Genomic DNA, 109,833 nt, shown 5'->3' with positions numbered 1-109,833 from the left:
ACCGCCGCCGCCGAGCACCTGCACGTGAGCCAGCCCGCGCTGACCCGCGAGATCCGCGCGCTGGAGGAGCGGCTCGGCGTGGTGCTCTTCGACCGGTTGCCGCGCGGCATGCTGCCGACCGAGGCGGGGCGATTGCTGGCGGGCTTCGGCGCGCAGATCTTCAAGCTGGCCGACGCGGCCGAGAGCGCGATGGCCGAGCTGACCGGCCTGCAGCGCGGTCAGCTGACGATCGCGGCCAGCCGCACCACCGGCGCCTACGTGCTGCCGCCCCTCCTGGACGCCTATCGGGCGCGGCATCCGGGCGTGACGCTGGCGCTGTCGGTGTCCAACACGGAACAGGTGCAGGCCCAGGTCCGCGCCTTCGAGTCCCAGATCGGTCTGATCGAGGGGCCGCATGACACGGAGACCTTCGACGCCCGCTCGCTGGGCGAGGACCTGATCGTGGCGGTGGCGGGCGCGGACCACCCACTCGCGAAGCGGCGCGGGCTGACGGCCGCAGCGGTCGGCGAGGCGGAGCTGGTGATGCGGGAGCCGGGCTCCGGCACGCGCGAGGTGGTGGAGCGCGCCTACGCGGCGCTGGGCTTGAGCCTGGCGCCCAAGCTGTCGATCGGCAGTCCTGAGGCGATCAAGCGGCTGCTGCGGTTGGGGCGGGCGGTGTCGTGGGTGTCGCGGCGCTCGGTGGCGGAGGAGCTCGCGGCGGGCGTGCTCGTGGAGCTCAAGGTCCGCGACATGCGAATCGCGCGGGAGCTCACCATGATCTGGCACCGCGGCCATGCGCCCAGCCCGAGCGCCCTCGCCTTCCGCGCGCTGGCCGAGGCGATCACCGCAGGCAAGTCCTGACCCCTCCCCCCGCACATCGAGGCGGTCCCTCCTTGTGAGGATGGGCGTGGGGAACACCTGTTCGGATCGGTATCCCCCGTCGAAACGCTCTTGCGAGGGATCGAAATGCGCGCGTCTGCTGCAGAAACTGGGAGCCATCCGGGATGGATCTGCAGTCGAGAAAGGACAGCGCGATGAATGAAGTGATCGTGAACGGCGTCGATCTGACGCCACCGCAAGTGCACGAACGGCCGATCGGGCTCGAGGCCCTGATCTTTCTGCTCCGGCACCCGGAGATGTCCTTCGGCGCCCCCAGCAGGCATCCCGCACCCGAGAGAACGCCAGTCGATTGGGCTCAGCTGCCGGATGCGCTGATTCGGGTCGTCGGACAGGAGGATCAGGTTTGCCTCGACATCCTCTGGCGGCTCCGCTTCGCTGCCAGCGTGATCCGTGACAGCGAGGTCAAGATCTGCAGCGGCCCTGCGGAGATCCGGTTCTGGATGGACGAATGCGGCGAGCAGCACGTCTCCGTGGCGTTGAACGTCGACGCCAACACGTATCGCGCCTATCAGCTCACCCGCGAGTTCGGCGATCTCATTGCGCCCCTCACGCACTGGGTCAAGGGATTTCTCTTCTCCTTCCGGTCACCGCATCCCTACGACGCTGCGGACTGGGACGCCTGCAAGAAGGCGCGCCAAGCCGAGGAGGAGGCGGAGTTGGCCGCCGAGGCCGCCGCGGTGACCGCCGGCACCCGTCAACCCACGTGAAGGGCGCGCGATGCCGGTCAGAACTCGAGATCTGAAGCGGACGGCTTGTGACCAGGCCTCTCGCGCGCGCACGGAGGGCGATCGACGCGCCGCCGTCTCGCGGGCGTACTACGCGGCATCCCATCGTTGCCTCCATTGGGAGGAAGGGCTTCCGCACAAGAGCGCTGTACGCGCGCTCGGAGGGACCCATGAACAGCTGATACGCCGGCTCGGCGCTCCGGACCCTCGTTGCGGCGAGGACCTCGTCCATCGCTCGCTGGACCTGTCCCGACTGCTCGACCAGCAGCGAGAGCGTCGAGTCGATGCGGACTACCACCTCGATAAGACCATTGACGCGTCGATGATGGACGATCAGATCGAGGACACCTGCGATCTCTTTCGCCGGTGCGATCGCTAAAGCCGACCGCACGCTCCAGCACGAGCTTGGCCTATGCTTGCGCCGTCCGACCGCACGAACTGGCGGCCGGCCGATCAGCCTTCTGGAAGTCGACATGCGCATTCGAACCCAACGCCCTCTCCTCGTCCTGTCCGCATTCGCGACCGTCGTCGTCCTGGCCGCGCTGGCCACCCTGACGGGCGCCCCGGCGCATGCCGAGAGCTTCGCCGCCTCGGCCTCCAGCGCGGGCTCGGTGTCCTCGCGGCAGCTGTCCGATTCGATCGGTCAATCGAGCGACAGCTCCAGCCGTGACCGCAAGGTCGCGGAAGGCGAGTACCGCGTCGTCACCGCCGAGGCCGCGCCCGGCCGCGCCGGCACCACGCGCCTGCAGCTGGAGCCGGTGCACGCGGAAGGCGGTCAGCCCTTCGTCCTGTACGTCCCCGACGCGGCCGTCGCCACCAAGCCGCTGCAGGCCGGCGACCGCGTGCTGGCCCGCCAGCGCGCCTACGGCTTCGAGTTCGCCCGCGCCGAGAACCAGCAAGCCTTCCTGCTCGCGCTGCGCGACGACTGGCATCGCGAGCTCGATTCGCATCCGGTGACGCTGTGATCCGCACGGCGCGGCTCGCCGCGCTGGGCGTTCTCTCCGTCGTCATCATGGCCGCCGCGCAGACCGCGCAGGCGGCCACCTTCTGCGACCGCTCCTCCGAGATCAGCGCTACCGAGCAGGACCGCCAGCTCCAGCTCGTCGCCATCGCGCGACGCGAGCTCGAAGGCGGCGACGCGGTCGCCGCGCTGGTGTCGCGCTCGGGCACGGACCTGAGCCGCTTCCACATCAACTACTCGCACAGCGGGCTCGCGCTGAAGGACAGCCGCAACTCGCCATGGTCGGTGCGGCAGCTCTATTACGCCTGCGACGAATCGAAGGCGCGCCTCTTCGACCAGGGCTTGGCCGGCTTCCTGCTCAGCGCCGGCAACACCGCGCCGACCCGCCTGTCCATCGTCACGCTGCCCGGCATCGAGGGCGAGCGGCTGGCGCAAGTCGCGCTCGACAACCGCCAAGCGCTCACGCTGCTGTCCTCGCGCTACAGCGCCAGCGCCTATGCCTTCGCGACGCGTTATCAGAACTGCAACCAGTGGGTCGCCGAGATGATGGGCTTTGCCTGGCATGAGAGGGCGCAAGACGCGGGGACCGAATCCGCGCCGGTGAAGACGACTGCGCCGGCCGCTCCGACCGCAACACTCCCGACGCGGGAGCAGGCCCAGGATTGGCTGAAGTCGCTAGGCTACGACCCGGCGCCGGTGGTGGTGCCCTCGCACCTGGTCATGTTCGCGGCGCAGTTCGTGCCGCTGGTCCACAGCGACGACCACCCGATCGACGACCTCTACGCCATGCGATTGCGCGTCTCGACGCCCGCGGCGCTCGAGGCCTTCGCGCATCAGCGCGTGCCGCAGGCGCGGCGCATCGAGTTCTGCGCCGTCGACCGCCGCCTCGTCGTGCGACGCGGCTGGTCGCCGCTGCCCGCCGATTGCAGCGCCTCGGAGGGCGACGAGGTCCTGACCCTGGCCGACTGATCGGCTGATCGGCCAAGCCGCCAGGCGGCCGAGCGTCAAAGCGTCGAATCGGTCCGTCCCTTCCCGCATCGCGACACCGATGCCGGGGACAGCGGATGTAAGAGCTGTTTCGAGAGCCCCCAGGCGGCACTCCCCATCATCAAAGCTTCATCCGGCGGGCTCTACCCTTCACGCGTTCTTAACCGCCAAAGAAGAGGCCCCGATGAAGTTGCTTCACCCCGTCCTGAAGTCCGCCGTCGCCCTGGTGGCGGTGGTGCTCGCGCTGCCGATGAGCGCCTGCGCGCATGACGCCAACGCGGAGAGCGCCGCCCGTCCCCGCGCACCCCTGCTGATCGCGCATCGCGGCGCCAGCGGCTACGTGCCAGAGCACACGCTCGCGGCTTATTGGCTGGCCATCGAGCAAGGTGCCGATTACGTCGAGCCCGATCTGGTGCTCACGAAGGACGGCGTGCTGGTGGCGCGTCACGAGAACGCGATCGCCATCCTCAACCCGGACGGCTCGGTGCGCGAGGCCACCACCGACGTGGCCGAGCGGCCCGAGTTCGCGTCCCGCAAGGCGACCAAGTCCATCGACGGCGTCGCGATCACGGGCTGGTTCACCGAGGACTTCACGCTGGCCGAGCTCAAGACCCTGCGGGCCCGCGAGCGCATTCCGCAGATCCGCGCGGGCAACACGCGCTTCAACGACATGTTCCAAATTCCCACCTTCGAGGAGGTGCTGCAGCTGGTCCAGCAGGCCAACGAGCGCCGGCGCGAAGCGGCCCGCGACGGACGCGGCGATGGCAAGGGAGATCGCCACGCACATGGGCACGGCCCTGACCGTGTTCGGCCGATCGGCGTCTATCCGGAGACCAAGCATCCCAGCTACTTTGCCGGCATCGGCAAGCCGCTGGAAGAGCCGCTGGTGCGGCTGCTCGACCGCTACGGCTACCGGGGCGCGGACGCGCCGGTGTTCATCCAGTCCTTCGAGGTCGGCAACCTGCGCAAGCTCAAGCGCATGACGCGCGTGCCGCTGGTGCAGTTGCTCAACGGTTCGGGCCAGCCCTACGACTTCACGCTGAGCGGCGACCGCCGCAGCTATGCGGACCTCGCCAAGCCCGCGGGACTCGCGGAGATCAGCAGCTACGCGCAGGGCATCGGCGCCAACACCTCGCTGATGATCCCGCTGGTGGGGGGCCGCCTGGGCACGCCGACCTCGCTGGTGAAGGACGCGCATGCGGCGGGGCTCGTCGTCCACGGCTGGACCTTCCGCGCGGAGAACGTCTTCCTGCCCGACGACTTCGACAGCAGCGCCGATCCGACCGCGATCGGCAATCTGTCCGGCCAGATCGAGGTCTTCCTCAAGCTGGGCATGGACGGACTCTTCAGCGACCAGTCCTTCCTGGCGCGCAAGGCGATCGACGCGTACGTCGGGAAGCGCTGATCGCCCACTGCTTCAGCGCGCTCCCCGCTCCCTCAACAAGGCCACCATCTCCTCATCCTTGTTGTAGCGGGCGCGCGCCATGACGGTCGTCCCGTCCTTCGCGGCCAGGCGCGCATCGGCGCCATGCTCAAGCAGCACGCGCGCCGTGTCCCGCAGCCCCACGCCCGCCGCCCACCACAGCGGCGAGGCGCCCTCCGCGTCGCGCGCGTCGGCCTCGGCGCCGCGATCAAGCAACTGACGCACGACCTCGGCCGCGCCGTGGTACGCCGCGTGGTGGACCAGCGTCCAGCGCTTCTCGTCCACCGCGCGCGGATCGGCGCCCTGATCGAGCAGCCACGCCACCACCTGCGCCTGACCCTGGCCCGCATGCGAGGGCGCATCGTCCACCCCCACCACGCTGAACAAGGTCGCCGTCGCGAGACCGGGCTGCTCCGCGCGCACGCGCGGCGCGATGAGCTTGAGCACCTCCAGTTGACCCGCCTCGGCCGCGTCGCTCCAGGCGTTGCGGACCACGGCCGGATCCGGATTCGCCGCCAGCATCAGCGTCGTCAGCGCCACATCGCCACGGCTTGCGGCCAGCGCGAGCGCCGTCATCCGATTGCCGTCGCGGGCCGCGAGATCGGCGTGCGCGGCCAACAGCTGCTTCACCACCTCCGTCCTGCGCGCGTCCGTGGCGACGATCAGCGCGGTCGCGCCGCCCGCCTCGCGCGAGGGCGCATCCACCGGCATGCTCGCCGCCAGGTAGAGCTTCACCGCGACCTCGTCGCCTTTCGCGGCGGCCGCGACGAAAGCGTCCGCGTCGAAGCGCAGCCTCAGCTTGGCGAGCTGCTCGCGCGGATCCGCGGCCTTGGACGGACGGACCAGGTCGACCAGCTTCCTCGCGGAATCGGTGAAGCTCGCGACGCCGCCCACGATCGCGGCAATCACGAGCGCGGCCGCGACCACGCGGCGGCGCTTGAGACGTTCGATGAAGGGCTCGATGGCGGTCTCCTTGATCGGCGGCGATGGCGATGGCGGCGGCGGTGTCGGCGCGTCGGGCATGGGTCGATCTTGGCACGGCAGGGCCGAGAAAGGCATTGTCAGAAGCACTCGCTAGACTTGCCGGACGTCGCGAGCCGCCCGCTCCGATGCCGCGCCCCAACGATGGAGTCCTCCCGCATGTCCCCGACCCCGCCGCTGCTGCTCCTGCCCGCCCCTGAATTGACGGGGGTCGACCAGGTCGTCGCCGACCCGCTGCGCTTCAAGGCCAAGCTCGCCATCGGCGAGGCCGCCTACGCCTCGCTGCGCATGATCAATCGCGGCCGCGAGGTCTGGGACGTGCTCGGTGCCGCGGGCGCGGGCGCGGCGGTCGCCAAGACCGGCATGGTCGCGTCGCTGATCGGCGCCTCCGCCACGCCGCTGGGCGTGGTCGCGCTGGCGGCGCTGGCCTCGGGCGGCGCCTGCTACGGCATGTACCGGCTGCTGAGCTCGACCAAGGGCGATCGCGTCATCGAGATCCCCAAGTACCTGAACACGCCGCTGGACACACTGGGCCTGGCGCTCTTCGACCTGGTCGCCCCGCTCGCGCTGCGCCTGGCCGCCGTCGACGGCAGCATCGAGGCCGCCGAGCGCCAGTACCTGATCGAGCACCTGGTCGCGGACTGGGGCCTCAGCCGACCCTTCGTCGAGCAATCGGTCGCCGTCGTCGAGGCGCGGCTGATGGGCAGCGAGCTGGAAGCGCTGGCCATCGAGGGCGCCGAGTTCCTGCACATGAATCCGGACTGCAACCACGCGGCCATCGCGAAGGAGCTGGGCGTGTTCCTGCGCGGGATGCTGGAGGCCGGCGGGCCGCTGACGGCGCAGGAGACCGAGGCGCTGGAGACCGTCACCCGTTTGCTGTCCACCGCACCGGCGGGCGAGCTGTCCAAGCGGTGGAACCAGGCGATGAGCGCGGCCGGCGGCGCGGCGGGCCAGGTGCGGACGGTGCTGGTCGGCGCGGCTGACTGGACGCAGGGGCAGCTCCCCAGCGCCGATCAGGTGCGCTCGACCACGACCGCCGCCGCGGCGCAGGCCTGGGACACGGCGCAGTCGGCGGCTCGGGTGGCCGCGGACGCCGCGTCGCAGGCGGCCGGCGCCGCGAAGAAGGCCGCGAGCTGGACGCAAGAGCGCCTGCCCAGCGGCGAGCAGGTGCTGAGCAACACGGCGGATGCGGCCTCGCAGGCGATCGACGTCGCGAAGAAGGGCTTCGCCTGGGCCAAGGACCTCACCACCCGCGCGACCGGCGGCGATCCCAAGAAGCATTGAGCATGCGCCGCAGCTCCGGGCGTCGGAGGCGTCAGCTCGGCACCGCGTAATCGCGCTGCGACACCAGGTCGATGCCGCATTGCAGCGTGCCCACCCAGTCGATGAACTGGTGGATCGCCTCGCCGACCAGGGGCGCGCCGTGCTGCGGCACGATCATGCGCAGGGGCAGCGGACGGACCATCTCGGCCCACAGCTTCAGCACCTTGCCGCTGACCATGTAGCGGCGGTGGAAAGCCTCCATGGACGCGATGTGCGGACGCAGGTCCGAGATCGTCTTCCCCGGATCGACGCCGATGGACACGCCCAGGTCGCCCGAGAACAGGATGCCGCTGGCCGGATCCCAGAACTGGAAGTTGCCTTCCGAATGCATGAAATGCGCGGGCAGCGCGATGAGCTCGGAGGCGCCGATGGGGATGTGCATGCCGCGGTCCGGGATGCCGACCACGCGGCCGGTGGTCTTGCCCGGCTTGCAGAAATGCGGGATGAAGCGCTCCCAAATGGTCGAGATGTAGACCGGCGCGGTGGTCGCCGTCATCCAGCGGTCCAGCGACGCGATGATGTCCGGGTCCGCATGCGAGGCCACGATCGCCGACAGCCGATGCGGCGGAAAGCAGCCGGTCATGCCGATGTAGAGATCGTTGTAGGCCAGGTTGCCGCCGGGATCGACGATCGCGCCGGTGCCGTCGTCCACGATCAGGAACTGGTTGGCCTGCACGCCGTCGTCATGGCCGAAGTCGCTGAACATCAGGCATCGATGCCCGCCGCCGCTGAAGAGTTCGATGGGCATCGCCGCTTCCCTGCTTCCCATTTTTGAAAGCGGCCACGATAGCGAGCGGGTCGGCTCTCGCGCGGGCGCGTGGGCGATGGCGCGTGAACATCGAGCCGGGTCTTGATGCATCGCAAGGTCGAGCGCGTCCTCTTCCTGCTTCCAGACGCGGCGCCGTCCTACGTGCGCCAGCGCACAAGAGCGCTTCAATGGCTCACCCCGGAAACGCCGTACGGCAGTGGCCGGGGGATGGACAACTCACATCAACAACTTCTGGAGGACGCCATGGGTGGCATTCGTCTCATCGCCGTGGTCCTGATCGTCGCGGGCGTGCTCGGACTGGTTTACGGCGGGTTCTCGTACACGAAGGAGAACACCGCCGCCAAGCTGGGTCCGATCGAGCTCAAGGTCGAGGAGACCAAGCAGGTCAACATCCCGCTGTGGGCCGGCATCGCCGCCATCGCGGTCGGCGGCGTCGTGCTGCTGGGGGCGTCGCGCAAGTGAGCGAGCAAGGCCGCCCGGGCTGATGCCTCAGCGGCGGCCGACGTTCATCAGCACCGTGCCGCCGATGGCCATTGCGCCGCCGACCAGCAGCGACGCGTCGATGCGCTCGCCCAGCCACAGCGCCGAGAAGGCCACGCCGAAGACCGGCACCAGGGTGATGTAGCCCGAGGCCGCGCCGGCGCCCAGCGCCTTCACGCCCTCGAAGTACCAGGCGTAGGCCACGGCGGTCGAGCCCGCCGCCAGCGCGACCAGGCAGACCCAGACCTTCATCGGCGCTTGCGGCACGGCCGCCCAGGCGGCGGCCCCTTCGACGACGAGGCTGGTGATCAACAGCAGGGTCGCGCCGATCGCAGCGGTGACGCCGGTCGTCGTCAGCGCGTCCACGCCCGCCATCACGCGCCGGCCGATCAGCGTGTACGCGACCCAGCACACCACGCAGCCGAGCAACAGCAGCTCGCCGCTGCCGACGCGGCCGTCAAGCACATGCCAGGGCTCGCCGCGCGTGATCACCGTGATCGCGCCGACCACGGCGAGCACCATGCCCAGGCCGATCACGCGATTCAGGTGTTCCTTGAAGATCCAGGCCGCGAGCAGCAGCGTCATCGCGGGATTCATCGTGACGACCAGCGCGGCCTTGCCGGCCGGCACCTGCTTCAGGCCGAGCATGAAGAAGGTCGCGTAACCGAACACGCCAAAGCTCGCCGCCAGGGCCATGCCGGCCCAGCGCGAGGCGCTCCAACCGCGCAGCGCGCTCAGCCGCCCGCTGCGCTGCAGCCAGATCATCAGCAGCACCGTCGCCAGCAGGAAGCGGCAGGCCGCGGCGGCCAGCGGCGGCAGCGACTGCGCCAGCACGCGTCCCCAGGGCCAGGAAGCGCCCCACAGCACGGCCATGCCGGTCAGGCGCAGGTGGGTGCCGACATGGGACGGCGCGGCGGCGGCGGGCGCGTGGGGGGCGGAGCTCATGGGAAGGGACTATGCCCGGGCGGTCTCGTCGATCCGGCGAGTAATCGCACGGCGCGGCGCCGCGACGAGGCGGGGATCGGGGACGACGAAGGTCGGCCGCTCAATGCGGATAGGCCATCCGTTTCTCCATCCACTTCTGCAGCTGCTCGAAGGCGAAGCTGAGGATCCAGTAGATGCAGGCGGCGGCGATGTAGAGCGGGAAGGGTTGGAAGGTGGTGGAGATCAGCTCCTTGGTCGCGAGCATCAGCTCCGTCACCGCGATGACCGAGACCAGCGAGGTGTCCTTGATCAGCGAGATCAGGCTGTTGGACAGGCTGGGCACCGCCGCGCGCAGCGCCTGCGGGCCGATGATGTAGCGCAGCGTCTGACGGCGGCTAAGGCCCAGGCTGGTGCCGGCGAGCCACTGGCCCTGCTCCACCGCGCCGATGGCGCCGCGCAGGGTCTCGCTCATGTAGGCGGCGACGTTGAGCGTCAGCGTCAGCACGCCGGCGGCGAGCGGGGAGAACTCGATCCCGATGCTCGGAAGGCCGTAGTAGACGATGAAGACCTGCACGAGCAGCGGCGTGCCGCGCATCGCGCTGACGTAGACCTTGACGATCGAATCCAGTCCCCACACGCCCAGCACGCGGATCAGCGTGATCAGGCCCGCCAGCGGCAGGCCGAAGATCATGGACATCACCGCGAAGACGAGCGTGTAGCCGGTGCCCTTGAGCATCACCGGCCAGGCCATCTGGGCGAGGGAAACGAGCGAGGGCAGGTCCATGAGTGGGTGGCGGCGCGCAAAGCACGGATGTTGCCATCAACGGGGCAGGACGTCGGTCAGTAAGCGAGCAGCCTCGTCTTCCCCCAGAACACGCGATAAGAGAACAGCGAGTAGGCCGCAATGACCGGGATGGTGACCCCAGCCCCGAAGAGCATGAACCGGAGCGACTCCTCGGCGGCCGCCGCGTCCCACAGCGTGATGCGGTCAATGACGACGAAGGGGAAGAGGCTGTAGGAGAGTCCGAAGAAGCTCAGCGTCAGCACCAGCACCACCAGCGCGAACGGCGTCCAGCACAGCTTGCCGCGCGCGCGATGCGAGTTCAGCAGCCCGCGCGCGGCGACCATGGCCAGCAGCGCGATGACCGGCAGCGGCGCCAGCGCGATCGCGCCGGGCAGCGAGAACCAGCGCTCTCGCACCGTCGCGCTGAGCGCGGGCGACGCGACCGAGACGATCAGCAACCCCGCCACCACGGCCGGCCACGCCGCCTTGGCCCAGCCGATGGCGCGTTCCTGCAGACGGCCCTCGGTCTTCATGACCAGCCACCCCGCGCCGAGCAGCAGATAGCAGGCGGTCAACGCGATCGAGATCGCCGCCGCGAAGCCCAGCGCGCCGGCGCCGTCGTCGAAGCCGGTCACGTAGCGGCCCAGCATCCAGCCCTGGCACAGCGAGGCCAGCAGCGAGCCGCCCGCGAAGACCAGGTCCCAGCGCCGCTTGTGCGCCGGGTCGCCCTTGGCGCGGAAGTCGAAGGCCGCGCCGCGCAGGATCAAGCCCAGCAGCATCAGCACCACCGGCGCATACAGCGCGGTGAGCACCACGCCTTGCGCCTTCGGGAAGGCGATCAGCAGCAGACCGACGGCCAGCACCAGCCAGGTCTCGTTGGCGTCCCAGAAGGGACCGATGGACGCGACCATGCGATCGCGGTCGGCCTCCGGCGCGCCGCCGGACAGCATGCCCACGCCCAGGTCGTAGCCGTCGAGCACGACGTAGATCAGCAGCGACAGGCCCATCAGGCCCATGAAGATCACGGGGAGCAGGCCGCCGTCGGGGGCGTTCGTCAGCGTGAGCGCGTTCATGCGAAAGTCCTCGAGATCACGGGCGCCGCACCGCTGGCGGCCGTATCGGTGGCGGCATCGATGGCGACGGGCTTCCCGCCCTTCTCCGCCATGCGCTTGATGGCGGCGATGTAGGCGACGAGCAGTGCGAGATAGACGGTGGCGTAGCCGGCCAGCGAAGCCGCGATCATGGCGCTCGGATTGCGCGCCGCCACCTCGTGCGTCTGGATCAGGCCGTAGACGATGAAGGGCTGCCGGCCGATCTCGGTCACGTACCAGCCGGCCACCGTCGCGATCCAGCCGGAGAAGCTCATCAGCGACAGGCCCCACAGCCACGCGCGCGGCAGCCGCGTCCAGCCCGAGCGCCGGAACAGCCACCAGCCGCCCCAGCCCGCGATCAGCATGGCCACGCCCATGCCGACCATCACGCGGAAGCCGAAGAACAGCGGCTTCACGGGCGGATGCGCGCCTTGGAACTCATTCAGGCCGCGGATCTCGCCGTCGGCATCGTGCTTGAGGATCAGGCTGGCCAGGCGCGGGATGCCGACGGCCAGACGGTTCTCCTGGGTCTGCTCGTCGGGGATCGCGAAGAGCAGCAGCGGCGCGCCGCGCTCGGTGGTCCACACGCCTTCCATCGCGGCGATCTTGGCCGGCTGATGCTGGAGCGTGTTCAGGCCGTGCATGTCGCCGGCGAGGAACTGCAGCGGGATCAGCACAGCCGCCATCGTCAGGCCGACGCGCATCACGCGCGGGGTCTCGGGTCGGGCGACGCCCTTGAGCATCTGCCAGGCGCTCACGCCGGCGAGCAGGAAAGCCGCGGTCAGACCGGAGGCGAGCAGCTTGTGGGCCAGGCGGTAGGGGAAGGACGGATTGAAGACGATGGCCCACCAGTCGACCGCATGCATCACGCCGTCGCGGATCTCGTAGCCGGTGGGCGTCTGCATCCAGGAGTTGAGGCTGAGGATCCAGAAGGCGCTGAGCGTGGTGCCGAAGGCGACCGTGGCGGTCGCGATGAAGTGGATCCGCGGGCTGACGCGCTCGCGGCCGAACAGCATGATCCCGAGGAAGCCGGCTTCGAGGAAGAAGGCGGTGAGCACTTCGTAGCCGAGCAAGGGGCCGGCGATGTTGCCGGCGCGCTCCATGAAGCCCGGCCAGTTGGTGCCGAACTGGAAGCTCATGGTCACGCCGCTGACGACGCCGAGGGCGAAGCTCAGGGCGAAGACCTTGGTCCAGCACTGGTAGGCGGCGAGCCAGACGGCATCGCCGCTTCGTCGCCAGCGCCAGAGCATGAACAGGACGACCCAGCCGAGGGCGATGGTGATCGTCGGGAAGAGGATGTGGAAGGTGATGTTGAGCGCGAACTGCAGCCGCGCGAGGATGAGGGAGTCCATGGCCGCGCAGTGTTGGGCAATGCGCGATCGCAAGGAAGAGACAGATCGTCCTAGGACGGATTGACCTAGGACGTTTTGTCCTAGGGACTCTTAACTCCCTCGCCCGCTTGCGGGAGAGGGTGGGGGAGAGGGTCTTCGCCCCTTCGCCAGCCGCTCAATCGCTCATCACCGCCCGATACACCCCGCCGCCCAGCAGCCCGCCGATCAAGGGCGCGACCCAGAACGCCCACAGCTGCTGCAGCGCCCAAGGCTCGGCGAACAACGCCACCCCGGTGCTCCGCGCCGGATTCACCGACGTGTTCGTCACCGGAATGCTGATCAAGTGAATCAGCGTCAACGCCAACCCGATCGCGATCGGCGCGAAGCCCTGCGGCGCGCGCTTGTCCGTGGCGCCCATGATGATGAACAGGAACATCGCCGTCATCACCACCTCGCACAGCAAGGCCGCGCCCATCGCATACCCGCCCGGCGAGTGCTCCCCAAACCCGTTGGACGCGAAGCCGCCGACCGCAAACCCCGGCTTCCCGCTCGCGATCAGATACAGCACCCCACCGGCGATCGCGCCGCCGACGACCTGCGCCACGATGTAGGGCAGCAGCTGCTTGGTCTCGAAGCGGCCGCCGGCCCACAGGCCCACCGACACCGCGGGATTCAGATGGCAGCCGCTGATGTGCCCGATGGCGAAGGCCATCGTCAGCACCGTCAGGCCGAACGCGAAGGACACGCCCAGCAACCCGATGCCCAGCTGCGGAAACGCCGCCGCGAGCACGGCGCTGCCGCAGCCGCCCAGCACCAGCCAGAACGTGCCGATCAACTCGGCGATGTACTTCTTCATGAGGAACCCTCCCTAGCCAAGGCGCATCGCGGCCTCTCGCGTCCCACGCTCGTCCGTGGTCGTCGCTCTTGTCGGCGCCGTCGCGGCCACGCTCGCCCTGCTGGGCGTTCGATGGGGCCACAGGCGCTCTTGTCGTCGCTTGCACGGTGGATTCTGGCAAGCGGCGGCGTGGCCGGCCAGTCCCTAGAGCGAGGGGCTCCGCGCGCGAAGCGCGCGCGAGCGACAGCCTCACCAACCGCCGTCCTCGTCGCCCTCGCGATGCGGCTCGAAGCGCTCCAGCAGGAAGTCCACCAGCACCCGCGTCTTGGCCGACAGGTGCGCGCGCGTGGGGAAGATCAGATGGATGTCGGCCGGCGGCAGCGCCCAGTCCGCCAGCACCGGCCGCAGCCGGCCCGAGCGCAGCATCGGCGCCGCCTCCCAGGCCGATCGCAGCAGAATGCCGTGTCCATCGAGGCCCCAAGCCAGCACGCTCTCCCCGTCGTTGGAGGCCAGCGGCCCGCGCACCTTCACGCTTTCCTTACGCGAGCCCTGGCGCAGATGCCAGGTGCCGAAGGTCTCGTCGTTCTCGCGGATGAAGAGGCAGGCGTGGCGGGCGAGCTCGCGCGGCGAGGTCGGCTCGCCCGCGCGCTTCAGATAGGCCGGCGAGGCGCACAGCACCCGCCGGTTGCGCGCCAGCAGCCGCGCGGTCAGGCGCGCGTCCGGCGGCTCGCCGACATGGACCTCGAGGTCCAGGCTCTGCTCGACCAGATTGACCGGTCGGTCCGTGAGCTCCAGCCGCACCTCGACCTCCGGATAGCGCCGCGCGAAACGCGACAGCGCCGGCGCGATGTGCTTGCGGCCGAAGCCCAGCGTCGCGGCGATGCGCACCAGGCCCTTGGGCGCGGCGCGTCCACCGGCGACGGTGCGCTCCAGCGCCTCCAGCTCTTCCAGCACGCGCGCGCCGTCGACCAGATAGGTCTCGCCCTCCGGTGTCAGGCCGATGCGGCGCGTGGTGCGCTGCAGCAGACGCACGCCCAGGCGGCGCTCGATGGCGGCCAGGCGCTTGCTCACCGCCGGCGGCGTGACGCCCAGCTGTTGCGCCGCCGCCGCGAGGCTGCCCTGCTTCACCAGGAGCGCGAAAAAGCCCAGATCCGAGAACCCGTCCATTGTTGACTCCAAAGAACGAAAGAACTGCCGATTCGGAAATTATGCGACGGTCATTCACGACCAGAATTCCGTCATGCCTCCCACACCCGAGATTCACGACCGCGCCGCCCCTGCGTCCGACGCCTCCCCGGCCGACCATCGGGCCGGTGATCCGGCAATCAAGACCGCGACGGGCACTGCGCCCGCCGTCGGTCACGTCGCAGCGGAGGCGGTGACCGATGCGCTCACCGCGCTCTACCCCGGCTTCGTCCATCGCAGCATCGCGACCGCCGACGGCGTGCGCATCCGCGCGACGATCGGTGGCCGCGGTCCGGCGCTGCTGCTGCTCCACGGGCACCCGCAGACGCGCGCGATCTGGCATCAGGTCGCGCCCGTGCTGGCCGAGCACTTCACCGTCGTCGCCGCCGATCTGCGCGGCTACGGCGATTCCTCCAAGCCGGAGGGCGGCGTGGACCACGCCGCCTACAGCAAGCGCGCGATGGCGGCCGACATGGTCGCGGTGATGCGCGCGCTCGGCTTCGAACGCTTCGACGTGCTGGCCCATGACCGCGGCGCGCGCGTCGCGCATCGGCTTGCGCTGGATGCGCCGCACGCGGTGCGACGTCTCGTGCTGCTGGACATCGCGCCCACGCTCGACATGTACGAGCAGACCAGCGACGCCTTCGCCCGCGCCTACTGGCATTGGTTCTTCCTGATCCAGCCGGCGCCGCTGCCCGAGCGCCTGCTGGAGGCCGATCCCGCCGCCTACGTGCGCGACGTGATGGGCCGCCGCAGCGCGGGGCTGGCGCCTTTCGCGCCTCAGGCCCTGGCCGAGTACGAGCGCTGCCTCGCCCTGCCTGGCACCGCGCGCGGCATCTGCGAGGACTACCGCGCCGCCGCCGGCATCGACCTGATCCACGACCGTGCCGACCGCGAGGCCGGCCGCCACCTCACGATGCCGTTGCTGGTGCTGTGGGGCGAGCAGGGCGTGGTGCATCGCTGCTTCGATCCGCTGGCGCTGTGGCGACCCATCGCGAGCGACCTGCGCGGCGAGGCCCTGCCCTGCGGCCATTACATCCCCGAGGAAGCGCCCGCGCTGCTGTTGGAGCGCGTGCTGCCCTTCTTCTCTGACACCCCGCGTTCCCCCGACGAGGCCGCACGATGAGTTCCTCCTCCCACACCACGGCCGAAGCCCTGCGCGCCGACGCCACCGGGGCCGCCGCGACCTCGTCGGACCAATTGGGCGATGTTGCCGCGGCGGCCGGCGCACCGCGCACGCTGTACCGCAAGCTGGTCGACAGCCACACCGTCGCCACGCTGGACGAGCAGAACGTGCTGCTGTTCTGCGACCTGCATCTGATGAACGAGTACACCAGCCCGCAAGCCTTCGCCGGGCTCCATGAGCAGGGGCGCGGCGTGCCCATGCCGCGCCAGAACGTCGCGGTGGTGAGCCACATCATCCCGACGCATCCGGTGCCCAACAAGATGCGCGTGATCGCCGACGGCCCGTCCGCGCTGCAGGCCAGCAACCTCAAGCGCAACTGCGATCGGCACGGGATTCCGCTGTTCGACACCACCGACGCGCTGCAAGGCATCGAGCACGTGGTCGCGCCGGAGCACGGCATGATCCGCCCCGGCATGGTCGTGATCTGCGGGGACAGCCACACGACGACCTATGGCGCGCTCGGCGCGCTGGGCTTCGGCATCGGCACGACCGAGGTCGAGCATGTGCTCGCGACGCAGACGCTGGTCTATCGGCTGGCGCAGGACATGCGCATCCGCGTCGACGGCACGCTGCCCGTCGGCACCACGGCCAAGGACCTGGTGCTCGCGATCATCGGCCGCATCGGCGCGCAGGGCGCGCGCGGCTTCGTGGTCGAGTTCTGCGGCAGTGCGATCGACGCGTTGTCGGTGGAAGCGCGCTTCACCGTCTGCAACATGGCGGTCGAGGCCGGCGCGCGCGGCGCGCTGATCGCGCCCGACGAGACGGCCATCCGCTACGTGCTGGACAAGGTGCCGGCGCTGACCGGCGCGATGAAGGACGCGGCGCTCGCGCGCTGGCGCGCGCTGCGATCCGACGACGACGCGGTCTTCGAGATCGAGCATCGCTTCGATGCCGCCGAGGTCGCACCGCAAGTGACCTGGGGGACGAGTCCCGATCAGGTCGCGCCGATCGACGCGGCCATCCCGGATCCGGCCGCGATGACTGACGCGGTGGCCCGCTCCAGCGCCGAGCGCGCGCTGCGCTACACCCGCATGAGCGCGGGTGCGCCGCTGATCGGCACGCCGGTCCAGCACGTGTTCATCGGCTCGTGCACCAATGGTCGCATCGAGGATCTGCGCGCCGCTGCCGACATCCTGCGCGGTCGCCACGTCGCGGCCGGCGTGCGGGCCATGGTGGTGCCGGGATCCGGCGCGGTGCGTGCGGCAGCCGAGGCCGAGGGGCTGGATCGCGTGTTCATCGACGCCGGCTTCGAGTGGCGCCAGCCGGGCTGCTCGATGTGCCTGGCGATGAACGACGACGTGCTGGCCGACGGCATTCGCTGCGCGTCCACGACCAACCGCAACTTCGAGGGCCGCCAGGGTCGCGGCGCCATCACCCATCTGATGAGTCCCGCGATGGCTGCTGCCGCCGCGGTCACCGGCGCGCTGACCGACGTGCGCCGCCTGCCTGCCGTGGAGTCCCCGCGATGAAACCCGTCCGCCGCATCGAGGGCCGCAGCGCGGCCCTGCGCATCGAGAACCTCGACACCGACCAGATCATGCCCAAGCAGTTCCTGCGCGGCATCGACAAGAACGGGCTGAGCGAGGGGCTCTTCTACGACCTGCGATTCGATGCGCGGGGCATTGAGCGTCCTGAGTTCGTGCTCAACCGGGCAGAGTACGCGGATGTGAGCGTCTTGATTGCCGGGAACAACTTCGGCTGCGGATCGAGCCGGGAGCATGCGGTCTGGGGCTTGCAGCAGGCGGGCATCCGGGCTGTGGTGGCGCCGAGCTTCGGGGAGATCTTCTATTCCAACGCGATGGGCAATGGGCTGCTGCTGGTCACGCTGCCGGAGGCGGAGGTGCGTCGGTTGATGGATGAGGCGGATCAGCCGGGACGCAACGGCGTGGTCATCGATGTGGAGGCGCTGACCTTGAGCGCGGGGGCGGAGCCCGATCGAGCGATGGGATTCGAGATGCTGCCGCGGCATCGGAGGATGCTGCTTGAGGGGCTGGATGCGATCGGGTTGTCGATGACGTATCGGGAGCAGATCGCGGCGTTCGCGGCGAGGCATTGGGAGGAGCAGCCTTGGTTGAAGGATGTGGCGGTCGGGGCTGATTGATCGCCGGGCGGGCGCCGGGGACTGAGAGGACCCGGAAGACCCCGAAGACCCTCTCCCCCACCCTCTCCCGCAAGCGGGCGAGGGAGTAAGAGGGCGCTCCCGCAAGCGGGCTCGGGCATGCGGTGGTCAAAGAGGTCAGCGAGCCCTCTTGTCCCCTCGCCCGCTTGCGGGAGAGGGCTAGGGAGAGGGTCTTCTTTCCCTACCGCCGCCGCCCACACCGCCGTCGCCCACGCTCACCTGGTCATCACACCTGGAATGGCAACCCCCGCAACCGCCTCCCCGTCAACGCCGCGACCGCATTCGCCATCGCCGGCGCGATCGGCGGCACGCCGCACTCCCCCATCCCGGTCGGCGGTTCCGCCGACGGCACGATGAACACATCGACCTGCGGCGCATCCACATGCGTCGCGATCCGATAGTCGTGCCAATTGCTCTGCTGCACCTCGCCCTCCTTGAGCGTGATCTCCGCCCCCGGCAAGGTCATTCCGATGCCCATCACCAGCGCCCCCTGCACCTGCGCCTCGATCGTTCTCGGATTCACCGCGAGGTTGCAATGCACGCCCGCCGTCACCCGATGCACCCGCGGCCGCCCGTCCCGCATCGAGACCTCGACCACGTAGGCCACGACGGTGCCGAAGGACTCATGCACCGCCACGCCCCAAGCCCTGCCCTTCTCCAGCCGGCTCTTTCCATACCCCGACCGCGCCACCGCCAGATCCAGCGCGGCCAGATGCCGCTCATGCTTGGCCAGCAGCTTGCGCCGATACGCCACCGGATCCACGCCCCCCGCGCGGGCGAGCTCATCCACCAGCGTCTCCATCACGAAGGCCGTGTGCGTGTGCCCCACCGAGCGCCACCACAGCACCGGCACGTTGACCTTGGGGTGATGCACCTCCAGCGCGATCGGGAAGGGATAGGCGCTCTCCGCCACACCCTCGGTCATCGTCGTGTCCGCGCCGTTCTTCACCGTGAAGGCTTCGAACGGCGTGCCCATGGTGATGGACTGCCCCACGATCACATGCTTCCAACCCAGCACATTGCCCTTGCCGTCGTGCGCGATCTCCACGCGGTGCAGATGCATCGGCCGGTAGTAGCCGCCGCGCACGTCGTCCTCGCGGGTCCAGATCATCTTGATCGGCCCCTTCTTCCCGGCCGAGAACCTCGCCTTCGCGACCTGCGCCGCCTCGACGAGGTAATCCGAGCTCGGCGTCGCGCGCCGGCCGAAGCCGCCGCCCGCGGTCATCGTGTTGAGCACCACCTGATCCGGCCTGAGCCCGAGCACGCCCGCCACCTGCGCTTGGTCCACCGTCTGGAACTGTGAGCCCACCCACACCGTGGCGCTGTCGCCGCGGAAGTCGATGCTGCAGTTCAGCGGCTCCATCGGGGTGTGGGCGAGATAGGGGAAGACGTACTCCGCGCTGATCGTCCCCGCGCTCTTCAGTCCCGTCGGCGCGCCCTCGGCCTTCTGCACGACGACGCCCGGCTTGCCCGCCAGCTCGCGGTACTGCGCGAGCAAGGCGGCGCTGTCCGCCCGATCCAGGCCGCTCAGGTCCCAGTCGACCTTGAGCAGCTCCCGCGCCTTGCGCGCCGGCCAGAAGCCGTCCGCCACGATGGCCAGGCCGCTCGCGCCGCCGACCAGCGGTACTTGGATGACCTCCTCGACGCCAGGCACCGCGAGCGCGGGCGCCGGATCGAAGCCCGCCACGCGTCCGCCAAAGACCGGCGGATGCAGCATGACCACGGTGCGCAGGCCCGCCTGCTGGAAGTCGATGCCGAAGTCCTGTCGGCCGCTGGACTTGGCGCGCGCGTCCAGCCGGTCCATGGGCTTGCCGATCAGCGTGAACTGCGCGGGCTGTTTGAGCTGCACCGTGGCGGGGACCGGCTCGTTCATCGCGCCGGCCGCGAGCACGCCGTAGTCCAGGCGCTGGCCGTCGGGCACGATGACCTTGCCGTTCTCGGTGCGCAGCTGCGGGACCGGCACGCCGGTCCGCTTCGAGGCCGCCGCCAGCAGCATCGCGCGCATGCGGGCGCCGATCTCGCGGTACTGCATCCACGAGGCCTTCATGCTGGTGGAGCCGCCCACCATCTGGATCTGGAAGAACGGATCCTTGTAGGCCTCACCCGCCGGCGCGAGCTCGCAGCGGATGCGGGACCAGTCGGCATCCATCTCCTCGGCGACCAGCATGGGCAGCGCGGTCTGCACGCCTTGGCCGAAGTCGATCTTGCCGATCTTCACCGTCACGACGCCCTGGGCATCGATGGCGACGAAGGCCAGCGGCTGCTGGAAGGGCTTGAGCGCCATGGGCGCGCCCGGCCCTGAGCCGCCCGGCGCGCTCGCGGCGCCGTCCTGCGCGCCCGCGCCGACGGCATAGAGCGCGAAGCCCGAGGACAAGCCCATCTTGAGGAACAGACGCCGGCCGACGCCGGACGCGGCCTCGCCGCTGGCCGCCTCATCGTTGCCGGACATCGCGTCGCCGCCCGCGTCGGGCAGCGCGCCATGGAGGTACTGGAACATCGGTCGCATGGCGGTCTCCTTCAGCCCAGCGCCTTGGCGGCGTCCTTGACGGCGGCATGCACCCGCACGTAGGTCCCGCAGCGGCAGAGGTTGGCGCTCATGGCGCTGTCGATCTCGGCGTCGGTGGGGCGGCGCCGCGCCTTGAGCAGCGCGACGGCGGCCATGATCTGGCCGCTCTGGCAGTAGCCGCATTGCACGACGTCATGCTTGATCCACGCGTCCTGCACCGCCTTGCCGACACGGTCGTCATCGATGGCCTCGATGGTGGTGAGCTGCTGGCCCGCGATCGATTCGATGGGCGTGACGCAGGCGCGGCGCTGCTGACCGTCGACGTGCACGGTGCATGCGCCGCAGACCGCGATGCCGCAGCCGAACTTGGTGCCGGTCATGCCCAGCGTGTCCCGCAGCACCCACAGCACGGGCGTGTCGCCCGGCACGTCGACCTGCTTGGGCTGGCCGTTCAAGCGGAAAGAGATCATGGCTGGCTCCTCGTGAGCGCGGCGCCCGGCGCGCGGCCGGACGCGGTGTCGTTGTCGATGTCCTTGTCCCCGGCCCGCGCGAGCGCGCGCAGCCGGTCGGCCATGTCGCGATCGGCCTCGGCCTTGGTCAGGCCGACGGACTTGCGCAGCGGCTCGGTGGCGTCGCAGGGCGCGCCGTTGCGGATCCAGGCCCGGACCGTTTCATCGAAGTCGGCCTTGGCCAGCGGCGGCAGCGCGCGCGCCGGACCGGGTTTCCAGCCCCAGGCGACCAGGTGATCGGTGAGCAAGTGCTGCTCGAGCATGGCCAGCGACCGATGCCCGTTGGTGGCGGGCTCGCGGAAGACCTTGCACAGCGCCGGTCCGCGCAGGCCCAGCCAGGACATCTTCATGTTCTCCGGCGGCATGTGCCAGCCGGGCTTGCCGTCGGTCTCCAGACCGGGCGGCGCATGCGGGAGCGGGCTGTTCTGCGTCGAGTGGCAGGTCGCGCACTGCAGCGGCGCGACGCCCTTGCCGTCGGCGCCGCGCTGCACGGCCGGGTAGTGGATGCGGCTGAAGTCGCCCTGCAGCGGAGCACCCGGCACATGGCAGTTCAGACATCGCGGATGGAGCAGCACGCGCTCCATGCGGGCGAAGGCGGCCAGGCCTTCGTCGCGGCTCGGCGTCGCTGAAATCGGGGTCGGCTGGAAGCCGGCGCCGTCGGCCGCGAGGGCCGTGAGCGGTGCGGCCATCAGGCCCAACACCGCGGTACGGGCCACCGCGCACGGCGAGGGCCACGAGGATCCCCATGCGAAACATGCACCCATGTCGACCTCCTGCTGGCTGCGTGCTGACGCTCCGCAGTCTAGGGAGGCGAGCAGCGACGTGGCTTGCCCGATCCGCCGAGAGGCTTGCCTGAATCGACGTCAGCGAGGCCGCGAGAAACGCCGGGCCCCGGCGACGCAGCCGATCACGGCGACGGTGACCGCAAGCATCGCCGGACTCACCGATTCGTGCAACAGCCCCGCCGCCAGCGCGAGCCCGAACAGCGGCTGCAGGAGCTGCAGCTGGCCGACCGCCGCGATGCCGCCTTGCGCAAGCCCTCGATACCAGAACACGAAGCCGATCAGCATGCTGAACAGCGACACATAGCCCAGACCCGCCCAGGCCGGCGCGCCGACATCGCTGAGGCTGAGCGGCATCAGCCACAGCGATCCGATGAGCATCACCGGCAGCGCGATCACCAGCGCCCAGCAGATCACCTGCCAGCCGCCGAGCACGCGGGAGAGCTTGGCGCCCTCCGCGTAGCCCAGGCCGCAGACCAGGATGGCGGCCAGCATCAACAGGTCGCCCAGGGGTGCCGCGTCCAGGCCCTGCGCGGCGGCAAAGCCGATGACGAAGGCGCTGCCCAGCACCGAGAAGACCCAGAACGGGGGTCGGGGGCGCTCGCCGCCGCGCAGCACGCCGAAGGCGGCGGTGGACAGCGGCAGCAGCGCGATGAAGACGACCGAGTGGGCCGAGGTCACGTGGCGCAGCGCCAGCGCGGTCAGCAGCGGGAAGCCGATGACGACGCCCATCGCAACGATGGCCAGCGGCCACCACTGCTGGCGCGACGGACGCGGCGCGCGCAGCAGCAACAGCGCGAGCAGCGCCAGCAGGCCGGCGATGGAGGCGCGCGCGGCGGTGAGGAAGACGGGATCGAAATCCGCCACCGCGACGCGCGTCGCCGGCAACGAGCCGCTGAAGATCAGCATGCCGATGAATCCGTTCAGCCAGCCTCGGGATGCGGTGTCCATGGATCAAGGGTCGTGGAGGAGGAAGCGGCCAGCGTAGCGAGTTGGATCAATACAATCAAAAAATTGTCATGGATACACGTACTGCTGCCGCTGCCGCTGCCGCTGCCGCTGCCGCGGTTGCTGTTGCTGTCGCCGGTTCGACGGCATGCGGAGGGAGAAGGACGATGGCCGAGCCCAGATACAAGGCGGTGGTGGATCGCTTGGCGGCGGAGATCCGCAGCGGCGCGCTGCCCGCGGGGGAGCGCTTGCCGACGCATCGTGTGCTCGCCGAGCGTGAGGGCTTTGCGCTGGTGACCGCGACGCGCGTCTATGCGGAGCTGCGAGCGATGGGTCTGGTCAGCGGCGAGACCGGCCGCGGCACCTTCGTGAAGGAGACGCTGCTGTCGCCCAGCCAGGGCGTCGATCTGGACGCGGTCGCCGCCGACATGGTCGACCTCAGCTTCAACTACCCGTCCCTGCCCGGTCAGGCCGAGCTGCTGCGCGGCGCGCTGCGACAGCTCGCCGGCGCTGGCGACCTGGAGGCGCTGCTCCGCTATCAGCCGCATGGGGGCCGCCCCGCGGATCGTGCCGCCGTCGCGCGGCATCTGACGCGGCGCGCCCTGACGGTCGAGGGCGAGCGCGTGCTCATCGTCGACGGCGCGCAACACGGCATCGCGGTCACGCTGATGGCGCTGCTCAAGCCCGGCGACGTGGTCGCGGTGGACGCGCTGACCTATCCCGGCTTCAAGCTGGTCGCTGAGATGCAGCGCCTGGAGCTGGTGCCGGTGCCTGCGGCGGGCGCGGGACCGGATCTCGACGCGCTGGAGGCGCTGTGCCGGCGCCGCAAGGTCAAGGCGATCTACACCATGCCCACGCTCAACAACCCGCTGGGCTGGGTGATGGGCGCGACGCGGCGGCGGGAACTGGCGGCGCTCGCGCGGCGGCACGATCTGTGGGTCATCGAGGACGGCGCCTATGCCTATCTCGCGGAGGATCCGCCGCCGCCGCTGGCGATGCTCGCACCGGAGCGGACCGTGTATGTCTCGGGCTTCTCGAAGAGCGTCGCGGCGGGCCTGCGGGTCGGCTTCGCGGTGGCTCCGCCCGAGGCCGTGCCTCCGATCGAGCGCGCCATCCGCGCGACGACCTGGAACACGCCCGGGGTGATGACGGCCATCACCGCCGGCTGGCTGGAGGACGGCACCGTCGACCGGCTGGAGCGCGAGAAGCGCGAGGACGCGAAGCGGCGGCAGCGGCTCGCGGCGCAGCGGCTGGGGCCGCTCAAGCGCATCGGGCATGCGTCGAGCTACTTCGTGTGGTTGCCGCTGGGCGAGGAGGTCCGCGCCGATCAGGTCGCGATGGCGCTGCAGCGCGAGCGGATCTCGGTCTCGACGGCCGAGCCCTTCGCGACGACGAAGCACGTGCCCCATGCGATCCGGCTTGCGCTCGGGTCGGTCGACTTCGATCGCCTGGGCGAGGGACTGGATCGCGTCAGGGAGGCGATCGAGGCGAGGAGCTTCTGAACGTCAGCGGCGGCTGTCCGTATCGACCGACGTCAAACCGCTTCGGGCGGCGCACGCGAGTCGGACGGCGCGACGTGTTCTGGCTGCCGGTACACCAGCACCTTCAACGACCGTTCCTCATCCACGTCGGCGAAGACGGCGGGATTGGCGACGCGCTCGATGAACTCGAGCATCGGGGCCTCGGCGGCGAGGGTGTCGCACAGGAAGTCGGTGCCGAGCTTGGGCGTGTTGAGGCACACCAGCGCGTGGCCGCCCGGGGCGAGCAGCTCCGGCAACTTGCGGGCCAGGCGGGCGTAGTCCTTGGTCGCGACGAAGCTGCCCTTCTGGTAGCTGGGCGGGTCCAGCACGACGAGGTCGTAGGGCGCGCCGCGGCGGATCTTTCCCCAGGAGCTGAACACGTCGTGACCATGGAAGGCCGCGCGGTCCTGCACGCCGTTGAGCTGGTGGTTGCGGCGCCCGACGGCCAGCGGTCCGCGGGCCATGTCGTAGTTGTCGACGGCGGCGGCGCCGCCTCGCAGCGCCGCGACCGAGAACGAGCAGGTGTAGGCGAAGAGGTTCAGCACCTTGCCGCCGGGATGGGCCTCAGCCCAGCGGCGCGTCCAGCGTCGGCCCTCGGCCATGTCGAGGAAGAAGCCGTGGTTCTGACCGTGCGGCAGGTTGACGGCGAAGCGCGCACCGTCCTCCTCGACGATGTGCTCGGCGGGGATCTCGCCAGCCATCACGCGATTGGCGGGGCGGTTCTCGTCGCGATGCTGGAAGACCCAGTTCAGCGGCTCGCCCGGCGCGATCTCGGCCCAGCGGGCGGCGAGCGCAGCGCCGATGCGGGCGAGCTCGTCGTCCGCGACGGGCGCGAAGCTCGTCAGCAGCCAGACCGGCGGATAGGCGTCCAGCGCCCATTGCTCGCAGCCCGGATGCAGGCCGCCGCGGCCATGGAAGACGCGGCCGGCGTCGGTGGGGCGGGTCAACCGGGAGATGGCGTCAAGAAGGGCTTGCATGAACAGGGTCGGGAGCGGGGCGACAGTGTAGACAGCGTGCCATGTCGACGAAATTCGCTTTTGTCGACACGTCGTGGGCTCATGTCTTCGGCAGCGACATGAGCCTCTCGTCATGTCGATGAAATTAGATTCCTAGAACATGACAGGAGACTGCCCCTCATCATGTCGCTATTCTGCGATTTTATCGACACGTTTCGTTGACGCGTCGTTCCTGGCGCCATATCGTTCATACCTGTCGTCATATGGCGATTTCGCGAACATGAACAGCCCCTCCTCTGTCCTCCCCTGGTCGCCCGAGCGGCCGTTCAACGACCTGCCGCGCCTGCCGCCGCCCTCCGAGCTGGAGACCCGCGCGGTGTTGAAGCAGTGCGTGCTCTCGCGGGCGGCGTTGGCCGGTCTCAAGCAGGCAGCAGCGTTGATCCCGAATCAGACGATGCTGATCAACACGATCCCTCTCCTCGAAGCGAAGGACAGCTCTGAGATTGAGAACATCGTGACCACCGCCGACAAGCTGTTCCAGTTCGCGCAGGCGCAGGAGTCGTCGGCCGATCCGGCCACGAAAGAAGCGCTTCGCTACCGGACCGCGCTGTATGCAGGCTTCCAGTCGTTGGCGCGCCGCCCGCTCTGCACGACGACCGCCGTCCAGATCTGCAGCACCATCAAAGATGCGGACATGGACATCCGTCGAGTCCCCGGCACGCAACTCGCCAATGCGGCGACTGGCCGGGTGATCTATACGCCGCCGGAAGGAGAAGCTCGCCTGCGAGACCTCCTGGCCAACTGGGAACGCTTCCTGCACGAGCAGGTCGATCTCGACCCGCTGGTGAGAATGGCCATCGGACACTATCAGTTCGAGGCCATCCACCCGTTCACCGACGGCAACGGACGGACGGGCCGGATCCTCAACATCCTTTATCTGATCCAGGAGGACCTGCTGTCCTTGCCGATCCTCTATCTGAGCCGACACGTGATCGCCCACAAGGCGGACTACTACCGGCTGCTGCTTGAGGTCACGCGCGACGACGCGTGGGAACCATGGGTGCTGTTCATGTTGAAGGCGGTCGAAGAAACGGCGCGCTGGACCACCGACAAGATCCTTGCCATTCGCGCATTGTCCGAAGCGGCCGTGGAGTACGTTCGCCAGCGTCTGCCCAAGATCTACAGCCGTGAGCTCATCGACGCCATCTTTGAGCAGCCCTACTGCCGGATCGGCACGCTGGTCGACAAGGGCATCGCGCAAAGGCAGGCCGCCTCGCGATACCTGCAGGACCTGGTGTCCATCGGCGTGCTCGAAGAAATGCGGCTGGGCAAGGAGAAGCTCTTCATTCATCCCAAGCTGATGACGCTCTTGGCCAGCGACACGCACGACCTGACAGGCTACGAGGACGTCGGGCGCAAGGACTGACCCCTCACCCATCCCCCACCCCACCCGGAGGGATGCACAAGGCCGCGAGCCTCCTCTACAGTCGCGGCTCTTACAAGAACCAGGATTCTTCAGGGAGAGCGGCATGGGAGTTCATGCGCGCACGGCCATGCGGCCGAATCGTCCGGAAGGACGCGTCCGTCGGAACGAAGAGGCCGCGCCGATCGCACGAGTTGCAGCATCTGCACAGCTGGCACGGGTGACACGAGCCGCGCGAATCGCGGCGGCGGCGCTCGGCGTGACCTTGACGGCCATGGCCGGCACGGCGCTGGCGCAGACGACGACGCCGGTACCAGCGGCGACCCCGATGACCTCTCCCGGTCTGGCGCCGGCCCCGGCCGCCGCTTCGGCCTCGGTCTACAAATGGGTCGACGCCGATGGCCGCACCCATTACTCGCAGCGCAAGCCGACCGAGCCCGGTGCGCGAGCCTCCGAGATCAAGCCGCCCCCGCCCCCGCCCGACAGTCCACCGCTGCGCAAGGAGTCCTGGGTCGCCGCGCCGAGTCTGGCGTCTCCCACGGCTGCCGCATCGCCGGAGGCTTCCGCGCCGACCGCCGCGGGCCTGCGGACCTCGCGCGTCTACGCCTTGTCCGAAGGCCTGGATCCCAACACCGATGCCTACCGCTGCGCGCTGGCCAAGGACGTCTTGAGCGGCGCGGTCCGCCGGTCCGCGATGCGGCCCACCGACGACCACGACCGCAACATCGCGCGCAACGACATCAAGCTGTTCTGCAAGTGATCCGATTCGAGGCGTCGCCGCCAATGAGGACCTCCGGCGTGCCAATGGGCGATCAGACGCCGGTCGGCGTTCAGCTCACTTGTTCTCGATGGGCTTGCTGACGTCGCGCTCGAACCACTTGGTCGAGATCTTGGCGTAGGTGCCGTCGGCCATCAGGTCGGCCAGGGCCTTGTCGATGGCGGCCTTGAACTTCGGGCTGTTCTTGCGGAACGGGATCGCGTTGGTCGCCGGCTTGCCGATCGCCGCGCCGGCCTTGACCGGCAGCTTGGTCTTCTCGCGCAGATACGGAATCAGCAGGCTGTCGTTGAGCGCGGCGTCGATGCGGCCGGTGGCCAGGTCCTGCAGGTACTCGGTGGCGCCGGGATAGGTGCGCACCTCCACGCCCTCGAAGCCCTTGGCCTGCTCGGCGAAGTTGCTGCCCTGGCCGACGCCGACCTTCTTGCCCTTGAGGTCGGCGGGGGTCAGGAGTTGCCGGGTCTCGTTGGCGCGGATGATCAGCTGCGGATACGACATCACGTAGGGCGTGCTGAAGTCGAAGGTCTTGCGGCGCTCGTCGGTGGCGGCGACCTGGTTGACGATGACGTCGTACTTGCCCGCCTGCAGGCCGGCGAGGATGCCGCTCCATTCGGTGGTGGTGAACTCCGGCTTGACGCCCAGCTTGCCGGCGATGGCGGCGGCGATCTCGACGTCGAAGCCGGTGAGCTGGCCCTTCTCGTCCTTGTAGTTGAACGGGGGATAGGTGCCCTCGACGGCGATGCGCAGGGTGCCGCGCGACTTGACGTCGTCGAGCAGGTCGGCGGCCTGGGCCGCCAGGGACGCGCCGGCCAGCAGCGCGGCGGCGATCAGGGAGGTGCGGACGTTCTTCATGAGACCCCTCGTTGTGCGTTGGAGCGACCGATGTTGCCACCAGTCGCCCCGCCCTATCGGCATATGCACATGGCGCGTGGCTATATCGGGTGACGCCGCGAGCCAGGTCCGAGCCCCGGGACAGCTCCCCGCAGCCCTCCGCCCTCAGCCCTCAGAACGCGTGCCGCATCCCGAGCGCGAAGACGGTGGGCCGTTCGCCGGCGCCGACGCTCAGCGGGTTGATCGCCAGGTCGTAGGCGGCGCGGGCCTGGTTGTCGATGCGGGTCACGTAGGCGTAGAGCCCGGTGCGCGAGGACAGCGTGTGGTCGTAGCCCAGCGTCCACTGGCGGGCGCCGGTGTCCGCGCCGGCCGAGATGAAACCGACCTTCGCGCCGGCGGGCCCCTTGCCCTCGCCCGCATGGGTGAAGGAGGCGCGCAGGCTGCCGCGGCCGATCTGCCAGGTGGCGGAAACATAGACCGAGTCGCGCCGCAGCGGGCCGGTGGGAGTCTCGTAGCGCAGGCGCTCGGCGGCGGTGGCGATGCGCCAGACCCCGAAGCGGTAGGCGGCGCCCAGCTTGGTCGCCGTGTCGGTCAGGTGCGGGCCCTGGTAGTCGTGGTGCTCCTCGTGGGCGAGCGCCAGGTTCCACGGTCCCTGATCCCAGGTCAGCGAGGACGACCACAGGCTGGGCTTGGCGCCGTTGGGCCCCAGGTCGCCCTCGTTGAAGGAATACGCCACCTTCCCGGTGAGGCCGTTCCAGGTCGGGGTCCAGTACTGGACGACGTTCTGCTGGCGCCGGTCGAAGGACGCGGTGGTGGTCGTGTTGTTGACGGTCGGCGCGGAGCCGTTGGCCATCAGCGCCATGTAGCCGGCGGTGGTGGGATACCAGGGATCGAAGCCGCTGGTGGAGAGCAGGTACGGCGTCCCCCAGTTGCCGGCGAAGACCAGCCCATAGGGGGTGTTGAGGCCGACGCGGGTGTCGCGATTCGCGAGCGAAGGCCCCGCCCCCGTGTCCAGCGCGAGCGAGCCCTCGATCTGGAACACCGCCTGGATGCCGTCGTCCAGATCCTCGGTGCCGCGGAAGCCGATGACGGAGCGGTTGTTGGATTCGCGATTCACGGCGCGGTCGCGCGGGGAGCGGCTGGCGTCGGCGTGCTCCAGGGAGACGTTGAGGCGGCCGTAGATCGTGATGTTGGACTGCGCGTGGGCGGGCAGCGCGGCGGCCCCCGCAAGGGTGAGCGCTGCGAGCGGCAGGGGGAGTCGGTACTGCATCGGAAGGGCTGAAAGCGGAGGGCTGAGGTGGCGCCGATGTTGGCGCGGCGCGCCGCTTTTCGGCTCTCTCGTTCGGGGGACGCGGGCCCCACCGACATGCCCTGCCGGCCTCGACCTACCTGGCCGCCTCACGGACTTTGGCATCATGCGTGCCCTGGTCATGAGCGGTCCCGCGCAGGCCGCCTCCCCTCCACTTCTGAGGGCGTCGCGATATCGACGCCCCCGCTTCATGAGCTCCTCGATGCCCTCGCCCTCGGATCCCTCGTCGCCCGAGAGCGCCTCCGACAGTTCCGCCAGCACCACCCCTGAGAACGCGCCCGAAAGCGGGCTCGAAAGCGCGCCCGGCGATCACGACGCCGGCCCGGGCGGCAACCGCCTGCTGTGGCTGCTGGCGCTGGTGGCGGTGGGGTTCGCACTGCTGCGTCCGATCTCGCCAAGCGAGTGGCTGCGCCTGATCGACTGGCAGACCATGGGCGCGCTGACGGGCCTGCTGGCCATCACGCAAGGCGTGGAGCGCAGCGGCGTGCTGCAGGGCGCGGCGCGCGCGCTGCTGGCGCGCACGGGCACCGGCCGGCAGCTGGCGCTGGTCCTGTGCGCGGTGGCGGCGGTGCTGGCCGCGCTGGTCACCAATGACGTGAGCCTGTTCCTACTGGTGCCGCTGACCCGGGAGCTCGCCGCTCAAGCGCATCTGCCGCTGGCGCGGCTGGTCGCGCTGGAGGCCCTGGCGGTGAACGCCGGCTCCTCGCTGACGCCGATCGGCAACCCGCAGAACCTCTATCTCTGGCACCGCTCGGGCGAGTCCTTCGGCGGCTTCATCGCGATGATGGGGCCGTCGGTGGGCGTGATGCTGGTGCTGCTGATCGTGACCATCCTGATCACCATGCCCCGCACGCCGATCACCATCGCGCCGGCGCGGCGCAAGACCCCGACGCAGCCGCGGCTGCTGGCGCTGTCGGTCGCGCTCTTCCTGGGCTTCGTGCTGTCGCTGGAGCTGCGCCAGTGGGTGCCCGCGCTGGCCGTGGTGATGGCGGTCTACGCGATCTGGTATCGGCAGGTGCTGCTGCGGCTGGACTGGGCCTTGCTGGCGACCTTCGCGCTGATGTTCGTGGACCTGCATCAGCTGGTGGCCCTCCCCCAGGTGGCGGGGCTGCTGGAGCGGCTCCCGCTGGACCAGCCGCTGCCGGCCTACCTGGTGGCGATCGTGAGCTCGCAGCTGATCAGCAACGTGCCGGCGACGCTGCTGCTGGCCGAGCACATGCCGCATCTGGCGGTGCTGGCCGTGGGCGTGAACGTCGGCGGTTTCGGCTTCGTGCTGGGCTCGATGGCCAACCTGATCGCGCTGCGCCTGGCACGCGTGCCGGGCGGGCTGGCGGAGTTCCACCGCATCAGCCTGCCCTTCCTTTTGGTGTGCGCGGTGCTGGTGGGGTGGCTGGTGCTGTGAGCGCTGGATGAGCGCTCGCGCTCACACGGCGGCCAGCGCCTGCTCCAGATCGGCGATGAGGTCGTCGATGTGCTCGATGCCGACGGAGAGCCGGACGGTGTCCTCGGACACGCCGGCCTTGTCGAGCTCGGCGGGCGAGAGCTGGCGGTGGGTGGTGGACGCGGGATGCGTCGCCAGGGAGCGCACGTCGCCGATGTTGACCAGGCGGGTGAAGAGCTGGAGCGCGTCGAGGAAGCGCGCCCCGCGCTCGCGGCCCTGCCCGCCCGGGCCCTTGAGGCCGAAGGTGACGATGCCGGAGGCCTTGCCGGACAGGTACTTGCGGACCAGCGCGTGGTCAGGGTGGTCCTCGAGTCCGGCGTAGTTGACCCAACTGACCTTCTCGTGACGCTTCAGGTGCTGGGCGAGCGCGAGCGCGTTGTCGCTGATGCGATCCACCCGAAGGGCGAGCGTCTCTATCCCCTGGAGGATGAGGAAGGCGTTGAAGGGGGACAGCGCGGCGCCGGTGTTGCGCAGCGGGACGACGCGGGCGCGGCCGATGTAGGCGGCGGGGCCCAGGGCCTCGGTGTAGACGACGCCGTGGTAGCTGGGGTCGGGCTCGTTCAGGCGCTTGAAGCGTTCCTTGTGCTGGGCCCAGGGGAACTTGCCGGAGTCGACGATGGCGCCGCCGATGGAGGTGCCGTGGCCGCCGAGGTACTTGGTCAGCGAGTGCACGACGATGTCGGCGCCGTGCTCGAAGGGGCGGCTCAGATAGGGCGAGGGGACGGTGTTGTCGACGATCAGGGGGATGCCGTGGTCGTGGGCGATCTTGGCGATGGTCTCGATGTCGGTGACGTTGCCCTGGGGGTTGCCGAGGGACTCGACAAAGATGGCCTTGGTCTTGGCGTCGATGAGGGCGGCGAAGGCTTCGGGCTGGCGGTAGTCGGCGAAGCGGGCGGTGATGCCGTACTGCGGGAGGGTGTGGGCCAGCAGGTTGTAGGTCCCCCCATAGAGGGCGCTGGCGGCGAGGATGTTGTCGCCGGCCTCGGCGATGGTAAGGATGGCGTAGGTGACGGCGGCCTGCCCGGAGGCGACGGCGAGCGCGCCGATCCCGCCTTCGAGGGCGGCCAGGCGCTGCTCGAGCACGTCGTTGGTGGGATTCATGATCCGGCTGTAGATGTTGCCGGGGACCTTGAGGTCGAAGAGGTCGGCGCCGTGCTGGGCGGAGTCGAAGGCGTAGGCGGCGGTCTGGTAGATGGGGACCGCGACGGCCTTGGTGGTGGGGTCGGGGGAGTAGCCGGCGTGGACGGACCGGGTTTCGAAGCGCCAGCTGGCGGGCGTCGGGGCTTGGGACATGGGGCTCTCCTCGTGGATGGACGGGGAGAGGCTAGGGGCTGGGTCGTGGGGCGGCGAAGTGAGCTTTGCGCATGAGCTCATGCGCGGGGCGCGTGGGTCACTTCGCCGGATCGGGCTGGTCGAGCTCCTCCAGCGCGCGCTGGATCTGATCGCTCGGCGCGGTGAGGATGAGGTTGAGATCCTCGATGGCCTGGTTCTGGGCGTTCATGCGACCGGCGAGAACGCGGTACTGGCCGAGCACGGCCTGGTCGCGGAACTCCAGGCGCGGCGGCGTGTCCTGGCTGAGCTGGAAGCTGTCGGGGTGCTCGTCCAGCAATTGCACGATGGCGAGGGCGGTCGACTGCCGCCGCTGCTCGAGCGGGAAGAAGTTCAGGAAGTGGAGTCGGATCCGACCGGGCGGCGTGGTGACGGCTTGCCGAGGCACGCCGAAGTCGGTCGGCGTCGCGGCATAGGCGGCGTCGAGCGAGGTCTTGGCGCGGCGCAGGGCGAGCACGGTGTCGGCGACGTACTGTTCGAGCGCCTCCTGAGCCAGCGCGATCTGGGCCCGGGCCGCGTCGCGATCGGCGCGGGTGGCGAGGCGGCTGGCGCTCATCAACTGGGCGAGGCTGAGCGCCTGCCGACGCGCCAGATAGCGGGCGGCGATGCCGCGCAGCTCGCGGTGGGTCGCGGCGCAGGCGAGCGTCAGGGGCTGGAGCCGGCCCAGCGGACGGGACTTGATCTGGTCATCCGTCAGATCGGCGCCCTGCCCCAACTCGGACATCACCGCGATGAAGGCGGAACGGGCGAGCTCGACTTCCTCCTGGGGGATGGCGGACGCTTGCGTGGGGGATGCGACGGGAGTTGCAGCGAGGGCGACGGCGGGGACGGCGAGGGCCGCGACGACGACGGCCAGACACGCGGGGCGGGCGAGGGGCTGAAGCATGGCGGCGATCTCAGGGGCTGGGCTGGCTGGTCGCGCGCTCGGGCATCGGGGGCGCCGAGCTGGCCTCGTCCGCGGGTTTGGGGATGACGTCGAGCAGGCGGGCGGACACCTCGCGGAGGCGATCCACCAGGGATCTGAACTGCGCGAGGACTGGCGCGTCGCTGAAGACGAGGTGGGGTTCGGGACCGTCGCTGAGGCCGACGTTGCGCGCGTTGTCGTCGAGCAATTGGACGATGGCGAGGGTCAAGGTCTGGCGTTCCATCTCCAGGGGGACATACACCTCGAGGAAGGCCCTCCTCCGCTTCATGGGCGCCCGGGCTTGCTCCTCGGGCCAGTCCTTGCCCAGACCGGGGATGCTGGCATAGGCGGTGCTGATGGCGGACTCGGCCTGGCGCAAGGCGGCGAGGTTGTCGCTCCGGTACTTGCGGACGAGGTAGGAGGCGGAGGACATCTTGGCGCGGATCTGCTCGCGGGAGGCGGGCGTCGCGAGGCCGGAGGCCTTGCCGATCTCGGCGACGTCCAGCGCGGTGATCTGCTCCCCATAGCGGTTCTCGATCGCGAAGATCTCGCGGCGGAAGGCGACCAGGGCGAGCAGGACCGGTTCGACCTTGCCGGTGCGGAGGGCCTTGATCTGCTCGTCGGTCGGGTTGATGCCCTTGCGCATGTTGCTGAGCAAGGTGGGGAGGTCGGGGACGAGCGGTGGGGGGAGGACTTGGACGGTTTGGGGAGAGCTCGGGGGCGCGGCGTGAGTGGGGCCGGTGAGCGCGACGAGTACGAGGAGCGCGAGACGGGATCCGCAGGCGAGGGGATGGGGCATCGAAGGATTCTCAGGGGCGATCTTGAAGATGCAACTCAGCGACCTTCGCGCTGGACTCGGACGGCTTCCATCAGGACCTCGCTGGTCTTGCGCTGATAGGCGTCGAAGTCCCGTCCGAGTTCGTTGGCCTTGGTTTGCCGCGCTATGAGGCGCTGGTGCAGTTCCTCATAGCGAGCGCCTTGCGCCTTGTCGCGGAACGACAGCGAAGGCGGCCGGCCCTTGACCAGTGCGAAACCGGTGGGCTTGTCGTGGAGCAAGCTCGGCACCTGAGCAGCGAGGTCCTGCTGCTCGCGCCGGTTGTCGGCTACGGCGAGGTGGTGATTGCGGATGGGACCGACCTCCTTCTCGACCAGGACCTTATTGAACGCCATCGAGGCGGCATTTACTTCCTCGCCGGTCATAGGCTGGCCCCTCACGATCTGGTCGATCAGCTCTTCGGGGTTCTTGGGTAACGCGGCGGACTTGGCCGCTATCGCGGCGTTCCTCAGCTTGGTCTTGCTCAGAGGTTTGTCGATTGGCATACCGGCACGCCATAAGCCTTGATCCACTTGTATAGACTGTGCTGACTGACGCCGATTCCCGCCGACACCTCAGCAACCTTGTGGTCGCGTCCGGTGATCTGCTTGACCGCATCAAGCTTGAATTCTTCTAGGTAGGGTTGGTTCGCTTTCATGGCACCTCCTATTGCGTCTCAGTTCTGAGGCTCGGAGATATCTAGCAAACCTGGGGCGATTCAATGTGCTGCGGCACCCGTTCGCAAGTCACTTCATGATCAATGGCAGCAACATCCGGACGCAGCAGAGGATCCTCGGTCGTGCCAACCTGACCATGGCCATGACGATGCGGTATTCGCATCTCGCGCCGGATCATCTGCAGGCGCGGGTGTTGAACCCGCTCACCGCGTTGACACCGGTTTGACAGTCAGGACATCGACGAGCCGTACTTGTCGTCCTAAGCTACTGATTTGGTTGGTAGGCCGTACAGGACTTGAACCTGTGACCAAAGGATTATGAGTCCTCTGCTCTAACCAACTGAGCTAACGGCCCCCGGGGGTAATACGAGTATGCGGATCCTGGCGGATCCGCGGCTCCGGCCTTGCACCGGAGCGGCGGATTCTACTTCTGCGACAGCGCGCTCGAGACCATCCTCGACGTGATGTCCACGATCTCGATCATCCGGTCGTAGGCCATGCGGGTCGGGCCGATGACGCCCAGCGTCCCGACCACTTCCCCATCCACCTCGTACGAGGCCGAAACCACCGACAGCTCCTCCATCGGCACCACCTGGCTCTCCCCGCCGATGTAGATCCGCACGCCCTCCGCGCGCGACGACACGTCCAGCAGCCGCATCAACTGCGTCTTCTGCTCAAACATGTCGAACATCCTCCGCAGGCTCCCCATGTCATGGCTGAAGTCCTGCACCGTCAGCAGATTCCGCTCGCCGGAAATGATCACCGGCTCCTGCTCCTGGATCCCCTGCTGACCCACATCCACCGCCGCGCTCATCAGCTTCGCGATCTCCCCGCGCAGCTGATCCACCTCCGTCCGCAAGCGGTCCCGCACCACGTCCAGCGACAGCCCCGTGTAATGCGCGTTCAGCCGGTTGCTCGCCTCCGTCAGGTCCGACTGCGTCAGGTCCTGCGCCGTGAACACCAGCCGGTTCTGCACATCCCCGTCCGGCGACACCATGATCACCAGCACCCGCCGCTCCCCCAAGCGGAGGAACTCGATGTGATGGAAGACGCCGCTCTTGCGCGGGGACGTCACCACCCCCACGAAGCTCGACAGGCTGGACAGCATCTGCGCCGCGTTGGCGATCACGCGCTGCGGCTGGTCGGGCAGCAGTTGGCTCTCGAAGGCCGCTTCCCGCGGCAGCCCCGGCTTGGCCGTGAGCAAGGTGTCGACGAAGAGCCGGTAACCCCGCGCCGTCGGAATCCGCCCCGCGCTCGTGTGCGGGCTCGCGATCAAACCCAGCTCCTCCAGGTCCGCCATCACGTTGCGGATCGTCGCCGGGCTCAGCTCCAGGCCCGACGCACGCGACAGCGTGCGCGACCCCACCGGCTGGCCATCAGCGATGTACCTCTCCACCAGAGCCTTCAGCAGTAATTTCGCGCGGTCGTCGAGCATGCTTTTCATTCTAGTGAACCCGCCGGTTTCCTCTCCCGGCGCACTCTGCCAACACCCCGGTCCCGTCACATCGCTGTGGTGTAATTCCGCGCTATGTCCAAGCGCTTCCAACACGTGGCGATCGTCGGAAAACCCCAGGCTCGGGGCATCCGCCCCATCCTCGAGGAGATTGCCGAATTCGTCGCCTCTCAGGGATTGGATGTTTCCCTGGAACAGGAAACCGCCGACAGCACCGGCATCACCTCCCTCCCCGCCCTGACCCACGCCGAACTCGGCACCCAGTGCGACCTCGCCATCGTCGTCGGCGGCGACGGCACCATGCTCGGCTTCGCCCGCCAGGTCGCCCGCTACGGCCTCCCCCTCGTCGGCATCAACCAGGGCCGCCTGGGCTTCATCACCGACATCTCCACCGAGCAGTACAAGGAGGCCCTCGCCTCCATCCTCGCCGGGGATTACGAGATCGAGCACCGCTCCCTGCTCGAGGGCTCCGTCATCCGTGACGGCGAACAGATCTTCGCCGGCGTCGCCCTCAACGACGTCGTCGTCTCCCGTGGCGCCACCGCCGCCATGGTCGAACTGCGCGTCGACGTCGGCGAGGAGTTCGTCGCCAACATGCGCGCCGACGGCGTCATCGTGGGAACGCCCACCGGATCCACCGCCTACGCGCTCTCCGCCGGCGGCCCCATCCTCCATCCCGGCATCGCCGGCTGGGTGCTGCTCCCGATCGCGTCCCACGCGCTGTCCAACCGCCCCATCGTCCTGCCCGACAACGGCGAGGTCCGCCTCACCATCGTCGCCGGCCGCGACGCCAGCGTGAACTTCGACATGCAGGCCCTGGCCTCGCTGCTGCACGGCGACTGCATCACCGTGCGCCGCTCCCAGCACCGCGCTCCCTTCCTCCACCCCCGCGGATGGAGCTACTACGCGACCCTGCGCCGCAAGCTGCGCTGGAACGAAGGAAACAGCTGATGCTGCGCCGCCTCGCGCTCAAGGACTTCGTCATCGTCCCGGCCCTGGAGCTCGACTTCGCCGCCGGCTTCTCCGCCCTCACCGGTGAAACCGGCGCCGGCAAGTCCATCCTCATCGACGCCCTCCAGCTCGCCCTGGGCTCCCGCGGCGACGCCGCCGTCGTCCGCGAAGGCGCCCCCCGCGCCGAGATCTCCGCCGAGTTCGACCGCCCCGCCGCCCTCGCCCCCTGGCTGGAGGAAGCCGGCTTCGAGGCCAGCAGCGACGGCGCCGCGCCGACGATGCTGCTACGCCGCGTCATCGACGCCCAAGGAAAGAGCCGCGCCTGGATCAACGGCGGCACCGCCACCGTCGCCCAGCTGCGCGAGCTCGCCGAACACCTGCTCGACATCCACGGCCAGCACGCCTGGCAAGGCCTGACCCGCCCCGCCAGCGTGCGCGAGCTGCTCGACGTCTTCGCGCAGATCGACACCAAGCCCCTGGCCGCCGCCTTCGCCGACTGGCGACTGGCCACCGAGACGCTCAACGCCGCCCGCGCCAAGCAGTCCGACCTCGCCCGCGAGCACGAACGCCTGAGCTGGCAGATCGGCGAGGTCGACCGCCTCGCCCCCGCCGCCGACGAGTGGGACGAGCTCAACGCCGAGCACCAGCGCCTGTCGCATGCGCAATCGCTGATGGACGCCGCCCGCGGCGCCCTCGAACGCATCGCCGAGGCCGAGATCAACGCCGAATCGCTGACCGACGAGGCGCTGTCCGCGCTCCAGGACGTGCTCGGCTACGACGCCGGCCTGCAGGACACGGTGAACGCGCTGCTCGGCGCGCAAGCCCAGTTGCAGGACGCCGCCCACAGCCTGAGCTCCTACTTGAACGCCGCCGACCTGGACCCCGATCGGTTGCAGCAGCTCGACGACCGGCTGTCCGCCTGGGTCACGCTGTCGCGCCGCTACCGCCGCCAGCCGGCCGAGCTGCCCGCGTTGCTCGCCGAATGGAAGGCGGAGCTCGCGCAGCTCGACGCCGCCTCGGACCTCGACGGATTGCAAGCGAAGCAGGCTGCCGCGCTCAAGGCCTTCCAGAAGGAAGCCAAGACCGTCAGCTCCGCCCGCGCCAAGGCCGCGCCGGCGCTGTCGAACGCGGTGTCGCAGGCCATGCAGCAGCTGGGCATGTCCGGCGGCCGCTTCGAGGTCGCGCTGCAGGCGCAGGACGAGCCGCAAAGCTTCGGTCTGGAATCCGCGGAATTCCTGGTCGCCGGTCACTCCGGCAGCACGCCGCGTCCGCTGGGCAAGGTCGCCTCGGGCGGCGAGCTCTCGCGCATCGCGCTGGCCATCGCCGTGACCACCAGCCAGAAGAACGCCGGAGCCGGCACGCTGATCTTCGACGAGATCGATGCGGGCGTCGGCGGCGCCGTGGCCGAGACCGTCGGCCGCCTGATGAAGCAGCTGGGCCAGCGCGCGCAAGTGCTCGCCGTGACCCACCTGCCGCAGGTCGCCGCCTGCGCCGACCACCACTTCCTCGTCGCCAAGGCGCTCAAGGACGGCAAGACCAACTCCGACGTGCGCCCGATCTCCGGCGAAGCCCGCACCGCCGAGATCGCCCGCATGCTCGGCGGCGAACGGCTGTCCTCGACCTCCCTCGCCCACGCGCAGGAAATGCTGGACCTGTCCGCCAAAGCCGCGTCGTCCCCTGCCGCGCAAGGCCCGACCCCCTCCTCCAAGAAAGTGAAGCCGTGAACGTGCCCGATTCGACCCCGCCCGCCGGTACCCTGTCCAACGGGGACGTCGTGCTGGTCACCGGCATGTCCGGCGGCGGCAAGTCCATCGCCATGCATGCGCTGGAGGACGCGGGCTTCTTCTGCGTCGACAACCTGCCGCCCGAACTGCTCCCGCAGTTCCTCGAGCTGGAGCGCCAGCGCGGCTGGCGCCGCGTCGCGATCGCGGTCGACGTGCGCAGCGCGGGCTCGCTCCCACAACTGCTGCTGCACATCAAGGAGATGCGCCAGAGCGGCATTTCGCTGCGCGCCATCTTCCTGGACGCCGACAACGACACGCTGCTGCGCCGCTTCTCCGAGACCCGCCGCCCGCATCCGCTGCGCGTGGGCAACGACGACCGCAACGACGGTGACACCCACCGCGCGCTGCAGGAAGCCATCGCGCTGGAGCGCGAGCTGCTGACGCCGCTGCGCATGGAATCCACCGTCATCGACAGCAGCCAGCTGCGCCCGGCCCAGTTGCGCGCCTGGGTGCGCGACCTGGTGCGCGCGAGCGGCTCCTCGCTGACGCTGGTGTTCGAGTCCTTCGCCTTCAAGCATGGGGTGCCCAGCGACGCCGACTTCGTCTTCGACGTCCGCGTCCTTCCGAACCCCTATTACGACCGCGAGCTGCGTCCGCTGACCGGCCGCGACGAACCGGTCGCCGCGTATCTGGAAGTCCAGCCCGAGGTGCGCTTGATGCTCAGCCAGATCGGCGCCTTCATCGCGCAGTGGCTGCCCAACTTCGCGCAGGACCAGCGCAGCTATCTGACCGTCGCCATCGGCTGTACCGGCGGCCAGCACCGCTCGGTCTATCTGGTCGAGACCCTGGCCAAGCAATTCGCCTTCCACGGCCAGGTGCTCAAGCGGCATCGGGAACTCGACGCGCGCTGATCGGCGCATCCAGCCGACGCCCGCGTCCAGGCGACCACTGAGCGGCCTTCCGCCTCAGAGGTCCCCATGCCGTTTCCCTCCCTGCTGACCCGGCTCTTTCACGACGGGTGCTACTCCGTCCCGACCGCCGCCATCGTGCCTTGCTCTCCGCTGGGCAAGACGCCGCTTCCCGACGATTCGCAGCGGCAACGCCTCCAGCAAGACCTGGACCTCGTGCGCGCGACGCTAGGCACGCCAGCGACCCGCCAGGCCGAGGATCTGCTGCGTGAGGTGCAAGGCGCGCTGGACTTGCTCACCGCTCCCTGCGCCGATCCGCGGGCCTGGCGCAAGCTCCCCACGCGCGACACCGTCGAGCAATGGCTGGAGTCGGCGCGCTTCGATCCGCGCATCCGACCCGAACGCATCGCCGAATTGAACAGCAGGGGCCACGCGCTGGTCGCCAGCCTGGCCGAACACGGCATCCCCGGCAGCAACCGCCTTCACCGCGAGGCGCTCTGCCTGGCCGCGGACATCGCGCGCGACTGCGGCGCTCGGTCGGTCTCGGCGCGCGTGGTCCGGCAATTGCACGAGAGGCTGGAGGCGATGGACCAGGCGCTGCTCGACTTCCGCTGCCATCGCGGCGCGCTCTGGGAAGCGCGGGCCGAGGCGGAACAGATGAACGCCGGAATCCGCCACCTGGAAAGACTGCCGCCCGGCGTGAGCGCCAAGGCCGTGCGCCAACTGCGCGGCGCTCACGATCGCCTGAAAGCGTCGCTGGAACATGCCGCGGGCCAGCTGGCGATCGGGGACCTCCCGGCGATGCGCCATACCGTCGCCGGCATAGCCGGCTTGCGTCCGTGGTTGCGCCAGGAGATCGCCGCGCGCGACGACGACTATGCCATGCGCCACCGGCCCCGCGTCACACCTGTGTCGGTGCCGCCGGATTCGTCTCCATCTCCTGGGCCTGGTTGAAGAGCAGGATGCCGATCACCACGGATGCGAACGGCAGCAGGAAGACCATCGCCAGCATCCACAGGAACACGCCGCGGCCGGCGCGCTTGAGCGCCAGCCCCATGTAGACCCAGTGCGCGCACAGCCCGGCGAACAGACCGAGCCCGAACATCGTCGCGCGCGCCGCCTCCACCTCGCCTTCCTGGGTTCCGCTGATCAGGAACCACAGGCACACCCCGCTGGCCAGCAGCGCGATGAAGGCGGATTCCAGAGCGCTCTTCAACGGGGCGGAGGGCCCCGGCGTGACGGCATTCGACATGGTGTCCCTGATGGTCTTGGCTGGCCGCTGTGCGGCGATCGCGCGAGCATAGCGCGAGCGGTGAACCGCGACCGCTGAATCCCTCCAGCGCGTCGTCCAAAAGAGCCAGTGAGAAGCCGCGATGGCGCGCATGCGCAAGCGCCTTCGAGGTCACGCCCCCTTCACGGGGGCTCGACTGAGAAGGCCGACCTGCTTTGCACCTGCCTTGCACCTGCCCCATGAGCTCGCCTTCGCTCCTCTGCTTCCGGTCTCCGGCGACGTCCACCCTGCCCGAGGCCGATCACCCGCCGCCGTCGCCCGAACGGAGCCAGACCTCCATCGATCCAGTCCGGGATGCGCCATCATCCAGACGCTCCGGCCTGCCGCGTCCAAGCGGCCGCCCGCTCACGCCGGCGCAACTGATCCGCCGCTTCGGCAACGAAGCGTGCCGGATCGCCTATCGGCTGGCTCATCCCCACAAAAATGAGCAGGGCCTCTCGGCGGTATCGGCCAAGACCCCCGCGCGGCCCGAATCAGAGGTGACCAAGGGGCGGCGCGAGTATGTCGAGGACCTGCTCGCCATCGCCCGCCGGCAGCTGCCGAGGTTGCCGTCGAACTGCCCGCTGGGGCGGGCCCTCGCGAAGGTCCATGCGGAGTGCATCGGCAAGCGCCCCCGCCCGCCGGTGGACCCGGCGTCGCCCTATGGCGATCTGGATGCGCTCGCCTCGCGCCTGCGTGCGTTCTGCGCCGCCGAGCAGCGCATGCTCGGCGCCCGTCAGGCCGTGGCCGAAGCGCGAGCCATGGCCCAAGCGGGGCCGGCGAACGACCCATTTCAGTCGTTTCGCAAGCAGCGGCTGCTCCCGCTGGTCGACAGCTGCGCAAAAGAGCTCAAGCGGGCCGACGCGGCGCTCAACAAGGAACATCTGGCGCAGGTCGACCAAGTGCTGCTGGCCGTCCACGGCGGGTTGACCAACTTTCAGCAGAACTGCCAGTTGCAGCGCATACCGGACGCGCCGCGCGTCGCTCCCGAATGGCGGCCTTCCGCCGATCAGGCCGGGACGCTGGCCCCATCAGCTTCCCCCTTGAAGCGACTACGCGACCTTTCCAATCAGGAGGTATGCGGCCACCAGCGTGACAATCTGTTGAAGCAGCACGACGCGACCGAACTCAGGATCTGGGTCGCCAGGCAGCAGTTGGACGCCTTGGGAGCGTCGACCCGGCCAGAGAACGTCAAGCGCGCGGCGGCCATCGAGCAGCGACTGACAGCGCTCTACGCGCGCTCCGACGCGCTGATGGTGGAGGCGCTTAAACTCCTGAACGGCAAGACTCCGTCGATCCGCGACACCCCGCCGCCGATCCGCGACACCCCGCCGCCGATTCCGCCTCGCCGCCGTGCCCCGCTGGCCCGGGCAGAAACCGGAGAGATCTGACGCAGAGGCTGGACCGTCAGCCGCATCAGCCCTGCCGACGGTCATCCCGAATCTCGCCCCCGGCCTCTGGTCGCGAGCGTCGCGACCTCGGCCTAATCGAGCAGCTTGCGCAGCGGCGCCGGCAAGGCGTACTCCGGGAGCCGCTCCCGCGGCACCCAGACGCCCTCGCCCACCGGCCTCGCCTCGCGCGGCAGCAGCGCGCGGCGCGGATGCAGCAGCCAGTCGAAGTGCGTCAGCACATGCTTGACCTGCGGCAAGGTCTCCGGCGCCGCGACGCCCAGCGCCGCGCTCTGCGCATGCAGCGCGGCCTCGTCGTCGAACAGCGGCAGCGTCCACAGCCCGCCCCACACCCCCTCGGCGGGCCGCTGCTCCAGCCACACCCGGCCTTCATGCTCGATCCACAGCCACCAGTTCTCGCGGCTGCCACGCTTGAGCTTCTTCGTCTTGATCGGGTAGCGCGTGGGCTCGCCCTCGGCCAGTCCCGCGCACAGGCCCGACACCGGGCACAGCAGGCATTGGGGCGAGCGCGTCGCGCAGTGGCTCGCGCCCAGATCCATCATGCCCTGCGTGTAGGCGGGCATGTCCTCGGGCGAGGCCGGCAGCAACTGCTCCGCCAATCGCCACAGCCGCTTCTCCTGCGCCGCCGACGCGAGGTCCCCGTCGAATGCCAGCAGCCGGCCCAGCACCCGCTTGACGTTGCCGTCAAGGATCGCGACCCGCTCACCGAAGCAGAAGGACGAGATCGCCGCCGCCGTCGAGCGGCCGATGCCGGGCAACTCGGCGAGCTCGGCCGCGCTGCGCGGGAACGCGCCGCCGTGGTGCTCGACCACCGCCTGCGCGCATTTGTGCAGGTTGCGCGCGCGGCTGTAATAGCCCAGCCCGGCCCAGGCGGCCATCACCTCGTCATTGGGCGCGGCCGCCAGCGCGGCCACGTCGGGGAAGCGCTCCAGGAAGCGACGGTAGTAGCCCAGCACCGTCGTCACCTGCGTCTGCTGCAACATGATTTCCGAGAGCCAGACCCGATACGGATCGCGGGTGTTCTGCCAGGGCAGGTCATGCCGGCCCTCGCGGCGCTGCCACGCGAGCAGGCGCGGCGCGAAGTCCTCGCGCAGGCCCGCCACGCGGGCGTCCAGAGCGGCATCGGTCATCGAGGTCTGGGGCATCGGAGAGAGGCTGGCAGTCGGGGCCGCTGGCGTGGATCGGGGCATGGGTTTGAAAGGTCGGAGCGATTCATCGCTTCTGGCAGCGGGGACAGAAGAAGGTCGATCGCTGCCCCTGCACGATGCGCCGAATGGGCGTGCCGCAGTGGCGGCAAGCCTCGCCCTCGCGGCCATAGACCCGCGCCTGCATCTGGAAGCTGCCGGCAACGCCGTGCGCGTCCTTGAAGTCGCGCAGCGTGGTGCCGCCGGCTTCCAGCGCCTCGCCCAGCACCTGGCGCAGCGCGCCGGCCAGCTTGGCCGCGCGCGGCCGGCTGATCTTGCCCGCCGCCAGCCGCGGATCGATGCCCGACATGAACAGCGCCTCGCACGCATAGATGTTGCCCGCGCCGACCACCACGTCGCCCGCCAGGATCGCCTGCTTGACCGGCACGCGCCGGCCGCGGAAATGCTGATGCAGATGGTCGCCGTGGAACTCGATGTCGAAAGGCTCCAGCCCGATGCGCGACAGCAGCTTGGCGGCCGGTTCGGCATCCAGCCCGGGCGACCACAGCACCGCGCCGAAGCGCCGTGGATCGGTCAGTCGCAGCACCCCGCGGTCGGTGACGAGGTCGAAATGATCGTGCGGCCCGGCCTGGGGCGGCTGCTCGCGGAAGGCCAGCGAGCCGGACATGCCCAGGTGCAGCAGCAGGCCGCCGTCAATCTCGGGGTCGACCTCGCGATCGCCAGCGGAGTGGGCGCCGGCGTCGGCGACCAACGGCAGCCACAGGTACTTGCCGCGCCGCTGCGCCGCGCCGACCCGCAAACCCAGCAGCGATTCCGGGCTCACGCCCAGCGGCCAGCGCAGCGGTTTGCCCAGCCTCACGGCCAGGACGCGCGCGCCATCGATCGCGTGGGCAAAACTCCGTCGTGTAACTTCAACTTCCGGCAACTCGGGCATCCCAGGATCATAGGGTTCGCCGATGGCCGGTGCCGGCGCGGGGCCGTCAGGCTCCATAGAATGGTCCGCGGCTTGCCCGGTGTTCATGCGATGTCCATTCGATATCCATTCGATGTTCACTCGGTGTCCACCCGGCCCGCCTTCACGCCCAGTTCAGGAGTCACGTCATGTCCGCCCTCGCGCGCCACCGCTGGTGGCTCTCCGTCGCCCTCGCCCTGAGCTGCGCCGCCCACGCCCAATCCGCCCCGCAGCTGGCCGCCTCGGCCCCTGAGCCCGCCGCCCCGGCCGCCCCCGCTTCTTCCGCCAGCGACGCCGCGGCGCCCCCCGAGCCCGCCGCCTCCGCGCCCATCGTCAACTCCGACATCGACGCGCCGCTCTTCTATCAGCTGCTGATCGGTGAGATGGAGCTCCAGGGCGGCCAGCCCGGCGTCGCCTACCAGGTGATGCTGGACGCCGCCCGCCGCACCGGCGACGAGGCGCTGTTCCGCCGCGTCGTGCAGATCGCGCTGCAGGCCCGCGCCGGCGACCAGGCCGTCATCGCCGCCCGCGCCTGGCGCGACGCGCTGCCGGAGTCGCTCGACGCCCATCGCACGCTGATCCAGCTGCTCGCGCTGCTGAACCGCCCGGCCGAAGTCCCGGCCGCGCTGCGCCCGCTGATGGCCATCACCCCCAGCGCCGATCGCGCCGGCCTGCTGGCCGGCCTGCCCAGCCTGTTCCAGCGCAACCCGGAGCCGCTGCGCGTGCAGCAGGCCTTCGAGCCGCTGCTGGCCGAGGCCGCCGCCAAGCCCGAGACCCGCTTCGCCGCGCTGATGGTGGCGGCGCGCTTCGCGCAACTGGCGGGCAGCTACGAGACCGCGCTGGTCAACACGCGCGCCGCGGCCAAGGACTTCCCCGACCGCGACGAGCCGCTGATCATGGCGCTGGAGCTGCTGCCCCACCGCCCCGAGGCCGAGGCGCTGATCACCGCCGAGCTGCAAGCCCATCCCGACAAGCAGGCGCTGCGCGTGGGCTACGGCCGCGCTCTCGCTCGGGCGCAGCGCCCGGCCGACGCGGCCCGCGAGTTCCGCTTGCTCACGCAGGAGTCGCCCGACGTCGCCGGCCACTGGCTGGCGCTGGGCTCGCTGGAGCTGGACCTGCAGCACGCCGACGCCGCCGAGCAGGCGCTGCAGCGCTACATGTCGCTGGTCGAGAAGCCGGCCAAACCCCCGACCACGCTGGCCGAGCGCGCCTCGGAAGCCGTGGGCGGACTGATCCAGGAGCGCGAACTGCGTCAGCAAGGTCTGCTGCTGCTGGCCCAAGCGGCCGAGCAGCGCGGCGACTTCAAGCTCGCCGAGGCGCGCCTGTCCAAGATCGACGCGGCGCCGGGCAACCTCGACATCACCTATCGCCGCGCCTCGCTGCTGGCGCGCCAGGGCAAGCTGGACCAGGGACTGAAGCTGCTGCGCGCGATGCCCGCCGAGCGCGACCAGGACCGCCGCGCGCAAGTGCTGGCCGAGTCGCAGCTGCTGCGCGACAACCGCCAGTGGCAGGCCGCCTACGACGTGCTGGCGCAGGCCTCGGCCAAGAGCCCCGAGGACGCCGACCTGATCTACGAGCAATCGATGATGGCCGAGAAGCTGGGCCGCACGCAGGAGATGGAGACGCTGCTGCAGAAGGTCATCCAGCTCAAGCCGCAGCATTACCACGCGTACAACGCGCTGGGCTACTCGCTGGCCGATCGCAACGAGCGCCTGAACGAGGCGCGCGATCTGATCTCCAAGGCCTTGAGCTTCGCCCCGGGCGAGCCCTTCATCGTCGACAGCATGGGCTGGGTGGAGTTCCGCCTGGGCCGCCTGGGCGAGGCCGAGCGCCTGCTGCGCCAGGCCTACGGCTCGCGCCCCGACCCGGAGATCGCCGCCCATCTGGGCGAGGTGCTCTGGGCCGCCGGTCAGCAGGACGAGGCGCGCCGCATCTTTGCCGACGCCGCCCGCCGCGATCCGCGCAACGAGGCGCTGGCCGCCACCCTGCAGCGTCTGCAGGTCCGTCCCTGATGCGTCGCCGCGGTTTCAACGGCGCGCTCGCGCTGATGGCGGGCGCGTCCCTGCTGGCGCTCGGCGCTTGCAGTTCCGTGCCCAAGACCAGCGCCGACGAGGCAGCGGCCCTGGCGGACGCGCCTCGCCTGACCGGCAAGTTCGGCTTGATCGTCCCGGCCGGTGCCGGCGGTCAGCCGCGCGGCCAGAACGTCACCGCCAACTTCGAGCTGTTGGGCGATCCGACGCGAGGTCAGCTGGAAATGAGCTCTCCGATGGGCAGCCTGGTCGCCCGCGTCTCCTGGAAGCCGGGCGGCGCGAGCGTGCGCACGCCCGACGGCGAGCGCCAGTACGACGACATCGACGACCTGACCCAGGATCTGCTGGGGGAGGCGCTGCCGCTGCGGGCACTGTTCGACTGGCTGCGCGGCCGGCCCTGGTCGCAGGCGCCGCATCGCGCCTCGGGCGACAAGGGCTTCGAGCAACTGGGCTGGCAGGTCGACCTGACGCGCTTCGACGTCCAGCTGATTTCCGCCCGGCGGCTCAATCCGAATGGCGCGGAGCCGCTGGCGACGCTGCGTTTGAAACTCGACGCGCCCGCGGACCCGCAGTAATCTCCTTGCGATTCGCCGGGGTATTTCGATGAAAATCCGGGGGGTTTTCGCGAATTATTCGCGAACGACCTGTTAATCGCACAATCGGCCATCGAAAATCGCCCCCTGAGAATCGGCCGCAAACCACGCCGAAAGCCGCGTCCCATTCAGCCGAACGCATTCCACGGCCTCCATCGACGTCCATGATTTCCTCTCCCACTCCCGGCCCGCTCAAGGCGCTGTACGACGTGCCGGCGCCGGCCAAGCTCAATCTGTTCCTGCATGTGGTGGGCAAGCGGCCCGACGGCTATCACCTGCTGCAATCGCTGTTCGTGCTGATCGACTGGGCCGACACGCTGCATTTCGAGCGCCGCGAGGACGGCGCGCTGCAGCGCCACGACCGCGGCGACGCGCTACCGCCGGACGACCTGTGCCTGCGCGCCGCGCGCGCGCTGCAGCAGGCCAGCGGCACGTCCTTCGGCGTGGACCTGCACATCGAGAAGCGGCTGCCCAGCGGGGCGGGCATGGGCGGGGGCTCGTCGGACGCGGCCAGCACGCTGCTGGCGCTGAACCGCTTGTGGGGGCTGAACTGGACGCGGGAGCGGCTGCAGCCGATCGCGCTGAAGTTGGGCGCGGACGTCCCCTTCTTCGTCGGCGGGCGCAACGCCTTCGTCGAAGGCATCGGCGAGATCCTGACCCCGCTGGACATCCCCGAGATGCGTCTGGCGGTGGTGAAACCGGCCGTCAGCATCGGCACCAAGGAAATTTTTTCGAGCCCCCTGTTGCCAAGGTCTGAAAGCGTGGCTATAGTAGCGGGCTTTCCTGCAGCGAACGGCAGACGCAGCGAAGACGGTCCGGAAACGGATTATCCGAGCGACGAAGCCAGACGCTTGGGCGAACGCAAGGGCAGTATGTCCAGCGACCGCCAAGCGCAAGAAATACTCGTGCAGCAGTTGGTCGACGGGTGGGGCAGAAATGATCTGCAAGCTCCCGCGCAAGCCGCCAGCCACGAAGTATCGACAGCGCTTGATTGGTTGCAAACCCGCTACGAAAATTCTCGAATGACGGGTTCAGGCAGTGCGGTTTTTGCTATAGTTCGGCCCTCGCGATTTGCACAGCAAGTCGCAGCAGAAAAGAAGGACATGGTCACCGACCTCGAGAGCAATCTCAAGGCGACACCGGAAGGCGAGTTCCAGGAACTGCCGGACGGTTGGGTCGGAAGGATGTGTCGCAGTCTGACGGTTCACCCGCTTCGCGGCTGGGCTCAAGACTGAAGCTTGTAGGGTGTCGTGCTTCGCACGGCGTCCTGTGTAGGGGAGTCGCCAAGTTGGTCAAGGCATCGGATTTTGATTCCGACATGCGAGGGTTCGAGTCCTTCCTCCCCTGCCAAATTTTCAGTTCTCAATCCGGGACCCGCTGGGTTGGCCACCGGGCCAGAAATCTAAGGATGGCCCGCTGTGCTGCTCAACACCGTGCTCTTCACGGGTAACGCTAACCCGTCCCTCTCCAAAGAAATCGCCACGCATCTGGGCCTCGAGCTCGGCAAGGCCGTGGTCGGTCGCTTTTCCGATGGCGAAGTCGCCGTTGAGATCCAGCAGAACGTCCGCGCCCGCGATGTCTTCATCGTCCAGCCCACCTGCGCGCCGACGAACGAGAACCTGATGGAACTGCTGATCATGGTCGATGCGATGAAGCGCGCCAGCGCGCGCCGCATCACCGCCGTGATCCCCTACTTCGGTTATGCCCGCCAGGATCGCCGCCCGCGCTCGACCCGCGTGCCGATCTCGGCCAAGGTCGTCGCCAACCTGCTGGAAACCGTCGGCGTCGAGCGCGTCCTGACGATGGACCTGCACGCGGACCAGATCCAGGGCTTCTTCGACATCCCGGTCGACAACATCTACGCCTCGCCCGTGCTGCTGTCGGACCTGAAGGCCCGCAACTACAGCGACCTGGTCGTGGTCAGCCCCGACGTCGGCGGCGTGGTCCGCGCCCGCGCGCTGGCCAAGCAGCTGGGCTGCGATCTGGCGATCATCGACAAGCGCCGCCCCGCCGCCAACGTCAGCGAAGTGATGCACGTGATCGGCGAGATCGACGGCCGCAACTGCGTGATCATGGACGACATGATCGACACCGCCGGCACGCTGGTGAAGGCGGCCGAAGTCCTGAAGGACCGCGGTGCCAAGAGCGTCTTCGCGTACTGCACGCACCCGATTCTTTCCGGCCCGGCGATCGAGCGCATCTCGAGCTCGCAGCTGGACGAAGTCGTCATCAGCAACACGATCCCGCTGTCCGAGGCCGCCAAGGCTTGCGGCAAGATCCGTCAGTTGTCGGTGGCGTTCCTGTTCGCCGAGACCATCCGCCGCATTTCGGATGGCGAGTCGGTGACGTCGCTGTTTAGCGAGCAGAACAACAACTTCTGATCGCGTTTGGAGTTCAGGCCGTTGTCCGCGAGGACAGCGGCCTTTTCGTGAAGGCGCCTGGTCGCGGGGCCTTCATCCGGTACGCCACGGTGGCGTATCGGCAACTTTGGAGTCTGATATGAAATTCGTCGCTTTTGAGCGCAAGCTGCAGGGGACCGGAGCGAGCCGCCGCCTGCGTTTCGCTGGCAAGGTTCCCGGTATCGTTTACGGCGCGGGTGAGCCGGCCGCCATCGAGCTGGACCACAACGCCCTGTACCACGCCATGAAGAAGGAAGCTTTCCACAGCTCCATCCTCGACATGGAAATGGACGGCAAGGTCACGCAAGTCCTGCTGCGCGACTTCCAGATGCACCCCTACAAGCAGCAAGTGCTGCACGTGGACTTCCAGCGCGTGGACGCCACCACCCGCATCAAGAAGAAGGTGCCCCTGCACTTCGTGGGCGAAGCCGAATCGCCGGCCGTCAAGACCGACAAGGGCACGATCAACCACGTGCTGACCCAGCTGGAAATCACCTGCCTGGCCCAGCAGCTGCCCGAGTTCATCGAGGTCGACCTGAGCGGCGTGACCCTGGGTCACTCGGTCCACGTCAATGACCTGAAGCTGGCCGACCACATCAAGGTCGTCACGCACGGCAAGCCCAACCCGGTCGTCGCGACCCCGGTCGCCGCGGTCGTGGAAGAGATCATCGTGGCTGCCGCTCCGGCCGCCGACGACAAGAAAAAGAAGAAGAAGTAATTCTTCTTGTGAGGGACGCGCGCCTGACGAGGTCAGCGTCCATCGCCCCAAAGAAGGCCCCGCTTGCGGGGCCTTCTGCTTTTCGGGGCTGCACAGATAATCGCGCCCCATGATTCGTCTCTTTGTCGGCCTGGGCAATCCCGGCCCTGAATATGAGGACACGCGGCACAACGCCGGGTTCTGGTGGATCGACGCGCTGGCGCGCGGCCTGAAGGTCACGCCGCAGCTCGACGTGAAGTACCACGGCCTGGTCGCGCGCGTGAACGACGCGCCCGGCGCGTCCGGTCCCATCTGGCTGCTGCAGCCGATGACCTACATGAATCTCTCCGGCAAGTCGGTGGCGGCGCTGGCGCGCTTCTTCAAGATCGCGCCCGAGGAGATCCTCGCCATCCACGACGAACTGGAGATCCCGCCCGGCGAGCTCAAGCTCAAGCAAGGCGGCGGCAACGCGGGCCACAACGGGCTCAAGGACATGCAGGCCCAGCTGGGCACCGGCGACTTCTGGCGCCTGCGCCTGGGCATCGGCCATCCGGGCCACCGCGACGAGGTGGCGGGCTACGTGCTGCGCAAGCCGCCGCTGGCCGAGCGTCAGGCGGTCGAGGACTGCATCGGCAAGTCGCTCGAGGCCTTCAAGCACTTCGCCGCGGGCGACATGGCCAAAGCTGTCGCGCAGATCCGGTCCAAGCCGCCGCGTCCCAAGCCGCCACGTCCCGAGGGCCTGCCGCCCGCCGGTGAGCGCCCGCCACGCGACAAGCGGGCCAAGCCCGCCGCCGAGGCCGCCCCCGCGGACAACGCGAACGGCTCGACGACATCCCCCGCTTCTTCGCCCACTTCCCCCCCGACTCCCTCCGGAGAGTGACATGCCCCTGCGCGCCGCCCCGATCCTGACGACTGCTGTTCTGGTCCTCTTGCTCGGCGCGGCGAACGCGCAGGCGGCGGATCCCGTCCTCTACCGCTGCGGCCCGCAGGGTCAGGACTTGCGCGACACGCCCTGTCCCGACGATCCCCGACGAGCGGCGAGCGCCCTTCCCCGCGACACCGTCACTGCCGCCGAGGCCGCCGCCGCTCGCAAGCGCGCCGCCGACGAGGCGCGCGCGACCGACGCGCTGCGCAAGGAGCGCGAGCGTCAGGAGGCGGCGCGACCGCGTTCGGCCGCGGCGGGCATCGACGGCCGCGTCGGCCAGACCCAGAAAGATGCCGGCGCGCAGCCGGCCAAGCCCTCCGATCCGAAGAAGCGCAAGCCCAAGGATCCGAAGCCGTCCAAGCCCAAGCCCGCCAAGCCGCCCAAGGAACCCAAGGTCCCCAAGACGCCGAAGTTGCCCAAGCCGCAGCCGCCCGTGCCCAGCACCGGGACGATAGGAGCCGCCGGCATCGGCAATGCGGGCGATGCCATCGACGCCCGCCGTTAGAATGCGCGCCGTTGGTGCTCGCGCAGGCATTGCGTCCTGCGCAGTTAAACGGGAATCAGGGAGTCGCCGCATCCACGATGCGCAGCCAACCTGAGCTGTCCCCGCAACGGTAAGTGGCCGCCCGGCCGCGCGCTCCAGATCCTCGACCTCCTGCGATGACGCCTCACGGCGGCGTCGGCGTTCCCGGATCCGCGCCGCGTCCCGGCACTGTCTGTCCCCATGTCCACTGGCGCTACGCGCTGGGAAGGACGCAGACGGCGCGCCATCAGCCCGGAGACCGGCCAACAGGTGGCGCCCATGGCGCGATCCAGGACCTCCCCCGCGACGTCGCCCTCACCGGCCCGCGCGGACGCCACTGGACGCAGCCCGGTCGCCGTGTCACGGACGACCCGCGGGAAACGGGTCATCCGGATCGTCGTTGGTTCTCTCTTCATGACTCCGTCCGCCTCGCGCGCCGGCCTTCGCGCCCGCACGCTGCTCGCCCTCACCCCGATGGCGCTGGCCTCGCTCGCCTGCACCTCGGCCCTGGCCCAGTCCGCCAGCTCCTCCAACAACAACAGCCGTCTGGACGACGTCACCGTCACCGCCACGCGCAGCCCGATGCGGCTGGGCGACGCGATCGGTGACCTCACCGTCATCAATCGCGAGGCCATCGAGCGCCAGGGCTTCGGCGCCATCGCCGATCTGCTGCGCAACGTCGCCGGTCTGCAGATGACCCGCAACGGCGGCCCCGGCGCCTCGACCTCGGTCTACGTCCGCGGCGCCGAGACGCGCCACACCGTGGTCCTGATCGACGGCGTGCGCATCGACGGCCAGTCCACCGGCGGCGCCAGCTGGCAGAACCTGCCGGTCTCCCAGATCGAGCGCATCGAAGTGCTCAAGGGCCCGGCCAGCGCGCTGTACGGCTCCGACGCCATCGGCGGCGTGGTGCAGATCTTCACCCGCAAGGGCGCCGGCCGTCCGCAGCTGGATCTGGGCCTGGGCACCGGCAGCTACGGCCAGGTGAAAGCCGACGCCGCGATCAGCGGCGGCGACGCCCGCTTCGACTATGCGGCCTCGCTGGCCGTGGACCGCGGCACCGGCTTCAACGCCTTCACCAACACCAAGAGCAGCTCCTACAACGACGACAAGGACGGCTGGCGCAATTACGCCGGCAGCCTGCGTCTGGGCGCGCAGCTCGTCGACGGTCAACGCCTGGAGTTCCTGGGCCTGAAGAGCCGCGGCAACAGCGGCTATGACGCCGGCAAGAACGCCGACGACCGCGGCATCACCGACACGCAAGCGCTGCGCCTGGGCCTGAAGTCGACCTGGAGCGAGGCGCTGTCCTCGCAGCTGTCGGTGAGCCAATCGGAAGAGAACTACGAAACCAAGCCGAGCTCGCCCTACCTGACCAAGACTCGCATCCGCGCGGCCGCGGCGCAGGGCTTCTACAAGATCGACGCCAACCAGCAGGTCAATGCCGTGCTGGAGCGCCGTGAGGATCGCCTGGAAAACACCAGCCTGGTGAACGGCGGCGCGGACAAGCGCAGCCAGAACGCGCTGGGCCTGAGCTATCTCGGCACGGTCGGCGGCTTCAGCCTGCAGGCGCACGGCCGGCATGACGACGACAGCGAGTTCGGCGGCATCAACACCGGCGCGCTGGCGCTGGGCTACAAGCTGGGCGGCGGCTGGCGGGTGACGGCCTCGGCCGGCAACGCCTTCCGCGCGCCGACGCTGTATCAGCGCGGCAGCGTGTACGGCCCGGATCTGAGCAAGGCCGGCGCCGAGGCTCTGCGCCCCGAGCGCGCCCACAACCAGGAAGCCGGTGTGGCCTGGGCCGACGGCGGCTACGACCTGGAAGTCACCGCCTTCCACAACCGCGTCACCGACCTGATCGCCTTCGGCGCGGCGGGCACCTGCCGCTCGACCCTGGGCTGCTACGGCAACGTGGCGCGCGCGCTGCTCAAGGGCACCAGCGTCAAGGGCGGCGCTCAGCTGGGTTCGATTCGCCTGAGCGGCACGGCCGACTTCCTGGACGCGACCGACAGCTCGACCGGCAAGCTGCTGGCGCGACGCGCCAAGCGCTTCGGCACGCTGCGCGCCGAGACGGCAGTGAAGGACTGGACGCTGGGGGCGACGGTGGTGGGTTCCAGCGCACGCTGGGACAACGCCGCCAACACCACGCGCCTGGCCGGCTACGGCCTGCTCAACCTGGATGCACAGGTCGCGCTGGCCAAGGATTGGCGCCTGCAGTTCAACGTGGACAACCTGTTCCACCGCGACTACCAGACGGCCAACTTCTACCAGCAGTCGGGCCTGACCTGGTTCGTCACCCTGCGTTACTTGCCGACGCTGTAAGGTCACGGCTTTCGTCCACGGCGCCATCGTTCCAAGACGCCCGCCACCCTCGCCCCGCCCGCGCAGATCGCTCTGATCCGTGCCGGGCGTTCATCCGGAGTCCTCATGCCCGCCCACCAGCTCATCGTCGGAGGCCAACGCAGCGGCAAGTCCCGCCATGCGGAGCGGCTGGCGTTGCGCTGGGGGGCGCGGCCGGGACATCGGGTGTCGGTGATCGCGACGGCCGAGGCGCATGACGACGAGATGCGCGCGCGCATCGCGCGCCATCGCGCCGATCGTCCGGCGGGCTTCGACACGATCGAAGCGCCGCTGGCGCTGTGCGAGGCGTTGCGCGAGCACGCCTCGCCGCAGCGCTTGCTGGTGGTGGACTGCCTGACCCTGTGGCTGACCAACTGGCTGATGCCCATGCACGGGGAGCCGCGTCTGGACGACTGGCGCGCCGAATGCGCGACGCTGCAGCGCGTGCTGCCCACGCTGGCCTCGCCGGTGGTCTTCGTCTCCAACGAGGTCGGCTGGGGCGTGATGCCCATGGGGCGCGAGGTGCGCGCCTATGTGGACGAGCTCGGCCGACTCAACCAGCTCGTCGCGCGGCAGTGCGCGGCGCTCACTTTGATGGTCGCGGGCCAGCCGTGGACGCGGCCGGTGGAGCCGCTGGAGGAAAACGACGCATGAGAACAATGATGACGGGCGCCCTGGGTGCCATGCTGCTGTGCGCGAGCGCACTGGCCGCGCCGATCACGGTCAAGGACGACCGCGGCCACACGATCATGCTGCCGGACGTGCCCAAGCGCGTCGTCAGCCTGTTGCCCTCGCTGACCGAGACCGTCTGCGATCTGGGCGACTGCGCCAAGGTCGTGGGCGTGGACCGCTTCTCCAACTTCCCGGCGCGTGTGCAGTCGCTGCCCAAGCTCGGCGGGCTGGACGACACCAGCATCGAGACCCTGGTCGCGCTCAAGCCCGACGTGGTGCTGTTGGGCGTCTCCGCGCGCGTCATCGATCGGCTCGAAGGTCTGGGGCTGAAGGTCGTCGCGCTGGAGCCCAAGAGCATGACCGACGTGCAGCGCGTGCTGGGCAAGGTCGGCCAGGTGCTGGGCCGCGAGGACGATGCGCGCCGCCTGTGGAACCGCATCGACGGCCACATCGCGCAGAGCGCCGCGACGCTGCCGGCGGGCGCGCGCGGCCTGACGGTCTATTACGAGGTCGATGCCGGGCCGTACGGCGCGGGCACGGTCTCCTTCATGGGCGAGATCCTGACCCGCCTGGGCGCGAAGAACATCATTCCCGCCGAGCTGGGGCCCTTCCCCAAGCTCAATCCCGAATTCATCGTCCGCGCCGACCCGCAAGTGATCATGGTCGGTCAGCGCAACGCGCCGGGCCTGACGCAGCGCCCGGGCTGGCAATCCATCCGCGCCGTCAAGAACCAGCGCATCTGCGTCTGGGTGCCGTCCGAGTCCGACGTCCTGGTGCGGCCCGGCCCGCGCATGTCCGAGGCGGCCGCGCTGATGGCGCGCTGCCTGCGCGAGGCGGCGGCCGGTCCGGTCGCGCTGCCGACCGTACCCTTCTCCGCGCCGCCCGGCGGCATGCGCTGATGAGCGCCTCGATGGAATCCTCCACCCCGCAGGATCGCGGTCGCTCGATGCCGGTGCGCGCGATGCGTCCGCGCACGGCGGCGCAACTGATCGCGCTGCTGGTGCTGGGCGCGGCCCTGGTCGCGATGGGCCTGGCCATCGGCAGCATGGGCTGGAGTCCCTGGACGCAAGCCGACGACACGATGCGCATGATCCTGTGGGACATCCGCGCGCCGCGCTCGGTCGGCGCGTGGCTGGCGGGCGCGTTGCTGGCGCTGGCCGGCGCGGTCGCGCAGGGACTGTTCCGCAATCCGCTGGCCGATCCGTATCTGCTGGGATGCTCGGCCGGCGCGTCGCTGGGTGTGGCGGCGCTGCTCTTCGTCATGGGCGTGTCGCCCGCCGCGGCGGCGCTGGCGCTGCGCGTCGGCATGACCGGCGCGGCCTTCGTCGGCGCGGTCGGCGCGGTGCTGCTGACGCTGCTGCTGGCGCGCGGCGTCGCGCAGAGCTTGCGGTTGCTGCTGGCCGGGGTGGTCGTGGGCGTCGTGCTGGGATCGGGCTCCGCGCTGCTGACGCTGATGAATCCCGACATCCTGCGCGCGATGCAGGCCTTCATGCTGGGCAGCACCGGCTTCATCGGCTGGAGCGCGGTGCAGGTCATGGCCGCCGCGCTGGGCCTGTGCCTGCTGGTCGCGCTGGGCTGCAGCCGTACGCTGGACGCGCTCACGCTGGGCGAGGACACGGCGCGCTCATTGGGTCAACGGCTGGTGCTGATCCGTCTGCTGCTCATCGCGGCGCTGTCGCTGGCCACGGGCGCCGCGGTCGCGCAGTGCGGGTTGATCGCCTTCGTCGGTCTGGTCGCGCCCCACCTGGTGCGCAGCTGGGGACCGACGACGCATGGCGCCTTGCTGCTGCTGTCGTCGCTGACGGGCGGCGCGCTGCTGCTGGCGGCGGACATCGTCGCGCGCTGGGTCATCGCGCCGCAGGAACTGCCGGTGGGCATCATCACCGCCCTGCTCGGCGGCAGCTACCTGCTGTGGCTGATGCATCGCCGCAAGTCGGCCCTCGGAGGCGCCCGATGAGCACGATGCTCGACGCTTCCGTGGCCAACTCCGTTCGCGACTCTGCCTCCCAACCCGGCGACGGGTCGGTGTCGTCAGCGCCGGCGCCCATCGGCCGTGCGCCGGCCTTGCGCATCGACCTGCGCGCGCTGTGGTTGGGCACGCGCCGCGTGCTGCACCCGCTGACGCTCGCCCCTCAGCCCGCCGCATGGACAGCCATCGTCGGCCCGAACGGTGCCGGCAAGTCCACGCTGCTGCGCGCGATGACGGGCTTGCTCCCCTTCGACGGCACGTTGACGCTGGACGGCCGCGTCTGGTCCGCCTGGCCGGCCAAGGAGCGCGCGCGCCGCGTCGCCTGGCTGGGCCAGAACGAGACCGCCGCCGAGGACCTCACCGCCTTCGACGTCGTCATGCTGGGCCGACTGCCGCATCAGGCCTGGCTCTCGCCCGCGAGCGCCGCCGATCACGCGGCGGTCGAGCACGCCATGCGCCAGACGCAGAGCTGGGAATGGCGCGATCGCTCGCTGGGCAGCCTGTCCGGCGGCGAGCGCCAACGCGTGCTGCTGGCGCGCGCGCTCTCGGTCCGATCCGGCGCGCTGCTGATGGACGAGCCGCTGGCCCACCTCGACCCGCCGCATCAAAGCGACTGGGCGCAGCTCGTGCGAGAGCGCGTCTCCCAAGGCGCCGCGGTCGTCAGCGTGCTGCACGAATTGAGTGTCGCGATGCAGGCCGATGTCCTGGTCGTGATGGATGCGGGCCGCATCGTCCACGAGGGCCCGTCGCACGATCCCGCCACCCACGACGCGCTGCAACGTGTCTTCGGCCAACGCCTGCTGATCTTGCAAGTGCAGGGTCGCTGGGTCGCGCTGAACGCGTGATGCCTCGACAACCAACCCCTTGAACAGCGCATCGAGCATCGCCTTGACCCCAGCCTTCCTCATCAGCGCGCCCGCCTCGGGCCAGGGCAAGACCAGCGTCACCGCGGGGATCGCGCGATCGGCGCGGCGCCGGGGGCTGCGCGTGCGGGTGTTCAAGACCGGGCCCGACTATCTCGACCCGATGGTGCTGGAGCGTGCCAGCGGGCACACGGTCTATCAGCTCGACCTGTTCATGGGCGGCCTCGACCACTGCCAGGGCCTGCTGGCCGATGCGGCGCGGCAGGCCGACCTGATCCTGGTCGAAGGCGTGATGGGGCTCTTCGACGGCAAGCCCAGCAGCGCCGATCTGGCCGCGGCCTTCGGGCTGCCGGTGATCGTGGTGCTGGATGCTTCGGCGATGGCGCAGACCTTCGCGGCCTTGGCCACCGGCATGGCGCGATTCCGCGATGACATCGAGGTCGTCGGCGTCGTCGCCAATCGAATCGGAAGCGATGCCCACGCGCGCATGGTCGGAGAAGGCCTGCCGAATGATCTTCCACTGATCGCGGCGCTGAAGCGCGACACCGCGCTCTCGCTCCCGGAGCGGCATCTCGGTCTCGTGCAAGCCCTCGAGCTTCCTCAGCTTGACGAGCAGCTGGATGCCTGGGCGGATGCTTGGGAATCGGGGAGTGAGCGCAGTGAATCGCAGACGGACGGCCGGTGCCCCCTTTTCGGAAGTCAAGGAAGGAATTGGCTTGCCGAGAGGCAAGACAAGGGGGGACTGAGCTCGGACACAAACAGTCCTGAGGACTGTTTGTGCCTAGCGAAGGCCAGGGGCTCCTGCCCCTGGCATGGAGAAAAGGGGGCACCGGTCGGCGGGCTGGCGCTTGGCGATGGCATGGAGGCTGACGCCGCAACACCTGGCACCACTCTAGAGCTGAAACTGGAGCTGAAGCTCAAGCGCCGTCGAATCGCCGTCGCGAAGGATGCGTGCTTCTCCTTCATCTACCCGGCGAACCTGGATCTCCTGCGCGCGCTGGGCGCCGAAGTCACGACCTTCAGCCCGCTCGCCGGCGACCCGCTCCCCGACTGCGATGCGTTGTGGCTCCCGGGCGGATACCCCGAGCTGCACGCCGAAGCGCTAGCCTCGCATCCGACCTTCTTCGCCTCCCTACGCGACCACCTCGCCGCCAACAAACCGATGCTCGCCGAATGCGGCGGCATGCTCGCGCTGCTGGACACGCTCGCCGATGCCGACGGACGCGAGCATCCGATGGCATCGCTCATCCCGGGCCGATCGGCCACGCAGAAGCGCTTGGCCGCGCTCGGCTTGCAGACCATCGCGTGGCCCGAGGGCGAGCTCCGCGGCCACACCTTCCATTACTCGACAATGGACACGCCGCTGGCCCCCATCGCGACCGCGACCAACCCGAATGCGGGCCGCGCGACCGAGGCGCTCTATGCCGCCGGCCCGCTGCGCGCCTCCTACATCCACCATTACTTCCCGTCGAATCCTCAGGCCATCGCGGCCTTCTTCGGCGGCGCGTCCCCTCTACCTCCCCAGCCCTGATCCGGAGTCCCCATGGAAATCGAGAAGCCTCCCGTCGACCGTGAACGCGTCATCCCCACCGCCGAGCGCCGCGGCCTGATCCTGATCAACACCGGGGACGGCAAGGGCAAGAGCACCGCCGCCTTCGGCCTGGCACTGCGCGCGCACGGTCGCGGCAAGAAGGTCCACATCTATCAGTTCATGAAGGTGCCCAGCGCCCGCTTCGGCGAGCACCGCCTGTTCGAGCAGATCGGCCTGCCCATCGAGGGATTGGGCGACGGCTTCTCCTGGAAGAGCAAGGATCTGGATCATTCGGCGCAGCTGGCGCGCGACGGCTGGGAACGGGCCAAGGCCACCATCCTGGCCGGCGAGCATTTCCTGGTCGTGCTGGACGAGATCACCTATCCCATCCGCTACGGCTGGCTGCCGCTGGAGCCGGTGCTGGAGACGCTGAAGCAGCGACCCGCGCATGTGCATGTGTGCCTGACCGGGCGCGGCGCGCCGCAGGAACTCGTCGACATCGCCGACACGGTGACGGAGATGAAACTGATCAAGCATCACTACACGCAGGGCGTGCCCGCTCAACGCGGCATCGAAGACTGACACGCGTGATCGGCACGCGCATGACCGCCCACTCGTCGTTGCAAATGCTCGCCGTTGCCCCGCTACGGCTACGGCCGCTCCCACATGTCAGTGGATTTCCTTTTGGCTGATCCGATGAGCGCCATGTCCTGGCTCCTCGCCGCGGCGATTCCCGTCGCGCTGGCCGTCGATCGCACGTTCGGCGAGCCGCCCGCGCGCGCGCATCCGGTCGTCGGCATGGGGCGCTGGCTGTCGCTCTTCGGCGAACGGCTCTGCGCGATGCCGCCCGCGTCGGCCTTCTTCGGCGGCGCGCTCGCGTGGTGCGCCGGTGCGGTGCTGGTCGGCGCGATCGCCGTGGCCATCGAGCATCTCGTCATCGTCGGCCTCTCGCCGTGGCTGGGCGGATGGCGGCTCGCCCTCGCGGCCGTGCTGCTGGGACTGGCGCTCAAGCCGCTGCTCGCGTGGCGCATGCTGCGCGACGAGGTCTTCGCGGTCGAGGACGCGCTTGGCCGATCGCTCGACGAAGGGCGTGAGCGCCTGTCTCGCCTGGTGAGCCGCGACACCCGACAGCTCTCCGCCACCGAGGTCCGCGAGACCGCCATCGAGACACTCGCCGAGAACCTCAACGACTCCGTCATCGCGCCGCTGTTCTGGTTTTCGATTGCCGGCCTGCCGGGCGCGGCGGTCTACCGCTTCGCCAACACCGCCGATGCGATGTGGGGCTACCGCGGCCGCTGGGAATGGGCCGGCAAGTGGGCCGCGCGCGCGGACGATCTGCTGTCGTGGGTCCCCGCGCGCTTGACCGGCCTGGCGATGATCGCGACCCGGCCGGCGCTGCTGCCCGCGTTGCGGCGCGAGGCGCGCCGCACGCCCTCGCCCAACGGCGGCTGGCCCATGGGCGCGATGGCGCTGCGGCTTGACCGCGTGCTGAGCAAGCCCGGCCACTATCAGCTCAACCCGACCGGCGCCGCCGTGACGCCGTCCGACATCCCCAAGGCGCGAGGCATCGCCGCCCGCACGCTGCTCGCGCTGGCGCTGCTCGCCACATGGAGCGCTGCGGTGATGCGCGGCGCCCTCGCTGGAGGCTTCGCATGAGCCGCTTCCCCGGCCCGACGCACGGCGGCACCGACGCCGGACCGCCGGTGCTGCACGACTTCTCGACCAACGCCCATCCGCTCGGACCGCCGCCGGCGGCGCTCGACGCGGTGCTGCGCGCCGATCGGCTGCGCTATCCCGATCCGAGCTACGCCGCCCTGCGCACGCGAGCGGCCGATTGGCATGGCGTCTCGCCGGAGCGCGTGCTGCCGGCGGGTGGGGGCTCGGAAGCAATCCGCCGCTTGACGCTGACGGCGCTGCTCAGCGGCATGACGAGGGTCTGCGTCCCGCAGCCCGGCTTTGGCGACTACGCCGCCGCCGCGCATGCGCTGGGCCTGCAGGTCATCGGCTATGGGGATGCCTTCGAGCTGGCCCGGTCGCTGACGCTGCCCTCGCTGGTCTGGGTCTGCGATCCCTGCAACCCCACCGGCGCCACGCTGGACGCGAGCGAGTGGGCCGCCGTCGCGGTGGCGCTCGGGCAGAGTGGGTCGCAGTTGGTCGTCGATCAGGCTTACGAGCCCTTGAGGCTGTCCGGCGCCAGCGCGTTGCCCATCGCGATCGCGGACGGCGCTTGGCGCCTGGTCTGCCCCAACAAGTCGATGGGGCTGACGGGGGTTCGGGCGGGTTATCTGATTGCTCCGTTCGATGGGCTGTGGATCGAGCGGGTGGATGAGCTCGCGCCCAGCTGGGTGGTGTCGTCGGAGGGTCAGGCTTTGCTGGAGGCCTGGACGGATCCCGTGGTCCGCGCGGAGCTGGAGTCCTCGCTGCCCGTGCTGAGGGAGTGGCGCGATCAGCAGTGGGCGCGCATGGCGGCGATGGGCTTCGATCAGATCAGCGGGGGCGTGGCCAACTTCTGGCTTGCGGCACTGCCGGCGCCTTGGCGAGAGACGCCGGAGCCGCTGCTTGAGGGGCTGCGTGCGATGGGGATCAAGCTCAGGGATGCGAGCTCGTTCGGGTTGCCGGGGTTGGTGCGTGTGTCGGTGCAGGCGCCGGATACGGTCGATGCGCTGGAGGCGGCGATGCGGACCTTCGCGTGGCGGAGGGCGATGCCGGGGGAGGAGCCCGAAGACCCTCTCCCCCGCCCTCTCCCGCTCGCGGGAGAGGGGGAAGCGACGCGATGGTCGTCGACGACCTCGATGCATACGCCGTTCGACTGGGGAGATCCGGCGTGCGACCAGAGAGATCCGGCGTTTGATCAGGGCGATCCGCCGTCCGACCGGGAAGATCCGTCAAGCGAGAGGGTAGGTCCGGCAAGCCGCAGTGGAGGCCTGTCATGACCGGGCGCGCGGTGATGGTGCTCGGCACGACGAGTGGGGCGGGCAAGAGCTTCCTGACCACGGCGCTGTGCCGCTGGTATGCGCGGCAGGGCTACAAGGTCGCGCCCTACAAGGCGCAGAACATGAGCAACAACGCGCGCGTGGTGCCAGGCGTTGCCGGTCGCGCCGGCGAGATCGGCTCGGCGCAGTACTTCCAGGCGCTGGCCGCCCGCGCGCGGCCCGATGTGCGCATGAATCCGGTGCTGCTCAAGCCGGAGAAGGACACGGCCTCGCAGGTCGTCGTGCTGGGCGAGGTCGACGACGCGCTCAGCCGCGCGCCCTGGCGCGCCCGCAGCGAGACCCTGTGGACGCACGCCCGCGGCGCGCTGCATGAGCTGCTCGCCGAGAACGACGTCGTCGTCATCGAGGGCGCGGGATCGCCGGCCGAGATCAATCTGCACAGCAGCGACTACGTGAACATGCGCACCGCGCGCGAGGCCGACGCCGCCTGCCTGCTGGTCACCGACATCGACCGCGGCGGCGCCTTCGCCCATCTGTTCGGCACGCATCAGCTGCTGCCCGAGGACGAGCGCGCGCTGATCCGCGGCTTCGTGCTGAACCGCTTCCGCGGCGACGCGGCGCTGCTGTCGCCAGGGCCCGAGATGCTCCAGCAGATGACCGGCGTGCCCACGCTCGCGACGCTGCCCATGTGGCGCGGCCACGGCCTGCCCGAAGAGGACGGCGTCTTCGACGACCGGCCGACCGGGGGCGCGGGCGGCTCAGGCGGCTCAGGGGGCGTTCCCGCGCTGCGCATCGCCGTGGTCGCCTATCCGCGCCTGTCCAACCTGGACGAATTCCAGCCCCTGCGCAACCTGCCTGACGTGCGCCTCGTGTGGGCGCGCGGGGCCGCCGATCTCGACGGCGCCGACTGGATCGTGCTGCCCGGCTCGAAGGCAGTGGCGGCGGACCTGGCCTGGCTGCGCGCGCAGCGGCTGGATGTCGTCATCGCGGCGCATGCCGCGGCAGGCCGGCCGGTGCTGGGCATCTGCGGCGGTCTGCAGATGCTGGGCGAGGCCCTGGTCGATCCGCACGGTCTGGACGGCAACGCGCCCGGCCTGGGCCTGCTGCCGCTGGTGACGCTCTTCGAGCGCGACAAGCTGCTGCGCGACTCCGAATGCCGCTTCGCGCCCGAGCTCGACGGCCCGTGGTCGGCCCTGGCCTCGCTGCCCGCGCGCGGCTACGAGATCCATCACGGCCGCACCGCGCAGCATCCGTCGCTGCCGACGGCGCTGCCGGTGCTCTTCGACGGCCTGGGCGAGCCGCTCGGCTGGCGGCACGGGCCTGTGCTGGGCCATTACCTGCACGGCCTGTTCGAGGACGAGCGCGTGCTGACGGCGCTCTTCGCACGTCCCGCGCGCCCGCTGGACCAGGTCTTCGACGAGTTGGCCGACTATATCGACCGACATTTCGCCCCCGGTGCGCTGCAATCCCTGCTGGAGCCTAGTCCCCTCCGTGCACGCGGCGCATCCTCCCCTCCTCCCCAAGTTTCGAGTCCACCATGACCACGCAAGACCTGATCCCCGAGATCCCCTCGCTGCACGACGACGCCCTGGCGGCGGCGCTGCGCCGTCGCATCGACCGCAAGACCAAGCCGGTGGGCTCGCTGGGCAGGCTGGAGACGCTGATGCTGCGTCTGGGCCTGATCCTGGGCAGCGAGACGCCCAAGCTGATCGACCCGCAGCTCCTGGTCTTCGCGGCGGATCACGGCATCGCGGCGCACGGCGTGTCGGCCTATCCGGCGGACGTGACTTGGCAGATGGTCGAGAACTTCCTGAGCGGCGGCGCGGCGGTGTCGGTGCTGGCGCGTCAGCACGGCCTGACGCTGAGCGTGGTCGATGCCGGCGTCAATCACAGCTTCGAGCCGCGTCCGGGCCTGCTGATCGCCAAGATCGCGATGGGCAGCCGCGACATGCTGGAAGGCCCGGCGATGAGCGTGGACGAATGCGCCACCGCGGTCGCCGCCGGCAAGACGCTGCTGCAGAAACGCCCCGGCAACGTGCTGCTGCTGGGCGAGATGGGCATCGCCAACACCTCGTCGGCCTCGCTGCTGCTGGCGCGGCTGGGCGGCTTCCAGCTGGCCGAGTGCGTGGGCCGCGGCACCGGCCTGGACGATGCGCAGCTGCAGCGCAAGCTGACGGTGCTGATGCGCGCGCTGGACCGCCACCCGCGCGCGAACGAGCCGCTGTCGGCGCTGGCCGCGCTAGGCGGGCTGGAGGTCGCGATGATGGTGGGCGCGGTCCTGCAAGCGGCGCTGGAGCGGCGCGTGATCGTGGTCGACGGCTTCATCACCGGCGCGGCCGTGATGGTCGCGGCCAAGCTGCAGCCGGCGGTGCTGGAGCGCTGCGTCTTCGGGCATCGTTCGGGCGAGCAGGGTCACCGGCTGATGCTGGACATGTTGGGGGCCGAGCCGCTGCTGGACCTGGGCCTGCGTCTGGGCGAAGGGTCCGGCGGCGCGCTGGCCTGGCCGCTGCTGGAGTCCGCCTGCCGCATCCTGTCGGAGATGGCCAGCTTCGATTCCTCGGGCGTCAGCGACAAGGTCTGATCGATGGGACGCGATCGGAGCGGCCGCTATGCTGAGCGGTTCCTGAACCTCGATGCGATCCACCGATCGATGTCCTCATGACCGCTCCCGATCTATCGTTGCTCGACACCTTGCGCGCGCTGGAGGTCGAGCTGCATCACCCCGGCGTGCGCTGCAGCGCCGATCGCCTGTCGCAACTGCTGCACCCCGACTTCCACGAGGTCGGGCGCTCGGGCCGGCAGTACGACCGGCCGACCATCATGGCCTGGCTGGTCGACGACCACGAGCCACCTCGCATCGTCCCCGACGATTTCCGCCTCGCGCCGATCGCGCCGGATGCGGCGCTGCTGACCTATCGCTCCGCGCATCGCCAGGACGACGGCTCGCTGGCACATCACACCTTGCGCTCCTCGCTGTGGCTCAAGACGGCCGCCGGCTGGCAGTTGCGTTATCACCAGGGCACGGCGGCCGCACAGCCGTGGTGAGCGCGGCCTCGCGCCGGGGCATGCTCTCGCCCCTGGTGCGATTGCGCGCCGCGACGGTGCGTGGCGGCTGGACGAAGGTCACTTCGTCGCGCCCCGCTTGAGCGATAGATTCCCGGCGCTTGCGCGCTCCCATCTCCTGCACGCATGACCGGCCCGATAGCTCCCGCTGCTCCCATGATCGACTTCCACGACTACGCCGCCGTCTTCGGCGACCAGCCCGTCCCCGCCGCGCTGCAAGATCTGCTGCGCTTCCAGAACGAGGTCGGCTACGGCAACTACTCGCAGGCGCTGACCTTGTCGGTGCAGGATCACGAGGTGCTGGCGATCGGCTGGTCGGACGAAGACGAGTTTCTGGACCGCTTGCTGCCCTTCGCGCAGGCCTCGGCCTCCGGCTCGTTCTACGTGCTGTGGAATCCGGATCCCTCGCTCGCGCTGCCGCCGGACCGTTGGCCGGTGGTGGTCTTCGGCGACGAGGGCGGCGAGTGGGTCATCGCGCGCGACGTGCGCGAGCTGCTGCGCGTGAGCACCTGCGATGTCGAACCCATGATCGACATGGACCGGGTCCACTACTACCGCAGCGAGCATCACTATCGGAAGAGCGCGGAGCTGGATCGCTACGTCGAATGGCTGCGGGAGCGCTTCCAGATCGCGCCGCTGGACGACCCGGAGGAGATCCTCAAGGCCGCGCAGCAGGAGTGGCAGACGCCGTTCGAGCGGTGGATGCAGCCGATTCTGGAGCGGGCGTGATGGTTGCCTGCGAGGCCATTTTCCGGCGGCCTCGATAGAATCTCGCCCCGTGACCCGCTGGCTCCGCATCCTCGTCCTGACGATCCTTCTCCCCGCCTACGGCATTGCCGCGGCCGGTGTGACGAGCTTCGTCTCGGGCCTGACGCAGGCCGAGCACCTGCTGGTCGACGGCCACCCCGTCACCCCGTCGCTCGCGAAGTCGGCCACGCCTGCTTCGACGACTCCGAGCGACGACGGCCGGCCCGGCGTCACGCTACCGGACGCCGACGCCGACGGCATCGCCTCCCTGCTCCACGAACTGGGCGACACCTCGGACGACATGCCCGATCACTGCAAGCCCGACGCCGAGCCCGTGCGGCTCACGCAGGCCCAGTTGATCCCGCTCGCCACGCCGGAGCCCCACGCGCCGGACATCTGGCCGCAACCGCCCCGTCGCCCGCCACGGGCCTGACGCTCTGACGCAGCCGCCGCACTCGCGGCCGGCCCGCGCCTGAATCGCGCCTCTCGCGCGCTCCCCTCCTCGCCCTACGCCCGTCGATCGCGATCCCTCGCGGTCGTCGTCGGCGCGTCGGCGTCTCTTGGTCCATCGCCACTGTCCGGTCACGACGTCGCTTGACGCGTCCCGGCACTTCTTTCCCATCATGGAAATCGCCATACTTTTCGCCCTCATCCTGCTCAACGGCGTGTTCGCCATGTCCGAGATCGGACTGGTGACCGCGCGCCGCGCGCGCCTTCAGAAACTCGTTGACGAAGGCGACAGCGCCGCTGCGGCGGCCGTCAAGCTGGGCGAGGACCCCACCCGCTTCCTCTCCACCATCCAGATCGGCATCACCTCCATCGGGGTGCTCAACGGCATCGTCGGTGAGGCCGCCCTGGCCGGCCCCCTCGCTGCCGAGCTCATCGCCCGAGGCATTCCGGCGGAGTACGCCAACGGTCTTGCCACCGGCCTGGTGGTGGTGCTGATCACCTACTTCTCCATCGTGCTCGGCGAGCTGGTGCCCAAGCGCCTGGGCCAGTCCAACCCCGAGGCCGTCGCCCGGCTGGTCGCGCGCCCGATCGCGATGCTGGCCGTCGCGACCAAGCCCTTCGTGCGCCTGTTGTCGGGCTCGACCAACGCGCTGCTGCGCCTGCTGGGCGTGAAGGCCTCGTCGGCCTTCAACGTGACCGAGGAGGAGATCCACGCCGTGCTCGCCGAAGGCACCAGCGCCGGCGTCATCGAGTCGCATGAGCATGCGATGGTGCGCAACGTCTTCCGCCTGGACGACCGCCAGATCAGCTCGCTGATGGTGCCGCGCGGCGACGTCGTCAGCCTGGACCTGAATGCGCCGATCGAGGAGAACCTCGCCCGCATAGAAGCCTCCGATCACGCGCTGTTCCCGGTCGTGCGCGGCTCCGGTCTCAACGACATTGTCGGCGTCGTCAACGCGCGCCAGCTGCTGTCCGAGCTGCTGCACAAGCGCCAGCCACGTCTGGACGAGCGCCTCGCCCCGCCGCTCTACGTGCCGGAGACGCTGACCGGCATGGAGCTGTTGGCCAACTTCCGATCCTCGGCGGTGCACATGGCGTTCGTGATCGACGAGTACGGCGAGGTGCAGGGCATGGTCACGCTGCACGACCTGGTCGAAGCCATCACCGGCGAGTTCCAGGCCCGCGATCCTGCTTCCGCCTGGGCGGTGCAGCGCGCGGACGGATCCTGGCTGCTGGACGGTCACATCCCCATCCCGGAGCTCAAGGACAGCCTGACGCTGGATGCCGTTCCGGAAGAAGAGCGCGGCCGCTATCACACGCTCAGCGGGATGATGATGCTGCTGACTGGCCGGCTGCCGCGGGAGGCCGACACGGTCGAGTGGGAGGGCTGGCGCTTCGAGATCGTGGACATGGATGGCAAGACCATCGACAAGGTGCTGGCGACGCGGGTCGAGGAGGTCGCCGATGCGCAAGCCGCTTGAAGAACGACCGCTGTCCGGTCGCCAGGATCGGCAGGCCCGTGCCGCCGGCACGGGCGTCGGCCTGGGACTGGCCGTCATCTTCGGGCTGGTCGTGACCCTAGCCCTGTCCGGCTGCACCGAGGGTTACCCGAGCGAGGACCGCGTGGTTCTCAGCCCCTTCGAGATGGACAACGGCCAGCGCATCGCGGAGCTGAATCATGTCGGCAGCGATGCCCGTGCGGTCGGAGGCAACGGCCGCAAGTGGCGCTACGCCCTGGGCGACGGCTGCCGGCTGGAGGTCGAGCAGCGTCGCAAGAGCGGCCCCGCGGTGAAATCCGCCATCACGCTGACGCGCACGATGGACGCGGAGGTCGCGTTCGACGAGACGGACAAGACCTATGACGTCGTGCTCATCGACCATCGCGAGGATCCGCCGGTCCGTATCGGGACGCTGCTCAAGAGTGAGGGCTGGACCCATGCGACGCAGGCGGGTCTGCTGCTGGATCTGGTGATCCGCGACTGCGCACGGCCCGAGGCACGCCAGCGCTGATCGCGGCCTGAAGGCGGTCGGAGGCGCTCCGCCGCCAACCTCGGCCGTCACACTGAAGTCGTCCCTGCGGCGAGGGGGAAACGGGGGAGGCTCGGCCCCATCGCGCCGTGCGGCGCGGAGGCCGTCTCGAGCCGAGCCGCGTCATCCCGACGCGGCCGGCTCTTCGCTCAAATCCGCTCAGATCAGATCGAGTAACCCAGCAGCATCGCCACGCCGGCTTCCTTGTTGGGGCGCTTGAAGCTGTCGCGCGTCAGCCGATTCATCGGGATGGACAGCGCCGAGGTCTGGAACCACTTGCCGTAGAGCTGCTGGATCTCGCCGCTCGCGTACACCCGCGACAGCGCGCGGTCCACCGCCGCGCCCAACTTGGCGTCGCCCTTGCGCATCATGATCCCGTAGGGCTCGACCGAGAAAGCCATCTGCCCCAGGCTCAGGCTGTCCAGCGCCTTGTCCTTGGACGCCAATCCCAGCAGCAGCGCATCGTCCTGCGCGAAGGCCTTGGCCTTGCCGTCGCGCAGCGCCTTGAAGGCCTCGTTGTTGCCCGGGTACTGCACCAGCTGCATCTTGGCTTCGCCGCTATGCTGGAGCTGGTTGAACAGCTTCTCCGACGTCGTGCCCTTGCTCAGCGCGATCGTCATGCCGTCCAGGTCTTTGATGGACTCCACCTTCGCGCCACCCGCCAGCAGCACCCGCATGCCGGCGACAAACACCGTGTAGCTGAAGTCCACCTGCTCCTGCCGCGCCTTGGTGTTGGTCGTGGAGCCGCACTCCAGATCGATCTCGCCCTTCTGCAGCTTGGGGATGCGGTCCGCGCCGGTCACCACCACGTACTGCACCTTCAGCTCCGGCAGCTTGAGCTCGCGCTTGATCTCGTCCACCGCCGCCAGGCACAGCTCCACCGTGTAGCCCTGACCCTGCCGCTGCTCGTTCACGAAGGAGAACGGCCGCGCGGCCTCGCGCACGCCCAGCGTGATGCTGCGGGTCTCGCGGATGCGGGCCAGCGTGTCCGAGGGAGCCGCCGGATCGGCGCAGGCGGTCATCGGGAGCGCCGCGGCCAGGGCGGCGATGGCGGCGGACATGAAAACGGCGCCGCTCAGGCGCCGGGTCGTCGGAAGGGAGGTCATGCGCGGGATCCGTGAAAACCCTGCATTCTAGAGAACCACCCCGTCCTCGCCACCGCGCCGGCCTCCAGCCCGACCGACGGTCGGCATCGGCCGGACGGAAGGCGTGACGGGCATCACGCGGCGACCGCGGCCGACTTTCCTCGCACCAGTTTCCGCATCAGCAGCGCCGCGACCAGCGTCGACGCGCACACCACGTAGCCCACGACGGGGAAGTCGTTGATGTGGCCATCCGGTCCGATGTGGACCAGATGTCCCGCCACCAGCGAGGCCAAACCGCCCGCGAGCTGCTGCAGCGCCGAGTTGATCGCGTTGAAGGAGCCGCGCTGCTCGGGCACCGGCACGCCGGCCAGCGTGGCCTGCGCCGGGATCATGCGCGAGAAGATGCCCACGAACATCACCACGTTCACCAGCACCAGCAGCCACAGCGGCGAGCTGCCCAGACGCGTGTAGTACAGCACCGTGGCCACGGTCACCGCGCAGCCCGTGTAGAACACCCGCATCGCGCCGACGCGGTCCACCATGCGGCCGATCAGCGGCGAGAACACCAGCGTGCAGATCCCCGTGACCAAGTACACCACCGGCAGCGCGGTCAGCGGGATGCCGACGTTGTGCACGACGAAGGCGCTGGCGAAGGGCATCAGCATGAAGCCGCCCGTGGTCAGGAGCGCGGTCAGCGCGAAGGCCAGCTGATGGCGCGGCTTCTTCACCGTCTGCAGCAGATGGCCGAAGGGGCTGTGCTGCCCGGTCCCCGGCGCGTTCAGATGCGCATCGACCGGCTTCATGTTGAAGGCGATCACCAGACCGCCCAGCACGCCGAAGATCACTAGCGCCAGGAAAGGCGCGTGCCAGTCGAAGTGCGAGGCCAGGAAGATCGCGAACGGCAGCCCCAGCACCTGGCTGGCCGCGAAGCCGCCCTGCAGCAGACCCATCACGCGGCCGCGCTGCGCCGGCTGGAACAAGTCGGCCACGATGGCCATCACGATGGAGCCGATCACCCCGCCGAACAGGCCGGTGACCACCCGCGCCAGCAGCAGCGACTCGAAGCTGGTCGCCAGGCCGCACCACAGCGTGCCCAGCAGAAAGCCGGTGTAGAAGAACAGCAGCAGCTTCTTGCGGTCGTAGCGGTCGGCGAAGCCCGCGGTCAGCAGACCGGACAGCCCCGCGCTGAAGGCGTAGGCCGAGACCACGGCGCCGAACTGGGCCGAGCTCATCGACAGCGCCGGCATGATCACCGCGCCCAGCGGCGACATGATCATGAAGTCCAGAATGACGGCGAACTGCAGCAGCGTCAGCAGACCCAGCGCGAAGCGCTGGTACGAGGTGAACGGCAACGGCGCGGCCGGGCCGCCCGGCGCCGCGGCGGCAGCGGGAGGAGTTTGATTCGATGACATGGGGCGGATTCTGCGCACCGGACGTGTCCGGGGCGTAAAGGCATCCCCCAGGCATCCCCCTTTTTTCGCATCGAGGCGGTGCCCACGTGGCGCGCCTGCGTCACCGTGACCTTCGGCGCCAGACCTCACCGGAAACAGGGGGGATGAAGGGCTGCGCGGTCCGATCTAGACTGTGGTCCAGCCGATTCGCGATCCCCATGTCGCGGCCTCGCGGCGACCCGCCATCCGCAGCGCGTCCGCGATCGTTCCGCCACGGATCGGCCAAGTCCAGGGAGTGGTCCTTCGCAGCGATCGGGAGCGATCGATGCCCAGCCGCGAGGCGCTACTCCGCATCATCGAGATCCACAGCCAGGTCGCCCAGCTCGGGCTGGATCTGGCGGGCGTGATGTCGCTGTCGGTGCACGGGACGCTGGATCTCGTGGAAGCCGACGGCGCCGCCATCGAGCTTGCGGAGGGCGAGGATCTCGTCTACCGCGCCGTGGCCGGGGCCGCGTCGCATCAGCTCGGCGTGCGCGTGCGCCGGGACGGCTCGCTGTCCGGCCTCTGCCTGCGCGAGTCCCAATCCCTGATTTGCGCCGACACCGAGACCGATCCGCGCGTCGACCTCGAGGCCTGCCGCCGCGTCGGACTGCGCTCGATGGTCGTGCTGCCGCTGCTGCACCAGGGCACGCCGGTGGGGGTGCTCAAGGCCTTCTCCAGCCGCCCGGCCCGCTTCGGCCCGCACGAGATCGAGGTGCTGGCGCTGATGTCCAAGGTGCTGGGCGCGGCCATGTACTGGGCCACGCGATATGGCCGGGACGACCTCTTCCACCGCGCCACCCACGACGACATGACCGGCCTGGCCAATCGCTCGCTGTTCATGGACCGCCTGCGCCACGCCACCGCCGAAGTCGAGCGCGGCGATCCACCGATCGCCGTCGTGCTGCTGGACATGGACGGCCTCAAGCGCATGAACGACACCATGGGCCATGCCGCCGGGGACGCCGCGATCATCGAGTTCAGCCGCCGCCTGGCCGCCGCCACCCGCGAGTCCGACACCGTGGCCCGGCTGGGCGGCGACGAGTTCGCCGTGCTGCTGACCCGCAGCGGCTCCGCGATGACCCTGGAGGCGACGCTGGACCGCATCCACCAGTCGATCGAGGGGCCCTTCAACTACGCCGATCGGGTGCTCACGCTGCGCGCGAGCATGGGCGCGGCACGTTGCCCCGAGGACTGGCGCGACGCGACGGCCCTGGTGGAATGCGCCGACTCCCGCATGTACGAGTCCAAGCGGGCGCGCCAGGGCGCCGAGCGCGATTTTGTCGACGTACGGTTGCCGCCCCGCTGATCTCCCCGGATTCCGCCTGTCACGAGGGCTGCCCATAATGGCCGCTCGACAAGAAATGCCCAGGGAGGATCCGATGACGGACATGGTGTTCGAGGACGAGTTGCCGGAGACCGGAGACACCGGTCGCGCACGCGCGCTGGACCCGTGGGTGGTCATGGTCGTCGACGACGACCCGGCGGTGCACCAGGTCACGCAGCTGGTGATGGCGGACTTCGAATTCGCCGGCCGCAAGCTGCAGTTCCTCAGCGCCTACAGCGGCAACGAAGCCCGGGACATCCTGCGCGATCGCCAGGACATCGCGCTGATCCTGCTGGACGTGGTGATGGAGTCCGAGCACGCCGGACTGGACGTGGCGCGCTTCATCCGCGAGGAGCTGGGCAACACGCAGGTCCGCATCGTGCTGCGCACCGGGCAGCCGGGCCAGGCACCCGAAGAGCACGTCATCAAGACCTACGACATCAACGACTACAAGGAAAAGACGGAGCTGACCAAGCGCAAGCTGATCACCGTCTTCTACTCGGCGCTGCGCTCGTACCGGGACATCGTGATGCTGTCGCGCTCGCGCCAGGCGCTGCGGCGCTCGATCGACGCGATCACCCGCATTCACGATTCGAGCAACCTGGGCCACTTCGCCTCGGCGCTGCTCGAGCAGGTGGCGCGCATGCTGGGCCATGAGGCGCAGGGGCTGTGCGCGAGCCGCATGTCGGCCTATGCGGCCTCGCATGCCGAAGGGCGGCTGCGCGTCCTGGCGGCGACCTCGGAGTACCAGGGCCTGCTGCCCGACGGCGACGTCGCCGACCTGCCCGTCGAGGTGCGCGCGGCGCTGGACCGCGCGCTGCTGACGCGTCAGAGCGGCTTCGAGGACGGTTGCTTCGTCGGCTACTACCGGACGCATTCGGGCAACGAGAGCCTGCTTTACATGGTGCTGTCCGATCCCATCGACGACGAGGGTCGCGAGTTGCTCGACATCTTCTGCGCCAACGTCGCGATCGCCTACGAGGGTCTGCTGGAGCGGGATCACGGGCCGGTGAGCGTCTGAGCCCGCCGGGGCGGACCCGAACGCCCAGGGGAGCGGCCGGGCGGCCCGTATCATCGCGGCCGTCCCCTCCGATCCGATTCAAGCCCGCGGCGCGTGAGCCTCGCGGGCTTTGCGTTCATGCATCAAGTCCGCCTGTTCTTCATCGCCCTGCAGTTCTTCACCCGCGTGCCGGTGCCGCGCTGGGTCGGCTTCGAGCCCGCTTGGCTGCAGCAATGCGCGCGCTACTTCCCGCTGGTAGGCGTGGTGGTGGGCGGTTTCTCGGCCCTGGTGCTGGGGGCGGCGCAGTCGGTATTTCCCGCGACGGTGGCCGTGGGGTTGGCGATGGCGGCCGGCGTCTGGCTCACCGGCGGCTTCCACGAGGACGGCCTGGCCGACACCTGCGACGGGTTGGGCGGCGCGGTGTCGCGCGAGAAGGCGCTGACCATCATGAAAGACTCGCGCATCGGCAGCTATGGGGCGCTGGGGCTGATCCTGGTGCTGGGCATCAAGGCGACGGTGCTGCTGGGGCTGGTCGACACGGATCCCTCGCTGGCGACGATGGCGCTGGTGTGGGCGCATGTGGCCTCGCGCGCGGCGCCGGTGTGGATCCTGCATCACCTGCCCTATGCCGGCGACGCCGAGCACGCCAAGGCCAAGCCGCTGGCGACGCGCGTCGGAGGGCCTGGCCTGGCGATCGCGCTGGGGCTGGTGCTGGCGGTCTCGCTGGTGTGCGCGTGGCTCGCGCCGGAGAACGTGCCGCTGCTGCTGGGCGCGGTGGTCACGTCGGCGGCGCTGACCTTCCACATGCAGTCGAGACTGGATCGCCGGCTGGGCGGTTACACCGGCGACACGCTGGGCGCGACCCAGCAGATCGTGGAACTCGCGGCCCTGCTCGCCTTCCTGGGCCTGGCGCCGCTGTTTCCGGCGTCGTGAGCACGCGGACGAGATTGCTGGGATGAGCGCGACCATCACCGTCTGGCGCCATCCGCGGCCCGAGGGCGCAGCGGGTCTGTGCGTTGGCGCGCGATCCGATCTGGCGGTGCCCGCGCGTCGCGCGAAGCGGCTGGCGCGACGCATCCAGGCCTATGCGAGGAAGCATCGCCTCGCGCATGAGGTGTGGACCTCGCCGCTGAGGCGGTGCGCGGATGTGGGACGCTGGTTGAAGCGCTGGGGCTGGCGGCATCGCATCGATGCGGCGCTCGCGGAGATCGACTTCGGCGCCTGGGATGGCCGGCCCTGGGCGCGGATTCCGAAAACGGAGATCGACGACTGGGTACGGGACTTCGCGGGCTTCGCGCCGGAGGGCGGGGAGTCGCTGCGGGCGCTGCTGAAGCGCGCGTCGTCCTGGTCGGGCGGTGAACTGGTCGTCAGCCATGGCGGCTGGATGCTGGCGCGGCGATGGGCGGGAGCCCATCCCGGGCAGCCGCCGCGGGCGGATCAGTGGCCCAGGCCGCCGGCGTACGGGGAGCGCTGGACGCTCTGACGGCTCAGCGATGGCGCGGTCGGACGACCGGCCGGATCAAGCGGCCTGTTGGGTCAGCCGCACGTACTTCTGCATGAGCGTCTCGCGCGATTCGACATGCTCAGGGTTGACTGGGATGCAGGCCACCGGGCACAGCATCGCGCATTGCGGCTCGTCGAAATGGCCCACGCACTCGGTGCACTTGCCCGGGTCGATCTGATAGAACTCCTCGCCCATCGAGATCGCCTGATTCGGACACTCCGGCTCGCACACATCACAGTTGATGCATTCGTCGGTGATCATCAAGGCCATGGCTTACTGCTCCCCACGGTTCTTGGCGATGCGCGCTTCCAGGCGCTCGCGCACCCGCGGCGACACGAACTTGGAGACATCGCCGCCCAGCGTCGCGATCTCCCGCACGAAGGTCGACGAGATGAACTGGTAATGGTCGGACGGCGTCAGGAACACCGTCTCCACGTCCGGCATCAGCTGCCGGTTCATGCCGGCCATCTGGAACTCGTACTCGAAGTCGGACACGGCCCGCAGTCCGCGCACCACGACCTTGCCATCGTTCTGCAGCACGAAGTCGCGCAGCAGCCCCCTGAACGCCACCACCTCGACATTCGGATACGGGGCCACCAGCTCGCGCGCCATCTCCAGGCGCTCGTCGACGCTGAACATGGTCTTCTTGTGATGCCCGGCGGCGACCGCCAGCACCAGGCGCTCGAACAGCCGGCTGGCGCGACGCACCAGATCCTCGTGGCCGAGGGTCATCGGATCGAAGGTGCCGGGATAGACGGCCGTCAGCAGGGTCTGCGAAGTCATGGGGCGGATTATCCGCCGCGGCGCAGCAGGCGGTAATGCACCGCCCCGGCCCGCCCTTCCTTCCATACGGACAAGCCAAGCGCCGCAGGCGCTTCGACGGGCTCGGGCGACTCCAGATAGATCAGCCCATGCGGCGACAGCAGCGGCGCCGCGGCCGCCAGCGCCGGCAGGAACAGGTCTTGCGCGAACGGAGGATCCAGGAACACCAGATCCAGCGAGCCCGGCGCCGCGCGGCGCATCCAGGCCAGCGCGTCGGCGTTCTCAATGGCCATCGGGACGGTGCCGTCCTTGTCCAGCCGCTTGAGGTTGGCCCGCAGCGCCGTCGCCAGAGACCCGTCGCGTTCGAGCAGCGTGACCTGCGCCGCGCCACGCGACGCGGCTTCGAAGCCCAGCGCCCCGCTGCCGGCGAAGGCGTCCAGCACCCGCCAGCCGGCCAGGTCGTGGCCGAGCCAGTTGAACAGAGTCTCGCGAACGCGATCCGGCGTCGGACGCAGGCCGGGGCTCGCGGGCACGGGCAGCTTGGAGCGCTTCCAGACGCCGCCGACGATGCGGACTTCGCCGGGCCCCGCGTCCCGCGGCGCCTTGGGTCTGGGCTTGATGGCGCCCTCGCCCACCGTGACGCGCGGGCCCGGTCGGCTGGAACGCTTCAGGCCGCTGTTCAGTCCGCTGACATCGGCATCGCGGCCGGCGCCTTGATCGCGGCCCTTGCCGCGGCCGCTGGAGGACGCGCTCATTGCCGGACCGGAATGCCTTGCGCCGCCATCAGCGCCTTGGCCTCGCCCACGGTGTGATCGCCGTAATGGAAGATGCTTGCGGCCAGCACCGCGTCGGCGCCGCCTCGGGTGATGCCGTCGGCCAGGTCCTGGAGCGAGCCCACGCCGCCCGAGGCGATCACCGGCACGCTCACCGCGTCCGCCACCGCGCGCGTCAGCGCCAAGTCGAAACCGCTCTTCGTGCCGTCGCGGTCCATGCTGGTGAGCAGGATCTCGCCGGCGCCGAATTCGGCCATCCTCGTCGCCCACTCGACCGCATCCAGGCCGGTGTTCTTGCGGCCGCCGTGGGTGTAAACGTCCCAGCCGCCTCCCTCGCGCTTCTTGGCGTCGATCGCGACCACGATGCACTGCGCGCCGTACTTGTCCGAGGCCGCGCGGATCAGCTCCGGATCCGCGACCGCGGCCGAGTTGAAGCTGACCTTGTCCGCGCCCGCGTTCAGCAGCCGCCGCACGTCGGCGACCGAGCGCACGCCCCCGCCCACCGTCAGCGGGATGAAGACCTGAGATGCCACGCGCTCGATGATCGGGAGGATCAAGTCGCGGCCGTCGCTGGTGGCGGTGATGTCCAGGAACGTGAGTTCGTCGGCGCCTTGCTCGTTGTAGCGGGCGGCGATCTCGACCGGATCACCGGCGTCGCGCAACTCGACGAAGTTGACGCCCTTGACGACGCGACCGCCGGTCACGTCCAGGCACGGGATGATCCGCTTGGCCAGCACCGCTCAGCCTCCGTTCAGCTCGTCGGCGCGCAACTGCGCCTTGGCGAAGTCCAGATCGCCGGTGTAGATCGCGCGGCCGCAGATCACGCCGCCCACGCCTTCCGACTCGACCGCGCACAGCGCCTCGATGTCGGCGATGTTGGACAGCCCGCCCGAGGCGATCACCGGGATCGTCAGCGCGCGCGCCAGCGTCACGGTGGCGTCGATGTTGATGCCGGTGAGCATGCCGTCGCGGCCGATGTCGGTGTAGATCACGCCCTCGACGCCGTAATCCTCGAACTTCTTGGCCAGATCGACGACCTCGTGGCCGGTGAGCTTGCTCCAGCCGTCGGTGGCGACCTTGCCGTCCTTGGCGTCCAGGCCCACGATGATGTGGCCGCCGAAGGCCGACGCGGCGTCCTTCAGGAAGCCCGGATTCTTCACCGCGGCGGTGCCGATGATCACGTAAGACAGGCCGTCGTCCAGATAGCGCTCGATGGTGTCCAAGTCGCGGAAGCCGCCGCCCAACTGCACCGGAATGTCGTCGCCGACCTCGCGCAGGATGGCCTTGATCGCGGCCTCGTTGACCGGCTTGCCGGCGAAGGCGCCGTTCAGGTCCACGAGGTGCAGACGCCGCGCCCCGGCGTCGACCCATCGGCGCGCCATCTCGGCCGGGTCTTCTCCGAAGGTCGTGGAGTCATTCATGTCGCCTTGCTTGAGGCGGACGCACTTGCCGTCTTTGAGATCGATCGCGGGAATCAGCAGCATGGCCGAAGGGGCTGTGGGTGGAGGAAGAGGGACAACGCCCGAGAGGCGCGCGCGGGGCAAGACCGGTCGCCCGGTCTCAAGGCTTCAGGGCTTCAGGGCTTCAGGGCTTCCAATGCAGGAAGTTGCGGTACAGAGCAAGCCCGGACGCGGCACTTTTCTCGGGGTGGAATTGGGTGGCAAAAATGTTATCCCGCGCCACGGCACAGGTAAAGCGCAGACCGTAGTCGCTGTCGCCGGCGCTGTGGCCGGCGTCTTCGGTCTCGGCATAGAAGCTGTGGACGAAGTAGAACCAGCTCTCGTCCGGCACCTCGCCCCAGACCGGGTGCGCCCGGGTCTGGTGCACGCGGTTCCAGCCCATCTGCGGCACCTTGAAGCGGCTGCCGTCCGGCTGCCGGCGGCCCTCGAGCTGGAAGCGCTTCACGTGGCCGGGGATCAGGCCCAGGCCGGGGGTGTCCTGTTCCTCGCTGTGGTCCAGCAGCATCTGCATGCCGACGCACACGCCCATCAGCGGCTTGTTGGCGGCGGCGTCCAGCACGGCTTCCTTCAGCCCGCTGTCGGCGAGCTCGCGCATGCAGTCGCGCATCGCGCCCTGGCCCGGCAGCACGATGCGTTCGGCGGCGTAGACCTCTTCGGGCTTGGACGTGATGAGCACCTTCACGCCCTGATCCTGCGCGGCGGCGATCACCGCCTGCGAGACCGAGCGCAGATTGCCCATGCCGTAGTCGACCACGGCGACGGTCTTGGGCTGAATGCTCACAGCGTGCCCTTCGTCGAGGGGATCACGCCCAGCGAGCGCGGGTCCAGCGTCATCGCCATGCGCAGCGCGCGGCCGAAGGCCTTGAACATGGTCTCGCACTGGTGGTGCGCGTTGTGGCCCTTGAGGTTGTCCACATGCAGCGAGACCAGCGCGTGATTCACGAAGCCCTGGAAGAACTCGTAGGTCAGCTGGGTGTCGAAGGCGCCGACCGAGCCGGCGGTGAACTTCACGTCCATCTCCAGACCGGGGCGTCCGGAGAAGTCGATCACCACGCGCGACAGCGCCTCGTCCAGCGGGACGTAGCTGTGGCCGTAGCGGGTCAGGCCCTTCTTGTCGCCGATCGCCTGCGCGACGGCCATGCCCAGGGTGATGCCGACGTCCTCGACCGTGTGATGGCCGTCGATGTGCAGGTCGCCCTGGGCCTCGATCTCCAGATCGATCAGCCCGTGGCGGGCGATCTGGTCCAGCATGTGATCGAAGAAGCCGATGCCGGTGTTCAGCTTGGCCTGGCCGGTGCCGTCCAGATTCACGCGCACGCGGATCTGGGTTTCCTTTGTGTCGCGGCGGACTTCGGCGATGCGTTCGGAGCTCATGGGGATTCCAACGGTGGGATCGGGATCGGGATCAGGTCAGCGAGGCGCGCAGCGCCTCCAGCAGGGTGGCGTTCTCGTCCGGCGAGCCCACGGTCAGGCGCAGGCAGCGCGCCAGCAGCGGATGCATGCCGGAGACATTCTTGACCAGCACGCCGCGCGACTTCAAGCCGGCATGCAGCGCATCCGCATCGGGGACGCGCACCAGGATCATGTTGCCCTGGCTGGGGAAGGTCGTCACGCCGGGCAGCGTCTTGAGCGCCGCCTGCAGCCGCTCGCGCTCGGCGCGCAGCTCGGCGGCCTGGCGCTCGTAGACCTCGGCATGCTCGAGCGCGAACAGACCGGCCTCGGCGTTCAGCACGCTGATGTTGTAGGGCGGGCGCAGCTTGTCGATGTGGCCGATCAGCTCGGCGTGGCCCATCAGGTAGCCGATGCGCACGCCGGCCAGGCCGAACTTGCTCATGGTGCGCATGACCAGCACGTTGGCGTGACGCGCCATCAGACCCATGGCGTCGCGCTCGGCGAAGGGCTGGTAGGCCTCGTCGATCACGACCAGCCCCGGCGCCGCGGCGGCGATGCGCTCGATCACGGCCTCGTCCCAGAGGTTGGCGGTGGGGTTGTTCGGATAGGCCAGGTAGACGATGGCGGGCCGCTCGCGCGCGATGGCGGCGAGCATCGCGGCCTCGTCCAGCTCGAAGTCCGGGGTCAGCGGCACGCCGACGAAGTCCAGGTGCTGGTACTTCGAGGACAGCTCGTACATCACGAAGCCCGGCAGCGGTGCCAGCACGGCGACGCGCTGGCCCGGCCGGCACACGGCCATCGCCAGCAGCGAGATCAGCTCGTCCGAGCCGTTGCCCAGCATCAGGCCTTGGCCTTCGGGGAGCTTGGCGTGCGCGGCCAGCGCCTGGGCCAGCTCGCCCGTGCGCTCGCCCGGATAGCGGTTGATCGCGACGCGGCCCAGCCGCTCGCCCAGCGCGTGCTGGAGCGCCTCGGGCAGGCGGTAGGGGTTCTCCATCGCGTCGAGCTTGATCAGCCCGGCGGCGGGATGCACCTGGTAGGCCCGCATCGCGCGGACGTCGGCGCGCAGCGTGTTCAGGGCACGGTCGAGAGCAGCGTTCATGGGGAGACGGCGGCCAGAGGGGGGACGGAATCGGAGGCGCCACCGAAGGCGCCGTCGGACGCGGACACGCCGGCCGGCAGCGCGCGCAACGGGTCGACGATGAGCACGCTGTCGTAGAGCTGGCCGTGCGGCAACGCCAGGCTGAGCAGCGTCTCGCAGCCTTGGGCCTTGGCGGCGGCGACGATCAGGGCGTCGGCGTAGGGCAGCGAGAAGCGGCTCTCCAGCGACCAGGCGGACTCGACGGTGGCGTGGTCGGTGGACCAGGGCGTCCAGCGCTGGTAGCGGCGCACCTCGGCGCGCGCGTCGCCGTTGGGCATGGCGGGCTCGATGCGGGTGGTGACCGTGAGGTAGAAATCGTTGAGGACCTGGCTGGAGGTGCGGCCCAGGCGTTGCTGCCAGAGCGCGCGCAGCCAGCGCATCGCCTGCAGGCGGCGCAACGGGTCGGCGCCGTCCTCGCTGAGGATCAGGACGGAGGTGTCGACGAAGACCGGGGCGGTGAGGTCGATGGAGGCCATCGGGGCCTCGGTCCCGGTGAACGCGGCCTTGGCGCCGTTCGCGGCGTTCACCGCGGCGCGTGGAGCGGCGCCCTTCTTCACAGCAGCTCCCGGCCAGGGTAGGCCGAGCCGTCGGAGGACCAGGTGCGTTCGCGGTGCAGCCAGTCCTGCAAGGCGCGCTCGTAGGCGTCGTCGTGGCGCATCTTCTCGGCCAGCAGCTCGCCGACCAGCCGCGACACGCTGGTGTTGCGCCGCGCTGCCTCCAGCCTCGCCCACTCGGCGACGCTGTCTTCCATGGTCACGGTGACGTTTTTCATCAGGGGCGTAGGCTAACACGAAGTTCGTGGAACACGAAGTTCGTGGAGACAAAGACCACAGGGGCTTGGAGACCCCGAAGACCCTCTCCCCTGCCCTCTCCCGCAAGCGGGCGAGGGGGCCAATCCCTGAGCGTCGCAGCGGAAGCGCTCAGTGACGCAGCTGGAACTGGGCAACGACCTGCTGCAAGCTGCCGGCCTGCTCACGCAGCGACTCGGAGGCGGCGGAGGATTCCTCGACCAGCGCGGCGTTCTGCTGGGTGACCTCGTCCAGACGCTGCACGGCCTGGCCGACTTCCATCAGGCTGGTGCTCTGCTCCTGCGTCGCCGAGGAGATCTCCTGGATGATGTCCGTCACCCGCTGCACCGCGGCGACGATCTCCCGCATCGTCTCGCCGGCATCGCCGACCAGGCGCGAACCGACATCCACGCGCTCGACGCTCGCACCGATCAGCGTCTTGATTTCCTTGGCCGCCTCGGCGCTGCGTTGCGCCAGCGAGCGCACCTCGCTCGCCACCACCGCGAAGCCGCGGCCCTGCTCGCCAGCCCGGGCCGCCTCGACCGCCGCGTTCAACGCGAGGATGTTGGTCTGGAAGGCGATCCCGTCGATGGTGCCGATGATGTCGGCGATCTTGCGCGACGAGGCATTGATCTGCTCCATCGTGTTGACCACCTCGGACACCACCGCGCCGCCGCGGTCCGCGACCTGGCTGGCGTTCAGCGCGAGCTGGCTGGCTTGACGCGTCGAGTCCGCGTTCATCCGCACCGTGTCGGTCAGCGCCTGCATGGTCGCGGAGGTCTCCTCCAGGCTGGAGGCCATCTGCTCGGTACGTGCGGACAGGTCCGCGCTGCCGGCCGCGACCTCGCCGCTGGACATGGCGATGCTCTCCGCGCTGACGCGCACCGCCGACAGCGAACGGTTCAGCGCCTCGCGCATCGCGCCCAGGGCCTGCGCCAGCTGGCCGAGCTCGTCGCGGCGCGAGGTGTCGACCTCGATCGCCAGATTGCCTTCGGCCACGCGCTGGGCGACGCCGACCATCTCGGTCAGCGGACGCACCGTGCTGCGGGTCAGATAGAACGCCAGCGCGGCGCCGGCACCGACTGCCGCGACCAGCAGCACGATCATCGTCGTCACCACGGCGCGATAAGTCCTGCGCGACTCCTCCGCGCTGGCCTTGGCGCCGTCCGTGTTCAGGTCGACGATCTTCTGCATCGCCTGCACGAGGTCGATGAAGGCCTTGGCGGACTCGTTGACCACCGTGCCCATGTACTCGCCGCGGTTGCCGGCCTTGCGGGCGGCGATCAGCTTGTCCTGCACCCCGGTGAAGGCGGCGTACTTGGCCTGCGCGTCCTTCCACAGCGCCGTCTCCTCGGGCGAGGAGATCAGCCCTTCATAGGCCTTGGCCAGCTCGGGGAGCTTCTGCTCGCGCAGCGACTTGATGCGCTCCTGCTCCTGTTCGACCTCGACGATCACCTCGCGCAGGCACATCGCCATCTCGGCGCGGCGCAGCTCGTTGAGCTGCCCCCGATAGGCGTTGACCGCGTTGATGGACGGGATCCAGTTGGAGGCCATGTTCTCGACATCGCGCTCGATCACCTGCATCCGGTTGATCGCCACCAACCCGACCACCACGGTCGCCAGCAGCACCGCCGCGAACCCCAACGAAATGCGTACCCCGACGCGCAGGTCCGAGAACTTCATCTTGGCCATCCTTGTTCTTTGGATCAGCTTGCGATGCTAGTTCTGCGCACATCGGGGCGAATGTCGGAACAGCGGCAAAAGTCGCGTTTTTGTCCTGCGCCCGTCACGGGCGTTGCAAACGTGCGAAATGTGTCGCGCCGTTCAGCGCTTGAGCCGGAACTCCGCCGCTTGGGCGTGCGCTTGGAGCCCTTCGCCATAGGCCAGGGTCGCGGCGATGGGGCCCAGCACCTGGGCGCCGGCCTCGCTGACCTCGATCAGGCTGGAGCGCTTCTGGAAGTCGTACACGCCCAGCGGCGACGAGAAACGCGCCGTGCCCGAAGTCGGCAGCACGTGGTTCGGGCCGGCGCAGTAGTCGCCCAGCGATTCGCTGGTGTAGGCGCCCAGGAAGATCGCGCCCGCATGGCGCAGCAGCGGCTCCCAGCGATGCGGATCGACGCTGGAGACCTCCAGATGCTCGGGCGCGATGCGGTTGCTGATCTCGCAGGCCTCTTCCATCGAGCGCGTGTGGATCAGCGCGCCCCGCCCTTCCAGCGAGGCTCGGATCACGTCCTTGCGCGGCATGCCGGGCAGCAGGCGCTCGATGGCCTGGCGGACCTGCTCGATGTAGGCCGCGTCCGGGCACAGCAGGATGCTTTGCGCGAGCTCGTCATGCTCGGCCTGGCTGAACAGGTCCATCGCGACCCAGTCCGGCGGCGTCGTGCCGTCGGCCAGCACCAGGATCTCGCTGGGGCCCGCGATCATGTCGATGCCGACCTGGCCGAAGACGTGCTTCTTGGCGCTGGCGACGTAGGCGTTGCCCGGGCCGGTGATCTTGTCCACGCGCGGAACGGTCGCCGTGCCGTAGGCCAGTGCCGCCACCGCCTGCGCGCCGCCGACGGTGAAAGCGCGGTGCACGCCGGCCACATAGGCGGCCGCCAGCACCAGCGGATTCTTCTCGCCGCGCGGGGTCGGGACAACCATCACGATCTCCGGCACGCCGGCAACCTGCGCGGGGATCGCGTTCATCAGCACGCTCGACGGATAGGCGGCCTTGCCGCCCGGCACGTAGATGCCCACCCGGTCCAGCGGCGTGACCTTCTGGCCCAGCAAGGTGCCGTCCTCGTCGCGGTAGCTCCAGCTCTCGCCGCAGGCCTGCTTCTGCCGCTCGTGGTAGCGGCGAACGCGCTCGGCGGCCTGGGTCAAGGCCTTCGCCTGATCGGCCGGCAGACCGTCGAAGGCGGCCTTGAGCTCTTCACGCGTCAGCTCCAGCGCGCCGAGCGAGTCGGCGCTCAAGCCGTCGAAGCGGGCGGTGTACTCAAGCACCGCCGCGTCGCCGCGGGCGCGCACGTCGGCCAGGATCTCGGAGACGCGCGTCTCGATGGCGGCATCGGTCTCGGCCGACCAGTGCAGCACGCGTTGGAAAGCGGCATCGAAGTCGGCCTGGGCCGTGCTCAGGGAACGCAGATTCAGCATGGCGGGCTCCCGGTCAGGCCGTGGCGGAGGCGATGGCGGCGACATCGCCCTGCACCGCCGAGCCGATCGCGTCGATCAGCGGCTTGAGCTGCGCGCGCTTGAGCTTGAGCGCGGCCTGGTTGACCACCAGGCGCGAGGAGATGTCCATGATGCGTTCGACCTCGACCAGCCGGTTGGCCTTGAGCGTGCTGCCGGTGGAGACCAGGTCGACGATGGCGTCGGCCAGGCCGGTCAGCGGCGCCAGCTCCATCGAGCCGTAGAGCTTGATCAGGTCCACGTGCACGCCCTTGTCGGCGAAGTGCTGGCGGGCGATGGCGGTGTACTTGGTCGCCACGCGCAGGCGCGAGCCCTGTCGCACGACGTTCTCGTAATCGAAGTCGTCGCGCACGGCCACGCTCATGCGGCACTTGGCGATGCGCAGGTCCAGCGGCTGGTACAGACCCGCGCCGCCATGCTCGATCAGCACGTCCAGGCCCACCACGCCCAGGTCGGCGCCGCCGTACTCGACATAAGTCGGCACGTCCGTGGCGCGCACCAGCACCACGCGCACGTCGGGCTGGTTGGTCGGGAGGATGAGCTTGCGCGAGCTCTCGGGATCCTCCAGCACGGTGATGCCGGCGGCCGCCAGCAGCGGCAGCGTCTCTTCGAAGATTCGGCCCTTGGAGAGCGCCAGGGTGATCATGCGATGTCCTCGGTGAACATGCGCCTCGGCGTCGAGGCGCGGGGGCTGTTCAGCGGGACGGCAGCGGGTTCACCGGACGGCGCCGCACCGCCACCCGCCGTCTGGCCGGGTGGCTATCAGGAATGATGATGAGCTTGCTCGAGCGTCGAGCCTTGCTGCGCCCACTCGGTCGGCGTCAGCGTCTTCATCGACAGCGCGTGGATCTGCTCGCGCATGCGGTCGCCCAGTGCCTGGTAGACGCGCTGGTGGCGCTTCACCCGGCTCAGGCCGTCGAACTCGGCCGACACGATGGTCGCGAAGAAATGACGGCCGTCGCCCTCGACCTGCAGCTCGCTGCAGGTCAGGCCCGCGGCGATATAGGACTGGACTTCGGTGGGGGTGGGATCGGCCATGATGGGGCGGGATTCTACTCGGGTGCGTTCAGTGACGGATCTTGTAGCCGCGGCGCAGCAGCTCCAGCGCGATCCCGGCGACCACCGCGAAGGCCGCGGCAACCATGCCCAGGCTCAGCCACGGGGAGGCGTCGCTCACGCCGAAGAAACCGTGGCGGAAGCCGTCGATCATGTAGAAGAACGGGTTCAGGTGGCTCACGCCCTGCCAGAACGGCGGCAGCGATCCCACCGAGTAAAAGACGCCCGACAGGAAGGTCATCGGCATCACGATGAAGTTCTGGAAAGCGGCCATCTGGTCGAACTTCTCCGCCCACAAACCGGCGATCAGGCCCAGCGTCCCCATCAGCGCGGCGCCCAGCACCGCGAAGGCCAGCACCCACAGCGGATTGGCCATGCCCGGCGGCGCGAACCACACGGTGGCGATGAACACGCCCGCCCCGACCATCAGGCCGCGGATCACGGACGCACCCACGTAGGCCAGGAACCAGGCCCAGTGCGATAGCGGCGTCACCAGCAGGAACACCAGGTTGCCGGTGATCTTGCTCTGGATCAGCGAGGAGCTGCTGTTGGCAAAGGCGTTCTGCAACACGCTCATCATCACCAGGCCCGGGATCAGGAAGCTGGTGTAGCCCACGGTCCCGTAGACCTTCACGTGATCCTCCAGCACATGGCCGAACACCAGCAGATAGAGCACCGCGGTCAGCACCGGGGCGCCGACGGTCTGGAAGCCGACCTTCCAGAAGCGCAGCACCTCCTTGTAGAAGAGCGGGCGAGCGCCTTCGAGGCGGATGGGGAAGTGGCTGGCGCTCATGCGCGGCCCCCTTGCATGATTTCGATGAAGACGTCCTCGAGGTCGGCGCGGCCGATCTCCAGGTCCTCGATGGGCACGGCGGCCTGACGCAGCGTGGCCAGGATCTGCTCGACCTCGGCCGCGTCATGCGCGGTCAGCTGGACGATGCGGCCGGTGACCCGGGCGCGCTCGGACAGCGCCAGCGGCAGCGCCGAGTCGGTCTTGAACTGCAGCATCGTGGAGGCGGTCCCGGCCAGCAGCTCGGAGGTGCGGTTCAGCGCGACGATCTTGCCCTGCTTGAGCATGGCAATGCGATGGCACAGCGCCTCGGCCTCTTCCAGGTAATGCGTGGTCAGCAGGACGGTGTGGCCCTCGCGATTCAGGCGGGCGATGAACTGCCACAGGGTCTGGCGCAGCTCGACGTCCACGCCGGCGGTGGGCTCGTCCAGCACGATGACCGGCGGACGGTGCACCAGCGCCTGCGCCACCAGCACCCGGCGCTTCATGCCGCCGGAGAGCTGGCGCATGTTGTTGTGGGCCTTGTCGGAGAGGCCCAGGTGGTGCAGCAGCTCGTCGATCCAGTCGTCGTTGTTGCGCACACCGAAGTAGCCGGACTGGATGCGCAGCGTTTCGCGCACGCTGAAGAAGGGGTCGAAGACCAGCTCCTGCGGCACGATACCCAGCTTCTTGCGGGCGCTGGCGTAGTCGTCGACCACGTCGTGACCCAGCACCGAGACCTGACCGCCGCTGGCGCGCGAGAGGCCGGCCAGGATGCTGATCAGGCTGGTCTTGCCGGCGCCGTTGGGGCCGAGCAGGCCGAAGAACTCACCGGGCTGGATGTCGAAGCTGACGTCGTCCAGGGCCTTGAACTGGCCGGTGCGGTAGGTCTTGCTGACGTGGCTGAAACGCAGGGCGGGCGGGCCGTCCGCCTGGGGCGCGGCGGCCGGCTGTTGGGGGGGGCTTGCGAGCATGGGCGGCGATTGTAGGCAGGGGGGTCGTCCCGTGCCCGCCTGGGGACATGACAGAATGCCGCCACTTCCGCCCCACTCCCATGGCCACCAAGAAGCCGCGCCGCACCGCCGAACGGATCCTCGAAGTCACGCTGGACCTCTTCAATCGCTTCGGCGAACCGAACGTCTCGACCACGCTGATTTCGGCGGAGCTCGGCATCTCGCCCGGCAACTTGTACTACCACTACCCAGCCAAGGACGAGCTGATCAACGCGCTGTTCAACCGCTACGAGAAAGCCCTCTCGGAGCTGCTGGGCGCGGTGGACAACGTGCGGGACGTGGAGGACGCCTGGCTGTTCTTCCACATGCTGTTCGAGCTGATCTGGCAGCACCGCTTCCTGTACCGCGACCTGAACGACCTGCTGTCCAAGAACCGCAAGCTGGAGACGCACTTCCAGAACGTGCTGGCGCAGAAGACGCAAGCCATGCAAGGGATGCTGGGCGGGCTGCAGCAGAGCGGCGCGCTGCAGATGCAGGTGCGCGAGGCGGTCCCCACCGCCAACGCGATGGTGGTGCTGCTGAGCTACTGGCTGAGCTTCGAATACGTGCGCGATCCGCGCAACGCGCTGGAGCCCGAGCGCGCCGGCGAGGCGCTGATGCGCGGCGCCTTCCATGTGCTGGGGCTGCTGCTCCCGTATCTGGAGCCCAGCTCGCGGGATCACCTGTTCCGCCTGGCCGGCAAGTACCAGGGCGGGGGCGGGGACGGCAAGGCCTGACCCCGGGATCCGGGACACCGGCTAGCACCAACGCGGTCGGCGACCCTCGGAACAAACCCTGAAAACGTGCGCAGCCGGACCCCGCACTCGGGGTTTGGCGGGCCGTGGCGACCCCCTATAAATTAGGGATATCGCATTCACCGACACCAAGGGACCGACCTCCATGAAGCGCATCCTGACCGCCGCCGCCACGACCCTGCTGGCGCTGATCGCCCCGATGGCCCACGCCGCCAAGACGCAAGAGAACGCCGACGCCAAGGCCCTGCGCGCCGAATGCGCCGCCAAGCACACGGTCGCGTTCGAGGCGCCGGCCGCCCCCAACGAGTACCGCTTCGTCTACAACAAGGGCGAGTACCGCGGCGAAGCGCAAGCCGGCAAGCCCGTCGCCTGCGGCGAGTCGCAGTACGTCGAGTACCTGGCCAGCGCCGATCCGGTCCGCGTCATGAATGCCTACCCGACCGCAGCCGGCCGCCCGAAGGCCGCCAACAAGGCCGCGAGCAAGTAAGCCCGCCTCTGCCGCGGCGCCGCTCGGCCCATCGCCGACCGGTCCGGCCCGCAGCGACGACGACGCCACCTGCGGGTGGCGTTTGTGCTTGTCAGGACTCCCAGGGGAGCATCAGCGCGAGCACCAGCAGCTGCTGGAACTCCGGCTCGAAGTGGGCCACGATGCGCTCCGGGTCGGGGCACAGGCCCGCGTCGGCGATGAGGCCGAACTGCACCTGACCGGCGTAGGTCAGGATGCTCACGCCCAGGCTCATGTCGCCGGCCTGCGGCGCCCAGAACATGATGCGCTCGACGGTCGCGCCGCACAGGCGCAGCGGCAGCGTCGGCCCCGGCACGTTCGTCATCAGCGCGGTCGCCTTGCGCGACAGCGTCTTGAGCATGCCGCGCTGCGCGGCCTTCTCCACCGTCCCCGAGGTCGCCATCAATCCCAGCGACAGCGCCGGGCGCAGGCTCTGCTTGAGCGCCTGCGTCTGCGCATGGACTGCGTAGAGGCGCTTGACCGGATTCGCGATGCCGATGGGCAGCGGCAGCGGCACCATGCCGAAGCGGTTGCCCAGCTGCCAAGCCGTTTCCAGCGGCCGCAGGTTCACGGGGACCAGCGCGCGGATCTCTTGACCGGCGGTGTCGTCGCCGTGCTTGCGCAGGTACTGGCCGATGGCGCCGGCCACGCAGCCCAGCAGCACGTCGTTGACCGACACGTTGAGCGACTTGCCCACCGCCTTGACCGCGTCGAGCGGCAACGGCGCGCCCCAGGCCACGCGCTTGGCGCGACCGGCCTTGCCCTTGAGCCGCGTCTTCGCGTCGTCGGGCGCGTCGGTCAGCGCGGCGGCGTCCTCGAGCAGCCGGCGGCGCAGGCGCTCGGCGGGCTCCACGGGATCGACCCGTGCCGCATCGCGCGCGCCGGCCTCGGTCATCTGACGGATTTCGCCGACGGTCCAGGCGTTGATCGGCTTGATCATCGCGTCGGCCAGCCATTCCGGCTCGGAGTCCGGATCGAGGCCGGCATCGGCGTCGGCCTTGGGCGGCGCGAGACCGCCATCGGTGATGGACAGCATCACCGCGATCAGCGCGATGCCGTCGGCGATGCAGTGGTGCACGCGGGCGATGAGCACGCTGCCGCCGTCGTGATGCTCGATCAGATGCAGCTGCCAGAGCGGACGCGCAGGATCCAGGGGCTCGGCGGCCAGCTCGGCGAGCCGGTCCTGCAGCGCGCCGTCCAGCGAGCGGCCCTTGCCGCGGGGCAGCGACTCGCTCACGACGTGATGGGCGACGTCGACGGGCCGGTCCTCGATCCAGAAGGCTTCATCGCCGGCCTCGACCACGCGTTGGCGGAAGCGCGGAAAACGCATCAGGCGCTCGGCGACGCGCTCGCGCACGGCGGCCAGCGTCACGGCGGGCCGCAGGAACAGGATGCCGTTGATCACCATCCGGTTGGCTTCGGTGTCCAGGCGCAACCAGGCCGTGTCGAGCTTGGACATGGGCTCCGCGCCGGCGGGCTTCTTCGCGGACTTGGCCGGAGCCTTGGCTCGAGACTTGACCTGCGACTTGGCCGAAGATGTGGCCGGCGTCTTCGCGGCCTTGGCGATCTTGGACGCGTTCGAACGTGGCGCGGTGGTGGGCAATGCGATCTCCTGGCGAGCGAGGCGGACGGCGGGATGGGCTCAGGGATGAGGAACCGGATGATGCGTCATCTAGAGAGCGGGCCCCAGTGCGCGCGGCCGGCGATGGTTAACATCGCGCGATCCGTCCCGATTGTCGCCAACGGGACGCCTGCTGACTGCCAAAAGGGAGACCTTCATGAGCCTCAAGGACCAATTCGACGCTGCTGTCGCCGATTCCAAGAACCTGCCGGAGCGTCCGGACAATGCGACGCTGCTGAAGCTGTACGCGCTGTTCAAGCAAGCCACGACGGGCGATGTCGAGGGCGACCGCCCCGGCATGACCGACTTCGTGAACCGCGCCAAGTGGGACGCGTGGAAGACCCTGGAAGGGAAGACCAACGATCAGGCGATGCAGGACTACATCGATCTGGTGGAAGGTCTGAAGTAATCGCTGCTCAATGGCCGGCACCGCCGCCGGCCGCATCGCGGAGCCGCCCCACTCGGGCGGCTTCGTCGTTTCTGGCGGTCTCCGGGGCGGGCGGCCGTGAATAGAAACAATCGCCGTCGCCGCACAGTCCGGCGATCTGACGAAACGCGAACTTCCCCGGGATGTCAGCGCCGCGCCAGCGCGGCCCGCCGCTCGTCCTTCGGCAGCTTGGCCAAGCGCTTGACCTCGGCGTAGAAGCGCACCCAGTCCGAGCCTTCGCGCTCAAACAGCCGGATGAAATCCGGCACCAGGTCCGTGTAGCTGCCCTGGATCGCCAGCGCCGGCAGGGTCAGGCCTTGCACCCAACGGTCGAAGCGCGCATCGCCGCCCCACTGCTCGCGCTTCATGCGCTCGTAGTCGGCCCGCATCGTCGCCAGCGCCTCGGCCTTCCCTGCGCGCTTCTCGTCGTCGCTGGCGGTGCTCTGGAACACCTCGCGCAGTCGGTCACGCGTCGTCTTCAGCAAGGCCTGCACCTGGTCCTGCCGCGCCCGCGATTGCTCGTCCTCGCGCAGCGCCTCGGGACGCGCCGACAACCAGCGCGTCACGCCGATCTGCTCGACCGCGGTGGCGAAGCTCTCGTTGAAGGTCGTGTCGTCGCTCGCATAGGCGACCTGGTGCGCGAGCTCATGGAAGATCATCCGCGCCAGCTGCCCCTCCGGATACCGGATGAAGGTGTTGAGCAGCGGATCGCCGCCCATCCAGTTGCTCCAACCCAGCGACGAGTAGGCCGGCACCCCGTAGACGTAGGGCTCGTAGCCCTCCCGCCGCAATTCCTGGGCGAGCTCGCGTGCCGCCTCCGGCTTGAAGTAGCCGCGATAACCCGCGCAGCCCATGATCGGATAGCACCAGGTCTTGAGCTGCAGGCTGAGCTCCGGCGTCGCGACCACATTCCAGACCGCCGCGCCGCGTTTGAGATCGGCGTAGCGCCGGTAGCTGTCGTTGTCGGGCAGCTTGAGCTCAACGGAGGCGTAATCGCGGATGGACTTGGTCAGCACCAGGCGCTGGCGCAGCTCGGGGTCGAGGTCCTCGCGCGCGAGCCAGTCGTCGACCGGCTGCGCCGAGCGCACCAGCGACAGATGCCCCGACAGCGACTGCCCGTAGTAGCCCAGCTGCGCGCAGCCGCCGAGCACCACCAGCGGCACGGCCAGCAGCGCCGTCAGCAGCAGTCGCCAGTGTCGTCGCCCGCGCCGCATCAAGGCGGAGGACATCGCGGACATCGTGGTCATGATGGACATCGATGCCGATCTCAGCCCGCGGCCACTTCAACGAGGCAGTCGTAGAAGCACGGCGCCCGGCCCAGGTCGGTCAGGCGCTGATGCGTCACCTCGTTGACGTTGCGGCCCTCCGCGCCCAGTTTGCGCCACCACACGCCCAGCCCGTGCACGACGCCGGCGCGCGCTCGCGCGTTCACCGCCAACCGGCAGCGATAGCTGCCGCGGTCGTTGAAGACCCGCACCATCTGGCCGTCGCTCAGGCCGCGTGCCGACGCATCCGCGGCGTTCATCTCCAGCAGCTGCTCGCCCTCGATGTCGCGCAGGCTCTTCACGTTGACGAACGTGCTGTTCAGGAAGTTGCGAGCCGGGGGCGAGATCATCGCCAGCGGATAGCGCGCGGCCAGCGCCGGATCGCTCGCGCGGCTCTCATAGTTGGGCAGGTAGTCCGCACCGCGCGCATCGGCCTTGCCGTCGCGCGACGGGAAGCCGCCCTCGGCGAAAGGCGCCTGCGACAGCGGCAGGGTGAACCAGCCGCGCTCGCGCAGTTGCGCCAAGTCCACGTCGTCGCGGAAGGCCTGACGCAGCAGCGCTTCGTCGTCCTCCTGGAAGGCCGGATCGTTGAAGCCCATCGCCGCCGCCAGGTCGCGGAAGATCTGGGTGTTGGCGCGCGACTCCCCCACCGGCGCGATCGCCGGCTCGTTGATCAGCACGTCGGTGTGACCGTAGCTCAGATGCACATCCAGGTGCTCCAGCTGCGTGGTCGCCGGCAGCACGTAATCGGCCAGATCCGCCGTGTCGGTCATGAAGTGCTCCAGCACCACCGTCATCAGGTCCGCGCGCGCGAAGCCGGCCGCCACCTTGGCCGACTCCGGCGCCACCGCGACCGGATTGCTGTTGTAGACGATCACCGCCTCGACCTGGGGGCCGAACGCGGGCGAAGCCTCGCGCAGCAGGTCGTCGCCGATGGTGCTCATGTTGATGGTCCGCGAGGCGCGGCCGCCGCGCAGATCCGGGCGCTCCAGCGCCGGATTCTTGAAGGGCGCGAACCAGCCCGAGCTCGACAGCAGCAGCCCGCCCGCGCGATGACGCCAAGCACCGGTCAGACAGGGCAACAGCGCGATCAGCCGCACCGCGTTGCCGCCGCCGCGCACGCGCTGCATGCCGTAGTTCAGCCGGATCGCCGCCGGCGCCAGCGTCGCGTAGTCGCGCGCCAGTCCGCGCACCTCGTCGGCGCTCAAGCCGCACTCGGCGGCGGTGCGTTCGGGCGTCCAGGCGAGCGCCCTTTCGCGCAACTCCTCCCAGCCCTCGACGTGGCGGGCGATGTAGTCGTGGTCCAGCCAGTCATGCGCGATCAGCTCGTGCATCAGGCCCAGCGCGAGCGCGCCGTCGGTGCCCGGCAGCAGGGCCAGGTGTTGATGGCACTTGTCGGCCGTCTCGGTCTTGCGCGGATCGATGCAGATCAGCTTCGCGCCCTCGCGCTTGGCCTGGTTGGCGAAAGTCCAGAAGTGCAGGTTGGAGGCGATCGAGTTGCTGCCCCAGATCAGGATCAGCTTGGACTCCGCGTAATACGGCAGGTGCATGCCGACCTTGTGTCCGTAGGTCGCCGCCAGCCCTGCACCGCCGGCCGACGAGCAGATCGTGCGGTCCAGGAAGGATGCGCCAAGCCGGTGGAAGAAGCGCGCCGCCATGGCCTCGCCCTGCAGCATCCCCATGGTGCCGGCGTAGCTGTAGGGCAGGATGGCCTGCGGGTCGCGGGCGGCGATCGCCTTCAGGCGGGCGGCGATTTCCTCCAGCGCCTGCGCCCAGGAAATGCGCTCGAAGCGCGGCGCCTCGTGCTTGGCGCTGACCCGCTTGAGCGGATGCAGCACGCGCTCGGCGTGATAGGTGCGCTCCGGGTAGCGCGAGACCTTGGTGCACAGCGCCCCATGCGTGCTGGGGTGTTCGGGTTGCCCCTGCACCTTGACGACGCGACCGTCCTCGACGGTCACCTTCAGCGCGCAGGTGTCTGGGCAGTCATGGGGGCAGGCGCCCTTGACGATGCGAATGGCGGACAGCATGCGCGAACTATTGCACAGGCACCACACCATTGCGTTTCCTTACCGAACTCGGGGACGAGGACCCGCGCACGAAACGCTAAGCTCGCGCGCTGGGAGGCCGAGATCAGGTCGTGACGCATCGAGCCTCCGGCGACCGCCCGCCCCGCGGCGGCGGTCGTCCAGAACCTACACGCCACCCGGGAGCCCCCCTTTGCATCGCCGCCACCTCCTCGCCTCCGTCAGCGCCCTCGGCGCGCTCGCCACCCTGCCGGCCGCCGTGCGCGCGCAGGGCCGCCGCCTGGTGCTGGGACAGTCGGTGCCGCTGACCGGGCCGGCCGCGCAGCTGGGCATCCAGATGCAGGCGGGCGCCAAGCTCTACTTCGACGCGGTCAACGCCGCCGGCGGCATCAACGGCACGATCATCGAGCTGCGCACCCTGGACGACGGCTACGAGCCCGACCGCTGCAAGGCCAACACCGACAAGCTGATCAAGGACGAGGTGTTCGCGCTGTTCGGCTACGTCGGCACGCCGACCTCGCTGGCCGCGCTGCCGCTGGTCAACCAGAACAAGATTCCCTTCGTCGCGCCGCTGACCGGCGCCGAGGCGCTGCGCGATCCGATCAGCCCCTGGGTCTACCACGTGCGCGCCAGCTACTACGACGAGACCGCGCTGATCGTGAAGCAGCTGACCCAGCTGGGCCTGATGCGCATCTCCGTCTTCCATCAGAACGACGCCTACGGCAAGGCGGGTCTGGACGGGGTGCTGCGCGCGATGAAGCCGCTGGCCATCCAGCCGCAGGCCACCTCCACCGTCGAGCGCAACAGCGTCGACGTGGCCAAGGCGGTCAAGGACCTGGTCTCGACCGGCGCGCCGCCGGAGGCCATCGTCATGATCGGCGCCTACAAGAGCTGCGCCGCCTTCATCCGCGCGGCCCGCAAGGCCGGCTACGGCGGCGTGTTCTACAACGTGTCCTTCGTGGGCACGCAGGCGCTGCTCGACGAGCTGGGCAAGGACGCGATGGGCGTGGTCGTCAGCCAGGTCATGCCCTACCCCTTCGGCAACGCGATCGGCGTGGTCCAGGAGTACCAGAGCGCCGCCACCAAGGCCGGCCAGAAGTTCAACTACACCGCCATCGAGGGCTACATCGCCGCCAAGGTGATCAGCGAGGCGATCCGCCGCATGGGCGCGCGCGCCAGCCGCGAAGCGCTGGTCGCGGCGCTGGACGGAATGGGCAATTTCAATGCCGGCGGCTTCACGGTGAAGTTCGGTCCCGGCAAGCATGTGGGCTCGAATTTCGTCGAGCTGTCCATGCTGACCGACGACGGGCGCGTGAAGCGCTGAGCCGCTAAACTGCTCCGTTCCCAGCGACAGACCACGCGCTGTCGCGAAGACACGGAGTGCCCATGAAGCTGATCGAACCCATCCTGGCCGACGCGCCCGCCATCGCGAAGCTGCGCCGCGACCTGCACGCCCACCCCGAGCTGTGCTTCAAGGAAGACCGGACCTCGGACCTCATCGCCCAGACGCTGACCGACTGGGGCGTCGAGATCCACCGGGGCCTGGGCAAGACCGGCGTGGTCGGCATCATCCCGGGACGCGACGGCGGCAAGAGCGGCCGGACGCTGGGCCTGCGCGCCGACATCGACGCCCTGCCCATCACCGAGCACAACACCTTCGCCCACGCCAGCAAGCACCCCGGCAAGATGCACGCGTGCGGCCATGACGGCCACACCGCGATGCTGCTGGCGGCGGCCAAGCACCTGGCCGCGCACCGCGACTTCGACGGCACCGTCTACGTTGTGTTCCAGCCGGCCGAGGAAGGCGGCGGCGGCGCCCGCGAGATGATCAAGGACGGCCTGTTCACGCGCTTCCCGATGGAAGCGATGTTCGGCATCCACAACTGGCCGGGCATGGCTGCGGGCCAGTTCGCGCTCAAGTCCGGACCGGTCTTCGCGTCCAGCAACGAATTCAAGATCACCATCAAGGGCAAGGGCGCGCACGGCGCGATGCCGCACCTGGGCACCGACCCGGTGGTCGTCGCCGCCACGCTGGTGCAGTCCTTCCAGACCATCATCACGCGCAACAAGCGGCCGATCGACGCGGGCGTGATCTCGGTGACCATGATCCACGCCGGCGAGGCGACCAACGTCATTCCTGAAAGCTGCGAGCTGCAGGGCACGGTCCGCACCTTCACGCTGGAGACGCTGGACCTGATCGAGCGCCGCATGCAGCAGATCACCGAGGCCACCGGCACGGCCTTCGAGGTCCAGTGCGACTTCAGCTTCCACCGCAACTATCCGCCGACCATCAACCACCCCGCCGAGACCGAGTTCGCGCGCGGCGTGCTGACCGAGATGCTCGGCGCCTCGAACGTGCAGGAGTTCGAGCCTACCATGGGCGCCGAGGACTTCAGCTACTACCTGCAGGAAGTGCCGGGCTGCTACTTCCTGATCGGCAACGGCGACGGCACGCACCGCGAGGGCGGCCACGGCCTGGGGCCCTGCATGCTGCACAACCCCAGCTACGACTTCAACGACGAGCTGATCCCGCTGGGCGGGTCGATGTGGGTCCGCCTGGTCGACGCGTGGTTCAAGAAATGACCGGCGAGCAGGAGAAGACCGTCCTCGAGGACACGAAGCGCTGGGTGCAACGGGCCGTGATCGGCCTGAACCTGTGCCCCTTCGCCAAGAGCGTGGAGGTCAATCAGCGCCTGCGCATCGTGGTCAGCCCCGCCCGCACGCCGGAGGAACTGCTGCAGCAGACGGCGCACGAGCTGCTGTCCTTGAATCGCGCCGATCCGGACGAGACCGAGACCACGCTCATCGTCCATCCCTGGGTGCTGAACGACTTCCTGGACTTCAACGATTTCCTGGGCGCGGCCGACGCACTGGTCGAGGACCTCGACTTGGACGGGGTGCTGCAGGTCGCGAGCTTCCACCCGGACTACCAGTTCGAGGGGACCGAGGCGGACGACGTGGACAACCTCAGCAACCGCTCGCCCTACCCCACGCTGCATCTGCTTCGCGAAGAAAGCATCGAGCGCGCCGTCGAGTCCATGCCCGATACCGACGCGATCTACGAGGCCAACATCGACACCCTGCGCCGCATCGGCCGCAAGGGCTGGGATGCGCTGGACCTGGACGCGAAGCTGCCGCTGTCCCAGCGCGCGACCCGCGAGGACTGACGGCTCCCGATGTCCTGATTTGACCGAAACCGGTCCGGCGCCGATGCGACGCCGGACCACCGCGCCGGCACGATGGCGTCCATCAACCACCACCGATGGAGCCTGCCATGACCGCCGCCTCGACGTCTTCCAACGCTGCGACCTCGTCCTCCGCGCCGATTGCCGACGCCGCCTTCGATCCCCAGGCCGACACCGCCGTCCTGCTGATCGACGTGCAGGAATCCTTCCGCCATCGCCCCTACTGGGACCTGGCCGGTTTCCAGCGCTTCATGGACCGCAGCAACGCGCTGCTGATCGGCGCGGCCGCGCGCGGTCTGCCCATCATCCGCATCCTCCACACCGACGGACCGGCCACACCGGAGAACCCGTTCTCGCTGGTCAGCGGTCATGTCCGCCCGATGGCCGAACTGGCGCCGGTGCCGATCGCCGCGGAGTTCCTCAAGCGCCGCCACAGCGCGCTGGTCGGCACCGGCCTGTCGATCTGGCTGACCGAGCACGGCATCCGCCGCCTGATCATCGCGGGCATCCGCACCGAGCAGTGCTGCGAGACCACCGCCCGCCACGCCAGCGACGAGGGCTGGACCGTCGACTACGTGACCGAGGCCACCCACAGCTTCCCGATCCGGCACGCGAGCGGCGTGGTGGTCGACCTCGATCAGATCAAGCTGCGCACGGAGGTCGCGCTGCAGGATCGATTCGCGCAAATCGTGAGCGTCGAGCAGGCCCTGGCCCGCGCCGGCCAGCGCGAAGCGGTCCCCGCCTGAAGGGCGCAGGCGCATACTTGCCCGATGTCCTTTCCTGATCGCCCCAGCCGCACCGGCGGCGCCTCCGCTGTCGATGTCTGGATCCTGGTCGAGCGCCACACCCTGCTGCTCGACCTGGCCGGCGCGGCCGAGGCGCTGCGGCTCGCCAACCAGGCACTGCGGCGTCGCGGCGAGCCGGAGGCCTTCCGGTTGCGCTACTGCGGCGCGCAGGAACAGGCGCCCAGCTCGGTCGGTCTGACGCTCGGCGGACTGGAGCCGCTGCCCGCGCTGGGCGAGACCGACTGGCTGATCCTCAGCGGCCGCCGGCACCCGCACCCCGACGATCCGGCGCCGACCGCAGCGGAGCGCTCGGAAGACCTCGCCATCGAACGCTGGCTGCACCGCGAGGGCGGCGCGCTGCTGGCCGGCGGCGCGGGTCGGCTGCTCAGCATCTGCGCGGGCGCGCTGCTCGCAGCTCGCGCGGGGCTGCTGGCTGGACGCCGCTGCACCACGCATCACGAGGCGCTCGATGCGCTGCGCGCGGCGGCGCCCGAGGCGGACGTGCAGGCGAACCGGGTGTTCGTCCTGGACGGCCCGCTGGCCAGCAGCGCGGGCATCACCGCCGGCATCGACCTGGTGCTCGCGCTGATCGCCGAGCACTGCGGCGAGGCGCTCGCCGCGACGGTCGCGCAGGTGATGGTGGTCTATCTGCGCCGCGGCGCGCAGGATCCGGAGCTCTCTCCCATGCTCGCGCACCGCCACCACCTGCATGCGGCGCTGCACCGGGTGCAGGACGCGATCTGCGCCCAGCCCGGCGCGGACTGGAGCCTGGCCCGCATGGCGGCGGTCGCGCATGTCACCCCGCGACACCTGACCCGGCTGTTCAGCCAGCACGGCGGGACGACGCCGCTGGACTATCTGCGGGCGATCCGGCTCGAACTCGCGCGCCGCGAGCTCGCACGAGGAGCGCGTCCCGCGCAGGCCGCGCTGGCGGCCGGTTTCAGCTCGGATCAGCAGCTGCGCCGGACCCGGCGAAAACTGTCGGAAGGCCTAACACAATCCGCATAACGCCCAGACAAGCGGGTTTCGCGGAGTTCTGTTAACTTGCGCGCCCTAACGAACGAGGAGCGGGTTTTGAGCGATTGGCTGAAGCGACTGGAGGCTTTGGATCCGGCACGGCTGGCGGGCATGCGCCGCGGTGTCGAGAAGGAAAGCCTGCGCGCGCAAGCCGGCGCGTCGTCGCTCGCGCTGACCCCGCACCCGACGGCGCTGGGCTCGGCCCTGACGCACGAGACCGTCACCACCGACTTCAGCGAATCGCAGCTCGAGCTCATCACCGGCGTGCACGCCTCGGCCGACGACTGCCTGGGCGAACTCACCGAGATCCACCAGGCCGTCTACCGCGCGCTGGGCGACGAACTGATGTGGGCGTCCAGCATGCCGTGTCAGTTGCCCGCCGACGAAACCATCCCGATCGGCCGCTACGGCGCCTCCAACATCGGCCGCGCCAAGAGCGTCTACCGCATGGGCCTGGGCCACCGCTACGGCCGCCGGATGCAGACCATCTCGGGCATCCATTACAACTGGTCGATGCCGGGTCTGGACAACGCGGACCACTTCGCGCTGATCCGCAACTTCCGCCGCCACTCATTCCTCCTGCTGACGCTGTTCGGCGCCTCGCCCGCGCTGTGCGCCAGCTTCGTCGCGGGCCGCGAGCACGGCCTGCAGCCGCTGGCCGAGGGCACGCTGCACATGCCTTACGGCACTTCGCTGCGCATGGGCCGGCTCGGGTACCAGAGCGACGCGCAATCCACGCTCTCGGTCAGCTACAACAGCCTGGACGGCTACGCCGCCTCGCTGCAGGACGCGCTGACCCGCCCGTATCCGGCCTATGAAAAGGTCGGCGTCATGAATCCGGGCGGCGAATACAACCAGCTCTCCACCACGCTGCTGCAGATCGAGAACGAGTTCTACGGCACGATCCGGCCCAAGCGCACGATCCGCTCGGGCGAGCGTCCGTTGCATGCACTGCGTGAGCGCGGCGTCGAGTACATCGAGGTCCGCTGCATGGACCTGGATCCGTTCGAGCCGGTGGGCATCGCCGCCTCGACGATGCGCTTCATCGACATCTTCCTGCTGCACTGCTGGCTGACCGACAGTCCCGAGGACTCGCCCACCGAACTGGGCGCGCTGGCGCGCAACCAGCACCGCACCGCGTCCGCGGGTCGCGAACCCGGGCTGAAGCTGGAACGACGCGGCGGCGAGGTCGCGCTGTGCGACTGGGGCAGCGAGCTGCTGTCGGAATTCGCGCCGATCGCGGCCAAGATCGACGCGGCGCTGGGCGGCTCGCTGTACCGTGAGGCGCTGGAGACTGCGGTCGCGCGCTGGGCCGATTTCGACTCCCTGCCCTCGGCCCGCGTGCTGGCCGAGATGAAGTCGCTGCATGCGTCCTCGCACCTGGACTTCGTGACGGCGCGCTCGGCGCAGTCGCGCGACCACGTGCTGGCGCAGCCGGCATCGGCGGGACTGGACGAGCGCTTCGCCGCTTCGGCGCGGGCCTCGCTGGAGCGCCAGGCCGCCATCGAGGCCGCCGACACGCTGGACTTCGAGACCTTCCGTCAGCAGTACCTGGATCCGGCGCAGCTGCGCGGCTGACCGGGCCGCGGTGCCGACGGGCGGCGCAGGCGATGCGGCACGGCGCGGGCTCTCCGCGCCGTGGTCGTTTCTGTCGGCCGCTCAGGTCGACGCCGGATTCCGCAGCGCGTCGTGGCGCTTCTGCAATTCCGTGCGCAGCTTCTTGCGCTCGATCGCCGCGTCCCAACGGCGTTTTTCATCCGGGGTGCTGGGCGTCAGCGCCGGGACCGGCACCGGCCGGCCGTCCTCGCCCACCGCGACCATGGTGAAGAAGCAGCTGTTGGCGTGCCGCACGACCTGGTCGCGGATGTTCTCGGTCACGACCTTGATGCCGATCTCCATCGACGAGGTGCCGGTGTAGTTCACCGAGGCCAGGAAGCTGACCAGCTCGCCCACGTGGATGGGCTGCCGGAACATCACCTGGTCCACCGACAGCGTCACCGTGTAGCGTCCCGCGTAGCGGCTGGCGCAGGCGTAGGCGGCCTGGTCGAGCAGCTTCAGGATGGTGCCCCCATGCACGTTGCCGGAGAAATTCGCCATGTCCGGCGTCATCAGCACCGTCATCGTGAGCTGGTGGGAAGGGAAGTCCATGGCGGCGGCGAGGATCCGGCGGCGGGATCGCGTGAAGTGAAAGGAGGCCGCCATGGTGCCATGCCCACCGGGCCCGCAGCGCGCTTTGACGAGATCCGCTTGACGCCGCGCGCTGGACGCAACGCGGGAGCGGGCGTCGCCTCTCTCGGAGGGAGCTTGCCGCTGACCCGCCGAACGGTTAGGGTGCGCGCCAGGAGGCTCCGATGGTCCAGGTCCCGCAGTCCAGCATCGCCGACACGCGCGGTGCGCAGATGTTCCCCACGCTCGGTGTCGCCGACATCGCCCGCGTGGCCCGCTTCGGCCATTTCCGACGCTTCTCGCAGGGCGAATGGCTGGTCCGCGCCGGCGAGTCCGGCATGGGCATGATGCTGATCCTCAGCGGCGAGGTGCAGGTCTCGCAACGCGACAGCCTGGGCCACGTCACCCCCATCCATCGCCACGGCCCCGGGCAGTTCATGGGCGAGGTCGGCCAGCTCAGCGGCCGGCCCTCGCTGGTCGACGGCCAAGCCGAAACCGACGTCGAGGCGGTGGAGATCTCGCCCCCGCAGCTGCGCGCCTTGCTGATCGCCGAAGCCGATCTGGGCGAGCGCCTCACCCGCGCCTTCATCCTGCGCCGCGTCGGGCTGATCGAGTCCGGCGCCAGCGGCGCGACCCTGATCGGCCGCGCCAAGTCGGCATCGGTGATGCGGCTGCGCAGCTTCCTGGGCCGCAACGGCTTCCCGCATCAGCAGCTCGAGCCCGATCAGGACGAGGACGCCCGCGCCATCGCCGCGCAGTACATGACCGAGGGCGTGGAGCTGCTGGTCATCTGCCCCGGCGGCGACGTGCTGGTCGATCCCAGCGACGAGGACGTCGCGCGCTGCATGGGCATCGTCGACATGAAGGAGCGGCCCGATCTCTACGACGTCGCCATCATCGGCGCCGGCCCCGCCGGGCTGTCGGCCGCGGTGTACGCGGCGTCCGAGGGGCTGTCGGTGCTGGTCATGGACTGCCGCGCCTACGGCGGCCAGGCGGGCGCGAGCTCGCGCATCGAGAACTACCTGGGCTTCCCGACCGGCATCTCCGGTCAGGCGCTGGCGGGGCGCGCCTACGTCCAGGCTCAGAAATTCGGCGCGGACATGCTGATCCCCGCCAAGGTCACCCGCATGAGCTGCGACCGTTCCGGCGAGGAGCAGGAGCTGCGCCTGTCGCTGGAAGACGGCCGCACGGTGCGCGCGCGCACCGCGGTGATCGCCACCGGCGCGCGTTATCGCCGTCCCGGCATCGAGGAGCTCCAGCGCTTCGAGGGCCGCGGCATCTGGTACTGGGCCTCGCCCATCGAGGCGCGCATCTGCAGCCGGCAGACGGTGGTGCTGGTGGGTGGCGGCAACTCGGCCGGTCAGGCCGCCGTCTATCTGGCCAATCACGCGGCGAAAGTGATCATCCTGGTGCGCGGCCCGGGCCTGGCGGCCACGATGTCGCGCTACCTGATCGACCGCATCAAGAGCACGTCCAACATCGAGCTGCTGCCGCATCAGGAGCTCAGCCGGCTCGAGGGCGGCGGCGCGCTGGAGGCGGTCACCTGGCGCGACCGGCGCAACGGCAACGAGCGCCGGCTGGCGGTGCAGCACCTGTTCATGTTCATCGGCGCCGAGCCCGAAACCGGCCTGATCGCCGACTGCGGACTGGAGCTGGATCCGGCGGGCTTCATCACCACCGGCCGCGCCTGCGCCTGCCCCCTGGCCGAGTACAAGCCCGAGCTGCTGGAATCCAGCCTGCCGGGCGTGTTCGCGGTGGGGGATGTGCGCTCGGGCTCGGTCAAGCGCGTGGGCGGCGCGATCGGCGAGGGCGCTCAGGTCGTCGCCAGCATCCACCAGTACCTGGCCCGCCAGGACGCGCAGCGCGCCGAGCGCCTCGGTCAGGCCTTGCCCGCCGGCGCCACGGCCTGAGCGCAGGCCCGCGCCGGCCGCCCCCGTTTGCCGACGGGCGGCCACTTCTGCCTCCTTCTCTCTCCCCTCTCCTAGTTCTCTCCGTTCTCTCCGCGATTGCGCTATGACCGCAGACGGCAGTTCGCTCTAAAATGCGAATCATTGTTATTTAGAACCACCGCCGTCCGATGTCCTCCTCCGAACCCACGCGCGATGACGCCCCCGGTGAAAGCCGCCGTCTCTGGACCTGGCCGATCGCGCTGGGCGTGCTCAGCCTCTCCGGGCTGCTGTCCGCGCTGGTCTCGGACGATTGGGGCGATGTCTGGTCCTGGATCGCGCTGGGCGTGCCGGTGGCCGTGATGGCCTGGTATGCCTGGCGTCCTCAAGCCGCCCGCTGAGCGCCGCGTCGCTCCTCCGATCCTTTCGAACACGAGAACTCCGACGATGCTCAGCTCCCGCGCCATCCGGGTCTGGACCTGGCTCCACAAGTGGACCAGCCTGATCTGCACGCTCTTCATGCTGCTGCTGTGCCTGACCGGCCTGCCGCTGATCTTCCATCACGAGATCGGTCACCTGCTCGGCGACGAGATCGAGGCGCCCGAACTGCCCGCCGCGATGGACAAGCAGCGCGTCTCGCTGGACGTGATGGCGCGGGCCGCCAACGCGCAACATCCGCAGATGGTCATCCAGTACGCGGGCGAGAACGAGGAAGACCCGCGCCTGTGGTGGTTCACCCTGGGCCCGACGCCCGAGCCGACCGAGAACTACAAGTCCGTCGCCGTCGACGCCCGCACCGGCCAGGTGGTGCGCGAGTACCGCGTCGGCGAGGGCTTCATGGACCTGATGTTCCGCTTGCACGTGGACATGTTCGCGGGCCTGCCGGGCAAGCTCTTCCTGGGCCTGATGGGCCTGCTGCTGCTGATCGCGCTGGTCAGCGGCGTGGTGCTGTACGCGCCCTTCATGCGCAAGCTGGACTTCGGCGCGGTGCGCAAGGACCGCTCCACCCGCGTCAAGTGGCTGGACCTGCACAACCTGCTGGGCATCGTGACGCTGGTGTGGTGCTTCGTCGTCGGCGCGACCGGGATGATCAACACCTGGGCCGAGCTGCTGGTGCAGTATTGGCAGTACGACAAGGTCAGCGCGCTGCTGGCCCCGTACAAGGACCAGCCCGTGCTGACCGCCGCCGAGCGCGGGCCGCTGCAGGCGACGCTGGACACCGCGATGAAGCACGGCGACCACCGCAAGGTCTCGTTCGTGGCCTTCCCGGGGACGTCCTTCTCCAGCCCGCATCACAACACCTTCTTCCTGAAGGGCACGACGCCGCTGACCTCCAAGCTGTTGCAGCCCCTGCTGATCGACGCCAAGACGGCGGAGCTCACCGCCGCGCCCGAGCTGCCCTGGTACCTGACCGGGCTGCTGGTCTCGCAGCCGCTGCATTTCGGCGATTACGGCGGCATGCCGATGAAGATCATCTGGGCCTTGCTGGACATCGCGACCATCGTGGTGCTCGGCAGCGGCCTGTACCTGTGGCTGCGCAAGCCGCAGGGTGCGCGCAAGGGCGCCAAGGGCACCAAGACGGCCCCCGCCGGCGCGGCCGATGCGCTCGACGACGCCAAGGATCCCGAAACCGCGGCCGCCTGACGCCAGCCCGCCCTTGTCCACGGACTGACCGACCCATGCCCGATTCCCCCAAGCATCAGATCGAAAGCCTGCAATCCAGCGGCCTGAAGGCGACGCTGCCCCGAATCAAGGTGCTGCAGATCTTCGAGCAGGCCAACACCCGCCACCTGAGCGCCGAAGACGTCTACCGCCTGCTGTTGCTGGACGGCGCCGACATCGGTCTGGCGACCGTTTACCGGGTGCTGATGCAGTTCGTCGAGGCCGGCCTGCTGGCGCGCCAGCATTTCGAGTCCGGCAAGGCGGTGTTCGAGCTCAACCAGGGCCAGCACCACGATCACATGGTCTGCCTGCATTGCGGCAAGGTGGAGGAGTTCTTCGACGCCGGCATCGAGCAGCGTCAGCGCGAGATCGCCGAGGAACGCGGCTACCAGTTGGTCGAGCACGCGCTCGCGCTGTACGGCCTGTGCAAGGACTGCCAAGCCAAGCGCACCCGCTGAGGCGCGCGCCGAGCCGGGCGGACCTCAGGCCCGACAGGTGAAGGCGGCCCGCCGAGCCTGGACCGGGGCGTCGCAACAACGGCGGTGGCGCAATCCGGCGCATCCCTGTTGAATACTGTATGAACATACAGTACATTCTCTCCATCGCAGCCAATCACGGCTGCAGCAGGAGATGCCATGCAAGTGCTCAAGCAACAGATCTGGTCGTCGCTGAACAACGCGGATGCGTGGGTGTTGTGCATCGGCATCCTGTCCTGCCTGGGATTGGCGACCGGGGTGCTGGGCTGACTGTAGCCCGGGGCCCCTCGCCTCCAGGGTTCCGCTCGCGGAGCCACGGTCCCCTTTCGAGGGGACCTGTTTTTTCAGTTCTCGTTCTTCATTCATCGGTCCGCGGCTCACCCCGCGGACCTCTTTTTTGGCTGAGCTGGCGGCCGCGCTTTCGGCCCACCGGCTCCCGGGATTCAGATCGGAGTCAGTACCGGCTCACCGGCCGTCCAGCGCCGGACGTTCTCCAGGAAGAGATCGACGGTGGCCTGGACCGCCTCGGGCGACCAGCCCGCGATGTGCGGCGTGAGGACCACGTTCGGGAAGCCGAGCAGCGCTTCGGGCGGCTTGGGTTCGGTCTCGTAGACGTCCAGCGCGGCGCCGGCGATGGTGCCGGCGGCGAGCGCCTCGGCCAGGGCGGCCGTGTCGATCAGGCTGCCGCGGGCGATGTTGACCACGTGCCCCTGCGGGCCGAGCGCCTGGAGGACCTCCGCGTTGACCATGTGCCTGGTCGACGGTCCGCCCGGCGCGGCGACGACCAGGAAGTCGGCCCATTTCGCCAGCTCGACGGGCGAACCGAAGTAGCCGCAGCCGAGCGCGTCGGGGCGCTCGCGGCGGTTGTGATAACCGACTTCCATGTCGAAGGCCAGCGCCCGCTTGGCGATGCGCAGCCCGATGGTGCCCAGGCCCAGGATGCCCAGCTTGCGGCCGTTGACGCTGGGACGTAGCGGCAGATCGTCACGCCAGATGCCGGCGCGAAGGGCCTTCTCCTGCTGCGGCAGCGCCCGCACCGTGGCGAGCAGCAAGGCCATCGCATGATCGGCGACGCAAGCGTCGTTGGTCCCGGCGCCGTTCCACAGCGTCAGGCCGCGGGCCTTGGCGGCCGGCAGGTCGATGGCTTCATAGCCGGCGCCCAGCGTCGCGGCGGCGCCCAGCCGGGGCATGGCGGCGATCTCGTCGGCGCGCAGACCGACCGAGCCGATGGTCAGCACGATCTCGACGTCGGCGCCGTGCGTGGCAACGGCCTGGGCGCGGGACTCGGCGGTCGGCGCGTAGATCACGTCATGCTGCTCGCGGAGCTGCGCCTGGTGCTGCTCGGCCATCGGCATCAGCAGCAGGACCTTGCGGCGGCGGGACTCTTGGGCGGCTTGAGCGGAAATGGACACGGGCGACCTCTCGGACTTCGGATGGACGGTGAGTTCGCCGGCCATGATAGGAGTCGTCCCCGCTGAGGCCCTGCCGCCGCGCACGCGTTGCGCACGGCGGCGCGGCTCAGGGCCGCTCGCCGCGCGCCATGCGAGCGTCGATCTCCGCCAGCGCCTTCGTCAGCGACGCGACCGAGTCGATCACCAGATGCGCGCCCGCATCGGTCAGCCGTTTGGTCGCGCCCTCTCGATGGGCGGCGACGTCCGTATCGGGCAGCGCCTGCAGCTGTTCCAGCGTGAGCCCGGTCTCGTTGCCGGAGAGGCTCAGCCCGATGGTCCACATGCCGGCGCGCCGACCTTCCTCGATGCCGGGCGTGGTGTCGTCGACCTTCACGCAGGCGCGCACATCGCCGATGCCCAGCGCCAGCACATTGGCCAGCGCCATGAACGGCGCCGGCCGGCCGCCGGCCGTGAGCTCATCGCCAGCGACGACGTGATCCGCCGCGAGGCCGTCCGCCTTCGCCTGCGGCAGCAGCACGTCCAGCACCTGACGCGGATAGCCGGAGCACGAGCCGATCTTGAGCCCCGCCTCGCGCAGCGCTTTCAGCACATCGACCGCGCCGGGAATCGGCTGCGAGTAGCGCCCGACCTTCTCGATCTGCATCGGCATGAAGCGCTGGTAGATGGCGTCGATGTCGGCGTCGGTCGAGGCCTTGCCGAAGCGCGTCTGCCACTGCGCCTGCAGCGAGGCGTCCTCCAGCAGCGTGCGGATGTGATCGCGCTTGGACAGGCCCATCGGGCTGCGCGCCTGCGCCAGCGTCAGCGTGATGCCGAAGGTCCCGAAGGCGTCGACGAAGATCTGCGTCGGCGCCAGCGAGCCGTGATCGACCAACGTGCCGGCCCAGTCGAAGATGACCGCCTGCAGATGCGGGAAGCGGGCGTGGTCGGCCGATGTCGGCGTCGTGGCGGAGGTGGAGGTGGAGGTGGAGGTGGAGGTGGAGGTGGCGGTGGAGGTGGCGGTGGTGTTCATGGCGTTTCTCTCGATGGAATCGAAGGTTCCGGGCCTCGGTGGGAGGCCGCGGTCAACGGGATTGCAGGACGACGGGCGCGCCGGCGATGAAGTTGCGGCCGCGCGGTCCGCGCAGCGCCTGGGCGACGCGCTCGTCCCAGTCGCCGGGTGCGATGCCGTAATCGACCGGATCGGTGCTGACGCCGAGCCCGCGCAGGAAGCGCTCCAGCGCGGAGACGGCGCCATCCGCATCGACCGCGTCGAAGATCCACATCAAGCGCTCGTCCAGCGCCGCGTCGTGGCCGAAGGCCAGTCGCATCACCCGCGGCAGGCTGAAGGAACAGGCCAGTCCATGCGGGACGCCGTGGGTCAGCGTGATGTCATAGGACAGCGAGTGCGCGAGCGCCGTCTTGGTGTTGGAGAAGGCCATGCCCGCCTGCAGCGCGGCCTCGGCCAGCGCCTCGCGCAGATCGAGCCGGCGCGGCTCGTCGAGCAAGGCCGGCAGCGTCGCGACGATGCGGCGCGCGGCGTCCACCGCCAGGCTTGCGGAAACCGGGTTGCGATGCACGTTCCAGAGCGACTCCAGCGCATGCGACAGCGCGTCGAGTCCGCTGGCGAGCGTCGCGCCGCGCGGCAGGCTGACCATCAGCGACGGGTCGACCACGGCCGCCTCGGGCCAGGTCCAGGGCAGATGCAGCGAATGCTTGCGCGAGCGGGCGGCGTCCCACATCGTGGCCCAAGGCGTGACCTCGCTGCCGGTGCCGGCCGTCGTCGGCACGGCGATCAGCGCGCGGTGCGGGCCGTCGGCGTCCAAGGCTGCGGCCTTGGGATCGATCAGGTGATCAAGCAGCTCATCGAAGCGGCCCGACGGCGTCGCCGTGAGCATCGCCTTCGCGCAGTCGATGCTGCTGCCGCCGCCCAGCGCGATCACGCAGCGCGCGTCGGCGTGATCGCGCCACAGCCGCTCGTACAGCGGGGCCAGCCACTGCACGTCGGGGTTGGGGCGGACGTCGGTTTCGACGGCGACCAGGCGCTCGCCGAGCATCGATTGAAGCCGGCCGATCAGGCCCAGCGGCTCCGCCTCGGGGAAGGCGATCAACAGCGCGCGGCGCTCGCCGACGAGTGGTGGCAGCCGCTCCAGCGCACCGATGCCGGCGTGCACGTCCACGGGGTTGTGAAACTTCCAGAGATCCATGTCGCGGTACTTCCTTGATGCCTCAATGGCGCCCTTGGTCCTGGATCGCGCGGCGCAGCTGGCTGGAGACGAAGTCCGCCACCACCACCATCACGGTGATCACGATGATGCAGGTGGCCGTCTCCGGGTACTTGAAGAGCTTGAGGCTGCCGACCAGCTCGAAGCCCAGACCGCCCGCGCCCACCATGCCCAGCACCGTGGCGGAGCGCAGGTTGACCTCGAAGCGATAGAGCACGACGGCGATCCACGCGGTCACCACCTGCGGCAGCACGCCGAAGACGATCACCTGCAAGGGCCGCGCGCCGGTCGCGCGCAGCGCTTCGAGCGGGCCCTGATCGATCTCCTCGATGGCCTCGGCGAAGAACTTGCCGAGCATCCCGGCGCCGTGCACCGCGAGGGCCAGCACGCCGGGGAAGGGGCCGAGCCCCACGGCCGAGACGAAGACCAGCGCGAGGATCAGCTCGTTGATGCTGCGGGTCACGTTCAGGCCCTGGCGCGTGAGCAGGTAGAGCCAGCGCGGGCCGTGGAGGTTGCGTGCTGCCAGGAAGGACACCGGGACCGCGGCGATGACGCCCAGCAGGGTGCCCCAGACGGCGATCTGCACCGTCTCCAGCGCCGGGGCCCAGAGGCGCTCCAGGATGCGCCAGTCCGGCGGCCAGGTGCGGGCCAGGAAGTCGGCGATCTGCGGCAGGCCGGAGGCCAGTTCGGTCGGGCTGAGCTGCGCGCCGCGGGCGCTCCATTGCAGCGCCCACAGGCCCGCGATCATGGCGAGCAGCAGGCGGGTCCAGCCGGCCGGCGTTTCGGGTAGGCCAATCAGCCAGCGGTGGCGGTGAGCGGCGGCGCGGGCGGCGGCGCTTGTGTTCATTGTCGTCATGAGAGTTTCTTTCGGGCGCTCAGGCGTTCATCGGGCGTGGGTGCGGGGGCGCCGAAAGACCCTCTCCCCCTGCCCTCTCCCGCAAGCGGTCGAGGGGGTAAGAGGCACTGCACTCTCCCGCAAGCGGGAGAGGGAGTAAGAAGCCCGGCTCTCTCACGCAAGGCGAGGGGGTAAGAAGCTCAGCTCTCGCACGCAAGGCAAGGGGGTAAGAAGGGGCGATCGGGTCGACTGGCCTCGCGTCGCCGACGGGCGCTATCAGTTGCAGCCCGGCGTGGCCGGCGTAGAGCTCGTTCAGCTCCGATTCCGACAGCTCGCCCGGCAATCGGTCGAAGAGCACACGACCTTGCGACAGACCCACGATGCGGTCGGCGAATTCGCGCGCGTAGTCGACCTGGTGCAGGTTGCAGACGACGGTGATGCCCAGCTCGCGGCAGGCTTGGCGCAGGTATCCGAGCGCCTGGCGGGCCGTGTGCGGGTCGAGGCTGGCGACCGGCTCGTCGGCCAGGATCACCTGCGGCCGCTGCGCCAGCGCGCGGGCGATGCCGACGCGCTGCATCTGGCCGCCGGACAGCGAGTCCGTCCGCGCCCTCGCCTTGTGGGCAAGGCCCACGCGCTCCAGGCAGTCCATCGCGAGCGCCACGTCGCCGGCGCGGAACAGCTGCAGC

General features: G+C 69.4%; 108 protein-coding genes, 2 tRNA genes, 3 pseudogenes and 1 riboswitch (2 of these 114 only partly in view). Of the genes and pseudogenes, 61 read left to right on the top strand and 52 right to left on the bottom strand.

Annotated features, from left to right (window positions below):
• The 5 genes from ABDW59_RS01075 to ABDW59_RS01055 form a co-directional block, all read left to right on the top strand.
• Positions 1 to 840, top strand: partial view of a LysR family transcriptional regulator gene (locus tag ABDW59_RS01075; protein ID WP_343627493.1) — the 3' portion only. The gene continues 54 nt to the left of window position 1, outside the view; only the last 840 of its 894 coding nucleotides appear in the window; its start codon lies off the left edge, out of view; it ends in the stop codon at positions 838 to 840.
• Between the two features lie 173 nt (positions 841 to 1,013).
• Positions 1,014 to 1,586: a hypothetical protein gene (locus tag ABDW59_RS01070; protein WP_343627492.1), complete on the top strand. Its 573-nt coding sequence runs from the start codon at positions 1,014 to 1,016 to the stop codon at positions 1,584 to 1,586.
• A 491-nt stretch (positions 1,587 to 2,077) separates the two neighbouring features.
• The gene (locus tag ABDW59_RS01065; RefSeq protein WP_343627491.1) at positions 2,078 to 2,569 is read left to right on the top strand and encodes a hypothetical protein; all 492 of its coding nucleotides are present in this window, start codon (positions 2,078 to 2,080) and stop codon (positions 2,567 to 2,569) included.
• Positions 2,566 to 3,534, top strand: coding sequence for a DUF2145 domain-containing protein (locus tag ABDW59_RS01060; RefSeq protein ID WP_343627489.1), 969 nt, complete (start codon positions 2,566 to 2,568; stop codon positions 3,532 to 3,534). The genes ABDW59_RS01065 and ABDW59_RS01060 overlap by 4 nt, the downstream gene beginning before the upstream one ends.
• 202 nt (positions 3,535 to 3,736) lie before the next feature.
• On the top strand, positions 3,737 to 4,957 hold the full coding sequence (locus ABDW59_RS01055) for a glycerophosphodiester phosphodiesterase (RefSeq protein WP_343627488.1): 1,221 nt from the start codon (positions 3,737 to 3,739) through the stop codon (positions 4,955 to 4,957).
• 12 nt (positions 4,958 to 4,969) lie between these two features.
• On the opposite strand, the gene ABDW59_RS01050 is transcribed toward ABDW59_RS01055, so the two are convergent.
• Positions 4,970 to 5,998 carry an ankyrin repeat domain-containing protein gene (locus ABDW59_RS01050; RefSeq protein ID WP_343627487.1) on the bottom strand — a complete coding sequence of 343 codons (1,029 nt, stop codon included), beginning with the start codon at positions 5,996 to 5,998 and terminating at the stop codon, positions 4,970 to 4,972.
• A 117-nt stretch (positions 5,999 to 6,115) separates the two neighbouring features.
• Between ABDW59_RS01050 and ABDW59_RS01045 the strand changes: the two genes are divergently transcribed.
• Positions 6,116 to 7,240, top strand: coding sequence for a hypothetical protein (locus tag ABDW59_RS01045; protein ID WP_343627486.1), 1,125 nt, complete (start codon positions 6,116 to 6,118; stop codon positions 7,238 to 7,240).
• A gap of 31 nt (positions 7,241 to 7,271) precedes the next feature.
• On the opposite strand, the gene ABDW59_RS01040 is transcribed toward ABDW59_RS01045, so the two are convergent.
• A complete protein-coding gene (locus ABDW59_RS01040; RefSeq protein WP_343627485.1) occupies positions 7,272 to 8,027 on the bottom strand; it encodes an MBL fold metallo-hydrolase in 756 nt (251 codons plus the stop codon).
• A 264-nt stretch (positions 8,028 to 8,291) separates the two neighbouring features.
• On the opposite strand from ABDW59_RS01040, the gene ABDW59_RS01035 reads away from it, so the two are divergent.
• Positions 8,292 to 8,510 (top strand): hypothetical protein, encoded by a 219-nt coding sequence (locus ABDW59_RS01035; RefSeq protein ID WP_343627484.1) that lies wholly within the window; start codon positions 8,292 to 8,294, stop codon positions 8,508 to 8,510.
• Between the two features lie 27 nt (positions 8,511 to 8,537).
• On the opposite strand, the gene ABDW59_RS01030 is transcribed toward ABDW59_RS01035, so the two are convergent.
• The 6 genes from ABDW59_RS01030 to ABDW59_RS01005 all read right to left on the bottom strand — a co-directional run bounded on the left by ABDW59_RS01030 (position 8,538) and on the right by ABDW59_RS01005 (position 14,660).
• Positions 8,538 to 9,473, bottom strand: coding sequence for a DMT family transporter (locus tag ABDW59_RS01030; protein WP_343627483.1), 936 nt, complete (start codon positions 9,471 to 9,473; stop codon positions 8,538 to 8,540).
• A 100-nt stretch (positions 9,474 to 9,573) separates the two neighbouring features.
• Complete coding sequence (locus tag ABDW59_RS01025; protein WP_343627482.1) at positions 9,574 to 10,236, bottom strand: amino acid ABC transporter permease; 663 nt, start codon at positions 10,234 to 10,236, stop codon at positions 9,574 to 9,576.
• A gap of 56 nt (positions 10,237 to 10,292) precedes the next feature.
• Positions 10,293 to 11,309 (bottom strand): cytochrome d ubiquinol oxidase subunit II, encoded by a 1,017-nt coding sequence (locus ABDW59_RS01020; protein WP_343627481.1) that lies wholly within the window; start codon positions 11,307 to 11,309, stop codon positions 10,293 to 10,295.
• Positions 11,306 to 12,679, bottom strand: coding sequence for a cytochrome ubiquinol oxidase subunit I (locus tag ABDW59_RS01015; RefSeq protein WP_343627480.1), 1,374 nt, complete (start codon positions 12,677 to 12,679; stop codon positions 11,306 to 11,308). The genes ABDW59_RS01020 and ABDW59_RS01015 overlap by 4 nt, the downstream gene beginning before the upstream one ends.
• Positions 12,680 to 12,833: 154 nt before the next feature.
• Entirely contained in the window at positions 12,834 to 13,514 is a 681-nt protein-coding gene (gene aqpZ / locus ABDW59_RS01010; protein ID WP_343627479.1) for an aquaporin Z, read from the bottom strand.
• A gap of 228 nt (positions 13,515 to 13,742) precedes the next feature.
• A complete protein-coding gene (locus ABDW59_RS01005) occupies positions 13,743 to 14,660 on the bottom strand; it encodes a LysR family transcriptional regulator (protein WP_343627478.1) in 918 nt (305 codons plus the stop codon).
• A gap of 73 nt (positions 14,661 to 14,733) precedes the next feature.
• Here ABDW59_RS01005 and ABDW59_RS01000 point away from each other — a divergent pair, with 73 nt between their 5' ends.
• The 3 genes from ABDW59_RS01000 to leuD are packed head-to-tail and all read left to right on the top strand — an operon-like array spanning position 14,734 to position 17,965.
• Positions 14,734 to 15,804 carry an alpha/beta hydrolase gene (locus ABDW59_RS01000; protein ID WP_343627477.1) on the top strand — a complete coding sequence of 357 codons (1,071 nt, stop codon included), beginning with the start codon at positions 14,734 to 14,736 and terminating at the stop codon, positions 15,802 to 15,804.
• The gene (gene leuC, locus ABDW59_RS00995) at positions 15,801 to 17,333 is read left to right on the top strand and encodes a 3-isopropylmalate dehydratase large subunit (RefSeq protein ID WP_343627476.1); all 1,533 of its coding nucleotides are present in this window, start codon (positions 15,801 to 15,803) and stop codon (positions 17,331 to 17,333) included. Before ABDW59_RS01000 ends, leuC begins: the two co-directional genes overlap by 4 nt.
• The gene (leuD, locus tag ABDW59_RS00990; RefSeq protein ID WP_343627475.1) at positions 17,330 to 17,965 is read left to right on the top strand and encodes a 3-isopropylmalate dehydratase small subunit; all 636 of its coding nucleotides are present in this window, start codon (positions 17,330 to 17,332) and stop codon (positions 17,963 to 17,965) included. Before leuC ends, leuD begins: the two co-directional genes overlap by 4 nt.
• A 244-nt stretch (positions 17,966 to 18,209) precedes the next feature.
• Here leuD and ABDW59_RS00985 read toward each other — a convergent pair whose 3' ends face one another.
• From ABDW59_RS00985 to ABDW59_RS00970, 4 genes are all read right to left on the bottom strand, one after another.
• Positions 18,210 to 20,432 (bottom strand): xanthine dehydrogenase family protein molybdopterin-binding subunit, encoded by a 2,223-nt coding sequence (locus ABDW59_RS00985; protein WP_343627720.1) that lies wholly within the window; start codon positions 20,430 to 20,432, stop codon positions 18,210 to 18,212.
• A 68-nt stretch (positions 20,433 to 20,500) separates the two neighbouring features.
• Positions 20,501 to 20,959 (bottom strand): (2Fe-2S)-binding protein, encoded by a 459-nt coding sequence (locus ABDW59_RS00980; protein WP_343627474.1) that lies wholly within the window; start codon positions 20,957 to 20,959, stop codon positions 20,501 to 20,503.
• Positions 20,956 to 21,762, bottom strand: coding sequence for a hypothetical protein (locus tag ABDW59_RS00975; protein ID WP_343627473.1), 807 nt, complete (start codon positions 21,760 to 21,762; stop codon positions 20,956 to 20,958). Before ABDW59_RS00975 ends, ABDW59_RS00980 begins: the two co-directional genes overlap by 4 nt.
• A 99-nt stretch (positions 21,763 to 21,861) precedes the next feature.
• Positions 21,862 to 22,731, bottom strand: a complete 870-nt coding sequence (locus tag ABDW59_RS00970; protein ID WP_343627472.1) for a DMT family transporter — start codon at positions 22,729 to 22,731, stop codon at positions 21,862 to 21,864.
• A 164-nt stretch (positions 22,732 to 22,895) separates the two neighbouring features.
• Between ABDW59_RS00970 and ABDW59_RS00965 the strand changes: the two genes are divergently transcribed.
• Complete coding sequence (locus ABDW59_RS00965; protein ID WP_343627470.1) at positions 22,896 to 24,230, top strand: PLP-dependent aminotransferase family protein; 1,335 nt, start codon at positions 22,896 to 22,898, stop codon at positions 24,228 to 24,230.
• A gap of 32 nt (positions 24,231 to 24,262) precedes the next feature.
• Here ABDW59_RS00965 and ABDW59_RS00960 read toward each other — a convergent pair whose 3' ends face one another.
• Positions 24,263 to 25,225 carry a class I SAM-dependent methyltransferase gene (locus ABDW59_RS00960; RefSeq protein ID WP_343627468.1) on the bottom strand — a complete coding sequence of 321 codons (963 nt, stop codon included), beginning with the start codon at positions 25,223 to 25,225 and terminating at the stop codon, positions 24,263 to 24,265.
• Positions 25,226 to 25,484: 259 nt separating this feature from the next.
• Between ABDW59_RS00960 and ABDW59_RS00955 the strand changes: the two genes are divergently transcribed.
• A complete protein-coding gene (locus ABDW59_RS00955) occupies positions 25,485 to 26,630 on the top strand; it encodes a Fic family protein (RefSeq protein ID WP_343627466.1) in 1,146 nt (381 codons plus the stop codon).
• Between the two features lie 256 nt (positions 26,631 to 26,886).
• Positions 26,887 to 27,387, top strand: coding sequence for a DUF4124 domain-containing protein (locus ABDW59_RS00950; RefSeq protein ID WP_343627464.1), 501 nt, complete (start codon positions 26,887 to 26,889; stop codon positions 27,385 to 27,387).
• Positions 27,388 to 27,462: 75 nt separating this feature from the next.
• Here ABDW59_RS00950 and ABDW59_RS00945 read toward each other — a convergent pair whose 3' ends face one another.
• Positions 27,463 to 28,254 (bottom strand): transporter substrate-binding domain-containing protein, encoded by a 792-nt coding sequence (locus ABDW59_RS00945; RefSeq protein WP_343627462.1) that lies wholly within the window; start codon positions 28,252 to 28,254, stop codon positions 27,463 to 27,465.
• A 151-nt stretch (positions 28,255 to 28,405) separates the two neighbouring features.
• Complete coding sequence (locus tag ABDW59_RS00940) at positions 28,406 to 29,503, bottom strand: porin (RefSeq protein WP_343627460.1); 1,098 nt, start codon at positions 29,501 to 29,503, stop codon at positions 28,406 to 28,408.
• Positions 29,504 to 29,744: 241 nt separating this feature from the next.
• On the opposite strand from ABDW59_RS00940, the gene ABDW59_RS00935 reads away from it, so the two are divergent.
• The gene (locus ABDW59_RS00935) at positions 29,745 to 30,944 is read left to right on the top strand and encodes an SLC13 family permease (RefSeq protein WP_343627458.1); all 1,200 of its coding nucleotides are present in this window, start codon (positions 29,745 to 29,747) and stop codon (positions 30,942 to 30,944) included.
• Positions 30,945 to 30,965: 21 nt separating this feature from the next.
• Here ABDW59_RS00935 and ABDW59_RS00930 read toward each other — a convergent pair whose 3' ends face one another.
• The 5 genes and pseudogenes from ABDW59_RS00930 to ABDW59_RS00910 all read right to left on the bottom strand — a co-directional run.
• A complete protein-coding gene (locus ABDW59_RS00930) occupies positions 30,966 to 32,276 on the bottom strand; it encodes an O-acetylhomoserine aminocarboxypropyltransferase/cysteine synthase family protein (protein ID WP_343627456.1) in 1,311 nt (436 codons plus the stop codon).
• Between the two features lie 97 nt (positions 32,277 to 32,373).
• The gene (locus ABDW59_RS00925) at positions 32,374 to 33,198 is read right to left on the bottom strand and encodes a hypothetical protein (RefSeq protein WP_343627454.1); all 825 of its coding nucleotides are present in this window, start codon (positions 33,196 to 33,198) and stop codon (positions 32,374 to 32,376) included.
• 10 nt (positions 33,199 to 33,208) lie between these two features.
• Positions 33,209 to 33,874, bottom strand: a complete 666-nt coding sequence (locus ABDW59_RS00920; protein ID WP_343627452.1) for a hypothetical protein — start codon at positions 33,872 to 33,874, stop codon at positions 33,209 to 33,211.
• A 473-nt stretch (positions 33,875 to 34,347) separates the two neighbouring features.
• A pseudogene (locus tag ABDW59_RS00915) lies at positions 34,348 to 34,536 on the bottom strand (hypothetical protein); the annotation flags it as partial.
• A gap of 2 nt (positions 34,537 to 34,538) precedes the next feature.
• Positions 34,539 to 34,688 (bottom strand): annotated as a pseudogene (locus tag ABDW59_RS00910) (transposase); the annotation flags it as partial.
• A gap of 95 nt (positions 34,689 to 34,783) precedes the next feature.
• Between ABDW59_RS00910 and ABDW59_RS00905 the strand changes: the two are divergent.
• Positions 34,784 to 34,933 (top strand): hypothetical protein, encoded by a 150-nt coding sequence (locus tag ABDW59_RS00905; protein WP_343627450.1) that lies wholly within the window; start codon positions 34,784 to 34,786, stop codon positions 34,931 to 34,933.
• Between the two features lie 51 nt (positions 34,934 to 34,984).
• On the opposite strand, the gene ABDW59_RS00900 is transcribed toward ABDW59_RS00905, so the two are convergent.
• Positions 34,985 to 35,061, bottom strand: a tRNA-Ile gene (locus ABDW59_RS00900).
• Positions 35,062 to 35,130: 69 nt separating this feature from the next.
• Positions 35,131 to 36,141, bottom strand: coding sequence for a heat-inducible transcriptional repressor HrcA (gene hrcA / locus ABDW59_RS00895; protein ID WP_343627448.1), 1,011 nt, complete (start codon positions 36,139 to 36,141; stop codon positions 35,131 to 35,133).
• Between the two features lie 93 nt (positions 36,142 to 36,234).
• Here hrcA and ABDW59_RS00890 point away from each other — a divergent pair, with 93 nt between their 5' ends.
• The 4 genes from ABDW59_RS00890 (at position 36,235) to ABDW59_RS00875 (ending at position 40,696) form a co-directional block, all read left to right on the top strand.
• On the top strand, positions 36,235 to 37,110 hold the full coding sequence (locus ABDW59_RS00890) for an NAD kinase (protein WP_343627446.1): 876 nt from the start codon (positions 36,235 to 36,237) through the stop codon (positions 37,108 to 37,110).
• On the top strand, positions 37,110 to 38,834 hold the full coding sequence (recN, locus tag ABDW59_RS00885) for a DNA repair protein RecN (protein ID WP_343627445.1): 1,725 nt from the start codon (positions 37,110 to 37,112) through the stop codon (positions 38,832 to 38,834). The genes ABDW59_RS00890 and recN overlap by 1 nt, the downstream gene beginning before the upstream one ends.
• Positions 38,831 to 39,745, top strand: coding sequence for an RNase adapter RapZ (gene rapZ, locus ABDW59_RS00880; protein ID WP_343627443.1), 915 nt, complete (start codon positions 38,831 to 38,833; stop codon positions 39,743 to 39,745). Before recN ends, rapZ begins: the two co-directional genes overlap by 4 nt.
• Positions 39,746 to 39,811: 66 nt before the next feature.
• Positions 39,812 to 40,696: a hypothetical protein gene (locus ABDW59_RS00875; protein ID WP_343627441.1), complete on the top strand. Its 885-nt coding sequence runs from the start codon at positions 39,812 to 39,814 to the stop codon at positions 40,694 to 40,696.
• Here ABDW59_RS00875 and ABDW59_RS00870 read toward each other — a convergent pair.
• A complete protein-coding gene (locus tag ABDW59_RS00870; protein ID WP_343627439.1) occupies positions 40,644 to 41,126 on the bottom strand; it encodes a hypothetical protein in 483 nt (160 codons plus the stop codon). The two genes, ABDW59_RS00875 and ABDW59_RS00870, sit on opposite strands and share 53 nt — an antisense overlap.
• Positions 41,127 to 41,212: 86 nt before the next feature.
• Between ABDW59_RS00870 and ABDW59_RS00865 the strand changes: the two genes are divergently transcribed.
• Complete coding sequence (locus ABDW59_RS00865; protein ID WP_343627437.1) at positions 41,213 to 42,403, top strand: hypothetical protein; 1,191 nt, start codon at positions 41,213 to 41,215, stop codon at positions 42,401 to 42,403.
• A gap of 92 nt (positions 42,404 to 42,495) precedes the next feature.
• On the opposite strand, the gene mutY is transcribed toward ABDW59_RS00865, so the two are convergent.
• Together mutY and mutM are read right to left on the bottom strand one after the other, a co-directional pair.
• Positions 42,496 to 43,566 carry an A/G-specific adenine glycosylase gene (mutY, locus tag ABDW59_RS00860; RefSeq protein WP_343627436.1) on the bottom strand — a complete coding sequence of 357 codons (1,071 nt, stop codon included), beginning with the start codon at positions 43,564 to 43,566 and terminating at the stop codon, positions 42,496 to 42,498.
• 67 nt (positions 43,567 to 43,633) lie between these two features.
• Positions 43,634 to 44,500, bottom strand: a complete 867-nt coding sequence (gene mutM / locus ABDW59_RS00855; protein ID WP_343627434.1) for a bifunctional DNA-formamidopyrimidine glycosylase/DNA-(apurinic or apyrimidinic site) lyase — start codon at positions 44,498 to 44,500, stop codon at positions 43,634 to 43,636.
• Positions 44,501 to 44,667: 167 nt separating this feature from the next.
• Here mutM and ABDW59_RS00850 point away from each other — a divergent pair, with 167 nt between their 5' ends.
• The 24 genes from ABDW59_RS00850 to ABDW59_RS00735 all read left to right on the top strand — a co-directional run bounded on the left by ABDW59_RS00850 (position 44,668) and on the right by ABDW59_RS00735 (position 68,260).
• On the top strand, positions 44,668 to 46,530 hold the full coding sequence (locus tag ABDW59_RS00850) for a tetratricopeptide repeat protein (protein WP_343627432.1): 1,863 nt from the start codon (positions 44,668 to 44,670) through the stop codon (positions 46,528 to 46,530).
• Positions 46,530 to 47,123: an outer membrane lipoprotein LolB gene (locus ABDW59_RS00845; protein ID WP_343627430.1), complete on the top strand. Its 594-nt coding sequence runs from the start codon at positions 46,530 to 46,532 to the stop codon at positions 47,121 to 47,123. Before ABDW59_RS00850 ends, ABDW59_RS00845 begins: the two co-directional genes overlap by 1 nt.
• A 182-nt stretch (positions 47,124 to 47,305) precedes the next feature.
• A complete protein-coding gene (gene ispE, locus ABDW59_RS00840) occupies positions 47,306 to 48,376 on the top strand; it encodes a 4-(cytidine 5'-diphospho)-2-C-methyl-D-erythritol kinase (RefSeq protein WP_343627428.1) in 1,071 nt (356 codons plus the stop codon).
• A 38-nt stretch (positions 48,377 to 48,414) separates the two neighbouring features.
• A tRNA-Gln gene (locus tag ABDW59_RS00835) sits at positions 48,415 to 48,491 on the top strand.
• 68 nt (positions 48,492 to 48,559) lie between these two features.
• A complete protein-coding gene (locus tag ABDW59_RS00830; RefSeq protein ID WP_067061122.1) occupies positions 48,560 to 49,522 on the top strand; it encodes a ribose-phosphate pyrophosphokinase in 963 nt (320 codons plus the stop codon).
• A gap of 118 nt (positions 49,523 to 49,640) precedes the next feature.
• Complete coding sequence (locus tag ABDW59_RS00825; RefSeq protein ID WP_343627424.1) at positions 49,641 to 50,258, top strand: 50S ribosomal protein L25/general stress protein Ctc; 618 nt, start codon at positions 49,641 to 49,643, stop codon at positions 50,256 to 50,258.
• A 109-nt stretch (positions 50,259 to 50,367) separates the two neighbouring features.
• Positions 50,368 to 51,117, top strand: coding sequence for an aminoacyl-tRNA hydrolase (gene pth / locus ABDW59_RS00820; protein ID WP_343627422.1), 750 nt, complete (start codon positions 50,368 to 50,370; stop codon positions 51,115 to 51,117).
• A 1-nt stretch (position 51,118) separates the two neighbouring features.
• Positions 51,119 to 51,667: a hypothetical protein gene (locus ABDW59_RS00815; protein WP_343627420.1), complete on the top strand. Its 549-nt coding sequence runs from the start codon at positions 51,119 to 51,121 to the stop codon at positions 51,665 to 51,667.
• Positions 51,663 to 51,968, top strand: a riboswitch (cobalamin riboswitch). (Overlaps the previous gene by 5 nt.)
• A gap of 131 nt (positions 51,969 to 52,099) precedes the next feature.
• The gene (locus ABDW59_RS00810) at positions 52,100 to 54,004 is read left to right on the top strand and encodes a TonB-dependent receptor (RefSeq protein WP_343627419.1); all 1,905 of its coding nucleotides are present in this window, start codon (positions 52,100 to 52,102) and stop codon (positions 54,002 to 54,004) included.
• Between the two features lie 105 nt (positions 54,005 to 54,109).
• The gene (gene cobU / locus ABDW59_RS00805; RefSeq protein ID WP_343627418.1) at positions 54,110 to 54,676 is read left to right on the top strand and encodes a bifunctional adenosylcobinamide kinase/adenosylcobinamide-phosphate guanylyltransferase; all 567 of its coding nucleotides are present in this window, start codon (positions 54,110 to 54,112) and stop codon (positions 54,674 to 54,676) included.
• A gap of 8 nt (positions 54,677 to 54,684) precedes the next feature.
• Positions 54,685 to 55,593: an ABC transporter substrate-binding protein gene (locus ABDW59_RS00800; protein WP_343627416.1), complete on the top strand. Its 909-nt coding sequence runs from the start codon at positions 54,685 to 54,687 to the stop codon at positions 55,591 to 55,593.
• Between the two features lie 62 nt (positions 55,594 to 55,655).
• Positions 55,656 to 56,651 (top strand): iron ABC transporter permease, encoded by a 996-nt coding sequence (locus ABDW59_RS00795; protein ID WP_343627719.1) that lies wholly within the window; start codon positions 55,656 to 55,658, stop codon positions 56,649 to 56,651.
• Positions 56,648 to 57,508: an ABC transporter ATP-binding protein gene (locus ABDW59_RS00790; RefSeq protein WP_343627414.1), complete on the top strand. Its 861-nt coding sequence runs from the start codon at positions 56,648 to 56,650 to the stop codon at positions 57,506 to 57,508. Before ABDW59_RS00795 ends, ABDW59_RS00790 begins: the two co-directional genes overlap by 4 nt.
• Positions 57,509 to 57,545: 37 nt before the next feature.
• On the top strand, positions 57,546 to 59,057 hold the full coding sequence (locus tag ABDW59_RS00785) for a cobyrinate a,c-diamide synthase (RefSeq protein WP_343627718.1): 1,512 nt from the start codon (positions 57,546 to 57,548) through the stop codon (positions 59,055 to 59,057).
• A 12-nt stretch (positions 59,058 to 59,069) separates the two neighbouring features.
• Positions 59,070 to 59,639, top strand: coding sequence for a cob(I)yrinic acid a,c-diamide adenosyltransferase (cobO, locus tag ABDW59_RS00780; protein WP_343627412.1), 570 nt, complete (start codon positions 59,070 to 59,072; stop codon positions 59,637 to 59,639).
• A gap of 114 nt (positions 59,640 to 59,753) precedes the next feature.
• Entirely contained in the window at positions 59,754 to 60,713 is a 960-nt protein-coding gene (gene cbiB, locus ABDW59_RS00775; protein ID WP_343627410.1) for an adenosylcobinamide-phosphate synthase CbiB, read from the top strand.
• Positions 60,710 to 61,990 carry an aminotransferase class I/II-fold pyridoxal phosphate-dependent enzyme gene (locus ABDW59_RS00770; RefSeq protein ID WP_343627409.1) on the top strand — a complete coding sequence of 427 codons (1,281 nt, stop codon included), beginning with the start codon at positions 60,710 to 60,712 and terminating at the stop codon, positions 61,988 to 61,990. Before cbiB ends, ABDW59_RS00770 begins: the two co-directional genes overlap by 4 nt.
• Positions 61,987 to 63,531: a cobyric acid synthase gene (locus ABDW59_RS00765; protein WP_343627407.1), complete on the top strand. Its 1,545-nt coding sequence runs from the start codon at positions 61,987 to 61,989 to the stop codon at positions 63,529 to 63,531. Before ABDW59_RS00770 ends, ABDW59_RS00765 begins: the two co-directional genes overlap by 4 nt.
• Positions 63,528 to 64,571 carry a nicotinate-nucleotide--dimethylbenzimidazole phosphoribosyltransferase gene (cobT, locus tag ABDW59_RS00760; RefSeq protein ID WP_343627405.1) on the top strand — a complete coding sequence of 348 codons (1,044 nt, stop codon included), beginning with the start codon at positions 63,528 to 63,530 and terminating at the stop codon, positions 64,569 to 64,571. The genes ABDW59_RS00765 and cobT overlap by 4 nt, the downstream gene beginning before the upstream one ends.
• Positions 64,572 to 64,648: 77 nt before the next feature.
• On the top strand, positions 64,649 to 65,035 hold the full coding sequence (locus tag ABDW59_RS00755; RefSeq protein WP_343627403.1) for a DUF4440 domain-containing protein: 387 nt from the start codon (positions 64,649 to 64,651) through the stop codon (positions 65,033 to 65,035).
• A 174-nt stretch (positions 65,036 to 65,209) separates the two neighbouring features.
• Complete coding sequence (locus ABDW59_RS00750) at positions 65,210 to 65,782, top strand: hypothetical protein (RefSeq protein WP_343627401.1); 573 nt, start codon at positions 65,210 to 65,212, stop codon at positions 65,780 to 65,782.
• 49 nt (positions 65,783 to 65,831) lie between these two features.
• Complete coding sequence (locus ABDW59_RS00745; RefSeq protein WP_343627400.1) at positions 65,832 to 66,233, top strand: hypothetical protein; 402 nt, start codon at positions 65,832 to 65,834, stop codon at positions 66,231 to 66,233.
• A 190-nt stretch (positions 66,234 to 66,423) separates the two neighbouring features.
• On the top strand, positions 66,424 to 67,731 hold the full coding sequence (locus ABDW59_RS00740) for a hemolysin family protein (RefSeq protein WP_343627398.1): 1,308 nt from the start codon (positions 66,424 to 66,426) through the stop codon (positions 67,729 to 67,731).
• Positions 67,715 to 68,260: a hypothetical protein gene (locus ABDW59_RS00735; RefSeq protein ID WP_343627396.1), complete on the top strand. Its 546-nt coding sequence runs from the start codon at positions 67,715 to 67,717 to the stop codon at positions 68,258 to 68,260. Before ABDW59_RS00740 ends, ABDW59_RS00735 begins: the two co-directional genes overlap by 17 nt.
• Positions 68,261 to 68,442: 182 nt before the next feature.
• Here the strand turns inward: ABDW59_RS00735 and ABDW59_RS00730 are convergent, their stop codons facing one another.
• Together ABDW59_RS00730 and ABDW59_RS00725 are read right to left on the bottom strand one after the other, a co-directional pair.
• Positions 68,443 to 69,384 (bottom strand): amino acid ABC transporter substrate-binding protein, encoded by a 942-nt coding sequence (locus tag ABDW59_RS00730; protein WP_343627394.1) that lies wholly within the window; start codon positions 69,382 to 69,384, stop codon positions 68,443 to 68,445.
• A gap of 113 nt (positions 69,385 to 69,497) precedes the next feature.
• Positions 69,498 to 70,775, bottom strand: coding sequence for an MFS transporter (locus ABDW59_RS00725; protein WP_343627393.1), 1,278 nt, complete (start codon positions 70,773 to 70,775; stop codon positions 69,498 to 69,500).
• Between the two features lie 304 nt (positions 70,776 to 71,079).
• Here ABDW59_RS00725 and ABDW59_RS00720 point away from each other — a divergent pair, with 304 nt between their 5' ends.
• The 4 genes from ABDW59_RS00720 to ABDW59_RS00705 all read left to right on the top strand — a co-directional run bounded on the left by ABDW59_RS00720 (position 71,080) and on the right by ABDW59_RS00705 (position 74,603).
• Positions 71,080 to 72,102, top strand: coding sequence for a sensor domain-containing diguanylate cyclase (locus tag ABDW59_RS00720; RefSeq protein WP_343627392.1), 1,023 nt, complete (start codon positions 71,080 to 71,082; stop codon positions 72,100 to 72,102).
• A 73-nt stretch (positions 72,103 to 72,175) separates the two neighbouring features.
• The gene (locus ABDW59_RS00715; RefSeq protein WP_343627391.1) at positions 72,176 to 73,141 is read left to right on the top strand and encodes a DUF3369 domain-containing protein; all 966 of its coding nucleotides are present in this window, start codon (positions 72,176 to 72,178) and stop codon (positions 73,139 to 73,141) included.
• A gap of 117 nt (positions 73,142 to 73,258) precedes the next feature.
• Positions 73,259 to 74,053 (top strand): adenosylcobinamide-GDP ribazoletransferase, encoded by a 795-nt coding sequence (locus ABDW59_RS00710; protein ID WP_343627390.1) that lies wholly within the window; start codon positions 73,259 to 73,261, stop codon positions 74,051 to 74,053.
• Between the two features lie 22 nt (positions 74,054 to 74,075).
• Entirely contained in the window at positions 74,076 to 74,603 is a 528-nt protein-coding gene (locus ABDW59_RS00705) for a histidine phosphatase family protein (protein ID WP_343627389.1), read from the top strand.
• 36 nt (positions 74,604 to 74,639) lie between these two features.
• Here ABDW59_RS00705 and ABDW59_RS00700 read toward each other — a convergent pair whose 3' ends face one another.
• The 16 genes from ABDW59_RS00700 to ABDW59_RS00625 all read right to left on the bottom strand — a co-directional run bounded on the left by ABDW59_RS00700 (position 74,640) and on the right by ABDW59_RS00625 (position 86,907).
• On the bottom strand, positions 74,640 to 74,894 hold the full coding sequence (locus tag ABDW59_RS00700; RefSeq protein ID WP_343627387.1) for a YfhL family 4Fe-4S dicluster ferredoxin: 255 nt from the start codon (positions 74,892 to 74,894) through the stop codon (positions 74,640 to 74,642).
• A gap of 3 nt (positions 74,895 to 74,897) precedes the next feature.
• Positions 74,898 to 75,407 carry a pantetheine-phosphate adenylyltransferase gene (gene coaD / locus ABDW59_RS00695; protein WP_343627385.1) on the bottom strand — a complete coding sequence of 170 codons (510 nt, stop codon included), beginning with the start codon at positions 75,405 to 75,407 and terminating at the stop codon, positions 74,898 to 74,900.
• A gap of 8 nt (positions 75,408 to 75,415) precedes the next feature.
• Positions 75,416 to 76,141 carry a 16S rRNA (guanine(966)-N(2))-methyltransferase RsmD gene (gene rsmD, locus ABDW59_RS00690; RefSeq protein ID WP_343627384.1) on the bottom strand — a complete coding sequence of 242 codons (726 nt, stop codon included), beginning with the start codon at positions 76,139 to 76,141 and terminating at the stop codon, positions 75,416 to 75,418.
• Positions 76,138 to 76,896, bottom strand: coding sequence for an imidazole glycerol phosphate synthase subunit HisF (gene hisF / locus ABDW59_RS00685; RefSeq protein ID WP_343627382.1), 759 nt, complete (start codon positions 76,894 to 76,896; stop codon positions 76,138 to 76,140). Before hisF ends, rsmD begins: the two co-directional genes overlap by 4 nt.
• A 3-nt stretch (positions 76,897 to 76,899) precedes the next feature.
• Complete coding sequence (gene hisA, locus ABDW59_RS00680) at positions 76,900 to 77,643, bottom strand: 1-(5-phosphoribosyl)-5-[(5-phosphoribosylamino)methylideneamino]imidazole-4-carboxamide isomerase (protein WP_343627381.1); 744 nt, start codon at positions 77,641 to 77,643, stop codon at positions 76,900 to 76,902.
• Positions 77,644 to 77,743: 100 nt separating this feature from the next.
• Complete coding sequence (gene hisH / locus ABDW59_RS00675; RefSeq protein ID WP_343627380.1) at positions 77,744 to 78,400, bottom strand: imidazole glycerol phosphate synthase subunit HisH; 657 nt, start codon at positions 78,398 to 78,400, stop codon at positions 77,744 to 77,746.
• On the bottom strand, positions 78,397 to 78,993 hold the full coding sequence (gene hisB / locus ABDW59_RS00670; RefSeq protein WP_343627378.1) for an imidazoleglycerol-phosphate dehydratase HisB: 597 nt from the start codon (positions 78,991 to 78,993) through the stop codon (positions 78,397 to 78,399). The genes hisH and hisB overlap by 4 nt, the downstream gene beginning before the upstream one ends.
• Positions 78,994 to 79,024: 31 nt before the next feature.
• On the bottom strand, positions 79,025 to 80,110 hold the full coding sequence (hisC, locus tag ABDW59_RS00665) for a histidinol-phosphate transaminase (RefSeq protein ID WP_343627377.1): 1,086 nt from the start codon (positions 80,108 to 80,110) through the stop codon (positions 79,025 to 79,027).
• Positions 80,107 to 80,706, bottom strand: coding sequence for a PIN domain-containing protein (locus ABDW59_RS00660; protein ID WP_343627375.1), 600 nt, complete (start codon positions 80,704 to 80,706; stop codon positions 80,107 to 80,109). The genes hisC and ABDW59_RS00660 overlap by 4 nt, the downstream gene beginning before the upstream one ends.
• Positions 80,703 to 80,921 (bottom strand): CopG family transcriptional regulator, encoded by a 219-nt coding sequence (locus tag ABDW59_RS00655; protein WP_067061044.1) that lies wholly within the window; start codon positions 80,919 to 80,921, stop codon positions 80,703 to 80,705. Before ABDW59_RS00655 ends, ABDW59_RS00660 begins: the two co-directional genes overlap by 4 nt.
• Positions 80,922 to 81,069: 148 nt before the next feature.
• Positions 81,070 to 82,620: a methyl-accepting chemotaxis protein gene (locus tag ABDW59_RS00650; protein WP_343627374.1), complete on the bottom strand. Its 1,551-nt coding sequence runs from the start codon at positions 82,618 to 82,620 to the stop codon at positions 81,070 to 81,072.
• A 141-nt stretch (positions 82,621 to 82,761) separates the two neighbouring features.
• On the bottom strand, positions 82,762 to 84,072 hold the full coding sequence (hisD, locus tag ABDW59_RS00645) for a histidinol dehydrogenase (RefSeq protein ID WP_343627373.1): 1,311 nt from the start codon (positions 84,070 to 84,072) through the stop codon (positions 82,762 to 82,764).
• Between the two features lie 13 nt (positions 84,073 to 84,085).
• Positions 84,086 to 84,754, bottom strand: a complete 669-nt coding sequence (gene hisG, locus ABDW59_RS00640) for an ATP phosphoribosyltransferase (protein WP_343627372.1) — start codon at positions 84,752 to 84,754, stop codon at positions 84,086 to 84,088.
• Between the two features lie 116 nt (positions 84,755 to 84,870).
• Positions 84,871 to 85,146 (bottom strand): BolA family protein, encoded by a 276-nt coding sequence (locus ABDW59_RS00635; RefSeq protein WP_343627371.1) that lies wholly within the window; start codon positions 85,144 to 85,146, stop codon positions 84,871 to 84,873.
• A 28-nt stretch (positions 85,147 to 85,174) separates the two neighbouring features.
• Entirely contained in the window at positions 85,175 to 85,957 is a 783-nt protein-coding gene (locus ABDW59_RS00630) for an ABC transporter permease (RefSeq protein ID WP_343627370.1), read from the bottom strand.
• Positions 85,954 to 86,907: an ABC transporter ATP-binding protein gene (locus tag ABDW59_RS00625; RefSeq protein WP_343627369.1), complete on the bottom strand. Its 954-nt coding sequence runs from the start codon at positions 86,905 to 86,907 to the stop codon at positions 85,954 to 85,956. The genes ABDW59_RS00630 and ABDW59_RS00625 overlap by 4 nt, the downstream gene beginning before the upstream one ends.
• An 80-nt stretch (positions 86,908 to 86,987) precedes the next feature.
• On the opposite strand from ABDW59_RS00625, the gene ABDW59_RS00620 reads away from it, so the two are divergent.
• Together ABDW59_RS00620 and ABDW59_RS00615 are read left to right on the top strand one after the other, a co-directional pair.
• Complete coding sequence (locus ABDW59_RS00620) at positions 86,988 to 87,662, top strand: TetR/AcrR family transcriptional regulator (RefSeq protein ID WP_343627368.1); 675 nt, start codon at positions 86,988 to 86,990, stop codon at positions 87,660 to 87,662.
• A 163-nt stretch (positions 87,663 to 87,825) separates the two neighbouring features.
• Entirely contained in the window at positions 87,826 to 88,167 is a 342-nt protein-coding gene (locus tag ABDW59_RS00615; protein WP_343627367.1) for a hypothetical protein, read from the top strand.
• A gap of 91 nt (positions 88,168 to 88,258) precedes the next feature.
• On the opposite strand, the gene ABDW59_RS00610 is transcribed toward ABDW59_RS00615, so the two are convergent.
• Positions 88,259 to 89,788: a wax ester/triacylglycerol synthase family O-acyltransferase gene (locus ABDW59_RS00610; protein WP_343627366.1), complete on the bottom strand. Its 1,530-nt coding sequence runs from the start codon at positions 89,786 to 89,788 to the stop codon at positions 88,259 to 88,261.
• A 175-nt stretch (positions 89,789 to 89,963) separates the two neighbouring features.
• On the opposite strand from ABDW59_RS00610, the gene ABDW59_RS00605 reads away from it, so the two are divergent.
• Positions 89,964 to 90,215 (top strand): acyl-CoA-binding protein, encoded by a 252-nt coding sequence (locus tag ABDW59_RS00605; protein ID WP_343627364.1) that lies wholly within the window; start codon positions 89,964 to 89,966, stop codon positions 90,213 to 90,215.
• Positions 90,216 to 90,379: 164 nt separating this feature from the next.
• On the opposite strand, the gene ABDW59_RS00600 is transcribed toward ABDW59_RS00605, so the two are convergent.
• Together ABDW59_RS00600 and ABDW59_RS00595 are read right to left on the bottom strand one after the other, a co-directional pair.
• Entirely contained in the window at positions 90,380 to 91,480 is a 1,101-nt protein-coding gene (locus ABDW59_RS00600) for an aminopeptidase (RefSeq protein ID WP_343627363.1), read from the bottom strand.
• 20 nt (positions 91,481 to 91,500) lie between these two features.
• Positions 91,501 to 93,525, bottom strand: a complete 2,025-nt coding sequence (locus tag ABDW59_RS00595; protein ID WP_343627362.1) for a molybdopterin oxidoreductase family protein — start codon at positions 93,523 to 93,525, stop codon at positions 91,501 to 91,503.
• A 244-nt stretch (positions 93,526 to 93,769) separates the two neighbouring features.
• Here ABDW59_RS00595 and ABDW59_RS00590 point away from each other — a divergent pair, with 244 nt between their 5' ends.
• The 6 genes from ABDW59_RS00590 (at position 93,770) to gshA (ending at position 100,087) form a co-directional block, all read left to right on the top strand.
• Complete coding sequence (locus ABDW59_RS00590; protein ID WP_343627717.1) at positions 93,770 to 94,846, top strand: ABC transporter substrate-binding protein; 1,077 nt, start codon at positions 93,770 to 93,772, stop codon at positions 94,844 to 94,846.
• A 62-nt stretch (positions 94,847 to 94,908) separates the two neighbouring features.
• On the top strand, positions 94,909 to 96,105 hold the full coding sequence (locus tag ABDW59_RS00585; RefSeq protein ID WP_343627361.1) for a M20 aminoacylase family protein: 1,197 nt from the start codon (positions 94,909 to 94,911) through the stop codon (positions 96,103 to 96,105).
• On the top strand, positions 96,102 to 96,689 hold the full coding sequence (locus ABDW59_RS00580; protein ID WP_343627715.1) for a DUF1415 domain-containing protein: 588 nt from the start codon (positions 96,102 to 96,104) through the stop codon (positions 96,687 to 96,689). The genes ABDW59_RS00585 and ABDW59_RS00580 overlap by 4 nt, the downstream gene beginning before the upstream one ends.
• A 107-nt stretch (positions 96,690 to 96,796) precedes the next feature.
• On the top strand, positions 96,797 to 97,453 hold the full coding sequence (locus ABDW59_RS00575; protein WP_343627360.1) for an isochorismatase family protein: 657 nt from the start codon (positions 96,797 to 96,799) through the stop codon (positions 97,451 to 97,453).
• 24 nt (positions 97,454 to 97,477) lie between these two features.
• Entirely contained in the window at positions 97,478 to 98,500 is a 1,023-nt protein-coding gene (locus tag ABDW59_RS00570; protein ID WP_343627358.1) for a helix-turn-helix domain-containing protein, read from the top strand.
• A gap of 66 nt (positions 98,501 to 98,566) precedes the next feature.
• Positions 98,567 to 100,087, top strand: a complete 1,521-nt coding sequence (gene gshA, locus ABDW59_RS00565) for a glutamate--cysteine ligase (RefSeq protein ID WP_343627356.1) — start codon at positions 98,567 to 98,569, stop codon at positions 100,085 to 100,087.
• 81 nt (positions 100,088 to 100,168) lie between these two features.
• Here gshA and ABDW59_RS00560 read toward each other — a convergent pair whose 3' ends face one another.
• Positions 100,169 to 100,657: an acyl-CoA thioesterase gene (locus tag ABDW59_RS00560; protein ID WP_343627355.1), complete on the bottom strand. Its 489-nt coding sequence runs from the start codon at positions 100,655 to 100,657 to the stop codon at positions 100,169 to 100,171.
• A gap of 203 nt (positions 100,658 to 100,860) precedes the next feature.
• On the opposite strand from ABDW59_RS00560, the gene ABDW59_RS00555 reads away from it, so the two are divergent.
• The 4 genes from ABDW59_RS00555 to fur all read left to right on the top strand — a co-directional run bounded on the left by ABDW59_RS00555 (position 100,861) and on the right by fur (position 104,681).
• The gene (locus ABDW59_RS00555; protein WP_343627354.1) at positions 100,861 to 102,585 is read left to right on the top strand and encodes an FAD-dependent oxidoreductase; all 1,725 of its coding nucleotides are present in this window, start codon (positions 100,861 to 100,863) and stop codon (positions 102,583 to 102,585) included.
• A gap of 167 nt (positions 102,586 to 102,752) precedes the next feature.
• Complete coding sequence (locus ABDW59_RS00550) at positions 102,753 to 102,962, top strand: hypothetical protein (RefSeq protein WP_343627353.1); 210 nt, start codon at positions 102,753 to 102,755, stop codon at positions 102,960 to 102,962.
• Positions 102,963 to 103,008: 46 nt separating this feature from the next.
• Positions 103,009 to 104,205, top strand: coding sequence for a PepSY domain-containing protein (locus tag ABDW59_RS00545; RefSeq protein WP_343627351.1), 1,197 nt, complete (start codon positions 103,009 to 103,011; stop codon positions 104,203 to 104,205).
• Between the two features lie 35 nt (positions 104,206 to 104,240).
• Positions 104,241 to 104,681 carry a ferric iron uptake transcriptional regulator gene (gene fur, locus ABDW59_RS00540; RefSeq protein ID WP_343627350.1) on the top strand — a complete coding sequence of 147 codons (441 nt, stop codon included), beginning with the start codon at positions 104,241 to 104,243 and terminating at the stop codon, positions 104,679 to 104,681.
• A gap of 461 nt (positions 104,682 to 105,142) precedes the next feature.
• Here the strand turns inward: fur and ABDW59_RS00535 are convergent, their stop codons facing one another.
• The 5 genes and pseudogenes from ABDW59_RS00535 to phnC all read right to left on the bottom strand — a co-directional run.
• Positions 105,143 to 106,054 (bottom strand): 2-hydroxyacid dehydrogenase, encoded by a 912-nt coding sequence (locus ABDW59_RS00535; RefSeq protein ID WP_343627714.1) that lies wholly within the window; start codon positions 106,052 to 106,054, stop codon positions 105,143 to 105,145.
• Positions 106,055 to 106,217: 163 nt separating this feature from the next.
• Positions 106,218 to 107,120: a phosphonoacetaldehyde hydrolase gene (gene phnX / locus ABDW59_RS00530; RefSeq protein WP_343627348.1), complete on the bottom strand. Its 903-nt coding sequence runs from the start codon at positions 107,118 to 107,120 to the stop codon at positions 106,218 to 106,220.
• 52 nt (positions 107,121 to 107,172) lie between these two features.
• Positions 107,173 to 108,294 (bottom strand): iron-containing alcohol dehydrogenase PsrA, encoded by a 1,122-nt coding sequence (gene psrA, locus ABDW59_RS00525; RefSeq protein ID WP_343627346.1) that lies wholly within the window; start codon positions 108,292 to 108,294, stop codon positions 107,173 to 107,175.
• Positions 108,295 to 108,316: 22 nt separating this feature from the next.
• The gene (phnE, locus tag ABDW59_RS00520; RefSeq protein ID WP_343627344.1) at positions 108,317 to 109,168 is read right to left on the bottom strand and encodes a phosphonate ABC transporter, permease protein PhnE; all 852 of its coding nucleotides are present in this window, start codon (positions 109,166 to 109,168) and stop codon (positions 108,317 to 108,319) included.
• A 274-nt stretch (positions 109,169 to 109,442) separates the two neighbouring features.
• Positions 109,443 to 109,833, bottom strand: a pseudogene (phnC, locus tag ABDW59_RS00515) (phosphonate ABC transporter ATP-binding protein); its annotated part runs 341 nt beyond the window's last position; the annotation flags it as partial.

It is taken from the genome of Roseateles sp., assembly GCF_039595295.1.
In the GTDB taxonomy this organism is placed as follows: domain Bacteria; phylum Pseudomonadota; class Gammaproteobacteria; order Burkholderiales; family Burkholderiaceae_C; genus Roseateles.
Note: the sequence above shows the minus strand (reverse complement) of the source record. Positions and strands in the feature narration are given on the sequence as shown.

Excerpts from the sequence above, each read along its gene's own strand:
- mutM (WP_343627434.1), bottom strand. The coding sequence starts at position 44,500 with ATGCCCGAGTTGCCGGAAGTTGAAGTTACACGACGGAGTTTTGCCCAC.
- ABDW59_RS01050 (WP_343627487.1), bottom strand. The coding sequence starts at position 5,998 with ATGCCCGACGCGCCGACACCGCCGCCGCCATCGCCATCGCCGCCGATC.
- hisG (WP_343627372.1), bottom strand. The coding sequence starts at position 84,754 with ATGATCACCCTGGCGCTCTCCAAGGGCCGAATCTTCGAAGAGACGCTG.
- ABDW59_RS01070 (WP_343627492.1), top strand. The coding sequence starts at position 1,014 with ATGAATGAAGTGATCGTGAACGGCGTCGATCTGACGCCACCGCAAGTG.
- pth (WP_343627422.1), top strand. The coding sequence starts at position 50,368 with ATGATTCGTCTCTTTGTCGGCCTGGGCAATCCCGGCCCTGAATATGAG.
- ABDW59_RS00925 (WP_343627454.1), bottom strand. The coding sequence starts at position 33,198 with ATGCTTCAGCCCCTCGCCCGCCCCGCGTGTCTGGCCGTCGTCGTCGCG.
- ABDW59_RS00555 (WP_343627354.1), top strand. The coding sequence starts at position 100,861 with ATGGTCCAGGTCCCGCAGTCCAGCATCGCCGACACGCGCGGTGCGCAG.
- ABDW59_RS00595 (WP_343627362.1), bottom strand. The coding sequence starts at position 93,525 with ATGCTGTCCGCCATTCGCATCGTCAAGGGCGCCTGCCCCCATGACTGC.
- psrA (WP_343627346.1), bottom strand. The coding sequence starts at position 108,294 with ATGGATCTCTGGAAGTTTCACAACCCCGTGGACGTGCACGCCGGCATC.
- cobT (WP_343627405.1), top strand. The coding sequence starts at position 63,528 with ATGACCACGCAAGACCTGATCCCCGAGATCCCCTCGCTGCACGACGAC.
- ABDW59_RS00630 (WP_343627370.1), bottom strand. The coding sequence starts at position 85,957 with ATGAGCGCCAGCCACTTCCCCATCCGCCTCGAAGGCGCTCGCCCGCTC.
- ABDW59_RS00890 (WP_343627446.1), top strand. The coding sequence starts at position 36,235 with ATGTCCAAGCGCTTCCAACACGTGGCGATCGTCGGAAAACCCCAGGCT.
- hisA (WP_343627381.1), bottom strand. The coding sequence starts at position 77,643 with ATGCTGCTGATTCCCGCGATCGATCTCAAAGACGGCAAGTGCGTCCGC.
- ABDW59_RS00800 (WP_343627416.1), top strand. The coding sequence starts at position 54,685 with ATGACGGGCGCCCTGGGTGCCATGCTGCTGTGCGCGAGCGCACTGGCC.
- ABDW59_RS00850 (WP_343627432.1), top strand. The coding sequence starts at position 44,668 with ATGTCCGCCCTCGCGCGCCACCGCTGGTGGCTCTCCGTCGCCCTCGCC.
- ABDW59_RS00960 (WP_343627468.1), bottom strand. The coding sequence starts at position 25,225 with ATGCAAGCCCTTCTTGACGCCATCTCCCGGTTGACCCGCCCCACCGAC.
- aqpZ (WP_343627479.1), bottom strand. The coding sequence starts at position 13,514 with ATGAAGAAGTACATCGCCGAGTTGATCGGCACGTTCTGGCTGGTGCTG.
- ABDW59_RS00825 (WP_343627424.1), top strand. The coding sequence starts at position 49,641 with ATGAAATTCGTCGCTTTTGAGCGCAAGCTGCAGGGGACCGGAGCGAGC.
- ABDW59_RS00710 (WP_343627390.1), top strand. The coding sequence starts at position 73,259 with ATGCATCAAGTCCGCCTGTTCTTCATCGCCCTGCAGTTCTTCACCCGC.
- ABDW59_RS01015 (WP_343627480.1), bottom strand. The coding sequence starts at position 12,679 with ATGGACTCCCTCATCCTCGCGCGGCTGCAGTTCGCGCTCAACATCACC.
- hisB (WP_343627378.1), bottom strand. The coding sequence starts at position 78,993 with ATGAGCTCCGAACGCATCGCCGAAGTCCGCCGCGACACAAAGGAAACC.
- ABDW59_RS00720 (WP_343627392.1), top strand. The coding sequence starts at position 71,080 with ATGCCCAGCCGCGAGGCGCTACTCCGCATCATCGAGATCCACAGCCAG.
- ABDW59_RS00975 (WP_343627473.1), bottom strand. The coding sequence starts at position 21,762 with ATGGGTGCATGTTTCGCATGGGGATCCTCGTGGCCCTCGCCGTGCGCG.
- ABDW59_RS00905 (WP_343627450.1), top strand. The coding sequence starts at position 34,784 with ATGATCAATGGCAGCAACATCCGGACGCAGCAGAGGATCCTCGGTCGT.
- ABDW59_RS00560 (WP_343627355.1), bottom strand. The coding sequence starts at position 100,657 with ATGGACTTCCCTTCCCACCAGCTCACGATGACGGTGCTGATGACGCCG.
- ABDW59_RS00965 (WP_343627470.1), top strand. The coding sequence starts at position 22,896 with ATGGCCGAGCCCAGATACAAGGCGGTGGTGGATCGCTTGGCGGCGGAG.
- ABDW59_RS00795 (WP_343627719.1), top strand. The coding sequence starts at position 55,656 with ATGCGTCCGCGCACGGCGGCGCAACTGATCGCGCTGCTGGTGCTGGGC.
- ABDW59_RS01065 (WP_343627491.1), top strand. The coding sequence starts at position 2,078 with ATGCGCATTCGAACCCAACGCCCTCTCCTCGTCCTGTCCGCATTCGCG.
- coaD (WP_343627385.1), bottom strand. The coding sequence starts at position 75,407 with ATGACTTCGCAGACCCTGCTGACGGCCGTCTATCCCGGCACCTTCGAT.
- ABDW59_RS00755 (WP_343627403.1), top strand. The coding sequence starts at position 64,649 with ATGACCGCTCCCGATCTATCGTTGCTCGACACCTTGCGCGCGCTGGAG.
- ABDW59_RS00700 (WP_343627387.1), bottom strand. The coding sequence starts at position 74,894 with ATGGCCTTGATGATCACCGACGAATGCATCAACTGTGATGTGTGCGAG.
- cbiB (WP_343627410.1), top strand. The coding sequence starts at position 59,754 with ATGAGCGCCATGTCCTGGCTCCTCGCCGCGGCGATTCCCGTCGCGCTG.
- ABDW59_RS01030 (WP_343627483.1), bottom strand. The coding sequence starts at position 9,473 with ATGAGCTCCGCCCCCCACGCGCCCGCCGCCGCCGCGCCGTCCCATGTC.
- ABDW59_RS00770 (WP_343627409.1), top strand. The coding sequence starts at position 60,710 with ATGAGCCGCTTCCCCGGCCCGACGCACGGCGGCACCGACGCCGGACCG.
- ABDW59_RS00705 (WP_343627389.1), top strand. The coding sequence starts at position 74,076 with ATGAGCGCGACCATCACCGTCTGGCGCCATCCGCGGCCCGAGGGCGCA.
- ABDW59_RS00635 (WP_343627371.1), bottom strand. The coding sequence starts at position 85,146 with ATGGCCGATCCCACCCCCACCGAAGTCCAGTCCTATATCGCCGCGGGC.
- ABDW59_RS00600 (WP_343627363.1), bottom strand. The coding sequence starts at position 91,480 with ATGACCACGATGTCCGCGATGTCCTCCGCCTTGATGCGGCGCGGGCGA.
- ABDW59_RS00970 (WP_343627472.1), bottom strand. The coding sequence starts at position 22,731 with ATGGACACCGCATCCCGAGGCTGGCTGAACGGATTCATCGGCATGCTG.
- hisD (WP_343627373.1), bottom strand. The coding sequence starts at position 84,072 with ATGCTGAATCTGCGTTCCCTGAGCACGGCCCAGGCCGACTTCGATGCC.
- ABDW59_RS00945 (WP_343627462.1), bottom strand. The coding sequence starts at position 28,254 with ATGAAGAACGTCCGCACCTCCCTGATCGCCGCCGCGCTGCTGGCCGGC.
- fur (WP_343627350.1), top strand. The coding sequence starts at position 104,241 with ATGCCCGATTCCCCCAAGCATCAGATCGAAAGCCTGCAATCCAGCGGC.
- ABDW59_RS00865 (WP_343627437.1), top strand. The coding sequence starts at position 41,213 with ATGAGCTCGCCTTCGCTCCTCTGCTTCCGGTCTCCGGCGACGTCCACC.
- ABDW59_RS01055 (WP_343627488.1), top strand. The coding sequence starts at position 3,737 with ATGAAGTTGCTTCACCCCGTCCTGAAGTCCGCCGTCGCCCTGGTGGCG.
- ABDW59_RS00870 (WP_343627439.1), bottom strand. The coding sequence starts at position 41,126 with ATGCGCGCCATCGCGGCTTCTCACTGGCTCTTTTGGACGACGCGCTGG.
- ABDW59_RS01020 (WP_343627481.1), bottom strand. The coding sequence starts at position 11,309 with ATGAACGCGCTCACGCTGACGAACGCCCCCGACGGCGGCCTGCTCCCC.
- ABDW59_RS00730 (WP_343627394.1), bottom strand. The coding sequence starts at position 69,384 with ATGACCTCCCTTCCGACGACCCGGCGCCTGAGCGGCGCCGTTTTCATG.
- ABDW59_RS00940 (WP_343627460.1), bottom strand. The coding sequence starts at position 29,503 with ATGCAGTACCGACTCCCCCTGCCGCTCGCAGCGCTCACCCTTGCGGGG.
- rsmD (WP_343627384.1), bottom strand. The coding sequence starts at position 76,141 with ATGAGCGCGTCCTCCAGCGGCCGCGGCAAGGGCCGCGATCAAGGCGCC.
- ABDW59_RS00715 (WP_343627391.1), top strand. The coding sequence starts at position 72,176 with ATGACGGACATGGTGTTCGAGGACGAGTTGCCGGAGACCGGAGACACC.
- ABDW59_RS01005 (WP_343627478.1), bottom strand. The coding sequence starts at position 14,660 with ATGGACGGGTTCTCGGATCTGGGCTTTTTCGCGCTCCTGGTGAAGCAG.
- ispE (WP_343627428.1), top strand. The coding sequence starts at position 47,306 with ATGATTTCCTCTCCCACTCCCGGCCCGCTCAAGGCGCTGTACGACGTG.
- ABDW59_RS00750 (WP_343627401.1), top strand. The coding sequence starts at position 65,210 with ATGATCGACTTCCACGACTACGCCGCCGTCTTCGGCGACCAGCCCGTC.
- ABDW59_RS00580 (WP_343627715.1), top strand. The coding sequence starts at position 96,102 with ATGACCGGCGAGCAGGAGAAGACCGTCCTCGAGGACACGAAGCGCTGG.
- ABDW59_RS00585 (WP_343627361.1), top strand. The coding sequence starts at position 94,909 with ATGAAGCTGATCGAACCCATCCTGGCCGACGCGCCCGCCATCGCGAAG.
- ABDW59_RS01045 (WP_343627486.1), top strand. The coding sequence starts at position 6,116 with ATGTCCCCGACCCCGCCGCTGCTGCTCCTGCCCGCCCCTGAATTGACG.
- phnE (WP_343627344.1), bottom strand. The coding sequence starts at position 109,168 with ATGACGACAATGAACACAAGCGCCGCCGCCCGCGCCGCCGCTCACCGC.
- recN (WP_343627445.1), top strand. The coding sequence starts at position 37,110 with ATGCTGCGCCGCCTCGCGCTCAAGGACTTCGTCATCGTCCCGGCCCTG.
- leuD (WP_343627475.1), top strand. The coding sequence starts at position 17,330 with ATGAAACCCGTCCGCCGCATCGAGGGCCGCAGCGCGGCCCTGCGCATC.
- ABDW59_RS00550 (WP_343627353.1), top strand. The coding sequence starts at position 102,753 with ATGTCCTCCTCCGAACCCACGCGCGATGACGCCCCCGGTGAAAGCCGC.
- ABDW59_RS00535 (WP_343627714.1), bottom strand. The coding sequence starts at position 106,054 with ATGCCGATGGCCGAGCAGCACCAGGCGCAGCTCCGCGAGCAGCATGAC.
- hisC (WP_343627377.1), bottom strand. The coding sequence starts at position 80,110 with ATGAACGCTGCTCTCGACCGTGCCCTGAACACGCTGCGCGCCGACGTC.
- ABDW59_RS00765 (WP_343627407.1), top strand. The coding sequence starts at position 61,987 with ATGACCGGGCGCGCGGTGATGGTGCTCGGCACGACGAGTGGGGCGGGC.
- ABDW59_RS00740 (WP_343627398.1), top strand. The coding sequence starts at position 66,424 with ATGGAAATCGCCATACTTTTCGCCCTCATCCTGCTCAACGGCGTGTTC.
- ABDW59_RS00985 (WP_343627720.1), bottom strand. The coding sequence starts at position 20,432 with ATGTCCGGCAACGATGAGGCGGCCAGCGGCGAGGCCGCGTCCGGCGTC.
- ABDW59_RS00650 (WP_343627374.1), bottom strand. The coding sequence starts at position 82,620 with ATGAAGTTCTCGGACCTGCGCGTCGGGGTACGCATTTCGTTGGGGTTC.
- ABDW59_RS00930 (WP_343627456.1), bottom strand. The coding sequence starts at position 32,276 with ATGTCCCAAGCCCCGACGCCCGCCAGCTGGCGCTTCGAAACCCGGTCC.
- ABDW59_RS01025 (WP_343627482.1), bottom strand. The coding sequence starts at position 10,236 with ATGGACCTGCCCTCGCTCGTTTCCCTCGCCCAGATGGCCTGGCCGGTG.
- ABDW59_RS00605 (WP_343627364.1), top strand. The coding sequence starts at position 89,964 with ATGAGCCTCAAGGACCAATTCGACGCTGCTGTCGCCGATTCCAAGAAC.
- hrcA (WP_343627448.1), bottom strand. The coding sequence starts at position 36,141 with ATGCTCGACGACCGCGCGAAATTACTGCTGAAGGCTCTGGTGGAGAGG.
- ABDW59_RS00735 (WP_343627396.1), top strand. The coding sequence starts at position 67,715 with ATGCGCAAGCCGCTTGAAGAACGACCGCTGTCCGGTCGCCAGGATCGG.
- ABDW59_RS00545 (WP_343627351.1), top strand. The coding sequence starts at position 103,009 with ATGCTCAGCTCCCGCGCCATCCGGGTCTGGACCTGGCTCCACAAGTGG.
- ABDW59_RS00980 (WP_343627474.1), bottom strand. The coding sequence starts at position 20,959 with ATGATCTCTTTCCGCTTGAACGGCCAGCCCAAGCAGGTCGACGTGCCG.
- ABDW59_RS00935 (WP_343627458.1), top strand. The coding sequence starts at position 29,745 with ATGCCCTCGCCCTCGGATCCCTCGTCGCCCGAGAGCGCCTCCGACAGT.
- phnX (WP_343627348.1), bottom strand. The coding sequence starts at position 107,120 with ATGAACACCACCGCCACCTCCACCGCCACCTCCACCTCCACCTCCACC.
- ABDW59_RS00955 (WP_343627466.1), top strand. The coding sequence starts at position 25,485 with ATGAACAGCCCCTCCTCTGTCCTCCCCTGGTCGCCCGAGCGGCCGTTC.
- cobU (WP_343627418.1), top strand. The coding sequence starts at position 54,110 with ATGCCCGCCCACCAGCTCATCGTCGGAGGCCAACGCAGCGGCAAGTCC.
- ABDW59_RS00725 (WP_343627393.1), bottom strand. The coding sequence starts at position 70,775 with ATGTCATCGAATCAAACTCCTCCCGCTGCCGCCGCGGCGCCGGGCGGC.
- ABDW59_RS00815 (WP_343627420.1), top strand. The coding sequence starts at position 51,119 with ATGCCCCTGCGCGCCGCCCCGATCCTGACGACTGCTGTTCTGGTCCTC.
- ABDW59_RS00790 (WP_343627414.1), top strand. The coding sequence starts at position 56,648 with ATGAGCACGATGCTCGACGCTTCCGTGGCCAACTCCGTTCGCGACTCT.
- ABDW59_RS01035 (WP_343627484.1), top strand. The coding sequence starts at position 8,292 with ATGGGTGGCATTCGTCTCATCGCCGTGGTCCTGATCGTCGCGGGCGTG.
- ABDW59_RS01000 (WP_343627477.1), top strand. The coding sequence starts at position 14,734 with ATGCCTCCCACACCCGAGATTCACGACCGCGCCGCCCCTGCGTCCGAC.
- ABDW59_RS00810 (WP_343627419.1), top strand. The coding sequence starts at position 52,100 with ATGACTCCGTCCGCCTCGCGCGCCGGCCTTCGCGCCCGCACGCTGCTC.
- ABDW59_RS00845 (WP_343627430.1), top strand. The coding sequence starts at position 46,530 with ATGCGTCGCCGCGGTTTCAACGGCGCGCTCGCGCTGATGGCGGGCGCG.
- leuC (WP_343627476.1), top strand. The coding sequence starts at position 15,801 with ATGAGTTCCTCCTCCCACACCACGGCCGAAGCCCTGCGCGCCGACGCC.
- ABDW59_RS00570 (WP_343627358.1), top strand. The coding sequence starts at position 97,478 with ATGTCCTTTCCTGATCGCCCCAGCCGCACCGGCGGCGCCTCCGCTGTC.
- ABDW59_RS00575 (WP_343627360.1), top strand. The coding sequence starts at position 96,797 with ATGACCGCCGCCTCGACGTCTTCCAACGCTGCGACCTCGTCCTCCGCG.
- ABDW59_RS00625 (WP_343627369.1), bottom strand. The coding sequence starts at position 86,907 with ATGCTCGCAAGCCCCCCCCAACAGCCGGCCGCCGCGCCCCAGGCGGAC.
- cobO (WP_343627412.1), top strand. The coding sequence starts at position 59,070 with ATGGAAATCGAGAAGCCTCCCGTCGACCGTGAACGCGTCATCCCCACC.
- ABDW59_RS01040 (WP_343627485.1), bottom strand. The coding sequence starts at position 8,027 with ATGCCCATCGAACTCTTCAGCGGCGGCGGGCATCGATGCCTGATGTTC.
- ABDW59_RS00875 (WP_343627441.1), top strand. The coding sequence starts at position 39,812 with ATGCCGTTTCCCTCCCTGCTGACCCGGCTCTTTCACGACGGGTGCTAC.
- ABDW59_RS00655 (WP_067061044.1), bottom strand. The coding sequence starts at position 80,921 with ATGAAAAACGTCACCGTGACCATGGAAGACAGCGTCGCCGAGTGGGCG.
- mutY (WP_343627436.1), bottom strand. The coding sequence starts at position 43,566 with ATGCCCCAGACCTCGATGACCGATGCCGCTCTGGACGCCCGCGTGGCG.
- ABDW59_RS00620 (WP_343627368.1), top strand. The coding sequence starts at position 86,988 with ATGGCCACCAAGAAGCCGCGCCGCACCGCCGAACGGATCCTCGAAGTC.
- ABDW59_RS00615 (WP_343627367.1), top strand. The coding sequence starts at position 87,826 with ATGAAGCGCATCCTGACCGCCGCCGCCACGACCCTGCTGGCGCTGATC.